This is a genomic window from Streptomyces sp. CA-181903 (assembly GCF_050937075.1).
GTDB lineage: Bacteria > Actinomycetota > Actinomycetes > Streptomycetales > Streptomycetaceae > Streptomyces.
In genome coordinates, this window is record NZ_JBNJLY010000001.1 from 5,947,822 (window position 1) to 6,063,164 (window position 115,343).

At 73.4% G+C, this 115,343-nt stretch carries 91 protein-coding genes and 7 pseudogenes (2 of these 98 only partly in view); 52 read left to right on the top strand and 46 right to left on the bottom strand.

The window, feature by feature from the left end; genetic code table 11:
• The 7 genes and pseudogenes from cysD to ACQEVS_RS26545 all read right to left on the bottom strand — a co-directional run.
• Positions 1 to 173, bottom strand: the 5' portion of a protein-coding gene (gene cysD, locus ACQEVS_RS26515; protein WP_433024224.1) for a sulfate adenylyltransferase subunit CysD. It extends 745 nt beyond the left edge of the window; 173 of the gene's 918 nt are visible here — the first part of the coding sequence; the start codon lies at positions 171 to 173; its stop codon lies off the left edge, out of view.
• Positions 170 to 703 (bottom strand): adenylyl-sulfate kinase, encoded by a 534-nt coding sequence (gene cysC, locus ACQEVS_RS26520; RefSeq protein ID WP_433024226.1) that lies wholly within the window; start codon positions 701 to 703, stop codon positions 170 to 172. The genes cysD and cysC overlap by 4 nt, the downstream gene beginning before the upstream one ends.
• Positions 704 to 792: 89 nt before the next feature.
• Positions 793 to 1,491 (bottom strand): phosphoadenylyl-sulfate reductase, encoded by a 699-nt coding sequence (locus ACQEVS_RS26525; protein WP_433024228.1) that lies wholly within the window; start codon positions 1,489 to 1,491, stop codon positions 793 to 795.
• Positions 1,478 to 1,684, bottom strand: a complete 207-nt coding sequence (locus ACQEVS_RS26530; protein ID WP_433024230.1) for a hypothetical protein — start codon at positions 1,682 to 1,684, stop codon at positions 1,478 to 1,480. The genes ACQEVS_RS26525 and ACQEVS_RS26530 overlap by 14 nt, the downstream gene beginning before the upstream one ends.
• Positions 1,681 to 3,387 (bottom strand): nitrite/sulfite reductase, encoded by a 1,707-nt coding sequence (locus tag ACQEVS_RS26535; protein WP_433024232.1) that lies wholly within the window; start codon positions 3,385 to 3,387, stop codon positions 1,681 to 1,683. Before ACQEVS_RS26535 ends, ACQEVS_RS26530 begins: the two co-directional genes overlap by 4 nt.
• Positions 3,388 to 3,630: 243 nt before the next feature.
• Positions 3,631 to 3,714: a putative leader peptide gene (locus ACQEVS_RS26540; RefSeq protein WP_351506350.1), complete on the bottom strand. Its 84-nt coding sequence runs from the start codon at positions 3,712 to 3,714 to the stop codon at positions 3,631 to 3,633.
• Between the two features lie 122 nt (positions 3,715 to 3,836).
• Positions 3,837 to 4,457 (bottom strand): annotated as a pseudogene (locus ACQEVS_RS26545) (GNAT family N-acetyltransferase); the annotation flags it as partial.
• Between the two features lie 188 nt (positions 4,458 to 4,645).
• On the opposite strand from ACQEVS_RS26545, the gene ACQEVS_RS26550 reads away from it, so the two are divergent.
• The 6 genes from ACQEVS_RS26550 (at position 4,646) to ACQEVS_RS26575 (ending at position 14,353) form a co-directional block, all read left to right on the top strand.
• On the top strand, positions 4,646 to 5,779 hold the full coding sequence (locus ACQEVS_RS26550; protein WP_433024234.1) for a YihY/virulence factor BrkB family protein: 1,134 nt from the start codon (positions 4,646 to 4,648) through the stop codon (positions 5,777 to 5,779).
• A 232-nt stretch (positions 5,780 to 6,011) separates the two neighbouring features.
• Positions 6,012 to 7,130 carry a ribosome small subunit-dependent GTPase A gene (gene rsgA, locus ACQEVS_RS26555; protein ID WP_433024236.1) on the top strand — a complete coding sequence of 373 codons (1,119 nt, stop codon included), beginning with the start codon at positions 6,012 to 6,014 and terminating at the stop codon, positions 7,128 to 7,130.
• Between the two features lie 216 nt (positions 7,131 to 7,346).
• Complete coding sequence (locus ACQEVS_RS26560; RefSeq protein ID WP_433024238.1) at positions 7,347 to 8,867, top strand: DNA-3-methyladenine glycosylase 2 family protein; 1,521 nt, start codon at positions 7,347 to 7,349, stop codon at positions 8,865 to 8,867.
• A 12-nt stretch (positions 8,868 to 8,879) separates the two neighbouring features.
• Complete coding sequence (locus tag ACQEVS_RS26565; RefSeq protein ID WP_433024240.1) at positions 8,880 to 9,413, top strand: methylated-DNA--[protein]-cysteine S-methyltransferase; 534 nt, start codon at positions 8,880 to 8,882, stop codon at positions 9,411 to 9,413.
• 2,785 nt (positions 9,414 to 12,198) lie between these two features.
• Positions 12,199 to 13,551 carry a protein phosphatase 2C domain-containing protein gene (locus tag ACQEVS_RS26570; protein ID WP_433024242.1) on the top strand — a complete coding sequence of 451 codons (1,353 nt, stop codon included), beginning with the start codon at positions 12,199 to 12,201 and terminating at the stop codon, positions 13,549 to 13,551.
• 223 nt (positions 13,552 to 13,774) lie between these two features.
• The gene (locus ACQEVS_RS26575; RefSeq protein ID WP_433024244.1) at positions 13,775 to 14,353 is read left to right on the top strand and encodes an ATP-binding protein; all 579 of its coding nucleotides are present in this window, start codon (positions 13,775 to 13,777) and stop codon (positions 14,351 to 14,353) included.
• A gap of 92 nt (positions 14,354 to 14,445) precedes the next feature.
• Here ACQEVS_RS26575 and ACQEVS_RS26580 read toward each other — a convergent pair whose 3' ends face one another.
• Positions 14,446 to 15,555, bottom strand: a complete 1,110-nt coding sequence (locus ACQEVS_RS26580) for a DUF2637 domain-containing protein (RefSeq protein ID WP_433024246.1) — start codon at positions 15,553 to 15,555, stop codon at positions 14,446 to 14,448.
• Between the two features lie 406 nt (positions 15,556 to 15,961).
• Between ACQEVS_RS26580 and ACQEVS_RS26585 the strand changes: the two genes are divergently transcribed.
• Complete coding sequence (locus tag ACQEVS_RS26585; protein WP_433024248.1) at positions 15,962 to 16,825, top strand: GntR family transcriptional regulator; 864 nt, start codon at positions 15,962 to 15,964, stop codon at positions 16,823 to 16,825.
• 19 nt (positions 16,826 to 16,844) lie between these two features.
• On the opposite strand, the gene ACQEVS_RS26590 is transcribed toward ACQEVS_RS26585, so the two are convergent.
• Complete coding sequence (locus ACQEVS_RS26590) at positions 16,845 to 17,684, bottom strand: hypothetical protein (protein WP_433024250.1); 840 nt, start codon at positions 17,682 to 17,684, stop codon at positions 16,845 to 16,847.
• A 398-nt stretch (positions 17,685 to 18,082) separates the two neighbouring features.
• On the opposite strand from ACQEVS_RS26590, the gene ACQEVS_RS26595 reads away from it, so the two are divergent.
• Positions 18,083 to 20,425, top strand: coding sequence for a GTP-binding protein (locus ACQEVS_RS26595; protein WP_433024252.1), 2,343 nt, complete (start codon positions 18,083 to 18,085; stop codon positions 20,423 to 20,425).
• On the opposite strand, the gene ACQEVS_RS26600 is transcribed toward ACQEVS_RS26595, so the two are convergent.
• The gene (locus ACQEVS_RS26600) at positions 20,419 to 21,300 is read right to left on the bottom strand and encodes an FG-GAP repeat domain-containing protein (RefSeq protein WP_433024254.1); all 882 of its coding nucleotides are present in this window, start codon (positions 21,298 to 21,300) and stop codon (positions 20,419 to 20,421) included. The genes ACQEVS_RS26595 and ACQEVS_RS26600 overlap by 7 nt on opposite strands.
• 262 nt (positions 21,301 to 21,562) lie before the next feature.
• A complete protein-coding gene (locus ACQEVS_RS26605; protein ID WP_433024256.1) occupies positions 21,563 to 22,153 on the bottom strand; it encodes a MarR family winged helix-turn-helix transcriptional regulator in 591 nt (196 codons plus the stop codon).
• 80 nt (positions 22,154 to 22,233) lie between these two features.
• Between ACQEVS_RS26605 and ACQEVS_RS26610 the strand changes: the two genes are divergently transcribed.
• Positions 22,234 to 22,950 (top strand): SDR family NAD(P)-dependent oxidoreductase, encoded by a 717-nt coding sequence (locus ACQEVS_RS26610; RefSeq protein WP_433024258.1) that lies wholly within the window; start codon positions 22,234 to 22,236, stop codon positions 22,948 to 22,950.
• A gap of 27 nt (positions 22,951 to 22,977) precedes the next feature.
• Here the strand turns inward: ACQEVS_RS26610 and ACQEVS_RS26615 are convergent, their stop codons facing one another.
• Complete coding sequence (locus tag ACQEVS_RS26615) at positions 22,978 to 23,979, bottom strand: AEC family transporter (RefSeq protein WP_433024260.1); 1,002 nt, start codon at positions 23,977 to 23,979, stop codon at positions 22,978 to 22,980.
• A gap of 221 nt (positions 23,980 to 24,200) precedes the next feature.
• Positions 24,201 to 25,475 carry a threonine synthase gene (locus ACQEVS_RS26620; RefSeq protein ID WP_433024262.1) on the bottom strand — a complete coding sequence of 425 codons (1,275 nt, stop codon included), beginning with the start codon at positions 25,473 to 25,475 and terminating at the stop codon, positions 24,201 to 24,203.
• 653 nt (positions 25,476 to 26,128) lie between these two features.
• Between ACQEVS_RS26620 and ACQEVS_RS26625 the strand changes: the two genes are divergently transcribed.
• Positions 26,129 to 26,761: a helix-turn-helix transcriptional regulator gene (locus tag ACQEVS_RS26625; protein WP_433024264.1), complete on the top strand. Its 633-nt coding sequence runs from the start codon at positions 26,129 to 26,131 to the stop codon at positions 26,759 to 26,761.
• Between the two features lie 299 nt (positions 26,762 to 27,060).
• Here the strand turns inward: ACQEVS_RS26625 and ACQEVS_RS26630 are convergent, their stop codons facing one another.
• Positions 27,061 to 28,770 carry a PucR family transcriptional regulator gene (locus ACQEVS_RS26630; protein WP_433024266.1) on the bottom strand — a complete coding sequence of 570 codons (1,710 nt, stop codon included), beginning with the start codon at positions 28,768 to 28,770 and terminating at the stop codon, positions 27,061 to 27,063.
• Between the two features lie 427 nt (positions 28,771 to 29,197).
• On the opposite strand from ACQEVS_RS26630, the gene ACQEVS_RS26635 reads away from it, so the two are divergent.
• The 5 genes and pseudogenes from ACQEVS_RS26635 to ACQEVS_RS26655 all read left to right on the top strand — a co-directional run bounded on the left by ACQEVS_RS26635 (position 29,198) and on the right by ACQEVS_RS26655 (position 36,766).
• A complete protein-coding gene (locus tag ACQEVS_RS26635; RefSeq protein WP_433024268.1) occupies positions 29,198 to 30,094 on the top strand; it encodes an FAD binding domain-containing protein in 897 nt (298 codons plus the stop codon).
• Positions 30,085 to 30,567: pseudogene (locus ACQEVS_RS26640) on the top strand ((2Fe-2S)-binding protein); the annotation flags it as partial. The gene ACQEVS_RS26635 and the pseudogene ACQEVS_RS26640, both read left to right, overlap by 10 nt.
• A 339-nt stretch (positions 30,568 to 30,906) precedes the next feature.
• Entirely contained in the window at positions 30,907 to 33,234 is a 2,328-nt protein-coding gene (gene pucD / locus ACQEVS_RS26645; RefSeq protein WP_433027913.1) for a xanthine dehydrogenase subunit D, read from the top strand.
• Between the two features lie 746 nt (positions 33,235 to 33,980).
• Positions 33,981 to 35,449 (top strand): annotated as a pseudogene (locus ACQEVS_RS26650) (NCS2 family permease).
• A gap of 141 nt (positions 35,450 to 35,590) precedes the next feature.
• Complete coding sequence (locus ACQEVS_RS26655; protein WP_433024270.1) at positions 35,591 to 36,766, top strand: XdhC family protein; 1,176 nt, start codon at positions 35,591 to 35,593, stop codon at positions 36,764 to 36,766.
• 85 nt (positions 36,767 to 36,851) lie between these two features.
• Here the strand turns inward: ACQEVS_RS26655 and ACQEVS_RS26660 are convergent, their stop codons facing one another.
• Entirely contained in the window at positions 36,852 to 37,238 is a 387-nt protein-coding gene (locus ACQEVS_RS26660; RefSeq protein ID WP_433024272.1) for a nuclear transport factor 2 family protein, read from the bottom strand.
• A gap of 112 nt (positions 37,239 to 37,350) precedes the next feature.
• Between ACQEVS_RS26660 and ACQEVS_RS26665 the strand changes: the two genes are divergently transcribed.
• The 3 genes from ACQEVS_RS26665 (at position 37,351) to ACQEVS_RS26675 (ending at position 39,530) form a co-directional block, all read left to right on the top strand.
• Positions 37,351 to 38,052, top strand: coding sequence for a TetR/AcrR family transcriptional regulator (locus tag ACQEVS_RS26665; RefSeq protein ID WP_433024274.1), 702 nt, complete (start codon positions 37,351 to 37,353; stop codon positions 38,050 to 38,052).
• A gap of 63 nt (positions 38,053 to 38,115) precedes the next feature.
• On the top strand, positions 38,116 to 38,913 hold the full coding sequence (locus ACQEVS_RS26670) for a thymidylate synthase (RefSeq protein WP_433024275.1): 798 nt from the start codon (positions 38,116 to 38,118) through the stop codon (positions 38,911 to 38,913).
• Positions 38,910 to 39,530 (top strand): dihydrofolate reductase, encoded by a 621-nt coding sequence (locus ACQEVS_RS26675; protein ID WP_433024277.1) that lies wholly within the window; start codon positions 38,910 to 38,912, stop codon positions 39,528 to 39,530. The genes ACQEVS_RS26670 and ACQEVS_RS26675 overlap by 4 nt, the downstream gene beginning before the upstream one ends.
• A gap of 357 nt (positions 39,531 to 39,887) precedes the next feature.
• Here the strand turns inward: ACQEVS_RS26675 and ACQEVS_RS26680 are convergent, their stop codons facing one another.
• From ACQEVS_RS26680 to ACQEVS_RS26690, 3 genes are all read right to left on the bottom strand, one after another.
• Positions 39,888 to 40,313, bottom strand: coding sequence for a class I SAM-dependent methyltransferase (locus ACQEVS_RS26680; RefSeq protein WP_433027916.1), 426 nt, complete (start codon positions 40,311 to 40,313; stop codon positions 39,888 to 39,890).
• 209 nt (positions 40,314 to 40,522) lie between these two features.
• Positions 40,523 to 40,795, bottom strand: coding sequence for a helix-turn-helix domain-containing protein (locus tag ACQEVS_RS26685; RefSeq protein ID WP_433024279.1), 273 nt, complete (start codon positions 40,793 to 40,795; stop codon positions 40,523 to 40,525).
• Positions 40,738 to 40,941, bottom strand: coding sequence for a hypothetical protein (locus ACQEVS_RS26690; RefSeq protein ID WP_433028190.1), 204 nt, complete (start codon positions 40,939 to 40,941; stop codon positions 40,738 to 40,740). The genes ACQEVS_RS26685 and ACQEVS_RS26690 overlap by 58 nt, the downstream gene beginning before the upstream one ends.
• Before the next feature lie 125 nt (positions 40,942 to 41,066).
• Between ACQEVS_RS26690 and ACQEVS_RS26695 the strand changes: the two genes are divergently transcribed.
• From ACQEVS_RS26695 to ACQEVS_RS26705, 3 genes are all read left to right on the top strand, one after another.
• Entirely contained in the window at positions 41,067 to 42,365 is a 1,299-nt protein-coding gene (locus ACQEVS_RS26695) for an MFS transporter (RefSeq protein WP_433024281.1), read from the top strand.
• Positions 42,366 to 42,461: 96 nt separating this feature from the next.
• Positions 42,462 to 43,460, top strand: coding sequence for a hypothetical protein (locus ACQEVS_RS26700; RefSeq protein WP_433024283.1), 999 nt, complete (start codon positions 42,462 to 42,464; stop codon positions 43,458 to 43,460).
• Between the two features lie 49 nt (positions 43,461 to 43,509).
• Positions 43,510 to 44,181 carry an HAD family hydrolase gene (locus ACQEVS_RS26705; RefSeq protein ID WP_433024285.1) on the top strand — a complete coding sequence of 224 codons (672 nt, stop codon included), beginning with the start codon at positions 43,510 to 43,512 and terminating at the stop codon, positions 44,179 to 44,181.
• 95 nt (positions 44,182 to 44,276) lie between these two features.
• Here ACQEVS_RS26705 and ACQEVS_RS26710 read toward each other — a convergent pair whose 3' ends face one another.
• Positions 44,277 to 44,489 carry a DUF397 domain-containing protein gene (locus ACQEVS_RS26710; protein WP_433024287.1) on the bottom strand — a complete coding sequence of 71 codons (213 nt, stop codon included), beginning with the start codon at positions 44,487 to 44,489 and terminating at the stop codon, positions 44,277 to 44,279.
• Complete coding sequence (locus tag ACQEVS_RS26715) at positions 44,486 to 45,358, bottom strand: helix-turn-helix domain-containing protein (RefSeq protein ID WP_433024289.1); 873 nt, start codon at positions 45,356 to 45,358, stop codon at positions 44,486 to 44,488. The genes ACQEVS_RS26710 and ACQEVS_RS26715 overlap by 4 nt, the downstream gene beginning before the upstream one ends.
• 205 nt (positions 45,359 to 45,563) lie before the next feature.
• Here ACQEVS_RS26715 and ACQEVS_RS26720 point away from each other — a divergent pair, with 205 nt between their 5' ends.
• The 8 genes and pseudogenes from ACQEVS_RS26720 to ACQEVS_RS26755 all read left to right on the top strand — a co-directional run bounded on the left by ACQEVS_RS26720 (position 45,564) and on the right by ACQEVS_RS26755 (position 53,996).
• On the top strand, positions 45,564 to 46,019 hold the full coding sequence (locus ACQEVS_RS26720) for an ATP-binding protein (protein WP_433024291.1): 456 nt from the start codon (positions 45,564 to 45,566) through the stop codon (positions 46,017 to 46,019).
• Positions 46,020 to 46,194: 175 nt separating this feature from the next.
• Positions 46,195 to 46,731: a hypothetical protein gene (locus tag ACQEVS_RS26725; protein WP_433024293.1), complete on the top strand. Its 537-nt coding sequence runs from the start codon at positions 46,195 to 46,197 to the stop codon at positions 46,729 to 46,731.
• A gap of 89 nt (positions 46,732 to 46,820) precedes the next feature.
• Positions 46,821 to 48,349 (top strand): annotated as a pseudogene (locus tag ACQEVS_RS26730) (alkaline phosphatase D family protein).
• A 159-nt stretch (positions 48,350 to 48,508) separates the two neighbouring features.
• Entirely contained in the window at positions 48,509 to 50,407 is a 1,899-nt protein-coding gene (locus tag ACQEVS_RS26735) for an FG-GAP-like repeat-containing protein (RefSeq protein ID WP_433024295.1), read from the top strand.
• A gap of 247 nt (positions 50,408 to 50,654) precedes the next feature.
• Complete coding sequence (locus ACQEVS_RS26740) at positions 50,655 to 51,089, top strand: hypothetical protein (protein WP_433024297.1); 435 nt, start codon at positions 50,655 to 50,657, stop codon at positions 51,087 to 51,089.
• A gap of 360 nt (positions 51,090 to 51,449) precedes the next feature.
• Complete coding sequence (locus tag ACQEVS_RS26745) at positions 51,450 to 52,247, top strand: MgtC/SapB family protein (protein ID WP_433024299.1); 798 nt, start codon at positions 51,450 to 51,452, stop codon at positions 52,245 to 52,247.
• Positions 52,248 to 52,445: 198 nt separating this feature from the next.
• A complete protein-coding gene (locus ACQEVS_RS26750) occupies positions 52,446 to 52,973 on the top strand; it encodes a GNAT family N-acetyltransferase (protein WP_433024301.1) in 528 nt (175 codons plus the stop codon).
• 171 nt (positions 52,974 to 53,144) lie between these two features.
• Positions 53,145 to 53,996, top strand: a complete 852-nt coding sequence (locus tag ACQEVS_RS26755; protein ID WP_433024303.1) for a helix-turn-helix domain-containing protein — start codon at positions 53,145 to 53,147, stop codon at positions 53,994 to 53,996.
• A gap of 169 nt (positions 53,997 to 54,165) precedes the next feature.
• Here the strand turns inward: ACQEVS_RS26755 and lysA are convergent.
• Positions 54,166 to 55,592 (bottom strand): annotated as a pseudogene (gene lysA, locus ACQEVS_RS26760) (diaminopimelate decarboxylase).
• A gap of 538 nt (positions 55,593 to 56,130) precedes the next feature.
• A complete protein-coding gene (locus ACQEVS_RS26765) occupies positions 56,131 to 56,625 on the bottom strand; it encodes an SAV_915 family protein (RefSeq protein WP_433024305.1) in 495 nt (164 codons plus the stop codon).
• 615 nt (positions 56,626 to 57,240) lie between these two features.
• Between ACQEVS_RS26765 and ACQEVS_RS26770 the strand changes: the two genes are divergently transcribed.
• Both ACQEVS_RS26770 and ACQEVS_RS26775 read left to right on the top strand, forming a co-directional pair.
• A complete protein-coding gene (locus ACQEVS_RS26770; RefSeq protein ID WP_433027919.1) occupies positions 57,241 to 58,890 on the top strand; it encodes an AMP-binding protein in 1,650 nt (549 codons plus the stop codon).
• Positions 58,887 to 60,517 (top strand): annotated as a pseudogene (locus ACQEVS_RS26775) (AMP-binding protein). The gene ACQEVS_RS26770 and the pseudogene ACQEVS_RS26775 overlap by 4 nt, the downstream one beginning before the upstream one ends.
• A 166-nt stretch (positions 60,518 to 60,683) precedes the next feature.
• On the opposite strand, the gene ACQEVS_RS26780 reads toward ACQEVS_RS26775, so the two are convergent.
• Positions 60,684 to 61,727, bottom strand: a complete 1,044-nt coding sequence (locus tag ACQEVS_RS26780) for an NADP-dependent oxidoreductase (RefSeq protein ID WP_433024307.1) — start codon at positions 61,725 to 61,727, stop codon at positions 60,684 to 60,686.
• A 330-nt stretch (positions 61,728 to 62,057) separates the two neighbouring features.
• Between ACQEVS_RS26780 and ACQEVS_RS26785 the strand changes: the two genes are divergently transcribed.
• Positions 62,058 to 62,909 (top strand): LysR family transcriptional regulator, encoded by an 852-nt coding sequence (locus ACQEVS_RS26785; protein ID WP_433027922.1) that lies wholly within the window; start codon positions 62,058 to 62,060, stop codon positions 62,907 to 62,909.
• 751 nt (positions 62,910 to 63,660) lie between these two features.
• Here ACQEVS_RS26785 and ACQEVS_RS26790 read toward each other — a convergent pair.
• The 5 genes from ACQEVS_RS26790 to ACQEVS_RS26810 all read right to left on the bottom strand — a co-directional run bounded on the left by ACQEVS_RS26790 (position 63,661) and on the right by ACQEVS_RS26810 (position 72,315).
• Positions 63,661 to 64,359 (bottom strand): hypothetical protein, encoded by a 699-nt coding sequence (locus tag ACQEVS_RS26790; RefSeq protein WP_433024309.1) that lies wholly within the window; start codon positions 64,357 to 64,359, stop codon positions 63,661 to 63,663.
• Between the two features lie 147 nt (positions 64,360 to 64,506).
• Positions 64,507 to 66,243, bottom strand: a complete 1,737-nt coding sequence (gcl, locus tag ACQEVS_RS26795) for a glyoxylate carboligase (protein ID WP_433024311.1) — start codon at positions 66,241 to 66,243, stop codon at positions 64,507 to 64,509.
• A complete protein-coding gene (locus tag ACQEVS_RS26800) occupies positions 66,240 to 67,112 on the bottom strand; it encodes a 2-hydroxy-3-oxopropionate reductase (protein ID WP_433024313.1) in 873 nt (290 codons plus the stop codon). The genes gcl and ACQEVS_RS26800 overlap by 4 nt, the downstream gene beginning before the upstream one ends.
• Positions 67,113 to 67,259: 147 nt before the next feature.
• Entirely contained in the window at positions 67,260 to 68,042 is a 783-nt protein-coding gene (locus tag ACQEVS_RS26805; protein WP_433024315.1) for a TIM barrel protein, read from the bottom strand.
• Positions 68,043 to 68,184: 142 nt separating this feature from the next.
• The gene (locus tag ACQEVS_RS26810; protein WP_433024317.1) at positions 68,185 to 72,315 is read right to left on the bottom strand and encodes an SGNH/GDSL hydrolase family protein; all 4,131 of its coding nucleotides are present in this window, start codon (positions 72,313 to 72,315) and stop codon (positions 68,185 to 68,187) included.
• Between the two features lie 789 nt (positions 72,316 to 73,104).
• Between ACQEVS_RS26810 and ACQEVS_RS26815 the strand changes: the two genes are divergently transcribed.
• The 3 genes from ACQEVS_RS26815 to ACQEVS_RS26825 all read left to right on the top strand — a co-directional run bounded on the left by ACQEVS_RS26815 (position 73,105) and on the right by ACQEVS_RS26825 (position 76,290).
• Positions 73,105 to 73,608: a hypothetical protein gene (locus ACQEVS_RS26815; RefSeq protein ID WP_433024319.1), complete on the top strand. Its 504-nt coding sequence runs from the start codon at positions 73,105 to 73,107 to the stop codon at positions 73,606 to 73,608.
• 21 nt (positions 73,609 to 73,629) lie between these two features.
• Positions 73,630 to 74,604 (top strand): hypothetical protein, encoded by a 975-nt coding sequence (locus ACQEVS_RS26820; protein WP_433024321.1) that lies wholly within the window; start codon positions 73,630 to 73,632, stop codon positions 74,602 to 74,604.
• A 207-nt stretch (positions 74,605 to 74,811) separates the two neighbouring features.
• Positions 74,812 to 76,290, top strand: a complete 1,479-nt coding sequence (locus tag ACQEVS_RS26825) for a helix-turn-helix domain-containing protein (protein WP_433024323.1) — start codon at positions 74,812 to 74,814, stop codon at positions 76,288 to 76,290.
• 155 nt (positions 76,291 to 76,445) lie between these two features.
• Here ACQEVS_RS26825 and ACQEVS_RS26830 read toward each other — a convergent pair whose 3' ends face one another.
• Positions 76,446 to 80,318, bottom strand: coding sequence for a type I polyketide synthase (locus tag ACQEVS_RS26830; protein ID WP_433024325.1), 3,873 nt, complete (start codon positions 80,316 to 80,318; stop codon positions 76,446 to 76,448).
• A 118-nt stretch (positions 80,319 to 80,436) separates the two neighbouring features.
• The gene (locus ACQEVS_RS26835; RefSeq protein WP_433024327.1) at positions 80,437 to 81,099 is read right to left on the bottom strand and encodes a transposase; all 663 of its coding nucleotides are present in this window, start codon (positions 81,097 to 81,099) and stop codon (positions 80,437 to 80,439) included.
• 439 nt (positions 81,100 to 81,538) lie between these two features.
• Between ACQEVS_RS26835 and ACQEVS_RS26840 the strand changes: the two genes are divergently transcribed.
• Both ACQEVS_RS26840 and ACQEVS_RS26845 read left to right on the top strand, forming a co-directional pair.
• Positions 81,539 to 81,808 carry a thiamine-binding protein gene (locus ACQEVS_RS26840; RefSeq protein WP_433027925.1) on the top strand — a complete coding sequence of 90 codons (270 nt, stop codon included), beginning with the start codon at positions 81,539 to 81,541 and terminating at the stop codon, positions 81,806 to 81,808.
• 122 nt (positions 81,809 to 81,930) lie between these two features.
• The gene (locus tag ACQEVS_RS26845; RefSeq protein WP_433027928.1) at positions 81,931 to 82,236 is read left to right on the top strand and encodes a helix-turn-helix domain-containing protein; all 306 of its coding nucleotides are present in this window, start codon (positions 81,931 to 81,933) and stop codon (positions 82,234 to 82,236) included.
• A gap of 163 nt (positions 82,237 to 82,399) precedes the next feature.
• On the opposite strand, the gene ACQEVS_RS26850 is transcribed toward ACQEVS_RS26845, so the two are convergent.
• Both ACQEVS_RS26850 and ACQEVS_RS26855 read right to left on the bottom strand, forming a co-directional pair.
• Positions 82,400 to 83,314: a hypothetical protein gene (locus ACQEVS_RS26850; protein ID WP_433024329.1), complete on the bottom strand. Its 915-nt coding sequence runs from the start codon at positions 83,312 to 83,314 to the stop codon at positions 82,400 to 82,402.
• A complete protein-coding gene (locus ACQEVS_RS26855) occupies positions 83,311 to 84,723 on the bottom strand; it encodes a phenylacetate--CoA ligase family protein (RefSeq protein ID WP_433024331.1) in 1,413 nt (470 codons plus the stop codon). Before ACQEVS_RS26855 ends, ACQEVS_RS26850 begins: the two co-directional genes overlap by 4 nt.
• A gap of 424 nt (positions 84,724 to 85,147) precedes the next feature.
• Here ACQEVS_RS26855 and ACQEVS_RS26860 point away from each other — a divergent pair, with 424 nt between their 5' ends.
• The 4 genes from ACQEVS_RS26860 (at position 85,148) to ACQEVS_RS26875 (ending at position 88,127) form a co-directional block, all read left to right on the top strand.
• Complete coding sequence (locus ACQEVS_RS26860; RefSeq protein WP_433024333.1) at positions 85,148 to 85,339, top strand: hypothetical protein; 192 nt, start codon at positions 85,148 to 85,150, stop codon at positions 85,337 to 85,339.
• A 51-nt stretch (positions 85,340 to 85,390) separates the two neighbouring features.
• Positions 85,391 to 86,185: a helix-turn-helix domain-containing protein gene (locus ACQEVS_RS26865; protein WP_433024335.1), complete on the top strand. Its 795-nt coding sequence runs from the start codon at positions 85,391 to 85,393 to the stop codon at positions 86,183 to 86,185.
• Positions 86,186 to 86,398: 213 nt separating this feature from the next.
• On the top strand, positions 86,399 to 87,268 hold the full coding sequence (locus ACQEVS_RS26870) for a helix-turn-helix domain-containing protein (protein ID WP_433024337.1): 870 nt from the start codon (positions 86,399 to 86,401) through the stop codon (positions 87,266 to 87,268).
• The gene (locus tag ACQEVS_RS26875) at positions 87,255 to 88,127 is read left to right on the top strand and encodes an oxidoreductase (RefSeq protein WP_433024339.1); all 873 of its coding nucleotides are present in this window, start codon (positions 87,255 to 87,257) and stop codon (positions 88,125 to 88,127) included. The genes ACQEVS_RS26870 and ACQEVS_RS26875 overlap by 14 nt, the downstream gene beginning before the upstream one ends.
• A 7-nt stretch (positions 88,128 to 88,134) precedes the next feature.
• On the opposite strand, the gene ACQEVS_RS26880 is transcribed toward ACQEVS_RS26875, so the two are convergent.
• The 6 genes from ACQEVS_RS26880 to ACQEVS_RS26905 form a co-directional block, all read right to left on the bottom strand.
• Positions 88,135 to 88,377: a hypothetical protein gene (locus ACQEVS_RS26880; protein ID WP_433024341.1), complete on the bottom strand. Its 243-nt coding sequence runs from the start codon at positions 88,375 to 88,377 to the stop codon at positions 88,135 to 88,137.
• Positions 88,378 to 88,543: 166 nt separating this feature from the next.
• Positions 88,544 to 88,729 (bottom strand): hypothetical protein, encoded by a 186-nt coding sequence (locus tag ACQEVS_RS26885; protein ID WP_433024343.1) that lies wholly within the window; start codon positions 88,727 to 88,729, stop codon positions 88,544 to 88,546.
• Positions 88,726 to 89,196 (bottom strand): hypothetical protein, encoded by a 471-nt coding sequence (locus ACQEVS_RS26890; protein WP_433024345.1) that lies wholly within the window; start codon positions 89,194 to 89,196, stop codon positions 88,726 to 88,728. Before ACQEVS_RS26890 ends, ACQEVS_RS26885 begins: the two co-directional genes overlap by 4 nt.
• A gap of 93 nt (positions 89,197 to 89,289) precedes the next feature.
• The gene (locus ACQEVS_RS26895; RefSeq protein ID WP_433024347.1) at positions 89,290 to 90,501 is read right to left on the bottom strand and encodes a helix-turn-helix domain-containing protein; all 1,212 of its coding nucleotides are present in this window, start codon (positions 90,499 to 90,501) and stop codon (positions 89,290 to 89,292) included.
• A gap of 184 nt (positions 90,502 to 90,685) precedes the next feature.
• Positions 90,686 to 91,927 (bottom strand): helix-turn-helix domain-containing protein, encoded by a 1,242-nt coding sequence (locus tag ACQEVS_RS26900; RefSeq protein ID WP_433024349.1) that lies wholly within the window; start codon positions 91,925 to 91,927, stop codon positions 90,686 to 90,688.
• A 166-nt stretch (positions 91,928 to 92,093) separates the two neighbouring features.
• On the bottom strand, positions 92,094 to 93,374 hold the full coding sequence (locus ACQEVS_RS26905; protein WP_433024351.1) for a glycosyltransferase family 4 protein: 1,281 nt from the start codon (positions 93,372 to 93,374) through the stop codon (positions 92,094 to 92,096).
• A 174-nt stretch (positions 93,375 to 93,548) separates the two neighbouring features.
• Here ACQEVS_RS26905 and ACQEVS_RS26910 point away from each other — a divergent pair, with 174 nt between their 5' ends.
• Positions 93,549 to 94,244, top strand: a complete 696-nt coding sequence (locus ACQEVS_RS26910) for a response regulator transcription factor (protein ID WP_433024353.1) — start codon at positions 93,549 to 93,551, stop codon at positions 94,242 to 94,244.
• Entirely contained in the window at positions 94,244 to 95,833 is a 1,590-nt protein-coding gene (locus ACQEVS_RS26915) for a sensor histidine kinase (RefSeq protein ID WP_433024355.1), read from the top strand. The genes ACQEVS_RS26910 and ACQEVS_RS26915 overlap by 1 nt, the downstream gene beginning before the upstream one ends.
• A 1-nt stretch (position 95,834) precedes the next feature.
• Here ACQEVS_RS26915 and ACQEVS_RS26920 read toward each other — a convergent pair whose 3' ends face one another.
• Positions 95,835 to 96,536 (bottom strand): SDR family NAD(P)-dependent oxidoreductase, encoded by a 702-nt coding sequence (locus tag ACQEVS_RS26920; protein WP_433024357.1) that lies wholly within the window; start codon positions 96,534 to 96,536, stop codon positions 95,835 to 95,837.
• A gap of 104 nt (positions 96,537 to 96,640) precedes the next feature.
• On the opposite strand from ACQEVS_RS26920, the gene ACQEVS_RS26925 reads away from it, so the two are divergent.
• The 6 genes and pseudogenes from ACQEVS_RS26925 to ACQEVS_RS26950 all read left to right on the top strand — a co-directional run bounded on the left by ACQEVS_RS26925 (position 96,641) and on the right by ACQEVS_RS26950 (position 104,195).
• The gene (locus ACQEVS_RS26925; RefSeq protein WP_433024359.1) at positions 96,641 to 97,534 is read left to right on the top strand and encodes a LysR family transcriptional regulator; all 894 of its coding nucleotides are present in this window, start codon (positions 96,641 to 96,643) and stop codon (positions 97,532 to 97,534) included.
• Positions 97,535 to 97,681: 147 nt separating this feature from the next.
• Positions 97,682 to 98,551: a 2-oxo-4-hydroxy-4-carboxy-5-ureidoimidazoline decarboxylase gene (gene uraD / locus ACQEVS_RS26930; protein ID WP_433024361.1), complete on the top strand. Its 870-nt coding sequence runs from the start codon at positions 97,682 to 97,684 to the stop codon at positions 98,549 to 98,551.
• A 6-nt stretch (positions 98,552 to 98,557) separates the two neighbouring features.
• A complete protein-coding gene (gene pucL, locus ACQEVS_RS26935) occupies positions 98,558 to 99,487 on the top strand; it encodes a factor-independent urate hydroxylase (RefSeq protein WP_433024363.1) in 930 nt (309 codons plus the stop codon).
• Between the two features lie 56 nt (positions 99,488 to 99,543).
• Positions 99,544 to 100,928 (top strand): annotated as a pseudogene (locus ACQEVS_RS26940) (8-oxoguanine deaminase).
• 297 nt (positions 100,929 to 101,225) lie between these two features.
• Positions 101,226 to 102,611: a nucleobase:cation symporter-2 family protein gene (locus tag ACQEVS_RS26945; protein WP_433024365.1), complete on the top strand. Its 1,386-nt coding sequence runs from the start codon at positions 101,226 to 101,228 to the stop codon at positions 102,609 to 102,611.
• A gap of 48 nt (positions 102,612 to 102,659) precedes the next feature.
• Positions 102,660 to 104,195 (top strand): YfcC family protein, encoded by a 1,536-nt coding sequence (locus tag ACQEVS_RS26950; protein WP_433024367.1) that lies wholly within the window; start codon positions 102,660 to 102,662, stop codon positions 104,193 to 104,195.
• Positions 104,196 to 104,417: 222 nt separating this feature from the next.
• On the opposite strand, the gene ACQEVS_RS26955 is transcribed toward ACQEVS_RS26950, so the two are convergent.
• The 3 genes from ACQEVS_RS26955 to ACQEVS_RS26965 form a co-directional block, all read right to left on the bottom strand.
• Entirely contained in the window at positions 104,418 to 106,328 is a 1,911-nt protein-coding gene (locus ACQEVS_RS26955; protein ID WP_433027930.1) for an ABC transporter ATP-binding protein, read from the bottom strand.
• Between the two features lie 443 nt (positions 106,329 to 106,771).
• Positions 106,772 to 108,388, bottom strand: a complete 1,617-nt coding sequence (aceB, locus tag ACQEVS_RS26960) for a malate synthase A (protein ID WP_433024369.1) — start codon at positions 108,386 to 108,388, stop codon at positions 106,772 to 106,774.
• Positions 108,389 to 108,787: 399 nt separating this feature from the next.
• A complete protein-coding gene (locus ACQEVS_RS26965; protein ID WP_433024371.1) occupies positions 108,788 to 109,402 on the bottom strand; it encodes a nucleotidyltransferase family protein in 615 nt (204 codons plus the stop codon).
• Positions 109,403 to 109,554: 152 nt separating this feature from the next.
• Here ACQEVS_RS26965 and ACQEVS_RS26970 point away from each other — a divergent pair, with 152 nt between their 5' ends.
• Positions 109,555 to 109,914 (top strand): DUF5955 family protein, encoded by a 360-nt coding sequence (locus ACQEVS_RS26970; RefSeq protein ID WP_433024373.1) that lies wholly within the window; start codon positions 109,555 to 109,557, stop codon positions 109,912 to 109,914.
• Positions 109,915 to 110,021: 107 nt separating this feature from the next.
• Here the strand turns inward: ACQEVS_RS26970 and ACQEVS_RS26975 are convergent, their stop codons facing one another.
• From ACQEVS_RS26975 to ACQEVS_RS26985, 3 genes are all read right to left on the bottom strand, one after another.
• Entirely contained in the window at positions 110,022 to 110,474 is a 453-nt protein-coding gene (locus ACQEVS_RS26975) for an NUDIX hydrolase (RefSeq protein WP_433024375.1), read from the bottom strand.
• Positions 110,471 to 111,433: a DegT/DnrJ/EryC1/StrS family aminotransferase gene (locus ACQEVS_RS26980; RefSeq protein WP_433024377.1), complete on the bottom strand. Its 963-nt coding sequence runs from the start codon at positions 111,431 to 111,433 to the stop codon at positions 110,471 to 110,473. Before ACQEVS_RS26980 ends, ACQEVS_RS26975 begins: the two co-directional genes overlap by 4 nt.
• 186 nt (positions 111,434 to 111,619) lie before the next feature.
• Positions 111,620 to 112,402 (bottom strand): IclR family transcriptional regulator, encoded by a 783-nt coding sequence (locus ACQEVS_RS26985; protein ID WP_433024379.1) that lies wholly within the window; start codon positions 112,400 to 112,402, stop codon positions 111,620 to 111,622.
• A 213-nt stretch (positions 112,403 to 112,615) separates the two neighbouring features.
• Here ACQEVS_RS26985 and allB point away from each other — a divergent pair, with 213 nt between their 5' ends.
• Positions 112,616 to 113,950 carry an allantoinase AllB gene (allB, locus tag ACQEVS_RS26990; RefSeq protein ID WP_433027933.1) on the top strand — a complete coding sequence of 445 codons (1,335 nt, stop codon included), beginning with the start codon at positions 112,616 to 112,618 and terminating at the stop codon, positions 113,948 to 113,950.
• The gene (gene alc, locus ACQEVS_RS26995; RefSeq protein ID WP_433024381.1) at positions 113,947 to 115,101 is read left to right on the top strand and encodes an allantoicase; all 1,155 of its coding nucleotides are present in this window, start codon (positions 113,947 to 113,949) and stop codon (positions 115,099 to 115,101) included. The genes allB and alc overlap by 4 nt, the downstream gene beginning before the upstream one ends.
• A gap of 91 nt (positions 115,102 to 115,192) precedes the next feature.
• On the opposite strand, the gene ACQEVS_RS27000 is transcribed toward alc, so the two are convergent.
• Positions 115,193 to 115,343, bottom strand: the final stretch of a protein-coding gene (locus ACQEVS_RS27000) for a transcriptional regulator (protein WP_433024383.1). The gene runs 509 nt beyond the window's last position; 151 of the gene's 660 nt are visible here — the last part of the coding sequence; the start codon falls outside the window, past its right edge — the gene reads right to left on this strand; its stop codon occupies positions 115,193 to 115,195.

Sequence of the window (115,343 nt, forward strand, 5' to 3'; positions counted from 1 at the left end):
GGGGCGAACGCCTTCAGCGCCGTGTGCAGCATGACGACGGAGTCCTTGCCGCCGGAGAACAGCAGCACCGGCCGTTCGAACTCGCCCGCCACCTCCCGGAAGACGTGCACCGCCTCCGACTCCAGCGCGTCGAGGTGCGACAGGGCGTACGGGCTGTCACCGCGAGCCGTCACAGCACTCCCCTCCCCGCCAGCAGCGCGTGCACCGCGTCCGCCGACTCCGCCACCGTCCGCTCGTGGGCGTCGATGCGCAGGTCGGGGTCGTCCGGCGCCTCGTACGGGTCGTCCACCCCGGTCAGACCGGTGAGCTCGCCGGCCGCCTGGCGGGCGTACAGGCCCTTGACGTCCCGGGCCGAGCAGACCTCGACGGGCGTCGCCACGTGCACCTCCAAGTAGCCGGTTCCCAGCGCCTGGTGGCGCTTGCGCACGGCCTCGCGGGTGTCGGCGTACGGGGCGATGACGGGCACCAGGACCGTCACGCCGTGGGCGGCGAGCAGCTGGGCGACGAAGCCGATGCGCCGGACGTTGACGTCCCGGTCGGCACGGGAGAAGCCCAGGCCGGCGGAGAGGAACTCGCGGATCTCGTCGCCGTCCAGCACCTCCACCGGACGCCCCTCGGCCCGCAGCCGGTCCGCGAGCGCGCGGGCGATCGTCGTCTTGCCCGCGCTCGGCAGGCCGGTGAGCCACACCGTGGCACCCGTCATCCGGTTCTCCCAGAAGTTCGGTCGGTTCGGTTCGTGGGGCGCGTACGACGCGTGGGGTGCGGGTGGCGCGTACGGCGCGTGGGATCCGGTCATCCGTGCAGCCCGCATTCGGTCTTGGCCCGGCCCGCCCAGCGGCCGGCCCGCGCGTCCTCGCCCTCCCGCACCCGGCGGGTGCAGGGCGCGCAGCCGATGGACGCGTACCCGTCCATGAGCAGCGGATTGGTGAGCACGCCGTGCTCGGCGACGTACGCGTCCACGTCGTCCCGCGTCCAGCGGGCGATCGGCGCGACCTTCACCTTGCCGCGCCGGGCGTCCCAGCCGACGACGGGCGTCGCGGCCCGGGTCGGGGACTCGTCGCGGCGCAGCCCGGTCGCCCACGCGTCGTACCCCGCCAGCCCCTCCCGCAGCGGACGCACCTTGCGCAGCGCGCAGCACAGGTCCGGGTCGCGGTCGTGCAGCGCCGGGCCGTACGCGGCGTCCTGCTCGGCGACGCTCTGCGGCGGGGTGAGGGTGACGACGTTGACGTCCATCACCGCCGCCACCGCGTCGCGCGTCCCGATGGTCTCCGGGAAGTGGTAGCCGGTGTCGAGGAAGACGACGTCCACGCCGGGTCGGACGCGGGAGGCGAGGTGGGCGACGACGGCGTCCTCCATGGAGGAGGTGACGCAGAAGCGGTCGCCGAAGGTGTCCACGGCCCAGCGCAGGATCTCCTCGGCGGGGGCGTCCTCCAGCTCGCGGCCGGCGCGGAGGGCCAGCCGTTCGAGGACGTGCGGCTCAGGGCCGGTCATCGGTTACTCCTTCCGTTCCGCGCTGCGCCCCGGTCGCTCCGGCGGCCGGTCCTCGGCTCAGCAACCCCAGGAACCTCAACTGGAACGCGCGGTTGCACGCGGCGCACTCCCACGCTCCGTGGCCCTCCTCGTGGGGCCGCAGGTCCTCGTCGCCGCAGTACGGGCAGTGGAAGGGGGCGGCGCGCTCGCTCACGACAGCTCCTCCTCGCCGGCCCGGGCCGCCCAGGCGGCGAAGCGCTCGCCGTCCGCGCGGCCGGCGAGGTAGCGCCGGAGCACCCGTTCGACGTAGTCGGCGAGTCCGTCCGCGGTCACCTTGAGGCCGCGCACCTTGCGGCCGAAGCCGGCCTCCAGGCCGAGCGCCCCGCCCAGGTGCACCTGGTAGCCCTCGACCTGGCGGCCCTGCTCGTCCGTGACCAACTGCCCCTTGAGACCGATGTCCGCCACCTGGATACGGGCGCAGGCGTTGGGGCAGCCGTTGAGGTTGATGGTGAGCGGCTCGTCGAACTCCGGAAGGCGGCGCTCCAGTTCGTCGATGAGGGACGCGCCGCGCGCCTTGGTCTCGACGATCGCCAGCTTGCAGAACTCGATGCCGGTGCAGGCCATCGTGCCGCGCCGGAACGGGGACGGGGTCACCCGGAGGTCCAGCGCCTCCAGGCCGGCGGTCAGCGACGCGACGCGGTCCTCCGGCACGTCGAGGACGATCATCTTCTGCTCGGCGGTGGTCCGCAGCCGGCCCGAGCCATGGGCCTCAGCCAGCTCGGCGATCTTCGTCAGGGTGCTGCCGTCCACCCGCCCGACGCGCGGCGCGAAGCCGACGTAGTACCGGCCGTCGCGCTGCCGGTGGACGCCGACGTGGTCGCGCCAGCGCTCCGCCGGCCGCTCGGGCGCGGGCCCGTCGAGCAGCGGGCGGCCCAGGTACTCCTTCTCCAGGACCTCGCGGAACCGTTCCGGCCCCCAGTCGGCGAGGAGGAACTTCAGCCGCGCCCGGTTGCGCAGCCGCCGGTAGCCGTAGTCGCGGAAGATGCCGATCACGCCGCCGAAGACGTCCGGTACGTCCGCCAACGGCACCCAGGCGCCGAGCCGGACGCCGATCCGCGGATTGGTGGACAGCCCGCCGCCCACCCACAGGTCGAAGCCCGGGCCGTGCTCGGGGTGGCGGACGCCGACGAACGCCACGTCGTTGATCTCGTGGACGACGTCCAGCAGCGGGGAGCCGGAGACCGCCGTCTTGAACTTGCGGGGGAGGTTGGAGAAGTCCTTGTTGCCGATGAAGCGGCGCCGGATCTCCTCGATGGCCGGGGTGCCGTCGAGGATCTCGTCCTCGGCGATGCCGGCGACCGGCGAACCGAGGATGACGCGCGGGGTGTCGCCGCACGCCTCGGTGGTGGACAGGCCCACGGCCTCCAGCCGCCGCCAGATCTCGGGGACGTCCTCGATGCGGATCCAGTGGTACTGGATGTTCTGGCGGTCGGTGATGTCCGCGGTGCCGCGCGCGAACTCCTGTGACACCTCACCGATCACGCGCAGTTGGGCGGTGGTCAGCCGGCCCCCGTCGACGCGCACCCGCAGCATGAAGAACTCGTCGTCCAGCTCCTCCGGCGCCAGGATCGCGGTCTTCCCGCCGTCGATGCCGGGCCGGCGCTGGGTGTACAGCCCCCACCAGCGCATCCGGCCGCGCAGGTCGGCGGGGTCGATGGCGGCGAAACCCGCCTTGGCGTAAATCGTCTCAATACGTGTCCGTACGTTGAGACCGTCGTCGTCCTTCTTCACCTGCTCGTTGGCGTTGAGCGGGGTGAAGTGGCCTGCGGCCCACTGGCCTTCGCCACGGTGGCGGCCGGCCTTGCGGCGGGGTGTCGCCGGCGCTGCGGCTGCGGGGGGTTGCGCGGTGGCGGCCATGGCGTTCTGTCCTTCGGATGGTCCGCCCGCCGGGCCGGCGCCGCACACCCGGGCGGCACGCCTGCCCGGCGGGCCGGCCGCCGGCGCCGCTCTACGGCGGCATGACGGAGCTGACCTGCGGGTATGGCGAGCGGCAGGGTGGGGAGGGTGCAGCGGACGGCCCGAGAACGGACGGAATCGGGTGGGGCCCGCCGGTCCGCGCCTTCGGGGACGGCGGTGAGGGAAGCGGTGGTGCTGAGCCTGTCAGCCCGCTGGACAGATGGCGCTGGACACGCGGCCGAGGTCGACGTGACGCCGACTCACCAAGGCAACTCCAGCTCGTGACATGAGGGAAGCGTGGCACGGGCGTTTGGGGGCAGTCCACTGTTCGCCGCATGGTGAGACGGTTCGTCTTGAAATGTGAGATATGGATGATGGTCAGGCGAGGGTGTCCGCGGGGGCCGGGGTGTGGCCGGGTGTGCGCCGGGCCAGGGGCCGGGGGCCGGCACGTCCGGCTCGTCCTCCGTCCTCGTCGCGAAGACGGTGAAGCCGCGGCGCTCGTAGTTGGCCATGGCGTGCTCGCCGTCCTTGGAGCAGGTGTGCAGCCAGACGCGTCGGGTCGGCGGCAGTTCAGGCCACCGTTCGGCCAGGTCCCAGGCCCGCCGGACGCCATGGGTCAGCAGGTGGCCGCCGATGCGCCGGCCCTGGAAGGCGGGCAGCAGCCCGAAGTAGACGATCTCGACGGACGCGGCGTCGCCCGGGTGGCCGGTGCCCCCGAACTCGGTGCCGGGGTCCCCGGGCGCCAGCTCCACATAGCCGGCCGGCGTCCCCCGGTCGTACGCCACCCACGTCTCCACGCCGGGCCGGTCCAGGTACGCGCGCCACCGCGCGTACGGCCATGCCAGCCGGTCCGTCCAGGCGTGGTCACCGCCGACGGCCGTGTAGAGGAACCGGCTGAACTCGGGCGACGGCACCTCCGACCGTACGAAGCGGACATCCGGGGCCGGACCGGGAGCGCCGGCGGGGACGAGGGCGTCAGGCGCGGTCATGTGGAGTGACCAGGTGGTCACCGGGGTCGTTCTGTTCTCCATGGCCTCACCCAACCACGCGCGCCGTGGCGGTTTCGGGTGGCCCCCGCACGGCCGTCCGGCGGATGAACGGACCGGTCGGAGACGGATACGGTTAGGGCGTGCAGGCAGCAACAAATGAACCACCGGGGCAGCGGAAGGGCCGGCTCCACCGAGCCCGGGCCCTGTACCGAAATGTGTCGAAGCGGAGGATGGCGTGGCTGCTCCTCAAGGACACGATCAATTCCTGCATGGAGTACCGCGTCACGGGCCTCGCCGCCGAAGCCGCGTTCTTCACCCTGCTGTCGCTGCCGCCGTTGCTCCTGGGCTTCATGAGCCTGCTGGGGTACCTGGACGACTGGACGGGCACCCACACCATCCAGAGCCTCCAGGACAACATCATCAAGGCGTCCTCGGCCGTCCTGTCGGACCGCGGCGTCAACCAGATCACCGTACCCCTGCTGAACGACGTACAGAACGGCGCCCGGCGGCCCGAGATCGTCTCGGTCGGCTTCGCCATCGCCCTGTGGTCGGGGTCGCGGGCCGTCAACGTCTTCGTCGACACCATCACGATCATGTACGGGCTGGAGGGCCGCCGCGGCATCGTCCGCACGCGGCTGCTGGCCTTCCTGCTCTACATCGTCGCCCTGCTGATCGGGGCGGTGGTGATGCCGCTGATGGTGGTGGGGCCGGAGGCGGTGGAGAACATCGTGCCGTGGAGCGCCGGTGTCGTGCAGGTGCTCTACTGGCCCGTCGTCCTGGTGCTGTCCGTCGCCTTCCTGACCACGCTGTACCACGTGTCGGTGCCCGTGCGGTCGCCGTGGCGGGAGGACATCCCCGGTGCGCTCGTGGCGCTCACGATCTGGGTGATCGGCAGCTTCCTGCTGCGGATCTACCTCACCCACACGGTGGAAGGTCTGACGATCTACGGCTCGCTCGCGGCGCCCGTCGCCGTCCTGCTGTGGATCGGCGTCTCGGCCTTCGCCGTGCTCGTGGGCGCGGCGGTCAACGCGGCCATGGACCGCGTCTGGCCGTCGGTGACCACCGCCGCCGCCCGCGCCGAGGCGGACCGCCGCAAGGCCGCCGCCGTGGCGGCGATGGCGGCCGAGCGGGCGGCGCTGGCGATGGTCCACGAGTACGAGGACGACCCCGAGGGCTACTCGGAGGACGGGCTCCGGGACCGTGAGCCGCCGTCGGAGTTCCCGGAGCGGTGGGCGCAGTTCCTGCCGCCCGAGGACGTGCGGACGCGGCTCCAGCACGTGCGGTCGGAGAAGGCGGGGAAGGCGGGGAAGACGGCGAGGGGGGCCAAGGGGGAGCCCAAGCACGCGAAGCACCGGAGGCGGTAGGGGGCCGGGCCGTGAGCGCACGCGCATGCTCGGAAAATCGCTCGCGAGCGCGGCCCGCCCCGCCCTAGAGTCCCTCCGACAGCCGCACGAAAGCGGCAGGAGACAGCGGCAGCGGTGCTGCCGCGCGCGGAATCAGGAGGTGAGCCCGGGATGACTGTCACCACGGCGGCCACGACGGCCCGTACCCGGCGATCGACCACTCTCACCTCCCTCCTTCCGAAGGAACACCGCGTTGTCCACCGAGCCGTTCACGCTCTCCGCACAGCACCCCCTCGCCCGCTACGGCTGGGACGAGGGGTTCGCTGACGCCTTCACCCCCCACGCCGCCGAGGGCCTCGCCCCCGGCCGGATCATCCGCGTCGACCGGGGCCGCTGCGACCTCGTCGTCGCCGACGAGACCGCCGACGACGGCGTCCGCACCGTCCACGCCGACACCTCGCCCGTCACCACGGGCGACCCGCTGCGCATCATGTGCACCGGCGACTGGGCGGCCGCGGACCTGACGACAGGTCATGTACGGGCGCTGCTGCCGCGCCGCACGGCGTTCGTGCGGTCCACGTCCTCCCAGCGGTCCGAGGGCCAGATCCTGGCCGCCAACGTGGAACTGGCCCTGATCGCCGTCCCGCTCTCCGCCGACCCGGACCTCGGCCGGGTGGAACGCTTCCTGGCGCTCGCCTGGGAATCCGGGGCCGAACCCGTCGTGGTCCTGACCAAGACGGACCTGGTCCCGGACCCGGTCGTCCTCGGCCACCTCCTCGCCGACACGGAGGCGGCCGCTCCGGGCGTCCCGGTCTTCGCCGTCAGCGCGGCCACGGGCGAGGGCGTCGACGTGCTCGCCGCCGTACTGTCCGGGGGCACGTCGGTGCTCCTCGGCCCGTCCGGCGCCGGCAAGTCCACCCTCGCCAACGCCCTGGTCGGCACCGACGTCCAGGACGTCCGGGCGATCCGCGACCGCGACGGCAAGGGCCGCCACACGACCACCACCCGCAACCTGCTTCCCCTGCCGTCCGGCGGCGTCCTCATCGACACCCCCGGACTCAGGGGCGTCGGCCTCTGGGACGCCGAGGGCGGCGTCTCCCGCACCTTCTCCGAGATCGAGGCCCTGGCCGAACAGTGCCGCTTCCACGACTGCGGCCACGACAGCGAGCCGGGGTGCGCGGTGACGGCCGCGATCGAGGAGGGCGCGCTCGCCCCTCGCCGCCTCGACAGCTACCGCAAGCTCCTCCGCGAGAACCAGCGCCTCGCGGCCCGCACGGACGCGCGCCTCCGCGCCGAGCTGCGACGGGAGTGGAAGCTGCGGCGGGCGGAGGGGGTGCACATGGTCGAGCGCAAGCGGGGGCGCTTGCGCTAGGCGCCTGCGGCGGGCTGTGCCCCTGGCCCGCCCCTTCGCCGATTCCCGGGGAGCACCCCGGACCCCCGGCATCGCGGCGAAGCGTGCTTCGGGGGTGCGGGGGCGCAGCCCCTGCAAAAACGGTGAAAGGGCGGGACCGGGGCACCCCCCGGAGGGCCAAACCCCGCGTCCGATTTCCGCCAGTCCCCCCACCTCCCCTCCCGCACACTGGAACACGTGACGACAACCGCACCCCACCCCGACGACCTCCGCTACCAGGCCGTAAGCAGCAGAGACGCCCGCTTCGACGGCGAGTTCTTCTTCGCCGTCGCGACGACCGGCATCTACTGCCGGCCGAGCTGTCCTGCGGTGACGCCGAAGCGGGTGAACGTCCGCTTCTACCCGTCCGCCGCGGCGGCGCAGGGGGCGGGGTTCCGGGCCTGCCGGCGGTGCCGGCCGGACGCGGCGCCCGGGTCGGCGGAGTGGAACATCCGGGCCGACCTGGTGGGGCGCGCGGTGCGGCTGATCGCGGACGGGGTGGTGGACCGGGAGGGCGTGGCCGGGCTCGCCGCGCGGCTCGGGTACAGCGAGCGGCAGGTGCACCGGCAGCTCACCGAGGAACTGGGCGCCGGACCCGTCGCCCTCGCCCGGGCGCAGCGCGCGCACACCGCCCGCGTACTGCTGCAGACCACGGACCTGCCGGTCACGGAGACCGCCTTCGCGGCCGGTTTCGCGAGCGTGCGGCAGTTCAACGACACCATCCGCGAGATCTACGCGCAGACGCCGACCGCCCTCCGGGCACAGGCCAGGACCGGCAGGCCGCCGCGAGCCGGCAAGGGCACCACCCCGGCGGGCGTACCGCTGCGGCTCGCCCACCGGGGCCCGTACGCCGCGCGACAGGTCTTCGACTTCCTGGAGCGGCGCGCGATCACCGGGATCGAGGAGGTCACGGGCGCCCCCGGTGCCCGCGTCTACCGGCGCACCCTGCGTCTGCCCTACGGCACGGGCATCGCCGAGGTCCAGGAGCCGCCCCTCGGGGACGGCCGCCCGGGAACCCAGGGATCCTGGCTCGCCTGCCGGCTGCACCTCACCGACCTGCGCGACCTCGCCAACGCCGTCCAGCGGATGCGTCGCCTCTTCGACCTCGACGCCGATCCCGACGCCGTCGCCGAACGCCTCGGCGCCGACCCCCGGCTGCATCCGCTCGTCGACGCCCGGCCCGGCCTCCGGTCGCCGGGGGCGGCGGAGGCGGAGGAACTGGCCGTCCGGGCCGTGCTCGGGCAGCAGGTCTCGGTCGCCGCGGCGGCCCGCCTCGCGGCCCGGCTCGTCGCCGCCCACGGCACCCCGCTGCCCGTACCCGACGGCACCCTCACCCACGTCTTCCCGGAACCCGGCGTCCTCGCCGAGGCCGCGCTCGACGGCCCCGACGACCCGGGCATGCCGGAGTCCCGCAGGCGCGCCCTGCGGACCGTGGCCGCGGCCCTCGCCGACGGCACGGTCCGGCTCGACCCGGGCGCCGACCGCGACGACGCCGAACGGCGGCTGCTCGCCCTGACCGGCGTCGGACCCTGGACCGCCGGCTACATCCGGATGCGGGCGCTCGGTGACCCCGACGTCTTCCTCCCCGGCGACGCCGGGGCACGCCACGGACTCGCCGCCCTCGGCGCCGGCCCGGACGCCGCCGACGACTGGCGGCCCTGGCGCTCGTACGCACTGCACCACCTCTGGAACCACACGCCCGCCGCGGCGGGGAAGTAAGGACGGCACCCGATGCTCCCGACGCTGTACACCGAGATCGACAGCCCCCTCGGCACCCTGCTGCTCACCGGCCGCCCCTCCGCGACCGCCCCCGGCGGCACCGCGCTCGCCTCCCTCTCCGTCCCCGGCCAGCCCAACGGCGCCACCGTCCGCCCCGACTGGCACCGCGCACCCGACGCCTTCGCCGAGGCGCGGCGCCAGCTCGCCGCCTACTTCGCGGGCGAGACCAAGGAGTTCGCGCTCGAGTACGCCGTCGAGGGGACGGAGTTCCGCCGCCGGGTGTGGGACGCGCTCGACGCCGTCCCGTACGGCGCGACCACCAGTTACGGCGAACTCGCCGCCCGCGTCGGCGCTCCCCGCGCGGCCGTCCGCGCGGTCGGCGGGGCCATCGGCGCCAACCCGCTGCTGGTGCTGCGCCCGTGCCACCGCGTCATCGGCGCGGACGGGTCGCTGACCGGCTACGCGGGCGGCCTCGACCGCAAGCGCCTGCTGCTCGCGCTGGAGGCGGGGGAGCGGCCGGTGCAGGACGGGCTGCCGGGGATGTGAGGGCGCCCGCGGGGGGCGCCCCCTCTCAACTCCGCGCCGCCGTCGGCCGCCGCTGAGCCGCTCCCGCCCCGGTCGGCCCGGGCCTCCCGTCGTCCAGCCCCGTTCCGCCGCCTTCCAGCCGAGCTGCAGCCGCGTCGTCACCCCGGCCAGTTCCATCAGCCGCTTCACCCGCCGCTGCACCGTCCGCAACCCCAGTCCCAGCTGCTTGGCGACGCTCGCGTCGGTCAGGCCGGACAGCAGCAGCGACAGGACCGCCAGGTCCGTGGCGTCCGGGATATCGGAGACGCCGCAGCCGCCGGAGACGGGCGGTAAAGGAGCGTCCTCGACGGACGGCAGCGGACTGGCCTCGCGCCAGACGGTCTCGAACAGTGCGGTCAGCGAGTCCAGCAGTTCCCCCGCGCCGACCACGAGCGCCGCGGGTCCCGCGCTGCCGGAGGGGAGGACAAGGAGCGCCTCCCTCCGGTCCGCGAGGAACAGTTCGGCCGGTATGCGGTCGGCGGTCCGGACCTGGTGCGTACGGGCGGCCGCGTGGGCGGGGACGCGGAAGGGGCTCCCCGCGCGGTCGACGACCGTACGGTGGCGGACGGGGCGTTCGGTGCCCGTGTCAACCCAGGGGCGGCCGATGTCAACCCAGGGACGGTCCTTCACCAGTGCGCACACTTCTTCGACGGCCCGCCGTCGCAGCCCCGTCAGACGGTCGGCGACGGCCGCCGCGCCGGTCACCGCCTCGACCGCCGCACCGGGGCCACCCGACCGGTCCTCCGACCGCTCCTGCCTGCGCTGTCCTGCGGCTCTTCCGCGTTCCAGGCCCCCGACGGCGGCCGGACCTATGGCACCGGGCACGTGACACCCCTCCCCACGACCGTGTTGCGACTCCCGCCATCATCGCCGCGTGGGGCCCCTCGTGCACTCTTCCCGTATACCCAGCAGTGTGGACAATAAGGGCATGAGTCAGCTGGGGGATCAGGGACAAGAGGACGCCTGGTGGGCGGAGTTGTACGGCCGGACCACGGACGGTCCGGCCGCCGCCGCCGAGGAGGACAGCCTCGACGACCGGTTCGCTTCCGCCGCGGCCATCGTCGGCGGCGACCCGCCGCCCCGGAATTCCGCCCGCCCGCCGGGCCGTCCGGCCCGTGGCGCGCCCCCGCCGAGCGGGCTGCCCGCCCGCGCGGCCTGGTCGGTCTCCCACGCCGGCGGGCCCCCGGACCCCTCCCGGCTGCCCCCGCTCCCCGACCTGGCCGGCCCGCTCCGCGGCACCCCGCCGCCTCCTCCACCTCCACCACCCCCGCCTCCACCGCCGCCGTCCGCGGCCTCCCGCTGGGACCTCAACGCACCGCCGCGCGGCACCCGGCCGGGGCCCGCGACGTTCGGTCGAAAGTCCGTGCCGCCGCCGTCGAACGGTGCGCGTCCGACGCCGTCGGCGCCCGAGCCCCCGGACCGGGCGGACGGCCGCTCCGACCGGTCCCGCCTCGCCGAGCGGACGCAACCGCCGGGGAGGCCGGAACGCTCGGGGGGAGGCGGCCGATTCACGAGCGGCGGTGGCGACGACCGGCCGGGTACCAGCGATCCGCGGGGGGCCGGCGAGCGGCGCGAGACGGGCGACCGGCCCGACGGGCCGCACCGGTCCGGGCGTACGGATGCATCGGGCCGTCGTACGGGCCCCCCACATTCCTCTGACCGCCCCGACAGGCCGGGGACGGCGACCCGCCCGCCCTTCTCCGCCAATCGGTCCGCAGCGACTGGTCGTTCAGGCCGCGCGGAGGAGGCCGAACGGCCGGGCGACCCCGAGGGCCTCTTTACCGGCCGGCCGACGAGGACCGGAAACCGGCCGGGACCTGCCGCCGCCGGCCCATCGGACGCCGACGGCTTCGACTCCGGCACGCCCGAAGCCTCCGGCCCCGCACGGACCTCCGGCGGTGCGGCGATGGACACACCGCGCACGCCGGACGCCGGGCAGCCGATGAACGGCGACGGAACCGGAACCGCCTCCCGCGAAGGCACCGGACGACGTGACGGCATGGGACGGCGCGAAGCCTCCGCACGGCCTCCCACCGGCGGCAGGCGGTCCACACCGCCCCCCGCCCCGGACGGCACCCCGGACCGCCCGCGAAGCGGACCGAACGCCACCGGCGCAACGCCCGCATCCCGGCCATCCGAAGCCCCCACCGGACCGGGCGTTTCCACCCGACCGGAAGGCTCTGCTCGGCAGGAGACCTCCGCACGACGGGACGTCTCCGCCGGGCCGGATGCCCCTCGTTGGCCGGAAGCGTCCACTGGGCCGGAGGCTTCCGGGCGAGGGGATGTCTCCGCCGGGCCGGATGCCCCCGGTTGGCCGGAAGCGCCCACCGGGTCGGAAGGCGTAAACCGGCCGGAGGCCCGCGAGCGGCCGGCCGCCTCCGCCGGGCCGGAAGTTTCTCCTCGGCGGGAGGCTGCCGCCGGACCGGCCGCTCCGAACCGATCGGATGCTTTCTCCGGGCCGGAAGCTTCCGGTGGGTCGGGCGGCCTCGCTCGGCGGCCTGACACCGCCGGGTCGGAAGCCTCCCCTGATGCCCCTCCCGGTCCGGACGCCGCGAATCGCTCGGGTGCCTTCGCCCGGCCGGAAGCCTCCGCTGAGGCCCGCGCTCGGCGAGGTGCCGCCGCCGGGCCGGAAATCCCTCCGCGACCAGAAGGCCCCGTTCGGCCGGAAACTCCCGCTCAACCAGACGCCCCGACGAGGCCGGGTGCCTCCGCCGGGCCCGGGGCCTCTGTGCGGGCCGGGGTCCCCGCGCTGCCCGAATCCTCCAGGGTGCCCGGAGCCCCTCCTCGCGCCCGGGACACCCCCAGCCCCAACACCCCCGCCCGCCCCGACACCCCCGCTCGCCCCGAACTCCCCACCCTGCCCGACCTCTCCGCGCTCGTCGGCACCACCCGGGTCCCCGAAGTCCACACCTTCCCCAATGTTCCCGCACCGCACGCCATCACCGGCCCGCCGGAAGGGTCGGCGGCGCTGCCGGAACTGCCGGAGGCGTCGGGGCTGTCGGACGCCTCCGATCCTCCCTCGCTCCCGGATGCCTCCGGCGCCTTCGGCGCCTTCGCATCCGATCCTCCGGGGGCGTGTGAGTCGGCCGCGTCGTTGGAGGCCGCCGTGGTGCCGCAGGTGCCCCGGCCGCGGCGTCGGGAGGGCGTCCGGTCCCGGGCGCAGGAGTACGTCGGGCAGGGGCCGCCGACCTACGAGGCGGAGCCGACCGCCTGGCCCGCCGCGGACCCGGGCGGGCTGGAGGACCTCGTACCCGACACCGTCCTTGACGGCGCCCGGTATGGCGCCATGACGCTGCGGGCCGTCTCCCTGCGCGGCGACTCCGCGCGCTACCGCGGCGAGCCGCGGCGGGACGCGCTGCTGACCGCGCGGTTCGGGAGCGGTGAGGGGGCCGTGCTGCTGGTCGCCGTGGCGAGCGGGGCCCGGGCCGCCGAGGGCGCGCACCGGGCGGCGCGGGACATCTGCGCCTGGCTGGGCGGCGCGGTCGGGCGCAGCCACGCCCGGCTGGGGGAGGACATCCGGGCGGGCCGGCGCGGCGAACTGCGCTCCGGGCTGCACCGGCTCACCGACCGCTCGTACGGGCGCCTCCGCACCCGCGCCGCCGAACTCGGCCTGCCGCCGGCCGAGTACACCGCCGCCCTGCGCTGCCTCCTGCTGCCGGCCGACCCCCGGTGCCGTACCCGCGTCTTCTTCGGCGTGGGCGGCGGCGGGCTGTTCCGGCTCCGTGAGGGCGCCTGGCAGGACCTCGACCCGGCGCCGCGCCCGGCAGGCGCCGATCAGGGCGCCGACGGCCCCGGCGGCGACGCGCTGTGCGACGACCGGATCACCGTCGACCTGGGCATTCCCACCCCCGGCACCACCCCCGTGATCGACCCCGAGGAGGTGCCGACCGAACCCTTCCGGTTCCGGGCGGCGGTCGCCCGGCCCGGCGACGCCCTGCTGCTCTGCAGCGCCGGCCTCGCCGAACCGCTGCGCGGCGAGCCGGCGTTGGCCGACGCCCTCGCCGAGCGGTGGGGCACGCGCGCGCAGCCGCCGGGACTGGCCGAGTTCCTGTCCGACGCGCAACTGCGCGTCAAAGGGTACGCGGACGACCGTACGGCCGCCGCGATCTGGGAGACGTAGGAGAGCACGGGAGGACGGCCTTTCCATTCGATCTCCGGTTGTCGTATCCGGAGATCGAATACCGGCGCCTTCCGCCGGTGCCGTGCGCACAAGAGGCCCCCGCATTTCCGCCTTATCACCATGTTGATGACTCAACAGGAGTCGTCTCTGTGCAGGCGGGGCATGCATTTGCCGTGAGCCTGTTCGATGCCGGGGCGCCGGGGAGGGGTCGGGGCGAACGGAAATGAAACGGCGGACTGCACACTGGGTGGGCGCGGGGAGCCGCGAAGGTCGGGAAGGGTCCGCGGGCGTCACGGCTCGGAATGAGGTGAACGGCGGGGAGGGCGAACCCTATTGGGAAAGACGGCTCGGGCGCGACGACTTGGCGGCGGTCGCGGGGGTACGGGCGGGGCTGCGCCGGTTCCTGGTCCACTGGGGCGCGCCCGGCCGGGCGGAGACCGCCGAGCTGCTGACGAGCGAGCTCGTGACCAACGCCCTGGTGCACACCGACGGCGGCGCGGTGGTGACGGCCGTGCTCGGCGGTGGCGCGTCGGCCGTCGTCAGGGGGCTGCTGCGCGTGGAGGTGCGGGACACGCTGCCCCGGCGTCCGGTGCTCCGTGCGTCCGAGAGCGGGCCACCGGTCCGGGAGGGCGGTTCACGGACGGACGAGGGCCGGTGCGCCGGTGACGAGGACCGGTGCGCCGGCGCGGCGACCTCCGGGCGCGGTCTGCTGCTCGTCCAGGCCCTGGCCGACGACTGGGGAGTGCGGACGCACGGCACGGGCAAGACGGTGTGGTTCGAACTGGCCGCGGAAGGGCGCTGATCGAGGACGGTGGGGGCGCAGGGAAGGGGCTGAAGGGCGCCGCGATGCCGCCCGTCCGCTCCGAGCCGGTGGACGCGCCCGGAGCGAACGGGTCAGCCGAACTGCCGCTCGATGCGTGCCAGTTTCTCCTCCAGGGAGTCGAGCCGCCGGATGGGCTGGGTGTCGTCCTCAGCGGTGAGGTCGATGGGGCCGGAGTGGCTTGTCGCGCTGGTCGCGGTGGCTGACGCGGCTGTGGTGTTCGTCGGGCCCGCCGTGTTCACCGCCTGGAGCGGACGGCCGCGTGCGGGGAGTTGCTCCTGCTCGGTTATGGAAGGGTCCGCCCCGGATTGCGAGCCGATCTGCGCCGGCTGGGGTGCCGCCGGCACCGCCGTCACCTCCACCTGCCGCCCGCCGCGGGCGCGTCCCCACAGCACGCGGTGCTGCCGGTTGTACGCCTTCAGTCGCGCGCGTTCCAGCTTGCCGGCCTCCCGGCGGCGCAGCCGGTGCTGGCGGCGCTGCCGCTTGTCCTCGCGGACCTCGTCCACGGCCTCGTCCAGTGTCCGTACGCCCTCCAGCAGCATCAGCGACCAGGCGCCGAACGTCTCGCGGGGGGCCCGCAGCCAGCGGACCATTCGGATCTGCGGCAGCGGGCGGGGGACCAGGCCCTGTTCACGCAGGGCGGCCCGGCGGGTCTGCTTGAGCGCGCGGTCGAAGAGGACCGCGGCCGACAGCGACATGCCGGCGAAGAACTGCGGGGCTCCCGCGTGGTCCATGCCGCGCGGCGCGTGCACCCAGTTGAACCAGGCGGCGGCGCCCGCGAACGTCCACACGAGCATGCGGGAGCCGAGCGCCGCGTCGCCGTGGCTGGCCTCGCGGACGGCCAGCACCGAGCAGAACATGGCGGCGCCGTCGAGCCCGAAGGGCACCAGGTACTCCCAGCCGCCCGTCAGACCCAGGTTCTGCCGTCCGAAGCCGACCAGGCCGTGGAAGGAGAGGGCGGCGGCCACCGCCGCGCAGCAGAAGAGGAGGACGTAGGACGCGCTGCCGTACAGCGCCTCCTTGCGCCTCCTGCGTTCCTCGGTGCGTTCCCAGGAATCCGTGGCCGTCGCGTCCTCCGGACCGCCGTGGCGGCCCCGGGAGAACACCGTCACCGCCACCACGGCGCCGGCGAGGGCCACGGCACTGGGCAATACCCAATTCAGCGGTATGTCGGTCACTCTCATCTTGCGTCCCTTGCATCGCGGTACCGGCCTTTCGCGCGCCATCCTGACGGAATCGGCCAGAGCGCCAAGCGGTTTCCGGGCAACTCGCCGCCAATGGACGCCAAGGACATACGGATAGGTGTGTATCTCTTCGAACGAGCTGCTGCGCCGCGGGAATTGGGTTCTAATCAATCCACCCGTTCGAGTGGATTGGAGATGATCGGCTTGTGCTCGGTCGGGTGATACGAAGGGTGCCGCGTGGTGCTCGTGTCGACCGGTGCGCCGCCGGCCGTCCACCCGGGGACGGACCCGGACATCCCTTGTTCCGATCTTGTTCCGAGACGATCGGGCCTTACTTCGTGACGATCGGGGTTTGAGCCGCCGGATCCTCCGCCTATGGTTCGAATGAGACATAGGAGGATCTCTCATGGAGCAGGGCAGACCCCACCCGGCGGTGCCGTACCCGCGCACCGCCGCGCCCGCGCGCCTGCCGCTCGCCGAGGGCGCCGGGGCGCGCGGCGAGCACGTGCACGGCGACCGCTGCGAGCACGGTGAGCGCGCCGAGCGCGGTGAGCACGGTCGTGGCGCCCCCGGTCATGGCGGCCACGCGCACGCGCACGGGACCGCCGGCGCGCCGGCGGCCGGTGTCGGGGTGGTGGCCCGGCGCATGCCGACGCGCTACTCCGTGCGCGGCCAGGTTCTCGAAGCCCTGCGCAAGGCCCTGGTCGGTGGGGAGCTCATACCCGGTGAGGTCTACTCGGGCCCCGCGCTGGCCGAGCGGTTCGGGGTCTCGGCGACGCCGGTCCGGGAGGCCATGCAGCAACTGGTCGCCGAGGGCGCGGTCGAGGCGGTGCCCAACCGGGGCTTCCGGGTCACCAGCCGGTCCGCCCGCGACCTGGCGGAACTCGCCGAGGTCCGCGGCCTGCTGGAGGTGCCCGTCCTGCTCCGGCTGGCCCGTACGCTGCCCGCGACCCGCTGGCGGGAACTGCTGCCGCTGGCCGAGACGGCGGAGGCCGTCGCCCGGCGCGGGGACCGCGCCGCCTACGCCGAGGCCGACCGCGCCTTCCACCGCGCCCTGCTCGGGCTCGGGGGCAACCGCCAGCTCGTCACCGTCACCGACGAACTCCACCGGCGTGCGCAGTGGCCGACCCCCGACGGCCCGGTCCGGCACACGGAGGACCTCGTCGCCGACGCGGCCGAGCACGTCGCCCTGCTCGACGCGCTCGCCGCCCGCGACCTGCCGGCCGTCGAGGCCCTCGTCCGCGGCCACTACACGGGGGCCGCGGACTGAGCCCGCCCGCCGGGGGTGGTCAGGTGCCTTCCGCGCCCGCCGCGCCGTGCGCGGTGTCCGTCGCCGTCCCCGTCGGGCGCGGGGGCAGCCGGTCCACCAGCCAGGACGGGACCCCGCCCAGCAGCCGCACCAGCCGGCCCGCCTCCTCGCGCAGCCGGGCCGCCTCGGCCGGGTCCGGGAGGACGGCGGCGAGCGAGACGAGGGCCGGCGCGATCCCCACCAGGTAGCCCAGTTCCTCGCGGATGCGCAGCGACTCGGCGTAGCCGTGCCGGGCGTCGGCGGTGCGGCCGTCGTGCTCGGCCATGGCCGCCAAGTGCCGCCAGGTGAACGAGAGCAGCAGCCGGTGGCCCTGTTCGGTCGCCCCCGTGTGGGCCCGCCGGAAGGCGGCCGTGGCGTCGGAGGGATTTTCCGAGAGGTGCTGGGCGATCAGGCCCCGGCGGAAGTCGAGCAGGGGGCGGCCGGGTGAGTGGGGCGCGAGCAGTGCGGCCGCGCGCCCCAGAGCGGAACGTGCTTCGTCCGCTCGGTCGCGTACCCCCAAAAGGGTGGCCAGATAGGCGAGATGCCCGCGTTCGCAGGCCGCCGCGCCCCGTTCCTCGTCGTCCGCGGCCAGCGCCTCCGCGGCGCGCAGCGCGTCCTCGGCGGCGCTCCAGCCCTCCGCGGTGAACATGCAGCGCTCGATCAGCACGGCCGTACGCCACCGCGCGGCACCGGGGTCGGTCGCCGCGCGCGGGGCGATCAACTCGGCGGCGTCCTCCCAGCAGGCCCGCGAACGGAGCCGCCACACCGCGCGCTCCAGCGGTCCGTCCTGCGGGCTCGGCCCCTGTGGTCCCCATGGTTCCGTCAAGCCAGAATTCCGCATGGCGGTGTCCGCCACAGTGCCCTCCCCAAGCGCGCCGTCGAGCTGGAAGCCAAGCCTGCTCCGATCACAGCACGCGGAACCGGGCCCGGCCAAGAGGCCGGTGTGAACCAATTCACAAAGCCCGGGGTGGACTTCGGCCGGAAGTGCTGCGAAGATCACGGCCCTCCCGCCCGGGCCACCCGGTGACCAGGCCGTTCCGGCATGCGACGACGTCCGCCGCCCGGGCTGCGGAACGCATAAATCCCTCGCGCGCCACGCCTGCCCCTGGCACCATGGCCCGCGCGCACCACATCGCGCACATTCCATGCCGCACAAGGGAGACGACCGGACGATGCGCCAGGCCCTCGGAAACATCCAGCGCCCCGACCGGACGACCGTTTTCGAGGACTTCTCCCCTGATGCGTACCCCCAGCCCGGCCCCGACCACCCGGGGCTTCCTGAACATCGGCATCCTGGCGCACGTCGACGCCGGTAAGACCAGCCTCACCGAGCGCCTGCTGTTCGACACCGGCGTCATCGACCGGCTCGGCAGCGTCGACGCCGGCACCACCCGTACCGACTCCGGCGAGATCGAGCGCCGGCGCGGCATCACCATCCGCTCCGCCGTGGCCTCGTTCACCGTCGACGGCCTCCACGTCAACCTCATCGACACCCCCGGTCACAGCGACTTCATCGCCGAGGTGGAACGCGCCCTCGGCGTCCTCGACGGAGCGGTGCTCGTGCTGTCCGCCGTCGAGGGAGTGCAGGCACAGACCCGGGTGCTGATGAGGACCCTGCGCCGGCTCGGACTGCCCACCCTGGTCTTCGTCAACAAGATCGACCGGGCGGGAGCGCGCGAGGCCGAGACGCTGTCGGCGATCCGGACGCGCCTCACGCCGCGCGTCGTCCCCATGAACGCCGTCCACGCCATCGGCACCCGGAACGCCCGGACACTGCCCGGCTCCTTCGCCGACCCCGCCTTCCGCGAACGCGTCGCCGAAGCACTGGCGGAGAACGACGAAGCGCTGCTCGCCGACCTCGTCGAGGACCGCGTCCCCGACGCCGGACGGCTCTCGTCCGGCCTCGCCCACCACACGGCGCGTGGCCTGCTGCACCCCCTCTACTTCGGCTCCGCCCACTCGGGACAGGGCGTGACGGCCCTCCTCGACGGCATCGCACGCTGGCTCCCGGTCGGGGCCGTGCCCGAGCGGGGCGCCGAGGACCGTGTGTTCGCCGGCTCCGTCACGTCCACCACGTCCGTCACGTCCACCACGTCCGTCACGTCCACCACGTCCGGCGTGTCCACGACCTCCGCCGTATCCGTCACCTCCGCCGCGTCCGTCGCGCCCGCCACATCCGATGGTTCCGATGCGTCCGTCGCGCCTGCCCTGCCCGCCGACTCCGACGTCCCCGTCGGTACCGTGTTCGCGATCGAGCGGGGCGCGAACGGGGAGAAGACCGCGTACCTCCGCCTCTTCTCCGGCTCCCTGCACCGCCGCGACCGCGTCACCCTGCACCGGCACGGGCCCGACGGCAGTGCCGTCGAACATGCCGGACGCATCACGGCCCTTGAGGTCGTCGGGGCGCCGCCCGGCACCGACCACCGGCTGACCCCCGGCGGGATCGCCCGCCTCCGCGGCCTGCCCGGCGTCCGTGTCGGCGACCGGCTGGGACCCGTGCCCGAGCGTGAGACGAGCGGCGGGGGCACGGTGCCGCGGTTCGCCCCGCCGAGCCTGGAGACGGTCGTCCGGCCCCGGCGCCCGGAGGACGCCCCACGCCTCTACGCCGCGCTGGCCGCGCTCGCCGACCAGGACCCGCTGATCGGCACCCGCCCCTTGCCGGACGGCGCCGGCACCTCCCTTCTGCTCTACGGCGAGGTCCAGAAAGAGATCATCGCGGCCACTCTCGGCGAGGAGTTCGGGGTCGAGGCCGTCTTCGAGGAGAGCCGCACGGTCTTCCGTGAACGCCCCACCGGGACCGGCGCCGCATACGAGGGCATCGACCGCCACCGTACGCTCGCCTTCTGGGCGACGATCGGGCTCCGCGTGGAACCCGGCGCGCCCGGCTCCGGCGTCACCTTCCGCCGGGAGACGGAACTCGGCGCCATCCCCCTCGGCTTCGACCGCGCCATCGAGGAGACCACACGCCGCACCCTCGAACAGGGCCTGTACGGCTGGCCGGTCACCGATTGCGTCGTCACCCTCACCCACTCCGGCTACGCCAGCCCGGTGAGCACTGGTACGGATTTCCGGTCGCTGACCCCCCTCGTCCTGATGCGTGCCCTCGACGAGGCCGGCACCCGGGTGTACGAGCCGTGCCACGCCTACGAGGCGGAGGTGCCCGCCGACGCGCTGAGCGCCGTGACCGGGCTCCTCGCCGAGCAGGGGGCCCGGATCCGGGACACCGCGCCCGGCCGTGGCACCTGGCTGGTCAAGGGCACCGTCCCGGTGCGGCGGGTGGCGGCGGTGGAGCGGCGTCTTCCGGCGCTGACCCGGGCGAGGGGCTCTGGTGGTCGGCCCCCACCGACGACCTGCCCTGCCCCGGGACCCCGCCGGTCCGGGCCCGGACGGACGGCGATCCGCTCAACCGCGCCGCCTACCTGCGGCACTTGGGCCGGGGCTGAGCACCCCGGTGGCCCTGGGGCGGGTCTGCGCCGACGTTCCCCTCCTGATGTACGTCGGCGCCGGCCCGCCCCCGGGCTCCCCCCGGCCTGCCTCCTCGGCCTGCCCCCCGGATTCCCCTCCGGCTCGTGGGCTCAGTAGACGATCCGGTACTGGTTCCAGCCGGAGTTGCCTATCTTCTCCTTGGGCGCGAAGGGTGCGGACGCCTTGCCCGTGCCCTTGTAGCGCCACAGCGCCCCGGACTTGTCGCGGGCCACCAGGTCCGTACGCCCGTCGAAGTCCGTGTCGCCGGCGCCGTGCAGCAGGTTGAACTGGTTCCAGCCGCCGCCGATCCTCGTCCGGCCCTGGAACGGCTTGGTCCAGTCGCCCGTGCCCTTGTAGAGCCAGAGCACCCCGTCCTTGTCGCGGGCGACAATGTCCGTCTTCCCGTCGCCCGTCAGGTCGCCCTTGCCGGTGATCTGCGTGTACTGCCCCCAGCCCGGGCCCACCTTCTTCTTGCCGGTGAGCGACCCGTCCGCCTTGGCCAGGTAGAGCCAGAGCACTCCCTGACGGTCTCGGACCAGGATGTCCGGCTGCTTCGCCCCGCCCAGGTTCCCCGGTGAGAAGAACGTGTCGTACTCGCCCCAGCCGGACGCGACTTGACGCCGCACCCCCTCCAGCGGCTTGCCGAGGATCACTTTGCCGTCGGTGGTGAGGTAGTACGCGTCCCCGTCGTAGTAGTTGTCCGCATCGCTGTCCACCTGCGTCGCCGCCCGCAGCTTCGGTAGATCCAGCATCCCCTCCATGCGGGGCTCCAACTTGCCCTCCATGCCCCACATGTAGGTGAAGTCCTTGCCGTTCCCGTCGACCACCTCCAGCGGGAAGTGCGGCGCGTCACCGGGCAGCACGCGCGCGAGCTTCTGACGCGCGGTCATCGCGGACCGCGCCGGACCGTCATCGGCCTCGGCCGCACCCGCGGCCGTCACGACGAGCGCGGCGGCGGCGATCGCCGCGGCGAGGCGAGGGAGTCGGTTCACGTCTCTGTCTCCGTATCGGGTGGTGAACAAGGCGCAGCGGCACTTGCAGTTGACGCGTAGTCCTGCGCTTCTGTGTGCTCACATCATTTCACAGTCTCGATGGCTGTCAACCGAGTTCACACTCTCGTGGGGCCGTGGGGCCGTGGGGCCGTGGGGCCGTGGAGGCGCCGGGCATCGTGGAGGTGTAGGGCGGCACCCCGGGGGCCCCGGCTTGCCCACCTGAAGCCGAGGCTCTGCGAACACGGCGAGTCCCCGTACCGGTTCAGCCCCCCGTACGCGTCGTGCGGTGGCGGACGTCGGCGGTCAGCTTGGCCAGGAGGTCGACGAGCGTGGTGCGTTCCGAGTCGGAGAGGCCGTCGACGAGGGTGGCCTCACGGCCGAGGACCGTGTCGACGGAACGCTCGATGAGGGCGTGGCCTTCGGGGGTGAGGGTGACCAGGACGGCCCGTCGGCCCGTGGTGCCCGGGGTGCGTTCGACGAGCCCCTCGCGTTCGGCGCGGGCGACGCGTTGCGAGATGGCCCCGGCGGTCACGAGGGTGCGGCGGGTGAGTTCGCGGGTGGTGAGGGCGTAGGGCGGGCCGGAACGGCGGATGACGGACAGGAGGTCGAGGGTGGCCGCGTCGATTCCCGCCTGCCGGAGAGCCCGGTTGCGGTCGTCCGCGAAGAGCTTCGCCAACTGCCAGATGGGGGTGACGATCTCGATCGAACCGGTCGGTGTGCCCGGTCGTTCCCGGCGCCAGGCCGCGGCGATCTCGGCGGCGGAGTGGGCGGGTTCGAGCGGTCCGGATGCCGGGACCGCGGAGACGGCCGCGGCCGCGTCGGTCGCAGCGTGATTTTTCGGGTTGGCGTCCACTGGTGATCCCTTGGCTTGCGTCCACTGTTACGTTTAGATCTAAACGTAGTCCTGAACGTAGCAGTGAGCAGGAGGAACCCGTGACCCGCACCGTTCTCATCACCGGCGGCACCAGCGGCATCGGCCGGGCTGTCGCCGCGGCGTTCGCCGCCGACCGGGCCGAGGTCTTCATCACCGGACGCACCCCTGAAACCGTCGAGCGCACCGCCGGGGAACTGGGGGTGCACGGCGTCGTCTGCGACGCCACCGATCCGGGACAGGTCGAGGCGCTGGCCGCCCGGCTCGACAGCCTGGACGTGCTGGTCAACACCGCCGGAGGGCTGGCCCGGACGGGTGCCGAAGCGGGCTCCGGCCTTGACGCGCTCCTCGCGCAGTGGCAGGAGAACCTGGCGCAGAACCTGCTGACCGCCGTGCTCACCACGGCCTCGGTACGGGACAAGTTCACCGGCGGCGGCTCCGTCGTCAGCATCGGTTCGATCGGCGCCGAGCGCAGGGGCGGCGCCTACGGGGCCGCGAAGGCCGCCCTGGCGGCGTGGAACGCCTCGCTCTCCGCCGAACTCGCTCCCCAGGGCGTCACCTGCAACGTCATCGCCGCGGGATACGTCGCCGGCACCGACTTCTTCCACGGCGGCCTGAGCGAGGAACGCGAACGCGCGCTGGTGCAGGAGACGCACGTCAAGCGCGCGGGCTCGGTCGAGGACATCGCCCGGACCGCGCACTTCCTCGCCTCGCCGGGGGCCCGGCACATCACCGGGCAGACGATCCACGTCAACGGGGGCGCCTTCACCACGCGCTGAGGAACGCGTCGCCCGGCCGCCTCCCCCTCACCCGCCCGGCGCCAGCAGCAGCGCGAATCCCGACAGCGTCGCCATCGAGGCCAGCGTCGAGGCGACCACCGCGTCCCGCGCGAGGGCCGTGGCCGCGCCGTACTCGCGCGCGTAGACGTAGACGTTCTGCGCGGTGGGGAGGGCCGAGCAGACGACGGTGGCGAGGAGCTGGTGGGGCGGGAGGTGGAGGGCGAAGCGGCCGGTGGCGTAGGCCGCCGCCGGTTGGACCAGGGTTTTGAGGAGGACGGCGACCCCTACTTCCGCCCGGGACGTGGCGGCACCCGTCCCGGCGTCCGGGCGACGGCCGCGGCCGTGCAGCGACAGACCCAGCATGACCAGCGCCGTCGGGACGCCCGCCCGGCCGAGCAGGTCGCAGGAGCCGTTCAGTGCGCCCGGCAGCCGCCAGTGCGCGGCCGAGAAGACGGCACCCGCGGCGGCGGCCAGCACGATGGGGTTGCGGACGGGGGCCAAGAGCGCGTGCCCGGCCCGCCGGCGGCCCTCGCCCGTACCGGCGCCGAGTACCGCCAGCATCAGGGGCGTCACCACCAGCACCTGGAACAGGATCACCGGCGCCACCAGCGACGCGTCGCCCAGGACCTGTGCCGCGACGGGGATGCCGAGGTTGCCGGAGTTGACGTAGCCGGCGACGAGGCCGCCGACCGCCTGTTCGGCGGGCTTGCGGTCGAAGAGCCGGCGGGACGCGACCGCGCCCAGCAGGAGGGCGACGGCGGTGCCCGCCGCGAAGGCGAGCATCGAGGCGTTCACGAAGCCGGCGAGCGGGGCCCGGGCGAGCAGGGTGAACAGGGCGGCAGGCATGGCGATGTTGAAGACGAAGCGCCCCAGGACCTCCTCCGCGTCCGCGCCGAGCAGCCCCGTCCTGCCGGCGAGATAGCCGACCGCGGTCAGGGCCCAGAGCGGGACGAAGGCGGAGAGGAGCCCGGGGAGCGCGTGGGCGGTGGGCAGGGCGAGCGTGGTGGGCAAGGCGAGCAGGGCGGGCATGGGTCCTCGGACGGATGACCCGTCGCGGGACGGGGTGGGGCGGAGCTGAGCGGGTTGGAGCGGAGCTGAGCGGGTCGGAGCGGAGCTGATCGAGTCGGAACGGAGCTGAGGGGAACGGAACGAAGCTGAGCGGGTTGGATCGGGGTGAAATGGGCCAAAATGGAGCGGAATGGGGTGGGTCAGGGCAGGCGGGTGGGCGTCGAAGGCGGCGACGCCCCCGCTCACTCCGGCGGCTTGGCCTTCAGCCCGTTCCCGCACAGCGGCACCACGGCGAACGGACGGTCGCCCTCCACCGCGTGCTCCGGCACCAGCCCCTCCTGCAGCGCCGCCCAGCAGACGGCGGATGTCGGCTCCACGTACAGCCCGTGGCGGGCGAGTTCGCGGTGGGCCGCGACGATCCGGTCCTCCGGGACCGTCACGAACGTGCCCCCCGTCTCCCTTACCGCCCGCAGGACTTGGGGACCCCGGGCCGGCCGGGCGATGGCGATGCCCTCGGCGACGGTCGGTTCGGCGGTGATGCGTTCCGGTACCTCGCCGCCCAGCTCGGCGGCGCGCACGAGGGGCGCGCAACCGGCCGCCTGCACCGCCGTGATGGCGGGCAGCCGGTCGATCAGCCGCTGGTCGAGGAGTTCCTGACAGCCCAGGCGGGCGCCGAGCACGAGGGTGCCGTTCCCGGCCGGGAGGACGAGCGTGCCGGGCAGCCGGCCGCCCAACTGCTCCCACAGTTCGAGGACATAGGTCTTGGTGCCGTGCGGGAAGAACGGGTGGTGGACGTGGCTGGCGTAGAACGTCCCGGGCTCATCCGCCGCGCGGGCCGCCGCGGCGGCGGTGTCCTCGCGCGAGCCCCCGACCCGGTGCACTTCCGCGCCGTACGCGCGGAGTTGGGCCACCTTGCCCTCGGACGTGGCCGCCGGTACGTACACCTCGCAGGCGAGGCCCGCGCGCGCCGCGTAGGCGGCGACCGCCGTTCCCGCGTTGCCGCTGCTGTCCGCCATGACCTTCCGCACACCCAGCCGGGCGGCCAGCGCCACCAGCAGCACCGCGCCGCGGTCCTTGAACGAACCGGTGGGCATCAGATAGTCCGCCTTCAGCAGCACGTCCGGCCGGCCCGGCGCGCTGATCAGCGGGGTCATGCCCTCGCCGAGGCTGATTCGGGACGGGCGCGGCAGCGGCAGCGCCTCGGCGTACCGCCACAGGGTGGGCGGCCGCCGCCCGAGTTCGACGGCGTTGGGCATGGCGGGCGCGAAACCGTGGACGTCGAGCAGGCCGTGGCAGTCGGCGCACCGCCAGGCCAGATCGGTGAGGGCGTGCAGACGGCCGCAGGTGGTGCAGCGCAGCCGTATCGCGCCGCACGGGGCGTCCGGGTCGTGAGGGCTGTACGGGCCGTAGGTGCCGCCGTAGGTGCCGTATGGGTCCGAGGGGTCCGGGGAACCGTACGGTGAGTGGGTGGCGGGAGGGCGGAACGGGCCGGAGGGCCCCTCGGCCGGAAAACGCATCGTGCCTCTCCTCCTCGTGTCCTCCTCCTACGTCACGGGGCGGGGGAGCGGAAGCGGCGTGGCCGTCCCGCCGCGTGCGTACGGACGATCACGCACCGGTGGCCCTTCCTCCCGCGCCGCCTACGTGTCTCCGCATGCCATCCACTGTCCGGCGGCTCCTTGGAACCACGGAAAGGCCACGGACAGACCACATACAGACCATGTGCACCACAAGGACCTTGACAACCATGGCCAACTCCCCACCCAGGCAGAGTGTCCAGCGATCTGGACAGTTCGTCAAGAGTTGAAGGGCGTATCCCCAATGACGTACTTCTAGTCTCGTTCCGGACGCGCGGGACGGGATCGGACGGTCCGGCGAAGCCGATGGGCGTGCGGAGGCAGGGATGACATCACCGGCATCAGCGGGATCAGAGGCATCGGCGGGACCAGAGGGATCGGCAGGGCAACCGGAGGTACGGCCGGCAACGCCGGTGCCGCCGGCACCGCCGTCCGCACCGCCTTCCCACGAGAACGCCGCCGCCTCGGAGACACCGCGGGGACCGGAGACACCGCGGGGACCGGAGAAGCCACAGGCTCCGAAGTCGTCGCAGGATCCGGAGACGCCGCAGCGCCCGGAGACGCCGGAGGGCCCGGAGCACGGCACCGCGGACGCCGTGCTCCGCGCCCTGCGCCCGGTCGTCGACGGCCTCGCCGCCACGTTCGGCACCCAGTGCGAGGTGGTGCTGCACGACTACCGGACGCCCGACGCCAGCGTCGTCGCCCTCGCCGGATCCGTCACCTCGCGGTCCGTGGGCGGGGCCATGAGCGAGATCGGCCTGGAGATGCTCACGCGCGGCGACACCGCGCAGGACAAGGTCAACTACGTCACCAGGACGCCGGACGGGCGCACGGTGAAGTCGTCCACCCTGCTGCTGCGCGACGGCTCCGGGCACGTCTTCGGTTCCCTCTGTGTCAACCTCGACATCACCGAACTCCGGCTCGCCGCCAAGGCGATGGCTGCCCTGGTCGGCACGGCGGACCCGGCGCCGGCGGCCACGACGGTGTTCTCGGACGACATCGGCGAGGTCGTCACCGCCGTGATCGAACAGGAGGAGGAACGGCTCGGCCGGCCGCTGGCCCATGACTCGCGGCAGGGCCGGCTCCGGGTGATCGAGGCGCTGGACGCGCGCGGGGTGTTCCGGCTCAGCCGCTCGGCGCTGGTCGTCGCCGAGCGGCTCGGGGTGTCGCGGGCGACGGTCTACGCCGACCTGGGGCTGGTACGGGGGGAGCGGCGGGCACCGGACTGAGGAAGCCGCCGTGCTCCGCACGTCTTGACTCGCCCGCGGTGCCAGGCCCTCGCCTCCCTCGGCTCGTCCGCGGTGCCAGGCCCCACGCGCCCCTCGACTCGTCCGCGGTGCCAGGTCTCCCGCACGTCTCGGCTCGACCGCAGCGTCGGGCCCCCGGCCCCCAACTCGCCTGCGGTACCAGGCCCCTCGCACGCCCCTCAACTCACCCGGGCCAGACCCATCGCGCCCCTCAACCCACCCACGGCGCCAGCCGCCCCGCCTCCCCTCAACTGACCCACGGCGCCAGCCGCCCCGCCCCCTCAACTCATCCGCAGCGCCAGGAAGAAGTCCAGCTTGTCCTCCAGCCGCGACAGGTCGCGCCCGGTCAACTGCTCGATGCGGCCCACCCGGTAGCGCAGTGTGTTGACGTGCAGGTGCAGCCGCGTCGCGCAGCGCGTCCACGATCCGTCGGAGTCGAGGAACGCCTCCAGGGTCGGGATGAGTTCGGCGCGGTGCCGGTTGTCGTACTCGCGGAGGGGGTCGAGCAGCCGGGCGGTGAACGCGCGGCGGACGTCGTCGGGGACGAACGGCAGAAGCAGCACGTGCGAGGCCAGTTCCTGGTGGCCGGCCGCGCAGACGCGTCCGGGCCGGGCGGCGGCGACGCGGCGGGCGTGCCGGGCCTCCTCCAGGGCGCCGCGCAGTCCCTCCGCCGAGTGGACGGCGGCGCTGACGCCAAAGGTCAGGCGGCCGTCGCCGTCGAGCCCCCGGGAGAGCGGGGCGCGGACGGCGGACAGCAGCGCGTCGGCGTGCAGGCCGGTGTCGGCACCGGCCGGCCGGTCCTCGTCGGCGGTCGCGGAGACCGGGGCCGGGGCCGGGGGGAGAGGCACCAGGGCGACGGCCTCGTCGTCCGTGTGGGCGACGGCGATCCGCTCGGACGGCTCGGTCCCCGTCGCGTCCGGGGCGACCAGCGCCTCCTCCAGGAGGCTCTGGGCGATCGGCCCGGCCGGGAGGGCGGCGGCCGTCTCGCCGTCGGTCCACTCCACGCGGGCCACGACGACCTGCCAGTGCGGGGCGGCGCCCGTCCCCGGGGCCAGTACGGGCGCGGCGACCCGCAGCCGCGCGGCGATCTCGGCCGGCGCGGCGTTGGACTGGACGAGTTCCAGCACCTCCTGTGCCAGCCGGCGGCGGACCGTCCGGGCCGCCTCGCGCCGCTCCCGCTCGACGGCGATCAGCTGGGTGACGCCGTGCAGCAGGTCGAGGCGTTCGGCCGGCCAGTCGCCGGCGTCGGCCTCCACGGCGAGCAGCCAGTCCGAGAGGACGGTCTCGCGCGGGTCGGCGGGGCCGGTGGACGTGCCGCGGATGGGGAACAGGGAGTACGTGGCGCCGCCCGCCGTCACCCGGTGCGGGCCCCGGCGGCCCGACCGGGCCGCGGCCAGGTGCTCGCCCGCCAGGGCCGCGCTGACCTCGGACGGCAGCGCGGGGCCGGACCCGGCCAGTGAGGAGCCGGCGATCGGGCGGCCGGTGGGGGACAGGACCCAGGCCCGCAGGTCCAGGTCCGAGCCCAGCAGGTCGAGGACGACCTCCGGGCCGCCGCCCGCCGGGCCCGAGGTCATCAGCCGGCGGTGCCGGTCCACGACGGCGGCCAGATCGCCCGCGCGCTCGCCGGAGACCTGCCGGACGACGTGCTCGGTGATGGACGCGAACGACACCGTCTCGTCCACGGAGAACAGCGGCAGCCGGTGCCGGGCGCACGCCTCGATCAGGTCGTCCGGGGTGGAGCTGATCTCCGCCTCGCCCGCCGCGAGCCCGGCCACCCCGGCGGTGGCCAGGATGCGGACGAAGCGCTCCGAATCGGCCGGTTCCCGGCGCCACGCCAGGCCGGTGAGGACCAGTTCGCCGCCCGAGAGGTAGCGGCTCGGGTCGCGCAGATCGGTCGTCATCACGCCGCGGACGGTGCGGTCGAGCTCGTCCTCGCCACCGAGCAGTCGAAGGCCCAGCGCGTCGGTCTCCAGCAGTGCGCGCAGCCGCATGGTGGGTCGCCGCCGATCTTTCTCGTGTGCTGTCGTGTTACCGGTGCGAAGCCGTGAGGTTTCCGGACTCCGCCTTTCGTTCGAATCTACAAGACGGTGGAGGTGACCAGCCAACCGCTTCATGGTTTCGGTGACTGCTCCCTTCCGGTGAAGCCTCTGTGTACTGGCTGCACGCGGCATCGACCCGGCGCCGGCCCCCACCCGAAACCTCCCCCACGACCGACCCGCCCGGAGCCGTCCGAACGGCCCAAGCACGGCCCCCGTCCAGTCCCGCGCAGCCCGTACGGCCGTACCCGTCCCGCCGCGTCCGTCCCGTCGCCGGGCGGCCGGTACGGGCGGCGGGCGGTGCGGACCGGACGGATACGGCCGTACGGGCCGGACGGGCCACCGGCCCGGTGGCGGGACCAGAGCGAGAAGAGAAACGCCCATGGACTTCCTGCGCCCCGACCGCTGGGAGGACGCGCTGGCCGCCAAGGCCGAGCACCCCACGGCGGTGCCTCTGGCGGGCGGCACGGATGTGATGGTCGAGATCAACTTCGACCACCGCCGCCCCAGCCACCTCCTCGATCTCACCCGCATCGGCGAGCTCTCCGCGTGGCAGACCGACGGCCCCGACGTCCGCCTCGGCGCCGCCGTCCCGTACGCCCGCGTCATCGCGGAGCTGTCCGGTCCGCTTCCCGGCCTCGCCCTCGCCGCCCGCACGGTCGGCTCGCCGCAGATCCGCAACCGCGGCAGTGTCGGCGGCAACCTCGGCGCCGCCTCCCCGGCCGGCGACTCCCACCCCGCGCTGCTCGCGGCGGGCGCCGTGGTGGAGGCGGAGTCGGTGCGCGGCACCCGGCTCATCCCGATCGACGACTTCTACACCGGCGTCAAGCGGAACGCCCTCGCCCCGGACGAGCTGATCCGCGCCGTACGCGTCCGGAAGGCCGCCGGGCCGCAGCAGTTCGCCAAGGTCGGCACGCGCAACGCGATGGTCATCGCCGTGTGCGCGTTCGGTCTCGCCCTGCACCCCGACACCCGGACCGTCCGCACCGGCATCGGCTCGGCGGCGCCGACGCCCGTCCGGGCGCGGGCGGCGGAGGACTTCCTGGCCGCCGCCCTGGACGAGGCCCGCTGCTGGGACACCGGCCGGCCCGTACCGGACGCCGTCGCCGGGGAGTTCGCCGCCCTCGCGGCGGCCGCCTGCAACCCCATCGACGACGTACGCGGCAGCGCGGCCTACCGCCGCCGCGCGGTGGGGGTCATGGCCCGGCGCACGCTCGGCTGGGCGTGGCGGCAGTACACGGACGGGACGACGGGGGAGAGGGACGAACTGTGCGCGTGAACATGACGGTCAACGGCCGGCCGCAGCGGGCCGACGACGTGTGGGAGGGCGAGAGCCTCCTCTACGTGCTGCGTGAGCGCCTGGGCCTGCCAGGCTCCAAGAACGCCTGCGAGCAGGGCGAATGCGGTTCGTGCACGGTCCGCCTCGACGGCGTTCCGGTCTGCGCCTGCCTGGTCGCCGCCGGGCAGGCGGAGGGGCGCGACGTGGTCACCGTCGAGGGCCTGGCCGCCCGCGCGGGCGCTCCGGACGGTCAACTGTCCCCGGTGCAGCAGGCGTTCGTCGACGCGGGCGCCGTGCAGTGCGGTTTCTGCACCCCCGGCCTGCTCGTCGCGGCCGACGACCTGCTGGCCCGCGACCCGGACCCGTCCGACGCGGACATCCGCGAGGCCCTCTCCGGCAACCTCTGCCGGTGCACGGGCTACGAGAAGATCCTCGACGCGGTGCGCCTGGCGGCGGCGCGGGGTGGAGACGGCGGCGCTGGTGGTGCGGGTGGTGCCGGGGGCGGTGGGGGCGCCAGGTGCGGTAGAGGTGCCGGGGATGGCAGGGATGGCAGGGATGGCAGGGACGGCGGGGGGACCGGGGACGGCGGCGGGGACGGCCTGAGCGGCCGGGCCGGACGGGAGGACTGAGACGTGAGCGAACGACCTTTGCCTGGTGGGGCGGTTCCCGGCGCGTTGCCTTCCGGTGGCGGCCAAACCGGTGGCAGTCCCACCGCGAACACCCCCGCCCCCAGTGGCCCCACCACTCCCGGCAGGCCCCCCGGCCGCCTCGCTTCCGGCGGCCTCACGCAGGGCAGCCGCACCCGCGGCGGCATCGGTGAGTCGACGCTCCGCCCGGACGGCACGCTCAAGGTCACCGGCGAGTTCGCCTACGCCTCCGACCTGTGGCACGAGGACATGCTCTGGGGGCACACCCTGCGCAGCCCGCACGCCCACGCGCGGATCCGTTCCGTCGACGTCGCCGAGGCGCTGGCCACCCCGGGCGTGTACGCCGTCCTCACCCACGACGACCTGCCGGCCGCCACCCGCTACGGGCTGGAGCTCCAGGACACCCCGGTCCTCGCCGACGGCGTCGTCCGGCACCACGGCGAGCCGGTCGCACTCGTCGCCGCCGACCACCCGGAGACCGCGCGCCGCGCCGCCGCGAAGATCCGGGTGGTGTACGAGGAACTGCCGGTCGTCACCGACGAGGCGAGCGCGACGGCTCCCGGCGCGCCCGTCCTCCACCCCGGCCGCACCGACGGCCACGCGGCCCACGTCCCGCACCCCAACGTCGTCCACCGCCAGCCCGTCCGGCGCGGCGACGTCGCCGCCGCGAAGGCCCGGGCGGCGGCTGTCGTCACCGGTGAGTACGAGGTGGGGATGCAGGACCAGGCGTTCCTGGGGCCGGAGTCGGGCCTCGCGGTACCCGCCGAGGACGGTGGCGTCGACCTCTACGTCGCCACCCAGTGGCTGCACGCCGACCTCCGGCAGATCGCGCCCGTCCTCGGCCTGCCGGAGGACAAGGTGCGGATGACGCTCTCCGGCGTCGGCGGCGCGTTCGGGGGCCGCGAGGACCTGTCCATGCAGGCCCACGCCTGCCTGCTCGCGCTGCGGACCGGCCGGCCGGTCAAGATGGTCTACAACCGGTTCGAGTCCTTCTTCGGGCACGTGCACCGGCACCCGGCCCGGCTCCGCTACGAGCACGGCGCCGACCGTGACGGCCGGCTCCTCTACGTCACGGCCCGTATCGTCCTGGACGGCGGCGCGTACGCCTCCTCGTCCCCGGCCGTCGTCGGCAACGCCGCCTCCCTGGCCGTCGGCCCGTACGAGTGCCCGAACGTCGACGTCGAGGCACTGGCCCTCTACACCAACAACCCGCCCTGCGGGGCGATGCGCGGCTTCGGCGCCGTCCAGGCGTGCTTCGCCTACGAGGCGCAGATGGACCGGCTGGCCGCTGAACTCGGCCTCGATCCGGTCGAGTTCCGGCGCCGAAACGCGATGTCCCAGGGCTCGGTGATGCCGACCGGTCAGGTCGTCGACTCGCCCGCCCCCGTCGCCGAGCTGCTGCGCCGCGTCAAGGCGATGCCGATGCCGCCCGAGCGGCAGTGGGAGACCGCCGGCGGCGGCCCCGACCTGCGGGCGCTGCCCGGCGGCGTCGCCAACACCACGCACGGCGAGGGCGTCGTACGCGGGGTCGGCTACGCGGTCGGCATCAAGAACGTCGGCTTCTCGGAGGGCTTCGACGACTACTCCACGGCGCGGGTGCGGCTGGAGCACGCCGGCGGGGAGGCCGTGGCCACCGTGCACACGGCGATGGCGGAGGTCGGGCAGGGCGGTGTCACGGTCCACGCGCAGATCGCCCGGACCGAACTGGGCGTCTCCCGGGTGACCATCCAGCCGGCCGACACCCGCGTCGGATCGGCCGGTTCCACGTCCGCGTCCCGCCAGACGTACGTCACGGGCGGAGCCGTCCGGCACGCCTGCCGGACCGTCCGCGAGCGCGTACTGGACCTCGGCCGGACGAAGTTCGGCACGTACCACCCGGCCTGGGCGACCGCCGAACTCCTGCTGGAGGACGGCAAGATCGTCACCGACGGGGGTGAGGTGCTGGCGGCCCTCGCGGACGTCCTGGAGGGGGAGGAGCCCGTCGAGGCCGAGGTGGAGTGGCGGCACCGCCCCACCGAACCGTTCGACCTGCGCACCGGCCAGGGCACCGGCCACGTCCAGTACTCCTTCGCCGCCCACCGCGCGGTGGTGGAGGTGGACACCGAACTGGGCCTGGTCAAGGTCGTCGAACTGGCCTGTGCCCAGGACGTCGGCAAGGCCCTCAACCCGCTCTCCGTCCTCGGCCAGATCCAGGGCGGGAGCACGCAGGGGCTGGGGCTCGCCGTCATGGAGGAGATCGCGGTGGACCCGGCCACGGGCAAGGTGCGCAACCCCTCCTTCACCGACTACCTCATCCCCACCATCCTCGACACCCCGGCCATGCCGGTCGACGTCCTCGAACTCGCCGACCCCCACGCGCCGTACGGGCTGCGGGGCGTGGGCGAGGCGCCGACGCTCTCCTCCACCCCCGCCGTCGTGGCCGCCATCCGGCAGGCGACGGGACTGGCGTTGCGGAGGGTGCCGGTGCGGCCGGAGCATCTGACGGGGGGTTGAGGGAGGGGCGGCTGCGCGGGGGGCGGGTGTGTACGTGGCGGTGCGTGGTCCTCCGACGTTCCGGGGTGGCGCTGCCGGCGGCCGTGCGCCGGGGTGTGCGACCGGCGGATCTGCCCGGGGGCGCGCGCCGGCGGTCCGCGCTCGCGGTTCGGGATCGGCGGTACGTGGTCGACGGTTTGTGGCCGGTGGTTCGTGTCGGGAGGCGCGTGCTTGACGGTCCGTGCCTGACGGGTTCGCACTCGACGGGTGACAGTGCCCGGTGGCCCGGTGGCCCGGTGGCCCGGTGGCCCGGTGGTTGGCCGGTTGTCCGGGCGGCGGGGGTGGAGTGCCGCGCCTGCTCCCCGCGGTCCCCCACACGGCCGCCATCGGGCATCGCTTCCGCCCGGCCAGGTACCCGCCTGATCGGGTGCCAGGTCGGTCCAGGTGTCCGTCCGGCCGGGAATCCGCTCGGCCGGGAATCCGCTCGGCCGGGTACCGCGGGGCACCGACCGACTGCCCCGCTGACGCTGACCGCACCGCGCCTCAACATGCTCAACACTCCCAACGCCCCCATCCACCCCCACCACCCATCCACCTCGACTACCCCAACTTGCCCAGCCCCCACGACGCGTCCCCCCCGACCCGCCACACCTCAGCATCCACCCATCCTCCCCACCCGTAGCACCCATCCACCCCTTCCGTCCCTCACCCCCCGTCCACCCCCACCGGCATTGCACCGCCCGGCATCCAAGGAGCAGGCAGACACCATGACGCAGCCATCCGTGGAGCCGGCGGCCACGGCCGCGGGCGCGAGCGCGGGCTCGTGTCCCCGGCCGACAGGTCCCGGCTCGCCCGGCTCGACCGGTACTTCCAGATCTCGGCACGCGGTTCCACACCCGCCCGCGAGGTGCGCGGCGGTATCACCACGTTCATGGCGATGTCCTACATCGTGCTGCTCAACCCGCTGATCCTGTCCGGCAAGGACGCGTCCGGGCACACCCTCGGGCACGCCGCCCTCATCACGGCGACCGCGCTGGCCGCGGCCGTCTGCACCCTGCTCATGGGCCTTGTCGGCAAGGTCCCGCTGGCGCTCGCCGCCGGGCTAGGCGTCTCCGGGGTGCTGGCCGGCCAGGTGGTCCCGCACATGACCTGGCCGCAGGCGATGGGCATGTGCGTGCTGTACGGGGGCGTCATCGTCCTGCTGGTCCTCACCGGGCTGCGCGAACTCGTCATGAATGCCATCCCGTTGGCGCTCAAGCACGCCATCACCATCGGCATCGGGATGTTCATCGCCCTCATCGGCCTGGTGAAGGCGGGGTTCGTGCACCCGGCCAAGGGCGGCGGGCCGGTGTCCCTGGGACCCGCGGGCGAGCTCGCCGGCTGGCCGGTGCTGGTCTTCTGCGTGACGCTCCTGATCATCTTCATGCTCCAGGCGCGGAACATCCCGGGCGCCATCCTCATCGGCATCGTGACCGGCACCGTCCTGGCCGTCGCGGTCAACGCCGTCGCGGACCCCGGCCCCGGAACCTGGCAGTCCGGTGCACCCGAACTCCATGGGAGCGCCGTCTCCCTGCCCGACTTCTCCCTCCTCGGCGACGTCTCGTTCGGCGGCTGGGGCTCGCTCGGCGCGCTGAGCGTCGGGGTGATCGTCTTCACCCTCGTCCTGGCCGGTTTCTTCGACGCGATGGCCACGATCATCGGGGTCGGTACGGAGGCCGGCCTCGCCGACGACCGCGGCCGGATGCCCGGCCTCAGCCGGGCGCTGCTCGTCGACGGCGCGGGCGGGGCGATCGGCGGGCTCACGGGCGCGTCGGGCCAGACGGTCTTCATCGAATCCGCCACCGGTGTCGGCGAGGGGGCCCGTACCGGACTGTCGTCCGTCGTCACCGGCCTCCTCTTCACCGCGTGCCTCTTCTTCACCCCGCTCACCCGGATGGTCCCGGGGGAGGTCGCGGCGGCGGCGCTGGTGGTCATCGGCGCGATGATGATGAGCCATGCGCGGCACATCGACTGGAACGACCGGGCGGTGGCCGTCCCGGCGTTCCTCACGGTCGTCCTCATGCCGTTCACGTACTCGATCACGGCCGGGGTCGGCGCGGGGGTCATCGCCTACACCGCGATCAGAACGGCAGAAGGGAAGTGGCGGGAGCCGGGGGCCTTCATGTGGGTGCTGACGGCGGTCTTCACAGTCTACTTCGCGCTGCATCCCATCGAGAACTGGCTGGGCGTCAAGTAGGAGTCACGTAGGAGAGGTGACGCGGAAGCACAGAAGAGCGGAAGCACGCAGCAAGGAAGCACGCAGCAAGGAAGTACGCAGCACGGAAGCACGAGAGAGCAAAGAGCGGAAAGCGGAAGAGCAGGGAAGGAACGTTCCGTCATGCTGGACCTCGCGGAAGACCTGCAGCGCTGGTGCGCGGAAGGCCGCGACTTCGCCGTCGCCACCGTCGCCTCCGTCCACGGCAGCGCACCAAGACAGCCGGGCGCCGCCCTCGCCGTGGACGCGGCGGGCACGGCGATCGGCTCCGTCTCCGGCGGCTGCGTCGAGGGCGCCGTCTATGAGCTCTGCCGCGAGGCGCTGGAGACCGGGTCCGGCCGCCGCGAGCGCTTCGGCTACTCGGACGAGGACGCGTTCGCGGTGGGCCTGACCTGCGGGGGCGTGATCGAGGTCCTGATCACGCCGGTACGGGCGGCGGACCCCTGGCGGGGCGTGTACGAGGCGGCGCTGTCGGCGGCGGCCGGCGGGGAGCCCACGGCGTTGGTCCGCTCCCTGTCCGGCGCGGGTCCGGGCGCGCTCCTGGTCCGCCCGGATGGCACCTTCTCGGGCACGATCGGAGTCGCGCCGGAGCCAGCGCCGGGGCCGGGGTCGGGGCCGGCGGCGTGGTCGTCGGCGTCGGTGAGCGACCGGCGGGCGGCCGACGAGGCCGCCGCCTTCCTGGCCGCCGGCCGTACGGGCGCGCTGACGCTGGGCGCCGACGGCGCGTACTGCGGCCGGCCGACCGAGCTGCTGATCGAGACCAGTGCCCCGCCACCGCGCCTGATCGTCTTCGGCGCGATCGACTTCGCGGCGGCGCTGGTGCGCGTCGGAAAGTTCCTCGGCCACCACGTCACGGTGTGCGACGCCCGCCCGGTGTTCGCCACCCGCGCCCGCTTCCCGGACGCGGACGAGATCGTCGTCGACTGGCCGCACCGCTACCTGGACGGTCAGCACTCGGACCCGCGCACGGCCGTCTGCGTCCTGACCCACGACGAGAAGTTCGACATCCCGCTCCTGGTCCGCGCCCTCCGCCTCCCCCTCGCCTACGTCGGCGCCATGGGCTCCCACCGCACCCACCACGCCCGCCTCACCCGCCTCCGCGAGGCGGGGCTGGGGGAGGCGGAGCTGGCCCGCCTCCGCTCGCCCATCGGGCTCGATCTGGGCGGCCGGACGCCGGAGGAGACGGCCCTGTCGATCGCGGCGGAGATCGTCGCGGTGCGCAGGGGCGGCTCGGGGGCGCCACTGCGCGGGGCCGCGGTGCCGATCCACCGGGCGGTGGTGGGAGCGGGGTGCCGCTGACAAGGAGAGGACGGAGACCACAGAGGAAGGAGGAAGACGAAGAGCGCGGAGGAGAGCGGAGACCGCGGAGGAAAGAGGACGTGCCTCAGACGAAGAAGGCGTTCATCCCGTCGACGTCCGACAGGTACGTCTCGATGCCCGCTATCTTGCCGTCGCGCAGGCGGCAGACGGTGGACAGGTGTTCGTCCAGGCGCACGTCGCCCCGCCGGGCGGTGTTGTGCAGGGAGAGGGCCATGTTCTCGCGGCTGACGAGGATGTGCAGCAGCTTGAAGTCGACGCCGTAGGAAGCGATCTTCGCGGCCCGCTCCACCACCGCGTCGGCCCCCTCCGCCGTGCCGGAGATCGCGTTGTCGCCGGGCAGCGTCCAGGTGGCGTCGTCGGTGAGCAGCGTCCGGATGCCGTCCCAGTCGCCGGCGCCGAGGAAGGCGTGGAAACGGACGCCGAGTCGGTGGGCGGCTTCGTACCGGTTCATGGTTCCTCCACGATGATGAGCACGATGACGAGGTTAAAGCGATGGACTTCGCTTTAAATCCACTCAAGCAGGCGGGGAGCTAAAGCGCAATCCTTTGCTTTAAGGTGGAGGGGTGCCCGCCAAAAGCAAAGACAGCCGCCCCGGCGGCCGGAGCGCCCGCGTCCGCGCCGCCGTCCACCGGGCGGTGGTGGATCTCGTCGGTGAGGTCGGCGCCGACAAGGTGACCGTCCCGGCGGTGGCGCGCCGCGCCGGCGTCCACCCCAGTTCGGTGTACCGGCGCTGGGGGACGACCTCCGCCCTGCTCGCGGACGTGGCGGACAGCCGCCAGGAAGAGGAGGCACCCGAACTGCTCGGCGATCTCCGCCGGGACCTGGAACGGGTGGCGGAGTGGACGCTCGCCGACCTCTCCCGGCCGGGAGGCGTGGCCTTCTTCCGCGCCGAGGTGGCACCGGACGTGGACGACCGCAGGGCGGGCCTCCGCGCCTGCCTGGAACGGGTCAGCGCCCGCTTCCGGGCCCCCTTGGAGGCGGCCGCCGGGCGCGGCGGAACGCCGCCCTCCCTGGAGCGGGTGCTCGACCGCGTCGTCGCCCCCCTCTACTTCCGCGTGGTGTTCTCCGTCCCCGGGACGGATGAGCGCTACGCGCGGGACCTCGTCGCCGAACTGTGCGCCGAACACCCGGACGGCCTTTCCGGCCCTCCCGGCCCTCCCGTCCCCCTTGCACCCCTGACCCTTCCGGCTGACGGTTCCTGGCCGCGTCGAGGACGCCCGCCGGATGACCCCGCCCGCGAGGGTCCGCCTGCCCGCGGACCGTGACGGCCGCGGACCCGTGATGGCCGTGGAGAGGTCCCGTCCGGGCGGCCGGTAGAATCGACGCCCGTGGCGGACACCCAGTACGAAGACCTGTTGCGGCTAGTGCTCACCTCCGGAACGGCCAAGGCCGACCGGACGGGCACCGGCACCCGAAGTGTCTTCGGGCACCAGCTGCGGTACGACCTCTCGCAGGGATTCCCCCTGGTCACCACCAAAAAGGTGCACCTGAAGTCCATCGTGTACGAACTGCTGTGGTTCCTCCGCGGCGACTCGAACGTCGGCTGGCTGCGTGAGCACGGCGTCACCATCTGGAACGAGTGGGCCGACGAGAACGGCGACCTCGGTCCCGTCTACGGCGCGCAGTGGCGCTCCTGGCCCGCCCCGGACGGCCGGCACATCGACCAGATCAGCGAGGTCCTCGACACGCTGCGCCGGAATCCGGACTCCCGCCGGATGATCGTCTCCGCCTGGAACGTCGCCGAGCTGGACAGGATGGCGCTGGCGCCGTGCCACGCCTTCTTCCAGTTCTACGTGGCCGACGGCAAGCTCTCGTGCCAGCTCTACCAGCGCAGCGCGGACCTGTTCCTCGGCGTGCCGTTCAACATCGCCAGCTACGCCCTGCTCACGCACATGGTGGCGCAGCAGGTCGGCCTCGAACCGGGTGACTTCATCTGGACCGGCGGCGACTGCCACATCTACGACAACCACGTCGAGCAGGTGACCGAGCAGCTCTCGCGCACCCCGTTCGACTTCCCCACGCTGCGGCTGCGGAAGGCGGACTCGCTCTTCTCCTACGCGTACTCCGACGTCGAGGTGGTCGACTACCGGCACCACCCGGCGATCAAGGCCCCGGTCGCGGTATGAACGACGCGGTGGCGGACGGCGAGCGACCGGACAGCGGCAAAACGAACAGCGGCAGGACGAACAGCGGCGACCGAACGCCGAGCGGCCGGATACAGAGCGGCCGTACGAACGTCGGGCTGATCTGGGCGCAGGCCCGCGACGGTGTGATCGGCGCGGGCAACGCGATCCCGTGGCACCTGCCCGAGGACCTGGCCCACTTCAAGGCCGTCACCCTCGGCCATCCGGTCGTGATGGGGCGCAGGACGTGGGATTCGCTGCCCCCGAGGTTCCGTCCCCTGCCGGGCCGGCGCAACATCGTGGTCACCCGCGATCCGGACTGGGCGGCCGACGGCGCCGACCGGGCCGGTTCCGTCGCCGAGGCGCTGCGCCTCGCGGCCGAGCCGCAGGATGCGTCCGCGCCCGCCGAGGTGTGGGTGATCGGCGGCGGCGAGATCTACCGCGCGGCCCTGGAGTACGCCACGGTGCTCGCGGTGACCGAGGTCGACCTCACGGTGGACGGCGGAGACACGTACGCCCCGGCCCTGGACGGCTCGTGGACGCTCACCGAGGACACCGGCTGGCAAACGTCCGCCTCCGCTGCCGGACCGCGCTATCGCATGCGCGGATACGCCCGGTGAAGAGTCCGGCGGTGACGGGCGGTTCGACGGCGAGGTGACCCTCGTCGTACTGCCGCTGCGCGAGGCGGAGCGGTCGAGTGCCAGGGGTGCTGACCTGGTTTCTTTCCTGGCTGCCGACCGGTCGGGCCATGTCACGGGTCGACTGCCGGGAACCCAGGGCGAGTTGGCGTTCCGCACGGGGTTCCCCGGCACAAACGAGTCGCCGGCCATCCGTCTAGGCCATGGTTGCGCGCACGAGGAGCGTGCCCACGGCTTCGTCCGCCGGTGGCGGGATGATCCGGGCGTCGACGTCGTCGAAGCCGTGGCGTTCGAGCAGCTCGGCCCACATATGGGGGGCGTACTGCCGGCGCAGGACGGTCAGTTCGCGTTCGCGTCCCTCCAGCCACTTGCCCCCATCTGTTGCGGTCCGTACGCGTCGGGGACGGGCTCGGCGTGGCTGAAGACGAAGACGCCGCCGGGCGTGAGCCGTTTGGTGACCAGGGGGAGGAGCCGATCGGGGTCGGTGAACCAGACCGCGCCCCACACGGAGCAGATCGCGTCGTACTCGGTCGCCTCAGAGCCGAGGAACTCGCATGCGTCGGCATGGATGAAGCCGACGTCCGGCTCGTCTGCCCACCAGCGGCAGGCCCGTTCCACTTGGCCGGCGGAGAAGTCCACGGCGGTGACCCGGACGCCCCGGCGGGCGAGGTGTACGGCGCCGGTGCCCTCCCCGGGCCCGAGTTCCAGGGCTGTGCGGGGCGTGCCGAGCAGTTCCGGGCCGGGGCCGCTCTGCGACCAGTTGATCGCGTGGGTCTGAGCATCCCCGCCTACGCGGGGACCACGCCTTCACGCACCCGGACGACGCCATCGAGGACATCAACGACGGACCACCCCCGCGTACGCGGGGACCACGCCACCGGCGGCGACTGGCAGCGGGACGTGTTCGGACCACCCCCGCGAACGCGGGGACCACCCTTCACCACCTGCGCTTTCATAGCCACCAGGTGGCAATTCTATTCACCACCCACGCACGGCACGGGTACCGGGAGAGAGGTACGCCCACGACCCCGGGCTCCCCTCCCGTACACGCGAGCGTAGGTAGACGGGTGGACATCGGTGGCCGGTGGGACGACCCGTTGGTCCAAGGCGACTCGGTGCGTACACGCGAGCGGTATGAGCATGTCGAGCGTGGGGCGTCGTTTGCCCGATTCGCGGTGGGACAACGTACTCAGAGAGGTCCCGGTCCCGTCGGCGAGCGTTTCATGGCGAGGCCGCGGTCGTGCCACAGCGCGCGTGGTCGCGAACCGTTGGCCGCCAGGGTCTCGGCCAGTTCGGCGTCCGTGAGGTCCGTGGTGTCTGTGGGGTCCGCCGGGACCGTAAGGCAGGTGGGGTGGCAGGTGAAACCGGACAGAAGGTGGGCTCTGGTGACCACGACCACTCCTCCCGTACAACCGGACCGACCAGGGCCGCCCGCCCAGCCCACACCCCCCACACCCCCGCCCCACCCCACTCAGCACCCGCCGCCGCTGGACGATCCTCGTCGTCTGCGCGTTCAGCATGTTCCTCGTCGGCCTCGACACCACCATCGTCAACGTGGGCCTGCCCGAGACAGGCCGTGGTCTCGGCGTGGACACCCGCGGCCTGGAGTGGGTTGTGGACGCGTACACCGTGGTCCTGGCCAGTCTCCTCATCGCCTCCGGGGCGCTCGCGGACCGTTTCGGCCGTCGCCGGGTCTTCCGGGCCGGACTGAGCGTCTTCGGCGCCGCGTCCCTCGCCTGCGCGTTCGCCCCCACGCCCGGCCTGCTGGTCGCCGCCCGGGCGGTCCAGGGCGTCGGAGCGTCGATGCTGAGTCCGGTGGCCCTGGCGATCGTGGTGAACGCGATGCCTGATCCGCGGGAGCGGGCTCGGGCGATCGGCGTGTGGGGTGCGGTCTTCGGGCTCAGTATGGCGGCGGGCCCGGTCACCGGCGGCGGGCTCATCGCCGCGTTCGGCTGGCGGGCGGTGTTCTGGATCAACGCGCCGGTGATCGTCGTGGCGTTGGCGCTGGTCGCGGCGTTCGTACCGGAGTCCCGGGGGCAGCGTGCCCGGCGGGTCGACGTTCCCGGGCAACTCCTGCTAACCGTGACGCTGTTCCTGTCGGTCGGCCTCCTGATCGAGGGGCCCCGCGTCGGCTGGGCCTCGCCCTGGGCCACGGCCGCCTACGCGGCGATCGCCGCGTCCGCGTCAGCCTTCGTCCTGACCGAGCGCCGAAGGCACGAACCCCTCATGGATCCGGCCCTCTTCCGGCGACCACCGTTCGCCGCGGCCGTGCTCGGCGCGGTGGCGGTGTTCACCGCGCTGAACGTGACGCTGCTGCTCAACACCCTCTACCTCCAGCACACCCGCGGCTGGTCGCCGCTCGCGACGGGCGCGGCGACGCTGCCCATGGCGCTCGGCGCCACCGTGTGCGCGCCGTGGTCCGGCACGCTGGTGGCGCGCCTCGGCCCCCGGCGTCCGCTCCTCGCGGCGGGCGTTCATCGTCGCGGGCGGCCTGTGCCTGACCGATCTCAGCCGGGACACGAGTGTCCCGCCGCTCCTCCTCGCCTACCTGCTGATCGGCGCCGGCTTCGGCTTCGCCAACGCGCCGATCACCAACACCGCCGTCAGCGGCCTCCCGCCGTCGCGGGCGGGTGTGGCCGGGGCGGTCACCTCCACGGCGCGGCAGGTCGGTTCGGCGGTGGGCATCGCGGTCGCGGGCGGCCTGGTCGCGGGCGTCGCTCAGGCCCGGCTGGCGCACGCGACGCGGCCCGGCTGGGTGCTCGTGACGGCGTGCGGCCTTTTCCTCCTCGTCGTGGCCCGGGCGTCCCGGGCGTCTAGGACGGCACCGCGGCCGGCCGGCTGAACCGCACGTGCCACCCGCCCGCAGCCGCTACCCTGGCAGGCCCGCCGCCCACCACGCCGGGAGCGCCGCCCATGATCCGACGCCGTCACGGGAACGCGTTCGTCTGCTGCGACCTGTGCCCCGGGCGTCCCGTCCTCCCCACCCCCAACGACGAGGTCAACCCGGCCAAGTGCATCCGCTGCCAGGGGGATTACCGCTGGCTGCCGGTGCCGCACCCGGAGGACCACCTGTGCGACGTCTGCCGGCGGGAGTGCCCGGACTGCCAGGCGCCCTCCGCGACGGGCGGCCGGTGCCTGACCTGCCAGGGCAGGTGCCGCACCTGCCAAGGTTCGCTGCCGGAACGCGACTTCACCGTCCATGCGGTGGAGCCCGAGGCGCGCAAGGACCGCAAGCGCCGCTGGCGCCGCCACTTCTACCCGCACACCGCCGGCCGCGACCGCTGCGACCGCTGCCTGGAGCAGGCCGGTTCCCGCGACCCGCTGCGGGCGGTCCTGGCGGCCGTCCCGGACCGCCTCCTGCGCGCCTGCGGCGGCGCCTACCCACCGGAGGCGATGCGGACGATCTGGGCCCAACTGGACCACCGCACGGCGCGCCAGCTTGTCGAACGCGTCGAACGCCGCTGGTGGACGAGCTGGTCGAACCGTCCCCTCCGGCGGGACGCCGACGAGCGGCGGGACGGTTACGGGCCCGACGACGTCGTCCTGTGGCTCCTGGCCCCCGCCGGCTGCTACGCCGCCTGCGAGGACGGCTTCGACCCGGACGACCCGGACCTCCCCTGTCCCGCCTGCCGCGGCCACGCAGCCCTCCCCGGACCGTCCGCCACCCGCGGGGAACCCGCCGAGGATCCGTCCCGCACCGCGGACCGCACCCCGGCCGAGGCCGTCGCCCACCGCCCGCCCATGACCGAATGCACCGGCAGGGACGGCGCCTGCGGCGTCCCCGTCACCGCCCCCTACCGCCAGTGCCCCGCCTGCCTCGACTGGCCCTTGTGCGCCTGCGGCTACCGCCGCTACGACCCGGCTCGCGCCACGGCGTGCCCGGCCTGCTCGTCCGCGCCCGACAGGGGCTGATGGCGTCGTCGTTGCGTCCGGTGGTGCACCGGACGCAACCGGCCCTAGCATGCCTCCCGTGATCAGAGCTGTGGTCTTCGACGTCGGTGAGTGCCTTGTGGACGAGACGAGGGAGTACGGGACTTGGGCGGACTGGCTGGGCGTGCCGCGTCATACGTTCGCCGCCACGTTCGGAGCGGTCATCGCCCAAGGCCGGGACTATCGCGAGACGTTTCAGGTCTTCCGCCCTGGGTTCGACCTTCACGCGGAGCGGGAGAGGCGTGCGGCGGCCGGGAAGCCGGAATGGTTCGGTGAGGCCGACCTCTATCCGGACGTACGGCCCGCACTGCGGGAACTGCGTGCCGCCGGTCTGTGGCTGGCCATCGCGGGCAACCAGACCGTCCGAGCGGGGAGCCTGCTCCGTGAGCTGTTCCAGGAGGACGTGGATCTCATCGGCACCTCTGACGACTGGGGTGCGAGCAAGCCCGATCCCGAGTTCTTCGCCCGCGTCGCGAAGGCGGTGCCTTTCGAGGCCGAGGAGATCCTGTATGTGGGCGACCGGTTGGACAACGACATCCGGCCGGCGGTTGCGGCCGGCATGCGGACGGCTCTTGTCCGTCGCGGCCCGTGGGGCGTCATCCAACAGCACGATCCGCTCGCCTCGGAGCTGCCGACCTTCCGCATCGACCACCTCACCGAGCTGACGACCCACATTCGAGCGTTCAGCCGAGCTGAGTGCTGATCGTCAATCTCGGAAGTTTCCAGGCGCGATGAAGCCCTGGCAACTGGTACCGGGCTGAGGCACCGGACTCCGTCAAATCAGCGGGGGCCTCTCTCCTACAGGTCGTCGAACTCCCCTTTCGCCATGCCGTCCGCGAAGGCGGCCCACTCGCCGGCGGTGAAGAACAGGACGGGCCCTTCGCGATCCTGGCTGTCCCGTATGGCTCGCCCTCCGTCGGCTGTCCGGGCGACTTCCACGCATTCCTGGTACGGGCCCTGCGAGGCGGATGCCTTCTTGAACTCCGTTACGATGTGCCGGTTCTTCATCATTCAGCTTCCCCGCCTTCCGGGATGTCCTTCATTACGGTCCGGAGGAATTCCACGCTCTGATCGGGAGCAAGAGCGGACGAGCGCAGCGCTTCAAAGATGCGGACGTGCTTGGCGACGTCGTCCGGTTCCTCCAGGATGACAGTGTTCGTAGGGGTGTCGAAGGCGACGGCTTCCGGTGCGGGCTCCGGGCCGAAGCTGTAGACCACGAAGTGGCTTGCCATGTGCGCGGCTTTCCACTCGCTCACCGGAAGGACTTGAACCGTCACATTCGGCTGCTGTGCCATCTCTGCGATGTGACACAGCTGTTCGCGATGCACTTCGGCGGACGGCATGGGTGCCGTAAGGGCCGGCTCCCAGATCACCGCTGCGAAGTGCGCGCCCTTCTCGCCGATCGCGCGCCGCCGTTCTTCCTTGACCTTCAGGAAGGCCTCTTCGGCTTCCGCTGTGTAGACGTTGAGGCTGGAGTGCCGCGTCAGCGTGCGCACGTAGTCCGGGGTTTGGAGCAAGCCGGGGATGAACAGCGGCTGCCAGGTGCGAATGTATGAGGCGTCGCCTTCGAGGGTGACGAGGTCGGTGAACTGGTCCGGAAGCCGGTGGTCCATCCACCAGCCGCGTCGATTGCTGACCCGGGCAAGTCGCTCAAGGTGTTCACGAACGACGGGGTCGGTGACTCCGTACAGTTCGAGCATGAGGCGCACGTCGCCCGGCTTGGCGGTGACTTGCCCCGCTTCGATGCGGCTCACCTTGGACTTGGAGCCGGCGATCTTTTCTGCCGCATGCTCCTGATCCAACTTGGCCGCCTCGCGGTAGCGCCGCAGTGTCGCGCCAAGTCGCCTGCTGCGAACCGTCGGTCGCCCACCTGCGGGCATGGTCCCTCCCTGACTGTCTGTGTCCAGTCTGCACGCGTCGTGACGCTACACGCTAGCGAGTAACCTCTACGAGGTGAAATGCAACTTTGCGTTGACATTGAGTTGCAGTCTGCGTGAGTTGCACTCTAGCGTGAGGTGCGCCACATGGTGCCGACCGTGAGTGGCGCTCGTGGCCCAGGTTCCGTCTGCCTGCCCTGGGGGCTGCATGTCCGGACGCACGACCCGACGCGATTTCCGAACTGATCGGAGAGCTGTTTTCGGCGCTCGGAGGTATGTCGAATCGGTGTGCCGGGACTGGAAGGTTCGAGCCGAGCCGGCCGCGTCGGCTGTCCTTCTGGTCAGTGAACTGGCGACCAATGCCGTGCTGCACGCCACAGGGGGCGAGGGCGTGTTCGAGCTCTGCCTGCGTCGCAGACGCGGAGTGCTTGTCATCGAAGTGACCGACTGGTCTGGCCTGAGCATTCCTGAACCGACGCCGAACGAACCTGAGTTCGTTGCCGAGGTGCCATACGCAAGTTGTGAAGCCGGCTTTGACCTCGATCGTGTCGGCCAATCAGGCCGAGGTCTCCTGATTGTCGCCTGCCTTGCGACGAAGTGGGGGGTTCGGCAGCGGCTGGATGGTCCCGGTAAGACCGTGTGGGTCCACCTCGAATTGAGATAGACGAAGTGTCTGTGTCCGTCGGGCGGCCTCTGTGAGGCGCCGCTTTGCGCCGGGTGTTCTTCCCCAAGCCCGTGTCCCGGCCCGGGTGGCTGCTGACCGCTGTGGGAGCAGTCCCACCCGGTATGCCGCGCAATCGGCCTGCCCTTCAATCACCATCATTCGATCGGAGTCGACCGTGATCAGGTACAACGCCGACTGGCTCGTATCCCGCGACCCCCGCCCCCGCGAGATCCGCGAGACATGGATGCGCGACGCGCCCGCCATGCTCCGGACCGGTATGCACTTCGAAGCCGTCCGGCTGGCCGCCGGTGTGGTCGGGGTGCTGGCGGGCAGTGGCGAACGAGACGCTGTCGAGGGGGCCTTCAAGGCGGCCGGCGTCGCGAGCGCCGTGATCGTCGATCCGTCCGGACGCTGGTTCTACGTCCTCGTGCCACCGGGGACGGCCATGGGATGGGACGTTCCCGGCATTCACGTCCTGGCCGCCGACCACTTCCTCGGCGTTCCGGCGCCGTACCGGGCCGATCCACCCGGTACGCACTGGCTCCTCTGCCCACCGCAAGGAGAGGAGGAACTCGTCGACCCGGGGGCCTTGCGGCAGCTGATCGCGGCAGCGTGTGCTCGTGTGGCCGTCGAGTCGGCGGAGGCGCCGGGGGAGGGGAACCACCGTGCGAGCGAGCCGCCTTGGAGGTCCCGTCGCCACCCCGCCACGTGACCCCCCGACCCCGCATGACGGGATCCCACCCCCCGCTCCCGGCGGTACCCTCGTCCCGTCGGACTCCGTTACGTGAGGGAGTGGAGCGCATGACGCGCGAGTTGCGGCGGCAGCGGCGGTCGGACAGGGAGTTGAGCGGGCAGGAGGTGGGCGAGGAGCCGTTCACCCTGGGGGTCGCGTCCGGGGATCCGCTGCCGGACGGGGTCGTGCTCTGGACGAGGCTGGCGCCACGGCCGTTGGAGGCGGATGGCGGGTTGCCGCCGGAGTGCCGCATTCCGGTGGAGTGGACCGTAGCCGCCGACGAGGAGCTGCGGGACGTCGTCCAGAGCGGGGTCGCGGCGGCCGACGGGGCGGACGCGCACAGTGTGCACGTCGAGGTGGGCGGGCTGGAGCCGGGGCAGACGTACTGGTACCGCTTCCGCTGCGGGCCGTGGGCCAGTCCGGTGGGGCGGACGCGGACCGCGCCCCCGCCCGGGTCCGACGTCCGCCAGGTGAGGGTGGGGCTGGCCTCCTGCCAGCAGTACGACGAGGGGTACTACACGGCGCTCGCGCACCTCGCGCGGGAGGACCTGGACGCCGTCCTCTTCGTCGGGGACTACATCTACGAGAACGAGATCAACGCCCAGGCCGGCGCGCGCGGTTACAGCGGCGAGCAGCAGCTGCCGGAGGTCTTCAACCACTGGCTGACCACCCTCGACGGCTACCGGCTGCGCTACGCCCTCGGCAAGACCGACGCCGATCTCCAGGCCGCGCACGCCGCGCACCCCTGGATCGTCACCTGGGACGACCACGAGGTCGAGAACAACTACGCCGGCGCCGTCTCCCAGGGCAACCTCCCCACCGACGAGTTCCTGCGCCGCCGAGCCGCCGCCTACCGCGCGTACTGGGAACACATGCCGCTGCGCGAGGCGCAGCGCCCCTGCGGCCCGGACGCGTTGCTGTACCGGCGGTTCGATTACGGGGGGCTGGTGCGGTTCGACGTCCTCGACACCCGGCAGTACCGCTCCGACCAGGCGTACGGGGACGGCTGGCAATACCCCGGGCCCGAGTCGGAGGACCCCGCGCGGACGCTCACCGGGGCCGAGCAGGAGGGGTGGCTGCTGGACGGCTTCCGGGGGTCGTCCGCGCTCTGGAACGTCGTCGTCCAGCAGGTCGCCTTCTGCCGGCGGAAGGGGAACGTCGGGCGGGCCAAGGTGTCGATGGACGCCTGGGACGGGTATCCGGCCTCGCGCCGCCGGGTCCTCCAGGGGGCGCGGGACGCCGGGATCGCCAACCTCGTCGTCCTCTCCGGCGACGTCCACGTCCACTACGCGATGGACATCAAGGAGGACTTCGACGACCCGGCCTCCGCGACTGTGGGCGTCGAGATCGTGGGCACGTCCGTGTCCAGCGGGTTCGACGGGGTCGAGCGGCCGGACGACTGGGAGAACGTGATGCGGGTCAATCCGCACATCAAGTACTACGCGGAGCGCCGGGGTTACGTCGTCGTCACCTTCACCCCGGACGGGGTGAGGGCCGACTACCGCGTCCTGCCGTACGCCACGCGGCCGGGGCGCCCGTCGGTACCGACGCGAGCTTCGTGTCCCGGGCGGGGCGGCCGGGATTCGTCCCGGCGTAAGCGGGAAAGGGGCCCCGCGTAAGCGGGAACAGGTCTCCGCCCAAGCGGGGAAGGGGTGGCGGGCGGCGGCCCGGCCACCCCGGCGGCCCCGCCATCAACTGCACTGTGCAAATATTTGGTCGAATGTTTGTCCCCAGTTCCCTAGTGCAGTGAGTCGCCTTGACACCTCACAGATGGTCCCGGAGCCTCGCCACCGTCCTCGCCATGGCGGCCTGTGGCGCCTCCGCCACCGCCGCCGTGGCGGCCCCCGGCCCCGGCACGGGTCCCGGCTCCGGCACCACTTCGAAGCCCACGTCCTCCGCGTCGGCCCCCGCGACCCGCGCCACCCCGTCCGCCGTCGAGAAGTTCTGGACGGCCGACCGCCTCGCCGCGGCCGTGCCGCTGGACGCCGGCCGGGGCGCGCCCGCCGCGTCCCCACGCCCCGGGGTCTCCCGGCTGGCCCCGCCCGGACCCGTCGGCACCGCCCCCAAGGGCACCCCCAAGGGCGTGTACGGGGACGGCATACCCGCCGTCGGCACGTTCTTCTTCGACACCAAGGCCACGGGCGCCACGTACTGTTCCGCGAGCATCGTCCGCAGCGCGCACCGGAACCTCGTCCTCACCGCCGGGCACTGCGCCAAGCACGCGGCCGACAAGGGCATCTTCATCCCGCAGTTCCGCAAGGGCAAGGCGGTGAAGGACCAGCCCTTCGGCGGCTACCCGGTCCAGAAGGCGTTCACGTACGCCAACTACCAGCCCAACAGCATGCGCGCCGACTCCGACCTCGACTTCGCGTTCCTGCGCGTCGGCCCGGAGTACCAGCGCAAGAAGCAGGTGGAGGAGGTCACCGGCGCCGGGCTGCGGCTGCGCGACACCCCGCGCCTCGCCAACCAGGTCACCGTCCACGGCTACCCGCACCTCAGCGGCAACGGCCAGCGGGCGATCAGCTGCACCGTGCCGACCGAGCGGCTCACGGGCTTCCGCCAGATGCTCATGCGGTGCGCCGGGTTCTACGGCGGCGTCTCCGGAGGCCCGTGGGTCACCGGTTACAACGCCAAGACCCGCACCGGCGACGTCATAGGCAACGTGGGCGGCTACTACGGCGGCGGCCCGCCGCGCAGCTCCGGCCACGACGACTGGATGAGCTACTCGCCCGTTTACGGGCAGGAGATCCAGGACCTCTACCGCGCCGCCGTCGCGGACCGCGCCCCGGGCACCGCCCCGCTGCGCGGCCTGTACGAAGGCCGGCTGGCCGGTCCCGCGAGCGACTGGAAGTACGCCACCCACGTCATCGCCGCCGACGTCGACGCCGACGGCCACGACGACCTGCTGGTCATCTGGAAGGACGGCGAGGCCACGCTCTACCCGGGCGACGGCCGCGGCGGCTTCGGCGCCCCGCGCACCCTCGCGAAGCAGAAGAGCTTCTGGAAGAACGCCCGCTCCGTCACCGCGGGCGACTTCACCGGCGACGGCCGCCCCGACCTCATGGTCCTGTGGGCCAAGGACGACAAGAAGGACACCTCCACCGGCAAGGTGAGCGTGTACTCCGACATCAGCGCGGCGCGGCTGACCGGCACCAAGGAGTACGTCGTCCAGCAGGCCGGCTCCGAGTGGAAGTACGCCACCGCGATCACCGCCGGCGCCTTCAACTCGGGCAAGGCGAACGACGTCGTGGTCCGCTGGAAGGACGGCGACGTCACCCTGCACAGCGGCGTCACCGGCAGCGGCACCGGCCGCGAACGCACCCTGGTGACGAAGGACGCCGCCTGGAAGGACGCCGTCTCCCTCACCACCGCGCAGCTCTCCGGCAAGGGCGCCGACCTGCTCGTCCGCCGCGCGGACGGCAAGCTGGAGGCGTTCCCCGGCATCACCGCCACGTCCGGCCGCCTCGGCGGAAGCGCCGTCCTCCAGCCCGCCCACCCGTCGTACACCCGCAACTCCGCGATGGCGGCGGGCGACTTCACCGGCTCCGGCCGGCGCGCCGACCTGCTGGTCCGCTGGGTCGAGGGCGAGACCTCCCTCTACGAGGGCACGGGCCCGAAGCGGATCGGCACCTGGAAGACCATGGTGTCGCCGTGAGGTGACGCGTCCGGCGACGCACGCCGCGACATCGCGGCACGAACGGGGCGGCACCGGCGAACGAACCGGGGCCGCCCCGCTCGCTCGTCGTGGGCGGTGGCGTGCACTGGCCCGTGGCGTCCCCGGACGAGCTCCGGGCCCGGCCGGGCCCGGGCAGTCGTGCCTGGCGGCCCGGGAGCACATCGCGACCAGGAACCCATGGCGAGCAGCGCGTTCACTTCGTCCGCCCACACCCGGATGGGTACTGATGGCCGCTTCGGCTTCTTCCACGCCCGAACGCTCGGGACGGAGGCGCTCCTTCACGCTCGGCACTCTCCTCGCCGCGCTGTGGGTGCCTTTGGCGACCGCCGGCGGCGTGGTCACCTCGTGGCAGGTCCAGAGCATCGACAGCGACTGGGTGGACCGGCAACAGGCGGAGTGCCGGCACCTGCCCTTCCCGAAGGCGGAGCATGTCGCCGCGTGGGCGGGACCGGTCCTCGGTCTCTCGGCGGTCGTCGTCTGCGTCCTGCTCGCCCGGTGGTTCCGCCGGCGGCACGGTGTCCGGCTCGCGGGGACCAGGCCGGGCCTCGTGGCGTACCTCGGCGTATGGCCTGGTGTGCTGACGATCCCGATCGAGCTCTTCCTGCTGTACGCCACGTACTCGCCCGTCGACTCGGGTCCGGTCCTGGGCGACTGCGGATAGCGTCCCCCGGTGGGCGCGAGCATGTGCGTCGTCGGCGGCGCGGCGCCCGCTCAGGTTCGCAGTGAAGGCGCGGGCCCGCGAGTCCGGCGATGACCGCCTTTGACGGTGGCAGTCCCCTTCTGCCCGTTCGGCATGAAGATCGGTCTCCTGGGGCAGGCGAAGCCGCTGTGCGGCGAGCGGCTGTGCCACGGGTGCCATGCGCCACCGTGGGGCTGTGGTCCGGCCGGTCCGGTCACCGTCTGCCGGCGCGGACGCCGGTGGTCCCACCCACCCGTCCCGGCATGCCCCTCCCGCTCAACAGCCGGCCATGAGTCGCCGATATCAAAGCGACGCAGGAGACCACGGAGGAGGAGACGGGCGATGGTTCAGGAGTGGCACATGGCGGCCAATATCGGGGCCGGGCTGGGGCTGGGCTCGGTCATCGGGCTGGAGCGCCAGTGGCGGGCCCGGATGGCGGGGCTGCGGACGAACGCCCTCGTCGCCGCCGGGTCCGCCCTCTTCGTGCTCCTCTCCACGTTCGGCTTCTCCGACGCCACCAGTACCACCGGCTACGACGGGTCCCGGGTGGCGGCGCAGATCGTCTCGGGGATCGGTTTCCTCGGTGCGGGTGTGATCATGCGTGACGGTCTGCGCGTACGCGGGCTGAACACGGCCGCCACCCTGTGGTGTTCGGCCGCCGTCGGCGCGCTCGCCGGCACCGGGCTCTACGTGATCGCGATGCTCGGCACGGCCGGCGTCGTCGCCGCCAACACCCTGCTGCGGCCCCTCGCCCGGCGGCTGGACCGGGAGCCGAGCGGCGGGGCGGAGGTGGCGACCGACTACCACTTCGAGGTCGTCTGCACCGAACCCGAGGAAGCCCACGTCCGCACCCTCGTCGTCCAGGCCGTCGGCCGCCCCGGCTTCCGGCTGCGCTCGGTGCACAGCCGCGACGCGGAGGACGCCGGGAAGGTCACCGTCTCCGCCGACCTGACCACCGAGCGCCGCGACGACAGCCTCCTGGAGGAGGCCGTTAGCCGCCTCTCCCTCGAACCCGCCGTCTCGGCGGTCAGCTGGACCGTCCTGAACGCCCCGACGAGGAAGCGGAGGGACGGCGACGACGACTACGGGCCGGCCGGCCGGGCGCGGCGGCGGGTGCGGAATCTGTTCACGGGACGGTGAGCGGTCCGCGGCTTCCCGGTGGTTCGCAGTGGCCCGCGGCTTCCCGGTGGTTCGCGGTGGTCCGCAGTTGTCTTCGGCGGTCGCGGCGGTCGCGGCGGTCGCGGTGGTCTCCGGCGGTCGTCGGCAGACCCGGCGGCCCCCCGGCGGAGCTCGATTAACGGTTCGACGTGCCGCGTCCCCGCCCACCACACTGGCCCCATGCGCATACGCCCTCCCCACCCCGCCGAACTGCCGCTCCTCCAGGACGTCGAACGGGCCGCGGGCGAACGGTTCCGCGAGGTCGGCATGGCGGAGATCGCCGCGGACGAGCCGCCTCCGCTCGACGAACTGGAGGAGTACCGCCGGGCCGGGCGCGCCTGGGTGGCGACGGAGGGCGGGCGGGGGGACGCGGACGGGGACCCCTCGATCGTCGCCTACCTGCTCGCCGACCTGATCGACGGCAACCTCCACGTCGAGCAGGTCTCCGTCCACCCCGGTGCCGCCCGCCGCGGCGTCGGACGGGCGCTGCTGGAGCACCTCGCGACCGTCGCCCGCGCGGCGGGGGTTCCCGCGCTGACGCTCACCACGTTCGCCGACGTCCCCTGGAACGCGCCTTACTACGAGCGCTGCGGCTTCCGCCGATTGGCCGCGGACGAGATCACCCCGGAGCTCCGGGCGGTACGGGAACGGGAGGCCGCGCACGGGCTGGACCGGTGGCCGCGGGTGTGCATGCGCCGGGAGGTGTGACGCCACTCCCGCGCCGTACGTGAGCCGATGCGTGCGCCGGGCGTGTGGAACGCCCGGCGCGCCCCCCTATGGCGGGGCACGCGTGCCACTCCGCCGGTGGCTCATGCCTCCATCGGGTGAACGGACGGCCGTACCGGGCCGGGCGAGCCCGCAAGCCAGTAGGAAAGGCACATGCCGCCCAGAACGACACCCACCGAACGCCAGAAGAGGCTGGGGAGCGAGCTGCGGAAGATGCGCACCGCGGCCGGGGTTTCCACCGACTACGCCGCCCGCCTGCTCGGCGTCGACCGTACGAAGATCTCCCACATGGAGTCGGGGACGCGCGTCGTCTCACCGGAGAGACTGCGCATCCTCGCCTGCAACTACGCGTGTTCCGACGAGCGGTACATCGAGGCACTCGCCGACATGGCCACCGACCGCAAACAGGGCTGGTGGGAGCGGTACCGGGAGGACCTGCCGCCGGGCATGCTCGACATCGCGGAGCTGGAGTGGCACGCGGAACGGGTCCTGACCTCCCAGGTCATGCACCTCCCCGGACTCCTCCAGACCGAGGACTACGCCCGCTCGATCTTCGCCGCGGTCCTGCCGCCGCCGAGCCGGCTGGAGGTGGAACTCCGGGTGGCCTTCCGGATGGAACGGGCCCGCGTCCTCCGCGGGGACCGGCCGCTGGACTACGTCGGATACATCCACGAGACCGCGCTGCGGACCCGTTTCGGCGGCCGGGACGTGACTCGGCGTCAACTGGAGTACCTGACCGAGGTGTCCGAGCTGGACCACGTCGTCCTGCGGGTCGTCCCGGTCTCCAGCGGCGCGTTCCCCGGGGCCGGGCACTCGCTGCTGTACGCGGAGGGGCCGGTTCGGCAACTGGACACGGCGCAGCTGGATTCGGAGCTCGGGCCGCTCTTCTGGCATGCGGAGTTGCAGTTGGCGAAGTGCCGGGCGCAGCTCGCGTGGATGGAGAACGCGGCTCTGGACCGGGAGGAGTCCCGGGCTCTGATCCGCGCGGTGGCGCGGGACGTTTGAGGCGCCCCGGTCCCTCCCCTTCGCCGTTTCCCGGAGCGAGCCCCCAGGCCCCCGCATCGCGGCTGCGCCGCGAGGTCCTCAAACGCCGGACGGGCTGGACGGCGCCCCGGGCGCACCACTCGGCCCGTTGGTGGGTGCCCCCCTATGGGAAGGGCCGGGGTGCGCCTCCCTACACCCCGACGTCGCGGCTCCGCAGGTCCTCCGGCGTCTCCCGGCGGACCAGGAGCCGCGCCCGGCCCCCGGAGACGGCCGCGACGGGCGGGCGGCCGACGTGGTTGTAGGCGGAGGCCATCGAGAGGTGGTAGGCGCCCGCGGCGGGGACCGCCAGGAGATCGCCCGGGCGCAGGTCGGCCGGGAGCGGGACGTCCTCGGCGAGGACGTCACCGGCCTCGCAGTGCCGGCCGACCACCGTCACGGCCCGGGCCGGCGCCAGGGAGGAACGGTTCGCCGGGTGGACGGTGTAGCGGGCGCCGTAGAGGGCGGGACGCGGGTTGTCGCTCATGCCGCCGTCGACGGCGACGAAGGTGTGTCCGCCCGCCGTCTTCACCGCGAGCACCCGGTAGAGGGCCACCCCGGCGGGGCCCGCGATCCAGCGGCCCGGCTCCACCGTCAGCCGGGGACGGGGAGTTCGGCGTGGGCGCAGCGCAGGGCGAGTTCCGCGGTGACGCGGCCGGCGTACTCGGCGGGGTCCAGGGCCGGGTCGCCGGGGCGGTAGGCGATGCCGAAGCCGCCGCCCAGGTCCAGCTCGGGAAGGGTGACGCCGTGCCGGTCGCGCAGCCGGGCGAGCAACTCGACCAGCCTCCGGACGGCGGCCGCGTACGGGTCGGTGGAGGTGATCTGCGAGCCGAGATGGCAGTGCAGGCCCACGAGTTCGAGCCGGGGCTGCCCCAGGATGCGCACCACCGCCTCCTCGGCCGCGCCGTCCGCGATCGACAGCCCGAACTTCTGCCCCTCCACTCCCGTCCGTACCGCCGCATGAGCCCCCGCCGCCACGCCCGGGACCACCCGCAGCAGCACCCGCTGCCGGGTCCCGGCGGGTACGAGCGCGGCGAGCCGGGCGATCTCGCCCGCACTGTCCAGCACGATCCGGCCCACGCCGAACCGGAGCGCGGCACGCAGGTCCGCGGGGCTCTTGGCGTTGCCGTGCAGCACGGCGCGCTCGGCGGGGAAGCCTGCGTGCACGGCGAGGTCGAGTTCCCCGGCGGAGCAGACGTCGAGGTCCAGCCCCTCCTCGTCGATCCAGCGGACCATGGCGCGGCAGAGGAACGCCTTGCCGGCGTAGGCGATCCCGGCGTCCGGGAGCGCGGCGCGCCAGGCGCGCGCCCGGGCGCGCACCTCGTCCTCGTCGAGGACGTACGCCGGGGTGCCGAAGCGGTCGGCGAGCTCGGCCAGGGAGACCCCGCCCACGGCCACCTCGCCGGAGGGCAGAGTACGGGCGGAGGCCGGCCAGAGGGGCGCCGGGGCGGCGGTGTCGGGGACTCCGAGAGGTATGGGCGATACGGCGGTTGTGGGGGTTGTGGGAGGTGCGGAGGATATGGGCTCGGGTGAGAGCGGGGCAGGGTGCGGGAGGTCGAGGGGGAGGGGCACAAGGGTCACGGGGATTCCTTCGACGCCTTCGGAGTGTCGGTATGTCGGCATGTCGGTATGGAGGGGCGGCGGGGTTCGCAGGGGTGGGCGGAGGAGGCGGAGGCCGGGGTACCAGGGCGCGCCCGTGGTTTCGGTGGCTCTCTCTCCGGTACCCGCGTGTCTCCCTGCGGGCGTGGGGCGTTCACGCGCGGGTCGCGGGTCGCGGGTCGCGGGTCGCGGGTCGCGGGTCGCGGGTCGCGGGTCGCGGGTCGCGGGTCGCGGGTCGCGGGTCGCGGGTCGCGGGTCGCGGGTCGCGGGTCGCGGGTCGCGGGTCGCGGGTCGCGGGTCGCGGGTCGCGGGTCGCGGGTCGTACGGGCGCGGGGTGGCCGCGGCCCTGACGCTCCGGCCGGGTTCGCGCTACGCACACGCCGGTCCGGCCGTACGCGCCACGCGCCAAGAGCCGCGAGCCGGGCGCGCCCGACCCGCTTACGCGCCCGTACGAGCCCCGAGCCCAAGCCCCAAGCCGTGAGCCCGGCCCCCCAAGCCGTACGCGAACCCGCCCGCCGCCTCAGCCCGGAAGCGTAGGCAACAGCGCCGCGGGCGACGGCCCGTCAGGGGAGCGGCGGACCGCCGGGGCGGTGAGTTGTGGGTCGACGGAGACGAGAGTGACGCCGAGGGGCGCGGCGAGCGCTCGTACGGCCGGCAGGGCCAGTCGGATGGTCGGCTGGTGCGGGCCGAGGCACGCGGCGAGCCGTGCGCGCGTGGTGAAGGCGACGGCCGTGCGGCCTCCGAGGGGCGTGCGGAAGACGCGGAGCGCGAAGCCCACGGGACAGGGCCGGACGGGCACGTACAGCGTGGGGTCCGAGGGCGGGGGAGCCTGGAGGGCGGAGGCGGAGGCGGAGGCGGAGGCGGAGGCGGAGGCGGGGGCGGCGGAGGCCGGGAGCGGCGTCCCGCCGGGATGGGAGGGCTCTTCGGAGGACTCCCCGCCGTCGGCCACCGGGACGTGGGCGGCCGTCGCGGCCGCTGCCGCGGCGGCTTCGGCGGGAGTTCGGTTTACACGCATGACAGTCCTCGGGAAGGATGAGGGAAAAGCGAACCGGGGTGAGCATGGTCGGTCAGGGACAGTGCGCCCGAGCCGGCGGCCGGGGCGCCGCGCTGCCCACGGTATGCCCGGCCGGACACCGGACGACCGTTTCCTTGACAGCCTGTTGACCCGGCACACGGGAGCCTTGACGGCCCGTTGACGCAATGGGCGTCATATGAGCGCGCCCCCCGCCTCCCGGGACGGTCACCGACGGCGGACCACCCGGCGCGCGACCGACCGCCGTGAACCCGTGCGCCGGGTGTGCGCCCCTCCCGTGCGCCGGGTCCCACTACCACTCTGCCATGGACGGGCAAAGAATTCGGAAGGACTTGTGCGGGGACGGCCGTCCCCCGGGAACCCCGGCGGGAATCCCCTGTTCGCGTGGCGCGGACAGTCCCGCCCGGGGCTGGCGGGTCTTCGATCACCGACGCACGATGCTCACCTGCGGATCGACGGCTCGCGCGGCAACTGGAGGAACACGTGGCGGCAGAGAAGGCGGCAGAGAACAGGGCGGGAGCACCGGCCGGAGCGGCGACCGGTACGCCGGCCGGAGCGACGACCGGTTCCGAAACCTTCCGGGCCGCGCGGGACTTCCTGCTCGCCCACCGGGAGGACTACCGCGCCGCGTACGACGGCTTCGTCTGGCCCCGGCCCGCGGAGTTCAACTGGGCGCTCGACTGGTTCGACCCGCTCGCCCGGGGGAACGACGTCACCGCCCTGTGGATCGTGGAGGAGGACGGCTCCGAGACCAAGCTGTCCTTCGACGACCTGCGCCGCCGCTCCGACCGCACCGCCCGCCGGCTGCGCGCCCGCGGCGTCCGCGCCGGCGACCGGATCGTCGTCATGCTCGGCAACCAGGCCGAGCTGTGGGAGACCATGCTCGCCGCGATGAAGCTGCGCGCCGTCGTCATCCCCGCCACCCCGCTGCTCGGCCCCGCCGACCTCGCCGACCGGATCGGCCGCGGCCGGGCCCGGCACGTCGTCGTCCGGACGGCCGACGCCGGCAAGTTCGCCGAGGTGCCGGGCGACTACACCCGGATCGCCGTCGGCGGCACCCCGCCGTCCGGCTGGCTCCCCTACGAGGACGGCGCGGCGGAAGAGGCGGACGACGAGGGCTTCGTCCCCGACGGGCCCACCCCGGCCGACGCCCCCCTCCTCCTGTACTTCACCTCTGGCACCACCGCCCGCCCCAAGCTCGTCGAGCACACCCACACCTCGTACCCCATCGGCCACTTGTCCACGATGTACTGGATCGGGCTGCGCCCCGGCGACGTGCACCTCAACATCTCCTCACCCGGCTGGGCCAAACACGCCTGGTCCAACTTCTTCGCGCCTTGGAACGCCGGCGCGACGGTCTTCGTCGTCAACTACACCCGGTTCGACCCGGCCCGCCTGATGGCCGAGATGGACCGCTGCGGGGTGACGAGCTTCTGCGCCCCGCCGACCGTGTGGCGGATGCTCATCCAGGCAGACCTGCGGGCCCTGCGCACCCCGCCGCGCGAGGTGGTGGCGGCGGGCGAGCCGCTCAACCCGGAGGTCATCGAGGCCGTCCGGCGGGCCTGGGGCGTCGCGATCCGGGACGGCTTCGGGCAGACGGAGACGTCCGTCCAGGTCGCCAACCCGCCCGGGCAGCCGCTGAAAGCGGGTTCCATGGGCCGTCCGAGCCCCGGCTTCACCGTCGTCCTGCTCGACCCGGTCACCGGTGAGCCGGCCGACGAGGGGGAGATCTGCCTCGACCTCACGGGCGGCCCCGCCGCCCGGCCCGTCGGCCTGATGACCGGCTACGCCGGCGACCCCGAGCGCACCGCGGAGGCGATGGCCGGCGGCTACTACCGCACCGGCGACATCGGCGCCCGGGACGAAGACGGATATATCACCTATATCGGGCGTGCTGACGACGTCTTCAAGTCCAGCGACTACAAGATCTCGCCGTTCGAGCTGGAGAGCGCGCTCCTGGAGCACGAGGCCGTCGTGGAGGCCGCCGTCGTGCCCGCGCCCGACCCGCTGAGGCTGTCGGTGCCCAAGGCGTACGTCGTCCTCGCCGAAGGCTGGGAGCCGGGGCCGGACACCGCGAAGGCGCTGTTCGCCCACTCGCGGGCCGTCCTCGCGCCGTACAAACGCGTCCGCCGGCTGGAGTTCGCCGAACTGCCCAAGACCGTGTCCGGCAAGATCCGCCGCATCGAGCTGCGCGAACGCACCGCGCAGGGCGGCGGTACCGAATTCAGAGAGGAAGACCACCGGTGAGCACACCCTCGTACGCGGGCGGCCCCGTCGACACCCCCCTGCTTCGAGAGACCATCGGCACCAGCCTCACCCGTTCCGTGGCCCTCTTCGGTGCACGCGAGGCGCTCGTCGACGTCCAGGGCGGACGGCGGTGGACCTACGCGGAGTTCGGACGCGCCGTGGAGGAGGTCGCGCTGGGGCTGCTCGCCAAGGGGTGGCCAAGGGCGACCGGGTCGGCATCTGGGCCGTCAACTGCCCGGAGTGGATGATCGTCCAGTACGCGACCGCGCGCATCGGCGCGATCATGGTCAACATCAACCCGGCCTACCGGATCCACGAACTCTCCTACGTCCTGCGGCAGTCCGGGGTGTCGGTGCTGGTCTCGGCCGTCGCCTACAAGACCAGCGACTACCGGCGCATGGTCGAGCAGGTCCGGGGAGACTGCCCCGCCCTGCGCGACGTCGTCTACCTGGACGACCCGACGTGGACGGGCCTGGTCCGGCTCGGCGCCGGGACGCCCCGCGAGCGGCTGGCCGAACGGGAGGCCGGGCTGAGCCCCGAGGACCCCGTCAACATCCAGTACACCTCGGGCACCACCGGCTTCGCCAAGGGCGCCACCCTCTCCCACCGCAACATCCTCAACAACGGCTATTTCGTGGGCGAGACGCTCGGCTACACGGAGGAGGACCGGATCGCCCTGCCGGTCCCCTTCTACCACTGCTTCGGCATGGTCATGGGCAATCTCGCGGCCACCACTCACGGCGCCTGCGTCGTCATCCCCGCCCCCACCTTCGACCCCACCGCCACCCTGCACGCCGTCGAACGCGAGCGGTGCACCTCGCTCTACGGCGTGCCCACGATGTTCATCGCCGAACTCGACCTGCCGGACTTCGCCACGTACGATCTCTCCTCGCTGCGCACCGGCATCATGGCGGGCTCGCCCTGTCCCGCAGAGGTGATGAAGCGGGTCGTCGCCGAGATGCACATGGAGGAGGTCACCATCTGCTACGGCATGACCGAGACCTCCCCGGTCTCCACCCAGACCCGGCGCGACGACGACCTGGACCGCCGGACGGGCACGGTCGGCCGGGTGCTCCCGCACATCGAGGTGAAGATCGTCGACCCCGAGACCGGCGCCACCGCCCCCCGCGGCGAGCCCGGCGAACTGTGCACCCGCGGCTACTCGGTGATGCTCGGCTACTGGAACGACACCGAGCGGACGGCCGAGGCGATCGACGCCGACCGCTGGATGCACACCGGTGACCTGGCGGTGATGGACGAGGAGGGGTACGTCCGGATCGTCGGCCGCAGCAAGGACATGATCATCCGGGGCGGGGAGAACGTCTACCCGCGGGAGATCGAGGAGTTCCTGCACACCCACCCGAAGATCTCCGACGTCCAGGTCATCGGGGTCCCCGACGAGCAGATGGGCGAGGAGATCATGGCCTGCGTCATCCTCCACGACGACGCGGGCGGCCTCAGCCGCGAGGAACTGGCCCGTTACTGCCGAGGCCGGCTCGCCCACTACAAGGTGCCGCGCTACTTGAGGGTCATGGAGACCTTTCCGATGACGGTGAGCGGGAAGGTGCGGAAGGTGGAGCTGAGGGAAGAGGCTGTGGCGTTGTTGGAGGGGGCGGGGGCGCGGTAGCGAAGACTCCGGACTCCCTGAAACCGGGCTCCGCGCGGTTGTCCTCAAACGCCGGACGGGCTGATCAGTCAGCCCGTCCGGCGTTTGAGGACAGCGCCCGAAGGGCGCTTCGGGGGCGGGGGCGCAGCCCCTGCAGAAACGGTGAAAGGGAGGGACCGGGGCACCCTTATGCGGCAGCCGTCCGCACGAGCATCTTGCCCGTGTTCCGGCCGGCCAGCATGCCCAGGAACGCTTCCACCACCCGGTCGAACCCCTCCACCACCGTCTCGTCCCGCACCACCCGCCCGGCCGCGATGTGCGGGACGAGGAACTCCTCCCACTCCGCCTGCGCGTCCCCGTGCTCGCGGACCAGGAAGCCCTCCAGACGGATGCTCTTCTCGACGATGTCGTAGAGGTTGCGGGGCGCGGGCGGCGGCTCCGCGCTGTTGTACTGGGCCACCGCCCCGCACCACGCGATCCGTCCGTGCGGGCGCATCGAGGCGATGGCCGCCTCCAGGTGGTCGCCCCCGACGTTGTCCAGGTAGACGTCGATGCCGTCCGGGGCCGCCTTCGCCAACTGCTCGGCCACCGGCCCGTCGTGGTAGTCGAAGGCGGCGTCGAACCCGAGGTCGTCCACGAGGTGCGCGACCTTGGCGGCCGAGCCCGCGCTGCCGATCACCCGGCCCGCGCCCAGCAGCCGGGCCAGTTGCCCCGCGGTGCTGCCCACCCCGCCGGCCGCCGCGGAGATGAACACGGTGTCCCCGGGCCGCACCTTCGCCACCCGCGTCAGCCCGACGTACGCGCTGAGGCCCGTCCCGCCCAGCAGCCCGAGCCAGGCGCTCACCGGCACGCCCTCGTGGTGGGGCAGCGCCCGGGCGCCCTCCGCCGTGCTCACCACCGCGTGCGTCCGCCAGCCCGCACGGTGGAAGACCAGGTCGCCGACGGCCAGACCGGGGTCGCGGGACTCCACCACCCGACCGACCGACCGGCCCTCCAGCGGCGCGTTCAGCTCCCAGTCGGAGTCCATTGCCTCCCGCATGTACGGATCGACGGACAGCAGGAGGTTCTCCACCAGCGCCGCCCCGGGCGGCACCGCGGGCAGCGGCTCCTCGACGAAGGCGAAGTGGGCGGCGGTCGGCATGCCCTGCGGACGGGCGGTCTGGTGGACGGCGCGGAGAGTGCCGCGCGGGGCAGTGGCGGGGGCGGCGCTGGTCAGGACTGTGCTGGTCATGGGAGGACCGTAGGCCGGGGCGGGGCGTGGGACCCAGCCCCGGGTGTCGATGGTTCAGGGGCTTCCATGAATCCGGTTCATGGACGTAGATTCCCTCGGGTGCCGCGCAACGAGACCGCCCCCTCCGGAACCGTCCCCTCCGGCCTCGCCCTCTCCGGAACCGCCCCCTCCGGCCTCGCTCCCTCCGGATCCGCCTCCTCTGGAACGCTCCCCGGGACCACCTCCTCCGGAACTGGCCCCTCCGCAACCGCGTCCCCTGGGACGCTCCCCGGGACCACTTCCTCCGGATCCGGGTCCTCCGCAACCGCGTCCCCCGGGCCGCTCCCCGAGATCACCTTCCCCGAGCTCCGCGTCCTCGCCGCCGTGGACGCGGCGGGCAGCTTCACCGCCGCCGGTGCCCGGCTGGGTCTCACCCAGTCCGCGGTCTCGCACGCCGTGCGCACCTGTGAACGCAAGCTCGGCGCCGTCCTCTTCGACCGCGGCCGGCACGGCGCCCGCCCCACGGAGGCCGGGACACGGGCCGTGGCCCGGGCCCGGCGCATCCTGCGGCTGGTGGAGACCATGGGCGCCGAGACCCGCGGGCCGGGCCCCGAAGGGCTCGCCGGTCCGCTGCGGATCGCCGCGTTCCGCAGTGCGGCCGCCCAGTTGCTGCCCGCCGCGCTGGCCCGGCTCGCGGCACGGCACCCGGGGCTCGCGCCGGAAGTGCGCATCGTGCGGGAGATCGGCCGCGGTACGGCAGGTGAAGTCGCCGACGGCCGTGCCGACCTGGGCATCGCCACCCTGGACGGTACGCGGCCGCTGCCGCCCGGCCTGGTGGCGGCACCGCTGATCACCGAGCCGTACTCCCTCGTCCACCCGGCCGGCCATCCGGCGCCGCGCTCCCTGCCGTTGGTCGACTGGGCCGAGAACTGCGGCTCGTACACCCGGGACTGGTGGGCCGGGCAGGACTGGATCCCGCCCGCCACGATCAACGCGGAGGACGACAGCGTCGTCCTCTCGATGGTCGCCCAGGGCCTCGGCATGGCCATCATGCCGTCCCTCGCCCTGGCCATGGCGCCCGCCGGCGTCACCGTCGTGGACCTGGGCCCGACGGGCCCGCGGCGGAGCGTCGGTTACGTCACGACCCCGGAGTCGGCGGGCGGCGCGGCGGTCCGCGAGCTGATCCGCGCGCTGAGGGCGTGAGCGGGGGTGCGCGGGGTGTGCGCCCACCGGTGCCGCGCGCCCGAGCGCGCCGGCGTCGCGTCCCGTAGCGTCCGCGCCACGCCCGTACCGCGTCCGCTCCGCATGCGCCGACATGCCCGGCGATCTCTCCGCGGGAGGGCGAAATGCCGGACGGATCGTTTCGCCGGGCCAGGCAGCCACCGGCGGCTATCGGCGGCCTCCGGCGGCTACCTGCCGTTCCCATTGGCTCCTGGCGGATCCCGGAGGCTCCCCGGCGGCTCCCGGCCACCGAGGAGGCTCGGCGCGAGGACCAGCGTCCGAGCGTGCCGACGGCCCGAACTCCCGATCGGGAGAACGTTTCGGCGCCTCCCCGGCCACCTCGTGAGGGTGACGAGCGGCATGGGGCCGCAGAGCCCAGGGCAGTCGTGAGGTGTCTCGCCCGATGAGCGGATTAGAGGTACTTCATGCGCAGCTTCGCCGTAATGACCCTCCGTGCCGCCGCGTTCCTGGGTGTGCTCTCCGCCCCGCGCGGGGCGCCGCGCCGTCCGCCGCCGGCGGTTCGCCTGCCGCCGGGGCCGGCTTCTTCGACGGTGTCGTGAACTCGGGGAAGGACGCCCTGGAGGCGTGGAAGCAGGAGGCCGCCGAGACGGTCGGCAGCGTCATGGCCCTGCGGAAACCGGCCGGGCAGCAGGGCTGACCGCGGCGCATCACCGCCGCACCCCTCGGGGCGAGCACGGCCGGGCCGGGCGAGCGTCCCGACCCGATGACGGAATCAGCGCCGGCGGACCAGCTCCTCCGCACAGGCGTTGAGCGCGCGCGGCGCGCCCGTGAGGTCCATGACGAACAGCGGGAGCCGGCAGTCGTCCGCCCGGGAGCGGGCCTCGGTCGTGTAGCCGGCGAGCGAGAAGCAGACCCCGGTCGCGTCCTCGGCCATGGCGTGCAGCCAGAGGCACTCGACGTCCCGCGTGGTGGTGGGCAGGGTCGTGGGGTCGACCCGTACGACGATGCCGTTGGCGAGCAGGTCGATCAGGCCCGTCCCCGTCGGCCCCGACGGCCGGTCCGGCCGCCGGACCCGGGCGAAGCCGAGCCAGCGCAGGTAGCGCTGGGCGGCGGTGACGGCGTCGCGCTCGGTGCGGATGGCGACGGGCCGGAAGTCCGGCCGGGCAGTGCGCCGGGCCCCGGCGCGCCCCTCGGCGCCGCCGGCCGGCGCGGCGGACTCCACGGAGAGCTGGACCACGGCCCCGCACGAGCAGTCGAACTCCGGTCTGGGCCACTGGCCCTGGCGCCCGCAGCCCCCGCAGCGGACGGCGACCCAGCCGTTGCGCCAGGTGCGGTGGACGACCGGGCGCGGAACGGAGGCGGGGGACACGGGCAGGGTGAGGGGAGCGCCGCAGGCGCAGGGATAGGTGGGCGGAGTGAACGGGTGCTCCCGGCCGCACGTCGGGCAGTGCACCGGAACGCTCTTGGCCATGGTCGGCTCCAGCGAACGGGTCCGTAGGACTGAGGCACTCCATAGTCCACGAAGCGGACGCCGCGGGGGGCGCGAATGGCCGAAGCGGGGACCCGGACGGCGGCGCCGCGGCGCGACCCGGCGGTTGGGACGCCACCGTCCGGGGGTTTAGGGGGCGGGCAGCGGCTCGTACTCGCGGACGGCGTCGATGTCGGTGCCGTGCGGGGTGTTGGCCTCCCGCTCGATCATGATCTCGACCAGTACGGGACGCGAGGTGGCGACGGCTTTCTCGCGCGCCCACTCGATGGCGGGCCGGATGTCGCCGGGCCGGACGACCCGCCGTCCTGAACAGCCGTACGCCTCCATGATCTTGACGTTGTCCGTGCCCGTCTCGTCGTAATGGATGTCGACCTGGTAGTTCATGGCGTAGGGGAGGGACGCCTGTCGGATGAGGCCCAGGTACTCGTTGTTGAGCATGATCAGTACGAAGGGGATGGCGTACTGTGCGGCCACCGCCAGTTCCTCGACCGTGTACTGGAACCCGTAGTCCCCCACGACGCCCACGACTTCCGTACCGCCCCGGCCCATGCCCTCCAGCGCCTTCTTGACGCCGATCGCGGCCGGCACCTCCCAGCCGAGCGGTCCGGCCTGCCCGCAGACCTGGTAATGGCGGGGCCGGTGAGCCTTCTGGTGCTGGCCGCCCCAGATCTGGTAGAGGCCGATGGCGGTGACGAAGTACGTGTCCGCCCCGAAGACCTCGTTGATCTCCTTGTAGACCCGGGGCGCCTTGACGGGCACGGTGTCGAAGTCCTCGCGGCGGACGAGGGTCCGCTTCAGCTCGGCGCACCGGGCCCGCCAGGGCCCGATGCGCGGCCGGGCGGGCCGGGCCCGGACGGCGGCCAGGAGCGCGGCGAGGAAGGCGCGCGCGTCGGAGACGATCCCCAGCTCCGGCGCGACCACCCGCCCCAGCTGGGTCGGCTCGACGTCCACCTGCACGAACGTGCGCGTCCCCCGGTAGACGGAGAGGTCGGCGCCGGTGTGGCGGTCGCCGAAGCGGGCGCCGACGGCGAGCACGAAGTCGGCCTCCAGGAACGAGGCGTTGGCGTACCGCTGGGACGTCTGGATGCCGGTGGTGCCCATGTTGAGCTCGTGGTCGTCCTCGATGACGCCCTTGCCCATCAGCGTCACCTGGAACGGCAGCCGCAGCTCCTCGACCAGCGCCCGCAGTTCCGCTGCCGCGCCCGCGGTGACGACCCCGCCGCCGGCCAGCACGAGCGGCCGTTCCGCCGCGAGCAGCAGATCGAGGGCGGCCTCGACGGACGGCCCGTGCGGCGGGCAGGGGCGGACGGGCAGCCGGGCGTCGGTCCCGGGCGCGTACGCGATCTCGTGCCGGGCCACGTCCAGCGGGATGTCGACGAGCACCGGCCCCGGCCGGCCCTCGCGGGCCGTGCGGAACGCCTCGCGGAACACCCACGGCAACTGCGCCGCCTCCTTGACCTGCACGGCCCACTTGGTGACCGGCCGGGCCACCGCCACGATGTCCACCGCCTGGAACGCCTCCTGGTGCAGCTTGCCGGAGACCGCCTGGCCGGTGACGCAGACCATCGGGACCGAGTCCGCGTGCGCCGTGTAGAGGCCGGTGACCAGGTTGGTGGCGCCCGGGCCCGAGGTCGCCAGGGCCACGCCGACCCGCCCGTTGGTGCGGGCCCAGCCGTCGGCCATGTGCGCCGCGGCCTCCTCGTGCCGGACGACGAGGTGCTCGACGCCGCCGTCCGCCTCCAGCGCCTGGTACAGCGGGAGGATGGCGGCGCCGGGGCAGCCGAAGACGATGTCGACGCCCTCGTCCTTGAGGATGTGCACCACCGCGCGCATCGCGGGGATCCTGGGCACGGTGATTCCGCTCATGACGCCGACATCCTCTCCACACCGCGCAGCAGGGCCGAGTGGTCGAGCCCGCCGTCGCCCTGTGCACGTACCGCCGCGACCAGTTGGGCGACCAGCCCGCACAGCGGGAGGGCGACGCCCGCCTCCCGGGCGGCGGCGGTGACGATCCCCATGTCCTTGTGGTGCAGGTCGATCCGGAAGCCGGGGGTGAAGTCCCGGGTGAGGAAGGCGTGCCTCTTCCGGTCGAGGACGGCCGAGCCGGCGAGCCCGCCGTTCAGCACGTCCAGCGCGACGGCCGGCTCCACTCCGGACCGTTCGAGGAAGACGACGGCCTCGGCGCAGGCTTGCAGCGTCGCCGCGACGATCAGCTGGTTCGCCGCCTTGACGGTCTGGCCCGCGCCGTGCGGCCCGCACAGCGCGGCCGTCGACCCGAGGACGTCGAACAGCGGCCGCGCCGCCTCGAAGTCCGCGCGCTCCCCGCCGGCCATGATCGACAGAGTGCCCTCGACGGCGCCCGCTTCCCCGCCGGACACGGGGGCGTCCAGGACGCGCAGGCCACGGTCGGCGCCTTCCCGGGCCAGGGTGACGGCCGTGCTCGGCGTCACCGTCGACATGTCGATGAACAGTGCTCCGGGGCGGGCGTGTTCGAAGACGCCGTCCTCGCCGAGGGCGACGGCCGTCACCTCGGCGTCCGCCGGGAGCATGGTGATGACGACGTCGGCGTCCCGGACGGCCTCCGCGACGGAGGAGGCGGGGGTGCCGCCGTGGGCGGCGAGGTGGTCGAGTTTGTGCTGTTCGAGGGTGTGAGCGGTGAGGGGGTGGTGAGCTTTGAGGAGGTTGTGGGCCATGGGGGAGCCCATGATTCCGAGGCCGATCCAGGCGATGCGCACGTGTGGTTCCCTTCGGTTGTGGGATGTGCCCCGGTCCCGCCCCTTCGCCGATTCCCGGGGCTGCGCCCCGGACCCCGGAACCGCGCTCCGCGCGGTGTCCTCAGACGCCGGATGGGCTGAACCCAGGGGCGCGGCCGGGGCGAACCCCTACGGTCGGTGCTCCAGCGCGACCCAGCCGCCGTAACCCGCCTTGCGAAGCCGCGCGACCAGCGCGTCGAAATCCAAGCGCCCCGTCCCAGGCGCCCCCCGCCCCGGCCAGTCCGCGAACTGCACATGCCCGGCCGAGCCCCCGTACCGGTCGATGACGGCGTCCAGATCCGCACCGCCCATCGCCAAGTGGTACAGATCCATCAGGAACTTCGCGTTCCCCAGCCCGGTCACGGCATTGACCCGCTCCACGACGGCGATGGCCGCTTCGGCCGTCACGAGCGGATAGTCCGGAGATTCGGTGGAGTTGAGCGCCTCGATCAGCAGATCCGCACCGACCCGGTGCGCCGCGCGCGCCGCGAGGACGAGGTTGTCCAGGGCGAGCGCGTCCTGAGCGGCCGGGTCCGTGTCCGGCAGGCGGTTGCCGTAGAGGGCGTTGAGGCCCGTACAGCCCAGCGACCCGGCGAAGTCGGCGGCGACGTCGATGTTGGCGCGGAACCGCTCCGACTCCGGGCCGGGCAGGGACAGCGCCCCCCGGTCGGGTCCGGGCAGCCGGCCCGCGTAGAAGTTGAGCCCCACGAGCCGGGTGCCGGCCGACGTCAACGCGGCTCGAAGTGCTTGGAGTTCGGAGCGCGGCGGGCACGGCTCGTCCGGCCACGGCCACCAGAGCTCGACGGCGGTGAACCCGGCGGCGGCCGCGGCGGCGGGGCGTTCCAGGAGCGGGAGGCCGCCGTAGAGGAGGGAGAGGTTGGCGGCGGGGCGCCGCTCGTCGGGAGCCGCCATGAGGCAACACCTGCTTTCGTATCGTGGAATATAGAATCCACTTGACGGAAACGAAGGTGCCGGATTCTCGTCGGCCTGTCAAGAAGCCGCGGGGCAGCCCCCGTAAGGGAGGGCTGCCCCGCGGCGGTACCGTCAGCGGCCGTTACGGCTGCTTGCTCTGCAACGACTTCTCAAGGGCATCCGCGTACAGGCGGGCGCCCCCGATCTTCGGGTGGAAGGACTGGGCGGACAGCCCCACGGGTACCCCGGGCACCACCGGCTTGTCGGATTTCGTGAGCTTCGTGACGACGGCGTGGATCTGCTCCGGATCGCCGCACACCGCCTTGCCCGCGAAGTCCTCCGTCGGGTCGGAGAACACCACCTGGGCGCCCTGGTTGACCGCGTCGGTGGTCGCCTTCTTCATCGCCGCCGTCAGAGTGGGGGCGACGCTGTTGAGCCAGGCGGCGGACGCCTCGGAAAGGCCGATCCCGGGCAGGCCGGGGATGCCCTTGTTCAGGCACGAGCCGTTGTCGGAGAACAGCGGGGGGTACCCCATGAGGACGATCTTCGCGTTCGGAGCCCTGTCATGGATCTCCAGCAGGGTCTTCTCGATGTCCGGACGGACGATCCGGTCGATGATGCCCGGCACCGCCTCCTCCATGGGCTTCCCCAGGAATTCCGCGTCCCGGCTGCCGATGTAGTCCTTGTCCTGGGGGCTGAGGTCCTTGTTCGCCTTGTCGTCCCTGTCGAGCTTGCCGAACTCCTTGCCCTTGCAGTTGCCGTCGCCGACCGCCTTCATGCACTCCTCGACGATGTAGGCGAACCGCGAGTCGTTCCCGCCGATGGAGATCGTGACCAGGGTCGTGTTGTTGTCCAGGTACCCCTTGTCCATCTGCGGCATCTCGCCGCCGTCCGAGTTGTACACGCCGTCATGCCGCACGTTGTAGGTGCGGGCGCCCGAGCACGCGATCAGGTGGTAGTCCATGTTCGGGTCCTGCGAGTCGTCCAGGTCGCCGACGCTCTTCGTCGTCCAGGGCAGCGTCGCCTGGCGTGACCACGCCTTGCGGGACCGGTGGCAGGCGTCGCGCTGCTTCGGGTCGTTGTTGCGGTAGTTGGACTCGGGGTAGTAGTCCGCGTCGCCGTCCGACGCTCCCTCGCCCGAGGAGAACGAGTCGCCCATCGCGACGACCGAGTCCTGGGGCTTGCGCGGGAGTTCCTGGAACTCGATCGTGTCCCAGGCGATGTCCTCGTCGGCCGTGCCGTCCTTGGTGGCGTTCGAGAGCGCCACCATCGGCTGTCCGGTGAAGTGGAACACGCCCAGGCTCACCCAGCGGCCGGCGCGCTGCGCCACGTACCGGTCGGGGCTGGTGCTGTCGGTGTTGAGGACGGTGTAAAGCGCGTGCTTCGTCTGCGCGCCCGTGTCGGGGAGATAGACGCGGACCCGGGCCCAGCCGAGCTTCTGCTGGAGGCTCCAGACGCCGGTGATGGTCAGCGGGCCGTCGTTGCCGCCGCCGTGGGCCGCGTTGCGGGTGTGCGCGTACCAGGAGTGCCCGACGTAGCCGCTGCTGTCCGAATGCAGGTCCGCCTTGCCCTGGTAGTTCTTCCGGTCCCCGTACTGATGGCCGACGCCGTCGCCGGGGCTGCCGTTGAAGCGGAACTGGAAGGTGCCCGCCGACTTGACCTTGCCACACTTGGTCCAGGTCTCCGTCCCGTCAGGGACCGCCGCCACGACCTTCGCGTCCGGCATGGCGCCGGTGCACACCGGGGTGCCGTACTGCAGATCGCGGCCACTTCCGGGCTCCGGGACCAGCGACTCGTACTTGATGGACTCGATACCGCACGTGTCGGCACAGTCGGGCTTCCACGTCACATTGGGCTGGTTCCACCAGAACTGCCGGTAGCAAGCCTCGTCGGGGCACTTCGGCGGGACGTTCGGGTCACACCCGTTGGTGGAGTTGCAGAACGCCTCCAGCGGCGGGGTGACCCGGCTGCGGTATTCGGGCTTCTTCCACCACGCGGGCCGGTAGCCGGCCGTGGAGAACTGGGATTCGCCCGCCCTCTGCTGACGGCCGTCGGAGGTGTAGGAGAAGCCGGTGTCGATGGACCAGGCGGCCCAGCCCATCACCTTCTCCTCGTACGGCCAGTCCTGCGGGTGGGCGGCGTCCTTGACGGCCGAGGAGCCGTCCACGTCGGTGTCCATGAACGGGTGGCCCCAGCTCTTGGCGTAGAGCGGGTTGGCCGGGTTGTTGTACCAGCCCAGCCCCCAGTGCCCGCCGTTCTTGCCCGCCTCCGACGGCGGGTTGAAGCCGAGGTTGTAGTTCCAGACCGCGGTGAACCAGTTCTCCACCCGGGACGGGTCGTCGTTGTTGACGGTGATCTTCTGCCCGTCGGTGTGCACCTCGTTCCACTTGTCGGCGAGGATCTTCATCGAGGCCGCGACGTTGGTGGCGTAGTCGATCGCGACGAGCTTCTGCAGGGCCGGGGAAAGGCTCTTCTCCTTGTCCTTCTCGAAGCCCGCGAGGCGCATGCCGTCGGTGACCTGCCCCACGCCGTACCCGCAGTCGGACTTGTCCCAGTGGATCTGCCAGTAGGAGGCCGGGTCGTCCTTGACGATCTTGTGGCCGTAGTAGCCGTCCACGGCCGCGAGCGGGTTGCCCATCTGGCCGGGGATCGCACCGCCCTCGGCCTGCCACAGGTTGGACTCCTGCGCCATGATGCCGAGCATCACGTTGGCCGGGATGCGCCCGCCGCCGTTCAGCGTCGGGGGCGGGAACAGGCCCTGCGGGTCGATCGTGCCCAGCCCGGCCTGGTCGCGGTATCCGCCCTGGCGGAGGTACTTGCCGCGCAGTTGGCCGCGGACGGCCATGTCGACGGCCCACTCGACCTGGTTGGGCGTCGGCTGCAGCGCCCGCGCGCCGATGTCGTTGCGGGAGACGGCGCAGACGCGGTCGGTGTCCCGGGGGTCCGTCGCCGGGTCGGGGTCGTCCCCGGCCGTGAGCGACCGCCGGGCGGGCTTGCCGGTGGTGGCCTTGCCCTCGGCGGACGCGCCGTCGCGTGCGGGAAGGGCGGGGGACGGGGTCTTGCCGCCCGGGGACTTACCGCCCGGCACCGTCGCGTCGGCGACCGTCTGGCTGAGCTTCTTCCCGGTGGCGGTGGCCGTGCTGGTGACCGTCAGCGGTGCCGCCGCGGCCGAGGACTCGGGGGACCGCGCGGTGCTCCGCCCGGGATCGGGCTCCGCCTTGGTGAACCCCTTGCCCGCGTCCTTGATGCGGGTCAGTCCGGCACGGACGCCGGGAGTGAGCACCGGGTCGACGGCGAGGCGGCCGCGGGTCGAGACGTCCTTGCCCGCGGGGGCGTCGATCCGGGTGACACCGGTTCCCGCCACCTTCGGGGCGCCCTTGGGGCTGCCGGTGAGGAACACCCGGCCCTCGTCGCCCTGTGCGAGCCCGATGTCCCCGAGCTTCCCGGAGGCGACCACGGCCGGCTCGCCGTTCCCGTGCCACACCTTCGCCCGCGCGGTCCGGGCGTCCTTGCGGTCGACGAAGCCGATCCTCCCGCCCTTCGCGGGGCGGATGTCGAACGGGACGCTGTCGCCGGTGGCGAGGCGCTTGACCTTTCCCGAGCGGTCGAGGTGCACCAGGTCGCGTCCGCTCGCGGCCACGGCCCCGTCCTCGACCGGGACGGCACCGGTGAACTCGCCCTGCGCGGCCGCCTCGCCCACGGACTTCCCGGACGCGTCGACGGTCACCACCCGGGTCCGCGTCCTGCGCGGATCGTTCATGTCACGGAAGGCGGTGAACGCGGCCGTGCGCGTCTGCGTGTTGCAGGACGGGTCGAACGAGGCGAGGGAGACGGTGAACGGCAGCTTCTTCACCGCGCCGGTCGTGACGTCGACGATCGCGGCGAACGCGCCGCCCTGCATCAGGTCGGGCTTGTTGGTGAAGGTGCGCGGCGCGTAGACGGCGGCGACGTGGTCCGGGTCCATGACGCACTGGTTGCCGATCCAGGTGTCCTGGGACAGGCCCGGCTCGGCGAGGACGGCGGCGGCCCTCCACTCGTACGCCTCGCCGCTGTCGGCGACCAGGATCCTCAGCCCGCCGGTGTCGGCGGCCGCGGTCACGGCCCGGTCCCCGCTGCTCTTCCAGTCCTTGCCGAGGGTGCTGTCGGGGTTAGTGACGCGCCCGGGCGGCGCCGGTTCGGCGGGGGTGCCGCCGCCGGGGCCGGAGGCCGCCTGCGGCGCCGCGACGGCGGGCGCCGCCTGGACGAGTCCGCCGAGCAGGGCGGCGCAGGCCATGACCGCGGCCAGGGGCGCGCGGGTTCGTCGTCCGGGTCCCGAGCCGGGCCTCAAGCCGGATCTCGAGCCGGATCTCACGCTGGATCTCAAAAGGGCTTCCTGTTTCTCGTGGGGTGGTGTTCCGCGCCGGGGCACGGGTCGACCCGCCACGTCCCCAAGGGCGGGCGGTCGGTGGGTGGTTCGGCGGTGGCGCCGGAGAGCGGGCGGCGTCGGGAGCGCGCGGGGCGGCGGCCGGTTCCGACAGCCCCCGCCCCGCGCGGACGAGCGGTCGTCGACGGCGCCTCGAGCGCCGCCCACCGCCCCCGACGGCGGAGTTCCCCTCGCGGTCCATGGCCGAAGGGGGTCCGCCTCCCCGGCCGACCGCCGTTCAGAAAGCTAGGGCACCGCCCGGGAGACACCTAGGTTCCGAATGCACAGTGAACCGGCGGTTCCGGTGCGGTCCCGCACAGCGACGCGGGAGTTCCGGGGCGGGGGTGGACGGGGCGGCGTCCGGCCCGTACGGCGGCGCCGCCGCTCACTGTGCGCCGAGGCACCGGAACCGCGGCTTCACTGTGCGTTCGGAACCTGGGTGCCGCCGGGCCGGTGTCGTAGCTTTCCGGTCGGCGGTCGGCGGTCGGCGGTCGGCGGTCGGCGGTCGGCGGTCGGCGGTCGCGCGGTCGCGCGGTCCGTGGTCCGTGGTCACACCGTGCACACCGGCAACCGACGCCTCGCCGGGCGTCCTTCGACGTCCCCCGCCTTGCCTCGACTGACCGTGACTTTCCGCGACTTTCCCGACGAGGAGAAACCCGCATGCTCGTCTCCACCGCCGCACGCCGCCACCGGCTCCGCTCGATGACGCTCGCCGGCCTGCTCACCGCCGCCACCCTCGGCGGCATCGGCACCGCCGGCGCCGAGGGCAACCCCACCGGCAGGAGCGACTACGACTACACCACCTACCAGAACCCCGAGCGGTGCGCCGACCAGTCGGAGGAGTTCCGCTTCCGCTTCTACTTCAACTCCGGCTACGGCGGCGCCTGGACCAACATCGGCCACCCGATGCACGACCTGACCGTGATGCACGTCGGCGGCGACGCCGGAGACGTGCCGCTGCGGTACTGCGACAAGGGCAAGGGCGCGGGCCAGGTCGTGGGCAACAACTCCGCGTCGGCCTACAACTGGTACCGCGGCTACTGCGCCACCGTCTTCTACAACTCCTGGTACCGGGGCGCCAGCGACCGGATCGCCCCCAACAACGGCATGAACCTCTCCGCCACGTACAACAACAACAAGTCCATCGACTTCGAAGCCTGCTGACGACGGCGTCCGGTACCGACCATGCGACCGCGTCACCGCAGCGCCCTGCCCGCCGTCACGGCCCTGATCCTGTCCGTCCTGGCCGGCTGCTCCGGCACGTACCACGGGCCCGCGGTGGCCCCCGCGGCCCCCGCCGCCGTCCCCGGATCCGCCGACCGCCGGGCGGCGGACGACCCCGCCACCTGGTCCCTGCCGCTGATGCGCTACCTGCCCACCGAAGCACAGGCGCGCACCATCAGCCGGGCGCAGGAGACCCTCACCCGGCAGTGCGCCCGCCGCTACGGCATCACCCTCACCCCCGAGCCCGAACTGCCGCCGCTCGGGCCGAAGAACGTCATGGACTGGCGCTACGGCATCCACGACCGCGGCCTCACCGTCCGCCGCGGCTACCAGGTCGACGACGCCCAGCAGGCCCGCTACGACGCCGCGCTGCGCGCCCGGGCCAGGCTTCCCCGCCCGGCCCGGGACACCCCCGTCGTCGTGTCGGGCACGCACCTGCCCGCCGATGTGCTGGCCGCCGTCGGCACGGAGGCGCGGAAGGGCGTGGTCGCCGGCAAGCCCGTGCCCGACGGCGGGTGCGGCGGCGAGGCCCAGCGCGCGCTGGGCACGACGAACCAGGGGGTGTCCCCGTTCGTGGCCCGGCTCATGACCGCCTCCTACCCCCGGTCCATGAAGGAACCCGACGTCAAGCGGGCCTTCGCCCAATGGTCCGCCTGTATGCGCGAACGCGGCTTCCGCTACGGCGCGCCCATGGAGGCCAACGACGACCCCGCCTTCCACCCCGGCCCCCGGGGCGTCACCCGCAAGGAGATCGACACCGCCGTCGCCGACCTCGACTGCCGCGAGGCCCATAGTGTGGCCGAGGTCTGGCACGCCGCCGAGACCCGCCTCCAGAACGACGTCGTCATACGGGAGAAGGCCGCCCTCGCCGGCGAACGGCGCGCCCTGGACCGTACCCTCGCGGCCGCCCGGCAGGTCGTGGGCGGGGGATCGTGAGGATGAGTCCGAGCGGGCGTACTGGGGGTGCGTCCCAAGGCCGGGTGCGGAGGATGTCCTGACGGCGCGTCCCAAGGTCGGGTGCGGAGGATGTCCTGACGGCGCGTGCCAAGGCCCGAATGTGGGGAATGTCCTGACGGCGCATCCGGAAAACTCGTAGTGATCTCGATTCGGCTCTCCCTGTACCCTTTGCCGCCGGGGGGTGGCATGGACATGCAGGTGATGGCCGGTGGCGAGGGGACGCTCCGGCGCGCACAGCGCGCCGATGACGTGCTGGCCATGCAGCGCGCGGCGCGCAAGGACGGCACCCGGTCGCTCCTGCGCTGGCTGGCCGACCGGACCGGCGCCTGGGTCCGGCTGATCGCCGCCGGGGCCGCGGTGCCGGCCGACGGGCCGGCCGGCGGAGCCGCCGAGCTCATCCGGCGCGGCCTGGACGAACTCACCGCCAGAAGCCTCCGCTCCATGGCCATCGACGGCGACGGCCACACCGTGCTGCTCGTCCCCCTGGACGGCCCGCGCGGCACCCGCCCGCCGGTCCTCGCCGCGGTCGCCCCCCGGCCGGTGCCGGCCGGGCTGTCCGCGCTGCTCGCCGACGCCGCGTCGGTCCTGAGCCTGTGCTGGCGCGCCGAGCACGCCGAACTGCTGCGCCGACGGCTCGTCCGCGCCGAGGGCCGCAACCGGGAAGCCGTACTGCACCTGCTGATGAGCGGCCAGGTCACGACCGCGCGGCAGGTCGCCGGCGCGCTGTCCCCGCAGCTGCCCTCGGTGATCCGCTTCTACGTCGTCGAATGCCCGCCCCGGGAACGCGACGACCTCGCGGCCCGCTGCGCCGAGGCGGCCGAGGACGCCTGGGTCGTCCGGTGCCCGGTCTACACGGACCACGTCCTGGTGATCGCACCGGCCGCCGGCCCGGCGCTGGAGGAGACCTTCACCGCGCTCCGGGACGACTGCCTGGTGGGCGCGAGCGAGGAACTGCCGCTGCGCGACACCGCCACCGGCTACGCGCAGGCGTTCCACGCCCTCGCGGCGGCCCGCGAGCAGCCCGCCCGGCACGCCCGGTTCGCCGGCCGGCCGGACCTGGCGCTCGCCCTCGGAGCGGCGGCGGCGACCTGGGCGCGGGAGGTGCTGGCACCCCTGCGCGGCTACGCGGCGAAACGCTCCCAGGACCCCGACGGCGGGGTCCTGGTGGCGACGGCGGCGTCCTGGCTGGCCTTCTCCTCCCAGGCGACCGCCCACCTGAAAATCCACCGGAACACGCTGTCCGCCCGCCTCAAGCACATCGGGGAACTGCTGGACCTGGACCTCGACCGGCTGGCCGACCAGTCCCTCCTGTCCCTCGCCCTCCGCGCGGACGCCCTGCCGCCCGACCACCGGAGCACCGGGACCGCGCACTCGCTCGACGACCTCCTGACGCGCCCGGCCGCGGTGACCTGGGCCCACCAGCAGCTCCGCCCGATCCGGACGAGGCCCGCCGCGGACGGACTCGACCGCACCCTGACCGTCTACCTGTGCAACGACGGCCGGCTCGGCCCGACCGCCACCGCCCTCTCCCTCTCCACCACCGCCACCCGCAAACGGCTCGCACGCGTCGAGGCGGTCCTCGGGCGGTCGCTGCTCCGCTCCCCCAGCGTGCGGTACGACCTGTGGCTGGCGCGGCGCGCGGTGACGCTCGCGGACGGCGGCTGAACGGCGTCGTGCGGGCGGAGGGCGGACAGTCGGCCTACGTCGGGGCGCACGAACGGGACGCACGAACGGGACGCACGAGCGGGGCGCACGCCGGCCGGCCCGCGCGCGACGCGAGTCGCACACGGGCCGGCCGTGTCACCAAGAGGGCGAAGGTCCTACGCCGCCACCTCCTCCGCCTCCTCCACCGTGCCCAACTGCTCGGCCACGTACGCCGCGAGACCGCCCGCCGTCGGGTGGTTCCACAGCACCGTCACGGGCAGCCGGATCCCCAGCAGCTTCTCCAACCGGCCGCAGACGACCATCGACATCACGGAGTCCAGGCCCAGGTCGGTCAGCGGCCGGTCGCGGTCCAGTTCCGCCGCCGGGATCTTCATCTCGCGGGCCAGGCGCCCGCAGACCTCCTCGTCGACGCGGGCGGCCAGGACGTCGGCGGGCAGCGAGCGCCAGTCGACGGTCTCCGCGTCGCCCGCCTCGGCGGACGGCGCGGCCTCCGCCTCCGCCGTACGCCCGGCGGGCGCCTCCGAGCGCAGGGCGCCGAACCGCGTCCCCGGCAGCCAGGCGCACAGCCGCCCGCTCTCGTCGCTGATGACGATGTCGACGGTGTCCGTCTCCGGGTCCACGAGCCGGATGTCCACCACACCGGTCTCGGGCGCCTCGCCCACCACGCGTACCTCACGAATGTGGGCGGGCATCCGGACGGTGGGCGGCCCGCCGTAGATGACGGGGACGACGCCGAGGGCCGCGTCCAGCAGCGGCGCCCAGGTGACCTGGTCACCGGGTACGGCGGGGGCGTGGATCACGGCCCGCAGCACGTTCTCGCCCTTGAGGAGTTCGCGCACCTCCCACGGCCAGGCGATGCCCTCGACGCCGATCGCCTCCAGCCGGCCGATCACCACCGACGGATCGGCGGTCTCCAGGTCCTCCGGGGCCCGTACGGTCAGGAAGGCGTCCGGGAACGGTACGGCGCTGTCGGCCAGGGTCGAACCGGACGTGTGCGTCAGCCAGTTGCCGGGACCGCCCTTGGCGCCCACGGCCCGGGTGCTGAGCCGCAGTTCCAGCCCCTCCCGTACCACCTGCACCTCGCGTACCGAGGCGAGGGCGATGGGGAAGCGCAGCGAGAGGTCGAACAGCGCCTTGCTGCCGCCGACGCCCGGAGCGGCCTCCAGGAAGGTGTGGATGATCGACGAGGCGGGGACGATCGAGGCGCCGTGCAGGGAGTGCCCGCCGGGGAAGGGGCGGCTGGCCTCGTCCAGGACGGTGTTCCACACCCGCAGCGCGGTGCCGTTGGTGGTGGCGAGGTCCACGGGGGCGCCGAGGAGGGTGTGGCCGCTGATGTCGTGCTGGTGGGAGACGACCGCGGCGGCCGGCAGGACGGCGTCGAGCCAGTGCCTGCGGTGCTGCCAGACGACCGGAGGCAGCTCCGCCGGGGGTGCGGCCGGGTGGTGCGGCGACCAGTCGATCTCGGCGCCGTGGGCGTGCAGCCCGCCCAACTGGCCGAGCAGCGTCCGCACTTCGGGCTTGTCGCGGCGGAGGCTGTGCCCGATGTGCGCGCCGGTGACGTCCAGGTGGGCCAGCGTCTCGCCGATCGAGTGGGAGACGACCGGGTGCGGCGAGACCTCCAGGAAGCGGCGGTACCCGTCCTCGAGGGCCGCGGTCACCGCCTGCGCGAGCCGGACCGGTTCCCGCAGGTTGGCCACCCAGTACGCGGCGTCGTGCGGGGCGTCGGAGCGGGGGTCCGCGAGGGCCGTGGTGTAGAGCGGGACCTCGGGGGTGCGCGGGGCCAGCTCCTGGAGGGCGTCGCGCAGGCCGTCCGTGAGCTCCAGCATGTGCCGGCTGTGGAAGGCGACGTCGGAGTTGACGTTCCGTACCGGCAGGCCCTCGGCCTGCCAGTCGCGGACCAGCTCCGCCACGGCTTCGGCATCGCCGGAGACCACCGAGGAGAGGGGCGACGACGCGATGGCGGCGGAGATCCGCTCATTGCCGGACAGCCGCGCCGCCACCTCGTCGAAGGGCAGGCCGACCATGGCCATCGCGCCCTTGCCCGCCACCCGGCGCAGCAGCGCCGACCGCCGGCCGCTGAGCCGGGCGCCGTCCTCCAGGCTCAGCGCCCCGGCCACCACGGCCGCGGCGATCTCGCCGACCGAGTGCCCGATCACGGCCGACGGCCGGTGTCCGTGCGCCCGCCACACCTCGGCGAGGCCCACCTGCATCGCGAAGATCATGGACTGGGCGCGGTCGACGGAGTCGAAGTCGCCGTCCACCAGGGCCTGCCGGGCCGAGAAGCCCAGCTCCTCCCGGAACACGGGCTCCAGCGCGTCGATGGCGGCCGCGAACTCGGGGCGCTCGGACAGCAGTTCCGCGCCCATCCCTGCCCAGTGCGAGCCATGGCCCGAGAACACCCATACCGTTCCGGCGTCCGTCGCGCCCCCGGGTCGTACGGCACCGGTGACGACGCCGTCGAGTTGCTGCTCGCCGGCCTCATCGGCCGCCAACTCGCGGAGCCGCGAGACGAGTTCGGCGCGCCCGTCGGCGACCACGGTCGCCCGGTGCTCCAGGTGACTGCGGCGGGTGGCGAGGGTGTGGCCCACGGCGGAGAGCGGGGTGCCCGGGTGCTGCTCCAGCCAGTCGGCGAGGCGGGCGGCGTAGGCGGTGATCCCGGCGCGGGAGCGGTACGAGAGGGGGTAGGCGCGGACGGCGTCGTCCGGCTCGGCGACGGGTTCCTCGGCGGCGGCGGGCGCCTCCTCCAGGACGATGTGCCCGATGGTGCCGCCGTACCCGTACCCGGAGACGCCGGCCCGGCGCGGGGTGTCGCCCTTCGGCCACGGCTGGTGCTCGGTGACCAGCCGCAGCCCCCAGTCGTCCCAGGGGATGTCGGGGCTCGGCTCGCTGGTCAGGACCGTCGCCGCCAGCTCCGCCTCGCGCAGCATCAGCGTGGCCTTGATGATCCCGGCGACGCCCGAAGCGGGTTCGGCGTGGCCGATGTTGGACTTCACCGAGCCGATCCAGCACGGCTTGCCGTCCGGCCGCCCGCTGCCGAACACGGCGTGCAGGCCGGACGCCTCGACCGGGTCGCCGAGCCGGGTGCCGGTGCCGTGCGCCTCGATGTAGCCGGCGGTGGCCGGGTCCAGGCCCGCCTGCCGCCAGGCGAGGCGGAGCAGGTCGCGCTGGGCGTCGGGGTTGGGCGCCATGATGCCGTTGGTCGCGCCGTCCTGGGCGACGGCCGAGCCGCGGATCACGGCGAGGATCCGGTCGCCGTCCCGCTCGGCGTCCGCCAGCCGCTTGAGCACCAGGACACCGCAGCCCTCGGCGCGCCCGTAGCCGTCGCCCTCGGCGTCGAACGGCTTGCTGCGGCCGTCGGGGGAGAGGGCGCCGGCCGCCTCCAGGGTGAGGGTGTACGCGGGCGACAGGATGATGTTGACGCCGCCGGCCAGGGCGAGGGACGTCTCGCCGGTGAGCAGCGACTGGCAGGCCAGGTGCACCGCCACCAGCGACGCCGAGCAGGCCGAGTCCAGGACGAAGCTGGGGCCGTGCAGGTCGAGGACGTGCGAGACGCGGTTGGCGATGCCGGTCAGCTGGGCGCCGATGCCCGTCCACGGCTCGATCCGGGGCAGGTCCTCCAGCAGCCGCCGCCCGTAGTCGTCGGAGCAGGTGCCGATGTAGACGCCGGCGTCGGAGCCCGCCACCGAGCGCGGCGCCATGCCGGCGTGCTCCAGCGCCTCCCACGCCACTTCGAGGACGAGGCGCTGCTGCGGGTCCATGAACTCCGCCTCGCGCGGCGTGATTCCGAAGAACTCGGCGTCGAAACCGTCGACGTCGCCTATGAAGTTGCCCGGCCGGTCCGCGCGGCGCAAAGCCTCGGAGAACTCCGGGCTGATCTTCGTGTAGGGGCGCCAGCGGTCCTCGGGGGTGGGTTCGACGGACACCTTGCCGCCGGAGAGGAAATTCCAGAACGATTCCGGGGAGTCGATGCCGCCGGGGAACCGGCAGCCGATTCCGATGAGCGCGACCGATTCTCGCTGCTGAAGCATGCGCGTCATTCCGTTCGTTTGGAAGCGAAAAGGGTGGGAGGAACCGGGGGAGTGGCCGGAAACGGCACAGGTGTTTCCGGCGAGGGGGTGGTGGCTCGGCCCGAGGGAGGGGAAGGGCTCAGCGGGCCGTGGCGGGGGCTGTGGCGGCGACGGCGATCGGCACGCGCCGGAGGGCGTCCGGCGGCGGCGCGCCGACGGGGCGGACGGCCGGGACGGCGGGGGAGACCAACGAGCCGGATGAGCCGGACAAACTGAATGAGCCGGAGGAGCTGAATGAGCCGGACGAGCCGGACGGGCTCGCTGAGCCGGACAAGTCCGCTGAGCCGGGCAAGTCCGCCGAGCCCGATGACCCGGAGGACGCGGCGGCGCGGGCGCGGATGCGGCGGCAGACGGTGAGCGTCCAGTCGCCGCGGGCGCCGGCGGCGCGGTGTTCGGCGGCGGCGCACAGCAGGTCCCAGAGCCCCGCGGCGCTCCATTCGGTGAAACGGCGGTGCACGGTCTGCCAGGAGGCGCCGAACACGGGGGGCAGCCGGCGCCAACTGCAGCCGGAACCCGCCACGAACACGATGGCGGCCAGCACCTCGCGGTCGTCGGCCCGGCGCTGCCCGCCACCCTGCGGCCGTTTCGGTGTGGGCGGTATCGCCTCCTTCGCCAGGTGCCAGAGGTCGTCCGGGACGAGGCGTCCGGTGAGGACGGTCGGCGCGGGCGCGGGCAGGGAGAGGGCGAGGGGGTTACGGAAGTCCGGGGCCGACGGGCGGGTGGATAACGCGGGTGAGCTCACTTCGTTGCCTCCGTAATCACGTGTGCACGCGGTAGGGGAAACGGGGGGTGCGCGTCGTTCTTCGGCCGGTGCCTCGGCGGTGGGGACCGGGCCGGTTCCTTTCGGCAACTGCCGTTCTGCCAGCGGGGCATTCGGGACGTGTGGCCCGAGATCCCGAAAGAGCGCCCTTAAATCGTTGGCCAACACAATGATGGATGTACCGCCACAGAAGCGGCAATGTGATCCACGTCACCAAATGTTTTTCATGTCTCACTTGGTGGCACGCCGGCCTGCGATGTCGGGAAAATTGCCGAGGAACTCGCGCGCCCCGTCGTCCGACCCCGTCACCGAGCGTGGCAGAGGCGGCCGGGCGCCGCCGACGCAGAGTGAACCCTCTTCCGAACGTACGAACTTGGACGGCGGCCAAGTGAGACGCCGGGCCGGATACCGTGGCGGCATGGTGCGACTGAGAGTGGAATTCACCACGGAGCCGTTCGACCTCGACCGCCCGCCCTCGCACGCCGTCGTGGCCCGGGACGTGGTCCAGGCCGCCGGCCTCGACCACGTGGACGTCGGGCCCTTCGGCAACACGGCCGAGGGCGGGGCGGAAGCGGTCCTCGCCGCCGTGGGCGAGCTGCTGCGCCGCTCGATAGGCGCGGGCGCGACGCGCGTCTCGCTCCAGGTGAACGTCCTGGACGCGCCCGACGGCACCCCGAGGACCGGCCCGTGACGAACCCTTCCCCGAACTCTTCCGCGAACCCCGCCCCAAACCCTGCCCCGGGCTCCTCCCCGGACCCCTCCCACCCGGAAGCCGACCGCTTCCGCGCCGCCGTGGCCCCCCTCGTGGAGGCGATGGGCGGCCTCCTCCTCGACCCGGCCGAGGCCCTACCGGACGACGTGGTCCTCAGCTGGGAGGGCCACGAGGTCCTCGCCGTCCGCCTCCCCCACCTCGCCGACTCCCTCGACCGCATCCTCACAGACCTCGAACGCCGCCACGGCGCCCCCCTGGCGCAACTCGACCGCAAAACCAAGCAGTCCATCGTCCGCAACCTGGAATCCCGCGGCGCCTTCACCCTCCGCCACGGGGTGGAAAAGGTCGCGGCGGCGCTGGGGGTCAGCCGGTTCACCATCTACAACTACCTGAACCGGACGGAGTAGCCGAGCGGCCGGCCGGCCGACCGCGCCTCGCACGCACGCACGCACGCACGCACGTGCCTGCCGTCCCGGCGTCAGCCGAGAAGCCGCGCCGCCGCCCGCCACCCGCGGACCCGGGCCGTCGGGACGGCCGCGACACCGGCCCCGTCCGTCCCCCGCACCCGTGTCATTGCGCCGCCTCGCCCAGGGCGCGGTGCGGACCGGCCGCCGCCCTCGGGGCTCCGATCCGGTCGCGGCGGAACGCGAGTTCGGCCATCCGCCGTTCCGGGCCCCGGCGGCGCAAGAGCAGGTGGCCGGCGAAGGAGGCCGGGCCGAAGAACACCTGGGCGGGGATCAGCGCCGCGGCGTGCCCGGTGACCGCGCCGACGATGTGCAGGGCGGCCACCGGGGCCACGGCGCCGAAGAGCACGACCAGCACGATGCCGGTGCGCAGCCCCGCCTTCCCGTACGCCTTGTAGGCGGCGGTGGTGAAGAGGGCGTAGGCCAGCAGGTCGCCCATGCCGAGCACGGCGCCGAGGTCCCCGATGCGCAGCCCGGCCGCGGGGGCGAAGGGGTAGCCCTGGATCGCGTCGGAGAGTTCCTCGGTCAGGGGGACGACCCAGGCGAAGAACGCGTCGTAGGCGGTGAGCGCGAGCAGGAACCACGCGACGTTCTTCAGCCGCATCCCGCCCTGGACGTTGATGTTGGTGGCGGAGACGACGACCAGGCCGACGACGCAGCTGTTGGCGATCCAGTACGGCGCGGCGGTGTCGCCGAAGGCGAGGTGGGCGCCGAGCACGGCCGCGATCAGCGTGGCGATCAGCGTCCAGCGCAGCCTTCCGTCGCCGATGACGGGCTGGTAGCCGACGGACAGCCCGCCCGCGAAGGCCAGCGCGAGCACCACCGGCAGGACCGCGCCGGGCAGCGCCAGGTAGAGGTACGGCAGCGCCAGGACGAAGCCCATCATCACGAAGATGTCGGCGCCGTTGAAGACGCCGATCGGCGGCCGGGCGGTGCGGACGGTGCGGAAGTAGCCGACGGCGCCGACGCACACCGCGAGCGCCAGGGCGCAGCCGACCGCGAGTTGGAAGAAGACCGTCATGCGTGGCTCCGGGTGAAGGTGTGCTCCAGCAGGTCGCAGCGGAGCGGGAAGCGCAGCGCCGCTTCCGCGTCGTCCAGCGGCAGGACGGTGGCGTCGGCGTCGATGCCCTCGGCCCGCAGCCGTTCGGTCACGTCGGCCGGGCCGAGTTCCTTGGAGACGACCTCCACGTGCAGCCGGCCCCGGGCGGTGACCTCGGCCCGGTGGCGCAGCGGCCACGGCAGGCCGGGGGTGCCGTCCAGGGCCTCCACGATGTCGCGCGGGGTGACGACGGCGTCGGCGGTGCGGTACAGCCGTCCGGCCTTGCCGAGGATGTGGGACACGGCGGGGACCGAGGCGAGTTCGCAGGTGGGCTCGCCGTCCAGAGTGCGGACCAGGTCGCCGGTGTTGTACCGCAGGACGGGCATGCATTCGCGGTAGGGGAAGTACGGGGTGACCGTCAGCTCGCCGAGGCGGCCGGGCCCGGCGGGCTCGCCCGTCTCCAGGTCGAGGACCTCCGTGTACCCCATGTTGGGGTCGAGGTGCAGGTGGTGGTGGGTACAGGTGCGGCCGCTGACGGGCAGCAGCTCGGTCATCCCGAAGGAGTCGCCGACGGTGCGCGCGCCGAAGGTCTCGCGGAAGGCGGCCGCCAGGTTGCGGGACAGCATCTCCCCTCCCGCGTAGACCGCGCGCAGCCCGAAGTCCTGAGGCCCGTAACCGCGTTCGCGGGCGACGCGCACCATGCGGGCGAGGTAGCTGGGATTGCCGGTGAGCACCGTCGGCCGGGGGCCGGAGCGGCCGAGCAGGTGCTCGACGGACTCCTCGGGCGGGACCTGTCCCACGACGTGACAGGCGGCGTTGGCGAGGCGGCACACCTCGACGTCCTCCTGTACGGCGGCGGTCGCCCGCGAGCTGAGGTTGATCTGCATCCGGTCGCCGGGACCGAGGTCGCCGCGGAGCACCAGGGACAGCGCGATCAGGGCGGGCCACAGCTCCATCTCGTAGCGCGAGAGCCAGATCTGCACCGGTGCCCCGGTGGTGCCGGTGGTCTGCGTCACCAGGTACGGATCGCCGCAGAGGAAGTCGGCGGGGCGGGCGATCAGGTCGGCCTTGCGGGTCACCGGGACGCGGGTGAGGGTCTCGGTCGTGATCCCGGCCGGGTCCACTCCGGCGAGCCGTTCCCGGTAGAAGGGCGAGCGTGCGGCGAGCCTGCGCACCGTGCGCTGGAGCGCCCGGTTCTGCAGGTCACGGCGCTCGGCCGGATCGGTGAACGGTCCGTCGGCCAGTTCGTCGACGTCGTCGCCGAGCGAGCCGAACTCCTCCAGCGTGACGAGCGCGTCGGCGACCAGCCGCTCCACGGCCCGTACGTTCAGCCGCCGGCCGAACACCATGGCCGTGGCCACCCGCACCTGCCGGACAGCCGTCTCCAGCACTGATGCCTCCCTCGCACCTCGAACAGGACGAAGGGGTGGGGGCGGCTCGCCGCCCCCACCCCGGGGTTCACGTCAGCTGGCCGAGCAGGTGCCGAAGAAGACAGCCGTCATCGCACCGATGACGTACTTGAACTGCTTCGCGCTCGTCTTGATGGCGCTCATTGGTGCCTCCCCTGTTCGCTGTGCGTGGACGTCGGCCCGACTCCCGCGGGAGTGCCGGCGTTCCGTCCCTTGACGAGAGACACAGTGGCGCGGCCACCTCGCACGGGCAATGATCGGGTCCACTCAACGGACCGGGGGCGGCAGGGGAGCGATCCGCCGGGGCGGCTCCCGGCTCGCTGTGCACTTCGTCACCGGCGGTGGCGTCACTGTGCAGGCGTTTACTGTTCATCGAGCAGAGGCTGAAGTAGGTTCACGGCTGCCGGTGTTCGAGAACGAGGCGACACAGCGCTGCCCGGACAGTGACTGGAACAAGGATGTGCACCTCCCGGACTGGAACGACGGCCCATACCAGCTGTGGCGCCGCAGCGCGTCGCCCCGGCTGTCTCATGGGTCCGCCCGCCAGGCCGGACGGGCCGCGTGCCTCGTCGCCGACCACCAAGGCGAAGGGTTCTGACGGGGGAATGGGGCCGTCCGATCGACGGCCCGGCATGAGAGGGGGACCCTCATGGCGAGATCCGGCGCCGAGGGACGCGGCGTGCTGGAAGGCGCGTTCGCACTCATGGAGGTACTCGCGCACGACGACGAGGTGGGGCTGACCCGGCTGGCCAGCGACGCAGCGCTGCCGAAGGCCACCGCCCACCGGCTGCTCGGGCAGCTGGTCGCACTGGGCGCGGTGCAGAGTCACGAAGGCCGCTACCGGCTGGGCCCGCGGACGTTCCGGCTCGGGCAGGCCTGGCATCCGGCGCGCGCGCTGCGGGCCGCCGCGGCCCAGCCGTTGCGGGAACTCGCGGCGGTCAGCGGGGAGGTGAGCCTGAGCCTGTCAGTGCCCGAAGCCGGGCACATCATGGTCGTCGGGGGCATGCGGGGCGAGGTGGACGAGGTCTTGCCGCTGCGCTCCGGGGTCGTCCTGCCACCCGGCAGCGCGGCCGAATTGGTCCTGGCGGCGGCCGCCCCGGTGCCGGAGCCGCCCGCGGGGTGGACGGAGGCCGCTTGGGCGCGTGAGGCCGCGAGGGTCCGGGAGCGGGGGGTCGCGTTCGACTACGAGCAGTGCGTGGAGTCGCTGTCGTGCGTGGCGGCTCCGGTGCACTCGGCGTCCGGCGAAGTGGTGGCGGCCGTCGCGGTGACCGCCCTGGACGCGAAGCTGATCCCCCCGCTGTCCGACGCCGTGAGCCGTGCGGCGTCGATGATCAGCGGGAGGCTGGCCCGCCTGCCGGAGCCCGCGCCCAGGCCCCGCAGGGCCGGGCCGGCCCCGAACCGGACCGTGCGGCGCTTCGCGGGCGCGGCCGACCCGGGCCGCTGAGCCGACGGCCGGCGGCCGGGGCCCGCGAGTCGTACCCCGGGCGCCGGCCGCACCGTCACGTGTGCGGCCGCGCCTCGTGTACCGCGCGGCGCCTCGACCGTCCGCTTCCCGGCGGCGACCCCTTGCTTCACCGCGGCGATCCCCTGACCCGGCCCTCCGGGTGGGTGTGGCAGGGCCACCCTTCTCACGCTGCCGGCCCGTACGTTGGTCGGTATGAACGACAACCGGCTGAGTGAATTCCTGCGGGCCCGGCGTGCGCTGGTGCGTCCCGAGGACCACGGGATGCCTTCGGGCGCGCGTCGCACCCCCGGCCTGCGCCGTGAGGAGGTGGCCGTCCTCGCGGGGGTGAGCACCGACTACTACGTGCGGCTGGAACAGGGACGCGAGCGCAACCCCTCGTCCCAGGTGCTGCGGGCCCTGGCGGCCGCGCTCCTGCTGAAGGAGGAGGAGACGGCTTACCTGCGCGCCATGGTCGATCCGCCACCGCGCCCGCGTCCCCGGTCCGTTCGGGAGTACGCCGGTCCGCAACTGGTGTCCTTGCTGGACGCCTGGCCGGACACCCCGGCCCTGGTCTACGGCCGTTACCTCGACCTGCTGGCCGTCAACCCCCTCGGCGAAGCGCTGTTCTCCTGGCTCGACGGCGAGAACAGCCTGATCACCGCCATGTTCCTGAACCCGGCCGCGCGGGACTTCTACCGCGACTGGGCCGTGGTGGCGCAGGGCTGCGTGGCCGCGCTGCGCGCCGCGAACCCCGCCCCGGACGATCAGCGGCTGCGCGAACTCGTCGGCGAACTGTGCGTGTGCAGCGACGATTTCGCCCGCATGTGGGCGCGCCACGAGGTACGGGCCAAGACGGCCTCCGCCAAGCGGTTCCGGCACCCGCTGGTCGGCGATCTCACCCTGGACTTCGAGACCTTCTCCGTCAACAGCGCCCCCGGCCAGCACCTGGTGGTCTACCGGGCCGAGCCCGGCAGCGCCGCCGACCGGTCGCTGACCCTGCTGGGCGACCTCGCCCCCACCGACAACCGGAACGTTCACGACACCGTCCAAGACGAAGGGCACATCCCGCATGAACACCTCTGACTCCCCTGTCGACTCTCCCGTGTGGTTCATCACCGGCTGCTCCTCCGGCCTGGGCCGGGCACTCGCCCACGCCGTGCTGGAACGAGGGTGGCGCGCCGTGGTCACCGCCCGGGACCCCGAGAAGGTCGCCGACGTGATCGCCGGACACGGCGAACGCGCCCTCGCCCTGCCGCTGGACGTCACCGACGCCGGACAGATCGCGCGGGCCGTCGACCGGGCACAGGAAGCCTTCGGACGGATCGACGTCCTCGTCAACAACGCCGGTTACGGGTACCTCGCCGCCGTCGAGGAGGGCGAGGACGACGAGGTGCGCGCCTTGTTCGACACCAACGTCTTCGGCCTGGTCGACGTCACCAAGGCCGTCCTGCCCGGCATGCGGGCCCGCCGCTCGGGCCACATCGTGAACATGTCCTCCCTCGGCGGCCTCGCCGGCTTCGGCGCCACCGGCTACTACCACGCGACCAAGTTCGCCGTGGAAGGTCTTTCGGAGTCCCTCGCCGCCGAGGTCGCCCCCCTGGGCATCGGCGTGACGATCGTCGAACCCGCCGCGTTCCGCACCAACTGGTCAGGCCCCTCCATGCGCCAGTCCGCCGCGGTCATCGACGACTACGCCCCCACCGCGGGCACCCGGCGCACCGGCACCCTCTCCACCTACGGCCACCAGCCCGGAGACCCCGCCCGCGCCGCCCGGGCCGTCATCGACGCCGTCACGGCCGAAAACCCGCCGCTGCGCCTACTGCTCGGCAAGGCCGCGTACGACATCGCCACCGCCAAGCTCGACGCCCTCAAAAAGGACTTCGACGGCTGGCGTGAGGTGACGCTCGGCGCCGACTTCCCCTCGGAACCCGCCGAGAGCTGACGGCCCCTCAGGTCGCGGCTCGTCGCGCATGACCGTCACGGTGGCGCCGCAGGGCTTCCAGCCGCTCATCGTGCTCGTGCCGGAGGAGCGCGACGCGGCTGCCGTCCTCGCGGCGCTCGGCCGCTCGCAGCTCCACCTCCAGGGCGCGGAGTTCGCCCTCCTGGACGTCGCAGGGCGGACACGGTGGTGTCGTGGGCGGGCGCGAGCCGCTGCTGTGCGGCAAGTGGATGGGGTGGGAAGGGTCATTCATCGGTTCCTCGGGTGGCAGGTGGGACAGGAGCACGGCGGAAAGCGGAGCGGTGAGTCCGGCGGGCGGTCGGCCTGGGGCAGATGCGTGACCGTGATCCCGTACGTCCGCCCACCGTCCCGGGAGACGCGCAGCGTGAGGCGGGAACGCGGCTTCTTCGGGCCGGCACTCATCGCCGCTCCCAGAGGCCGGCGTCCTTGAGCTCCCGCACGGTCGCGATGCGGTGGTCATCGAACGGGCAGTCCCATTCGCTCCCGCCGTCCGGCGAAGACAGCACGATGTACGTGGACTTCTGGCGCACCACTTGGCCGAGTCGGCCGTCGCGGGTGTCGGTGGCCCAGTTGCCGTATCTCACCACTGTCCGTCGCTCCTCTCGGCCGACCGAGCTTCCGTCGCCGGTTTTCTGAAGTGCACGAAGCCGTTGTGGGCCTCGATCGCGGTGACGAAGGCGCGGTACTGGTCTTCCGAGCGGGGCAACATGGCGGGGTGCACCGTCAGGAGAGCCTTGGCCCGGCCTTTTGAGAAGTAGTCGATGGCTCGGTCGAGGTTCCCGCGCTCCGCGGACCGGCACCGCTCGCCGGCCCAGGCGATCGTGCCGACGACGTGCCAGCCGAGGGCGTAGGCGCAGTCTCGGCACTCCTGGAGAGCAAGTGGCAAATCGCCCGCGGTCGCCGCGTGGACGTAGATCACGCAAGGGAACTGCTCGACGGACGACTCGAAGCCGGAGGCTATGTCCAGTAGGCGGCGACGACGCTCACGGTCGCGCGCCGAACGGTTTCCTGCGGGGGTGTGGTGCGGTTCGCCACGCTGTTTTCCCGGCATGCCCGCATCTTGCTGTGAGAGGCGGGGCGGGAGAACCGACGAAGCGTACGACCGCTCAAGGTCACCGAGGGTGACTCGTACGCTCCGTATGAGTCACGCGATCAAGGGCACGCCGATGAGCTCGCTGATGCTGCGGACCCTCGCCGAGGACACCTTCGCCAGGCGGCGCCCGATCACGCCGGGGAGAGCCTGGTGCCGTACCCACTCGGGTGCTTCGAGTCCCACCTCGATGAGCGTGTCACCGGCCTGGTCGTAGAGGCCGGCGGCACATTGAGCGAGGGCCACGTCGAGCCGGTACCGATTCCTCGCCACCATGGACATGTTGCGGGGAAGCCCCCGCATCCCGGGTTCCGTGGCGAGCTTCAGGGCACGCCCGAAGTTCTTCAGTGCCACATGGACGCCCACGGCCTCCGCCTTGGCCGCTGTCGGCCCGAAGCTCGTGCCGTAAAGGTCCACGTCCCGGCCGAGGCGGGCGGCCGCGGCCGTTGCCTGTGACAGGTAGTTCTGAGCCGACTCCTCGTCCTCATGACGGGAGGCGGCAACCGCGGCAGAGATCATCAACCGGCCGTAGGCGACCAGTTCCGGTTCCGACGCGCGGCTGAACCTGGGCTCCACCGTCAGAGCGGCGCGCTCGGCGACGGCCATGGCCCGTGGGAGCTTGGCGCTGCGGAGGTACACCCACGACAAGGTGGACTCCAGCAGGGCGAGGAGCACCGGGTCGTCGGCCGCGGTGGCCCACCGCTTCGCCGAGACCAGCGCCCCCAGGGCGAGATCACGCTGCCCGAACCCGTTGGCACACGACGCGGCCACGCGGTAGGTACTCGCCAGGATCGCCCCGAGCCGCTCGCGCTCGGCTTCCGTCGCGGTCGCGTAGCGGGTGTGCCCCTCCAGGAGCACCTTGGCGGCGAGTGTGCTGACGTGGATGTTGTCGCCGGCCCAGTACGCGGCCCATGCCTCGTCCCGAGCGTGGGCGAGTTCCGCGATGCTGCTCGGGTCCTCGATCGCCTCCCAGTCTCCCAGCGCACTTTCGTGGACGGCGTCCGAAAGGCGTCGCAGCGCCGTGCGGTCCTCGCGGTTCATGCCGTGCCGCGGCGCCTGCTGACCGAGGATCACGGACACATCCGTGCGGAGCGCGGCGGCGAACTTCAGCAGGGACCCCACGGAGAGGTCCCCTTTGTCCTGCTCCGCCTTCTGCACCAGGGCAACGGAGACGCCGGCCGCCTCGGCGAGGCCCTGTTGCGTCATGTCGGAGCCGCGCAGGGCCTTGATGCGCTTGCCGGTCGTGAGATCCGCCCAACTGGCCATGGCCACCCCAAGAGATCGGAGAGCTTGGTGACTTACCACCCGATGGTAGGCATTGCGGGGTCGGCCTCGTGCCCCGAGCGGCTGGGGTGGATGGAAAGGGCGAGCTGGGACAGCGGCGGACGTGGCCACTGCGCGACGTGCGGTCGAGGGACGAAGGATGGGTCCACCCGCGACCGTAGCGGCGCTACGGAGCGGCCTTGGCCGTCGCCGAGGACGGGTGGGACTCGACGCCCGGGCGCACCCCGATCAGCGCCGACACCCGGCGGACGCGGGCTGTCGACGCCCGTCCGACCTTCTGCACGATCACGCTGGGCAGCGCTTGGTGGCGGGCCCACACGGGGGCTTGGATCAGGGCCTTCTCCAACGTGTCGAGGGAGGCGTCCCACAGCCGGGCGTCGGCCTGGGCCATGGCCTTGTCCATCGCGAAGCGGTTGCGCGCGGCCTCGGTGAGGGTGTTCAGGCTGTTCTCCGGGATGCCCCGGATCAGCTCCAGGGCCTTGCCGGCCTGCCCGAGCGCCACGGCGATGCCGACCGCCTGCGTGTCCGCCGTGACCGGACCGAACAGGGTTCCGTGGGCGCGGTGTTCGGTGCCCAGCCGGGCGCCCGTCGCGGTCGCGAGGGACAGGAAGCCCTTGACCACGTCCTTCTTCTGCATGCGGCTCGCCACGACCGCCGCGAAATTGATGTGCGAGCCGTAGACGGTCAACTGGGCCGGGGTCGCTCGCGAGAACCGCGGCTCGATGTCCACCGCCGCCTTCTCCGCCAGGCGCAGCGCGTCCTCCAACCGCGCGTCGCGCAGGTACACCCAGGCGCGGCCGGACCTGACGAGGGCGGGCTGCAGCTCGTCGTCCGACCGCTCCGCGGCCGCCTGCGCCTGGCCGATCGCCGCGTAGGCGAGGTCGCGCGCCCCCATCAGGTTCGCGACGTACGCCGCCAACCTGTAGGCGTCGGCGAGGAGTCCCCACGCGGTGCCCTGTCCGCCGGTGGGACGTTCGCGGAGGTGAACGGCGGCCTCGGCGAGAACCGGCACCACCAGCGCCCCGGCCTTGGTGTAGTGCCCCTGCCAGTAGAGGTCCCAGCACTTGCCGATGGCCGTCCGGAGGGCGCGCTCGTCGCTCTCGGCGGCGGTCTCCGGGAACATCCCGGCCGCGGTGTCGTGCACGGCCTGGGAGAGGGCTCGCAACATCGTCCGGTCGGACTGCGCCATGGCCCGACGCGGGGCCTGCTGCCCCAGGAGGACCGACGTGTCCACGCCCAGTGCGTCAGCGATCCGCATGAGCGTGTTGAGCGAAAGCTGCTTGTCCTGCTCGGCCTTCTGGACGGTGGCGATGGACAGGCCCGTCATCTCGGCCAGAGCGGCCTGGTTGACGTCCCTGCCCCGCAGGATCTTGATGCGCTCGCCGTTGCTGTAGTCGCTCCACCGCATGGCCGATCACTCCGTTCCACCGTCGGTCACCTTCGAACGTACCCGTCCCGGCCTCTCGGAGCCCAGTGAAGGCCGGGAACGGGCGGCACAGTTGACGGTGGACGGGTGGCCTGGCAGGGCGACCCGCCGCAGCAGGGGCCGCGACGGCCGAGGCCCAGCCGACAAGTCACCTCGCCACCAGGCGCCGCGCCGTCGCCCGCAACGCGTGCGCCGTGTCGATGGCGGCGGTGCGGGACCGGTGGGCGGCTTCCCGGAGGGGGCCGAGGGTGCGTTTGCCCGGGCCGTGGGTCAGCAAGTCCTCGTACAGGGCCAGGTGTTGTGCGGCGATGCGGGACGGGGTGAAGCGGGACGAGTTCCGGTGGGCCGCCTCTCCCATGCGTCGGCGCGTCGCCTCGTCGCGGATCAGGGCGCACAGCGCGGCGGTGATGCCGTCCGCGTCGCCGGGGCGGACCAGGCGGCCGTCGACGCCGTCGGTGATGATCTCGCGCGGCCCGCTCGGGCAGTCGGTCGCGACGACCGGGAGGCCGCAGCGCATGGCCTCGACGATGGTCATGCCGAAGGATTCCCGGTCGGAGGTGGAGACGGCTATGGACGCCTTCGCCAGTTCGGATTCCAGGGTGCCTGTGTGGTCGTCGAGGGTGACGTGGTCGTTCAGGCCGAGGGCGTCGATGAGGGTGGTCAGGGCGCGTCGCTCGTCGCCGGTGGTGTCGCCGCGGCCGTAGATGCGGAGCCGCCAGTCGGGGTGGGCGGCGACGACGCCGGCGAAGGCCCTGATGAGGAGGTCGTAGCGCTTCACCGGGATGAGGCGTCCGGCGGCGACGACGACCTTGCGGTCGGGGTGCTCGGCCGGGGCCGCGGCGGGTTTCGCGGCGGGGACGCTGTTCGCTATCGCCCGTACCCGTACCCCCGGCAGGGCGAGCCGGCGGTAGGCGTGCGCGTCCGCTTCCGTCACGGTGGTGAGCGCGTCCAGCAGCGGGTAGCGGTGGCGTATCTCGTGGCGCATGCGCAGGCCGTGGCCGGAGAGGGTGAGGTGTTCCTGGCCCACGCGGATGGCGGCGGGGTGGGCCTGCCGGGCGATGTGCACGTTCAGGCCCGGCCGGGTGCCGACGATCACGTCCGTCCGCAGGCCGGACAGGCAGTCGCCGATGCGTTCGTCCGTGAGGCGGCTGTACTGGCGGTGCCGGCCGTCCGCGCGGGGAAAGATCCGGGCGGGACGGGCGTGGCGGGGATCGTCGCCGTCGTAGTGCGGGGAGTCGCGCCACAGGTCCACCAGATGGGTCAGCCGTACGCCCGGCGGGGCGCCCATGGCCGGCGTCCCGCGGTAGCGGAGGGCCGAGATGATCTCCACGTCGTGGTCGGCGGCGGCCAGCGCGGTGGCGAGGTTGAACGTCGATCTGATCGTGCCGCCGATGGTGTAGGCGTTGTGGAGGAGGAAGGAGATACGCATGGTTCGCACGCCTCCGGCGGTTGGCGGCTGGTGGGGCTTGGGTGGTGGGGGCCCAGCATGCGGGAACCAGGCCAAAGATGATCTAAAGAACCCAAAGGTCGTCTTCAGGGAGAATCCGCCCGACGTGACAGGCTTCCTCCCGTAAAGGCACCCCGCGGTGAAAGGCGCCCTGCCGTGACAGGCATCCTGGTCATCGAGGACGACCCGCAGCTCGGCCCCGCCCTCCGGCGCGGCCTGACGGCGGAGGGCTACCGCGTCGAGCTGGTCCGCGACGGCAACACCGGCCTGGAGCGGGCCCTGACCGGCGGCCACTCGGTCATCGTGCTCGACATCATGCTCCCCGGTCCGAACGGCTACCGCATCTGCTCCGCCCTCCGCGCCGCGGGCCTCACCACGCCCGTGCTGATGCTCACCGCGAAGGACGGCGAGTACGACGAGGCGGAGGGCCTGGACACCGGCGCCGACGACTACCTGGTCAAGCCGTTCTCCTCGGTGGTCCTCCTCGCACGGCTGCGGGCCCTGCTGCGCCGGGGCGCGGCCGGCACCGCCGCGGCCGACCGGTCCGTACTGCGCGTCGGCGACCTGTGGGCGGACGTGACCGCCCGCCGCGCCGGCCGGGGCGACGTGGAGCTGGCGCTGACGCCGAAGGAGTTCGCGATCCTCACCTGCCTGCTGCACACGCCGGACCGCCCGGTGTCGAAGGAGGAGATCCTCGACGAGGTCTGGGACCCGGCCTACACCGGGGGCACCGCCATCGTGGAGGTCTACATCTCGACGCTCCGCAAGAAGGTCGACGCCCCCTTCGCCACCCACAGCATCGAGACCGTCCGCGGGTACGGTTACCGCCTCACCCCTCGGGAGCAGCCCTGATGGCTCGCACTCAGCCCCCGACGGCTCGCACCCCAGCCCAGACGCCCCGTACTCCGGCCCTCCTGCGCCGGCTGCCCGGACAGGCGCGCATCGCGCTCGTGGCGGGGGCCGCCGCCCTCCTGCTGTGCGGAGCCGGGGCGTGGTGGCTGTACCGGCACGTCCGGGCCGACGCCCACCGGACGACGGACTACCGGGCCTTCGAGCTGTCCACCCAGCTCGCCGCCCAGGCGGCCGCCGGCAGGGAGATCCTGGGCGACCCGCTGCGGGGCTGGCCCCTCATCGAGATCGACCGGGAAGGCCGTACCGTCGTCGCGGCCGGCGGCACCCAGGACCTCGTCGGCCTGCCGGCCCTGCTGCCGCCGCCTCCCGCCCCGCCGCCCCGCCGGGCGACCGGCAGCCCGGAGCGCGGCACGGTCCACGTCGGCGCGGTCGACGAACGCGAGCACGACCGTTTCCACCGCCCCGACGGCACGCTGAAGCCGCCGCCCAGTAGTGACACCTCCGCCGAGCAGAAGGCGCTCATCGCCCACCGGCAGGCCCATGTCCTCGCGCACCGCACCCTCACCGTCTTCGCCACCGCCGTGCACACCCCCGCGCACGCGTGCGCGCTGCCCACCGAGGCCGACGGATCGTGCCGTGCCACCCTCTACGTCCTCGTGCCCTCCGACGACGCCGACCTGGCCGCCGCCCCCTTGCGCACCCCGCTCATGGCGGGCGTCCCGCTGGCCGCGCTGCTGGTCGCGGCCGTGGCCTGGGCAGCGGCACGCCGCTCCCTGCGTCCGGTCGAGGCGATCCGCCGGGAGGTCGCCGAGATCACCGACACCAGCCTCGACCGCCGGGTCCCCGTCCCCGACGCCCGCGACCCCGTCCGCCGCCTGGCGCTGACCACCAACACCACCCTGGACCGGCTGGAGACCGCCGTGGAACGCCAGCGCCGCTTCGTCGCGGACGCCTCGCACGAACTGCGTTCCCCCGTCGCCGCGCTGCGCTACGAGCTCGAGACCGCCCTCGCCCACCCCGACACCGTCGACGCGCACGAGACGCTCCACCACGCCCTCACGGCCACGCGGCGCGTCCACGCCCTCACCGAGGACCTGCTCCTGCTGGCCCGCCCCGACCGGCCCGCCGCCCACTCCCTGGTCGACCTGGCCGGCCTCACCGCGGAACTCGTCCACGAGTACCGCCACCGCGGCCACCCCGTCGCGCTGCGCACGAGCCCCGACCGGGCCCCCGTCCGCGGCGACGGCGCACAGCTCCACCGTCTGCTGCGCAACCTCCTCGACAACGCGGTACGGCACGCCCGCACCGCCGTCGTCCTGGACGTCACCACCGACGGCCGGACGCACACGGTCGCCGTCCGCAACGACGGCACGCCCCTGGCCCCGGACGAGTGCGAGCTCGTCTTCGAGCGGTTCACCCGCCTCGACGAGGCCCGCACCCGCGACGCGGGCGGCAGCGGCCTCGGGCTCGCCATCGCCCGCGACATCGCCGAGCGCCACCACGGCGCCCTCACCGCCCGCTCCGACCACCCGCGCCCCGGGACCACCTTCACGCTGACGCTCCCCGGCCCGCCGGACACGGCCCGATGAGCTACCAGGGCACCACGTTCCCCTCGTGGTCGACGAAGTGCAGGCCCCGCTTCCCCCGATGGGCCTCCATCGTCTCCACCACCCCCGGAACGCTCTCCTCCACGCTGAGTTCCGCCTCCGGGCCGCCCAGGCCGGTGCGGACCCAGCCGGGGTCCATCAGCAGCAGGGTCCTGGTGTCCGAGGCGTGGCGGGCGGCGTGGCAGCGCATCAGCTGGTTGAGGGCGGACTTGCTCGCCCGGTAGAGGTCCTGGCCGCCCTCCGTGTTCAGGGAGACGCTGCCCTGGTCGGACGACATGACGCCGATGGTCCCGGCCGGGGCGACCAGCGGGCGGAGGGTCTCCACGACGCGCATCGGGCTCAGCGCGTTGGTGACCATGACCTCCGTGAACATGTCCGTCGGGACCTCGCCGATCGGCAGGTCACCGCGCGTTATCGCGGCGTTGACGAAGAGGAGGTCAAGCGTCCGCGACGCCAGCCGGTCACGGAGGGCCGCGATCTGGTCCGGGTCGGTCATCTCCAGTGATTCGACGGTCAGTCGGCCCCCGGACGTATCGGTGTCGGCCAGCTCGTGCAGGCCCGTACGCCGGGTGCCGCGGACCGTGCCGACGACGTCCCAGCCGCGCCGCAGGTACGCGGCGGCGATCCCGAGGCCCAGGGTCCGGGAGGCCCCGACGACGAGGGCGGTCTTGCGGTTCTCGGTCATGCTGGTTCCTGTTCTGGGTACGGGCCGACGGACAGGCTCCCAGTCTCCGAGCGGGGTCCGCCGGGCGTCCAATACCCTTCCCTCCCCATTGATACCGTTCGGGCATGGATCTGGACCTGCGCAAGCTCCGCTACTTCGCCGCGGTCGCCGAGCACCGGCACTTCGGCCGGGCGGCCCAAGCGCTGTTCATCGCCCAGCCGGTCCTCAGCAGGCAGATCCGCGCCTTCGAGGACGAGTTGGGGTACCGGCTGCTCGACCGCACCACCCGCAGCGTCGAACTCACCGCCGCAGGACGGCAGCTGTACGACGAGGCGCGCAGGATCATCACCGTCGTCGACGCCGCGCTGCGGCGGGTGCGGGAGGCCGACCGCGGCGAGCAGCGGCTCGTCGTCGCCTTCTCGCCCGGCCTCCATGTGTCGGAGGCCATAAGGGAGTTCACGGCCCGTCATCCCGAGGTCGCCGTCGACGTGTTCCCGCTGCGCTGGTGGGAGCAGGACGCACCGCTGCGCGACGGCCGCGCCCACGTCGGCTTCCTCCGGCGCCCCTTCGACGACGCGGGACTGCGCACCGTCCCCATCGGGCGCGAGCACAAGGTCGTCTGCTTGCCCGTCACGCACCCGCTGGCCGGCCGGACCGCGCTCACGGTCGCCGACCTCGACGGCGAGCCGATCCTCGACGTCAGGAAGCGGCGCACGTCCTCGCTGGACGAGAAGTTCGAGCTCATCGCCTCCGGGCAGGGCCTCGCGCTCGTCCCGCTCAGCGTCGCGGGCTCGTACTCCCGCCCCGACCTGGTCTACCTCCCGGTCTCGGACGCCCTGCCCGTCGAAACCTGCCTGGCGGTTCCGGAGGGCGACTCATCGGGCCCCGCCTCGGACTTCCTCGGCATCGCCACCGCGACGCTGCGCCGGTGCTCCGGTGGGAACGAGGGGGAGACCGGCGGCGACCGCGGCTGGTTCGACGAGTTCCACGACCGCCGCCGATCGCGGCGGCACTCCTGATCGGCGGCGCCGGGCCCGCATGAGCGCGGCTGCGCCCGGGTATCCCGCCAGGCGTGGTTTTTCAACAAAGTGTTGACGCCGAGGTGTCCAGGGCGTTAGCTGTGCGCAGCGCGTCCGAGTGCGGCGAGAAGCGCCACGGAGGTTCCCGTGTCTTCGAGTTCGGTGCCGGGGCTCACCCGGTTCAACGCGGCGGACGACAGCGCGGCCAAGGCCGCGCTGTCGGAGGTGTGCGCGAGTACGGCGTGGGTCGCGGAGGTGCTGCGCGGCCGGCCCTATCCCGACGTCCGGGCGCTGCTCGCCGCCTCCGACGCGGCGGTCGGGCGGCTGGACGCGGCGGGGCTCGACGAGGCGCTCGCCGGGCACCCGCCCATCGGGCGGCCCACCCCCGGTGACGCCGTCTCGGCCGGTGAGCAGCGCGGCATGGCCGGCGCCCCGCCCGCGCTCGCCGCCGAGGTGCACGAGCTGAACCGCGCCTACCGGGAGCGGTTCGGCCACGTCTTCCTCGTCTGCGCCTCCGGGCTGACCGCCGAGGAACTGCGGGACGCCCTGCGCAGCCGGCTCGGCAACCCGCCCGAGCGTGAACGCGACGTCGTGAGAGCCGAGTTGGGGCGCATCAACCGGCTGCGGCTGACCCGGCTCGCCGAGACCACCCCCGCGGGCGCCACCCCCGCGGGCGCCCCCGCCACCGTCTCCACCCACATCCTCGACACCGCCGCCGGCCGCCCCGCCGCCGGCGTGACCGTGGCCCTCACCGCCCGTTCCCAGGGCGCCTGGTCGGCGCTCGGCGCCGCCGAGACCGACGGCGACGGGCGGTGCGGCGGCCTCCCCGCGCTGCCCGGGGACGCCACCCACGCGCGGCTGCTGTTCGACGTCGGGCCCCACCTGTCCCGTGAACGAGCCGGGGGCGCAGCGTTCTTCCCCGAGGTCACCGCGGTCTTCGCCGTGACGCCGGGGGAGCACTACCACGTACCGCTGCTGCTCAGCCCCTTCGGCTACTCCGTCTACCGAGGGAGCTAGCACGCCATGCCCGAAGCGCCCAGCCAGCCTGTCGATCGCGCCGTGCTCGGCCAGAACCAGTACGGCAAGGCCGAGTGCCACGTCGTCCGCGTCACCCGCGACGGCGCGACACACCACATCAAGGACCTCGTCGTCTCCGTCGCCCTCTCCGGCGACATGGAGGACGTCCACCGCTCCGGCTCCAACGCCAACGTCCTTACCACCGACACCACCAAGAACACCGTCTTCGCCTTCGCCAAGGAGCGCGGCATCGCCTCGGCCGAGGCGTTCGGCATCCACCTCGCCCGGCACTTCGTCACCAGCCAGGACGCCATCCACCGGGCGCGCATCCGCGTCGAGGAGCACGCCTGGGAGCGGATCGACGCGCCCGGCGCCGGGGACGCCCGGCACTCCTTCGTCAGAGCCGGCCGCGAGACCCGTACCGCGCAGATCACCTACGACGGGACGGCCTGGGAGGTGATCTCGGGCCTCAAGGACCTCGTGGTCCTCAACTCCACCGGCTCCGAGTTCCGCGGCTTCGTCAAGGACCGCTACACCACCCTCGCGGAGGCGGACGACCGCGTCCTCGCCACCGAGGTCAACTCCCGCTGGCGGTACGGCTGGACGGACGACGCCCGGCCCGCGCCGGAGTGGGACGGGTCCTGGTCCGCCGTCCGCGGCCACCTGCTGCACGCCTTCGCGGACACCTACTCGTACTCCCTCCAGCAGACGCTCCACGCGATGGGCAGCCGGGTCCTCGAACACCGCCCGGAGATTGAGGAGATACGCCTCTCCCTCCCCAACAAGCACCACTTCCTCGTGGACCTGGAGCCCTTCGGCCTCAAGAACGACCACGAGGTCTACTACGCCGCCGACCGCCCGTACGGCCTGATCGAGGCCACCGTCCTGCGCGCGGGCGCGGAACCCGGCATCCCCGTGGACCTCACCTGTCTCTAGGACTCTCCAGGGCCACGCCCCCACGGCACCACCGCACTTCCGGAGGAACCGCCAACGTGACAGCCGCACAGCCGAAGCGCCGCACCGTCATCGAGAACTGCGCCCTCGCGACCGTGGACGCGCACGGCACCGAACACCCCACCGGCCACCTCGTCATCGCGGACGAAAGGATCGAATCCGTCGGCCCCGGGCCCGCCCCCGCCGGACTCGACGGCGTCGTCCGCCGGGTGGACGCCGGCGGCCACCTGGCCACCCCGGGCTGGTCAACACCCACCACCACTTCTACCAGTGGCTCACCCGCGGACTCGCCCAGGACGCCGTCCTCTTCGACTGGCTGAAGGCGCTCTACCCGATATGGGCACGCATCGACGAGCCCATGGTGTACGAGGCGGCCCGCGCCTCCCTCGCCATGATGGTCCGCGGCGGGGTGACGACCGCCGCCGACCACCACTACGTCTTCCCGCGCGGCAGCGGCGACCTGCTCGGCGCCGAGATCCGCGCCGCCCGCGAACTCGGCGTGCGGTTCCACCCCACCCGCGGCTCGATGGACCTCGGCGAGTCCGACGGCGGGCTGCCGCCGGACTTCGCCGTCGAGACCCTGGACGCCGCGCTCGCCGCCACCGAGGAGGCGATCGACACCCACCACGACCCGTCCCCCGGCTCGATGCTGCGCGTCGGCGTCGCGCCCTGCTCGCCGTTCTCCGTCACCACCGACCTGCTGCGCGAGGCCGCCGCGCTCGCCCGCCGCAAGGGCGTCCGGCTGCACACCCACGGCTCGGAGACGGTCGAGGAGGAGCGGTTCTGCAAGGAGCGGTTCGGGATGGGCCCGACCGACTACCTGGACTCCACCGGCTGGCTCGGCGACGACGTGTGGATGGCCCACTGCGTGCACATGGACGACGCCGACATCGCCGCCTTCGCCCGCACCGGCACCGGCGTCGCCCACTGCCCGTCCTCCAACGCCCGGCTCGCCGCAGGCACCGCGCCCGTCCCCGCGATGCTCGCGGCGGGCGTCCCGGTCGGGCTCGGCGTGGACGGCACCGCCTCCAACGAGTCCGGCGAACTCCACACCGAGCTGCGCAACTCCCTGCTCGTGCACCGACTGGCGGGCGGCGCCGAAGCGTTGACGGTACGTCAGATGCTGCGCATGGCGACGCACGGTGGCGCGCGGGTGCTCGGCCGGGCGGACGAACTGGGCTCGCTCGAACCCGGCAAGCTCGCCGACCTCGTCCTCTGGCGCCTCGACGGACTCGGCCACTCCACCGTCGCCGACCCGGTGGCCGCCCTCGTCCTCGGCCCGCCCGCGCCCGTCACCCTCTCCCTCGTCCACGGGCGGACGGTCGTCGAGAACGGCCGGCTGGTCACCGCCGACGAGGACGCCATCGCCCGCGCCGCCCGCGCCGAATCCCGCCGCCTGGCCCGCATCGCGGCGGGGGACTGAGAGTCCTCCCCACCCCGCGACGCCTCCGGAAACCGTGCTGCCCATCGGCGGTGCGCACAACGACAGGAGGAACGCCCCCGTGACCGTGCCCAGCCCGTCCGCCGACGCCGCCGCCACCGAACCGCCCGAATCGGGGCCGCCCCCGGCGGGCGGCGAGCAAGTCCCCGGCCCGGAGGCGTCGTTACCGCCGGACGCGTCCGTATCGCCGGGTGCGCCCCCATCGCCGGATGCGCCTCCGCCGCCGGGTGTGCTCCCGCCTCCGGACGCGCCCTTACCCCTGACGCGCCCTCGCCGCCGGTGGCGCCCCCGTCACCGGAGACGCCACCATCCGTCCACCCCGTCGATGAACTCCCGCGCCCCGCCCGCCTGCTGGCGACCGGCTTGCAGCACGTCGCCGCCAGTTACGCCGGTGTCGTGGCCCCGCCGCTGGTGATCGGGGCCGCCGTGGGGCTGTCCGCGCGGCAGATCACCTTCCTCGTCGGGGCCGCCCTGTTCACGGCGGGACTGGCCACGCTGCTCCAGACCATCGGGTTCCGCGGGGTCGGCGCGCGGCTGCCGTTCGTCAACGGGGTGTCGTTCGCCGGTGTCGCGCCCGTCCTGGCCATCGCGGACGGGCAGGCGGACCGGCGGGACGCGCTGCCCGTGGTCTTCGGGGCCGTGATGGTCGCCGGGGTGCTCGGCTTCTTCCTGGCGCCCTACTTCTGCCGGCTGGTCCGCTTCTTCCCGCCGGTCGTCAGCGGCACGGTCATCACCCTCATCGGGCTCACCCTGCTCCCCGTCGCCTTCGGCTGGATCCAGGACGGCCACCCGGAGCGGCCCGCGACCGGCACCGGCCTCGGCCTCGCCGGGGCGACGCTGCTGATCGTGCTGGTGCTGCGCCGGCTGCTCCAGGGGTTCCTGCGGCAGATCGCCGTGCTGCTCGGCCTGGTCGCGGGGACGCTGCTGGCCCTGCCGCTGGGGGCGGTGGACGGCTCCGCCACCCGGCACGCGGCGCTCGTCGGCTTCCCCGAGCCGTTCCACTTCGGGAACCCGCACTTCCAGGTGTCGGCCGTGGTGAGCATGTCCATCCTGATGCTGGTGTGCATGACGGAGAGCACGGCGGACATGCTCGCGCTCGGCGAGATCGTCGGCCGGCCGGCGGACGAGAGGACGATCGCGGCGGGGCTGCGGGCGGACACCCTCGGCAGCGCCGTCGCGCCGGTCTTCAACGGCTTCACCAACAGCGCGTTCGCGCAGAACATCGGTCTGGTCGCCATCACCGGCGTGCGCAGCCGCTTCACCGTCGCGGTCTGCGGGCTGGTCTTCGTCGTCCTCGGGCTCAGTCCGGCGTTCGCCTCGCTGGTCGCGCTGGTGCCGCGGCCGGTGCTGGGCGGGGCCGGTCTGGTGCTGTTCGGGACGGTCGCGGCGAGCGGCATCGGCGTCCTCGTCAAGGCCGGGCTGGACCGGGGCGACAACGTGCTCGTCGCCGCCGTTTCGCTTGGCATGGGCATGATCCCCGTCGTGTCCAAGACCTTCTACGCCGGGGACGCCGTCCCCGAGGCGGTGCGGACCGTCCTCGGCTCGGGCGTCAGCGCCGGCTGCCTGACGGCCGTCCTGCTCAACCTCGCCTTCCAGGGAGCCGGGCGCGCCCGGCGGACCGTCGAACCGCCCCGCGTGGCGGAAGGGGAGAAACCGATGATCTAGTGATAATCGGGGCACATCTACTGCACCCGCCGTGCGGAGAGGGGCCCCATGGACGACCGGCCGCCGGAAGACGACACCGCCGCCCCCGCCGACAGCGAGCCCGGCGACCGCCGCTTCGTCTTCCCCAGCGCCCTCACCGTGCTCGTCGCCGTCACCGTCGTCGTCTGGGCCCTCGCCTTCGTCATCCCGTCCGGCAGTTACCGGCGCACCCCCGACGGCAACCCCGTCCAGGGCACGTACCACCGCGAGGCGGCGCCCGGCGGCTTCGTCCACCGGCTGGGCGAGCTGTTCCTCGCCCCCGTCAACGGCCTCTACGGCGTACGGGACCCGCGCACCGGCCAGGTCGCCGCCGACGCCGCCGGCACCCTCTACGGCAGCGCCGGAGTCTTCCTGTTCGTCCTCGCCATCGGCGCGTTCATCACCGTCGTCTTCGCCACCGGCGCCCTCGACCGCGGCATCGAACGTCTCGCCCACCGGCTGCGCGCCCGCGGCGCCCTGCTGATCGCCGGCGTGATGACCGTCTTCTCGCTGCTCGGCACGGTGGAGGGCTTCGCCGAGGAGACGCTCGGCTTCTACGGCCTGATCGTGCCGCTGATGCTCGCCCTGGGGTACGACCGGATGGTCGCCACCGGCACGATCATCCTGGGCGCGGGCGTCGGCGTGCTCGCCTCCACCGTCAACCCGTTCGCGACGGGCGTCGCCTCGTCCGCCGCCGACGTCTCACTCGGCGACGGGATCGCCCTGCGGTTCGCGATGTGGATCGTCCTCACCGGCGTCACCATCGCCTACGTCCTCTGGTACGCGCGCCGGGTGCGCGCCCGGCCCGAGCGCTCCCTCGTCGGCTTCCTGCCCGGCGACCGGGAACTGGCCGCCGCCTCCGCCGAACCGCCCGCCCTCACCGGGCTGCACCGGACCGTGCTCGCCCTGGTCACCGCCGTCTTCGTCTTCATGATCTTCTCGGTGATCCCCTGGGCGAGCGCCCTCACCGGACGCGCCGACGCCCGGCCCTACGGCTGGGAACTCGGCTGGTCCTTCGCCCAGTTGGCGGCCCTCTTCCTCACGGCCGCGCTGCTGGTGGGGATCGTGGCGCGGCTGGGGGAGCGGCGGCTGAGCGCGGTCGTCGTCCAAGGCGCGGCCGACTTCCTCGCGCCCGCCCTGACGATCGTCCTCGCCCGCGGCGTCACGGTCATCATGAACAACGCCCGCATCACGGACACCGTGCTGCATTCGATCGAGAGCGCCGTCACCGGCACCGCCGCCTCCCTCTTCGGCGTCATGGTCTTCGTCGTCAACCTCCCCCTCGCCTTCCTCATCCCCTCCACCTCCGGCCACGCCACCCTCGCCATGCCCATCCTCGCCCCGCTCGCCGACTTCGCCGGCGTCTCCCGGGCGGTGGTGGTCACGGCCTGGCAGGCGGCCAGCGGCTGGATGAACCTGTGGGTGCCGACGACGGCCGTGGTGGTCGGCGGGGTGTCGCTGGCGAAGGTGGGATACGACCGGTACCTGCGCTTCGTCTGGCCGCTGCTGGCCGTGCTGGCGGTGCTGATCTGCGGGTTCGTGGCGTTCGGCGCGGTCGCGACCTGAGCGGGGTGGCGGGGAGGGGCGGCGGGGGAGGGGCGGCGCCGAGCCGGTGGCCGGCGTGCCGGTGGCCGTCGTACGGTCCCGCCGTGTCGGCGGCGTGCCGGGGCGGGCTCGCCGCCGGCGGCCGGCGCGGTACGGCGGGGGCCCGTCCCGCGCCCCTTACGCCCGCGCGTCCCTTACGGCCCCGCGCCCCTCACGCCCCGCGCCCCTCACGCCCCGCGCCCCTTACGGCGCCGCGACCTCCGGCGCGGGCAGTGCCCGCTCGTCGCCCGCCGGTCCCTCCGCTCCAGCGAACTGCGTGCGGTACAGCTCCGCGTAGCGCCCGCCGAGCGCGAGGAGTTCGTCGTGCGTACCGCGTTCGACGATCCGGCCGGCCTCGACGACGAGGATCTGGTCGGCGGCCCGGACCGTGGACAGCCGGTGGGCGATCACGACGGCGGTCCGGCCCTCCAGCGCCTCCGCCAGGGCCTCCTGCACGGCGGCCTCGGAGGTGTTGTCGAGGTGCGCGGTGGCCTCGTCCAGGATGACGACGCGCTGGCGGGCCAGCAGCAGCCGGGCGATCGTCATCCGCTGCCGCTCGCCGCCGGACAGCCGGTAGCCGCGTTCGCCGACGACCGTGTCGAGCCCGTCCGGCAGCGCCCGCACCAGGTCGTCGAGGCGGGCCCGGCGCAGCGCGTCCCACAGCTCCTCGTCCGTCGCCCCGGGCCGGGCGAGGGCGAGGTTGGCGCGGACGGTGTCGTGGAAGAGGTGGCCGTCCTGGGTGACCATGCCGAGCGTGGCGCGCAGGGAGGCGGCCGTCAGGTCGCGGACGTCGACGCCGCCGAGGCGCACGCTGCCCTGGTCCACGTCGTACAGCCGGGGCAGCAGCTGCGCGATGGTGGACTTGCCGGCGCCCGACGAGCCGACGAGGGCGACCGTCTGGCCGGGCTCCGCGCGGAAGGAGACGCCGTGCAGCACCTCGGTGCCGCCGCGCGTGTCGAGGGCGGCGACCTCCTCCAGGGAGGCGAGGGAGACCTTGTCGGCCGACGGGTAGCCGAAGCGGACGTCCTCGAACTCGACCGAGACCGGACCGTCCGGCACCGGCCGGGCGTCCGGCCGCTCCGCGATCAGCGGCTTGAGGTCCAGCACTTCGAAGACCCGCTCGAAGGAGACGAGGGCGCTCATGATCTCGACGCGGGCGCCGGCCAGCGCGGTCAGCGGCGCGTACAGGCGGGTGAGCAGCAGCGCGAGGGAGACGATGGCGCCCGGTTCGAGGGAGCCGTGCAGCGCGAACCAGCCGCCCAGCCCGTACACCAGGGCCAGGGCGAGGGCCGAGACCAGCGTGAGGGCGGTGATGAACGCCGACTGGGACATCGCCGTCCGCACCCCGATGTCCCGCACCCGGCGCGCCCGGGCGGCGAACTCGGCCGACTCGTCGTCCGGCCGCCCGAACAGCTTCACCAGCGTGGCGCCCGGCGCCGAGAACCGCTCGGTCATCCGGGTGCCCATCGCGGCGTTGAGGTCGGCGGCCTCCCGCTGGAGCCGCGCCATCCGGGAACCCACCCGGCGCGCGGGCACCACGAACACCGGCAGCAGCACCAGCGCCAGCAGGGTGATCCGCCAGGACAGGGTCAGCATCACGGCGAGGGTGAGCAGCAGCGTCACCAGGTTGCCGACGACCCCCGACAGCGAGTTGCTGAACGCCCGCTGCGCGCCGATCACGTCGTTGTTCAGCCGGCTGACCAGCGCGCCCGTGCGGGTGCGGGTGAAGAACGCCACCGGCATCCGCTGGACGTGGTCGAAGACCGCCGTCCGCAGATCCAGGATCAGCCCCTCGCCGAGCGTCGCCGACAGCCAGCGGTTGAGCAGGCCGAGCGCCGCCTCGCCCAGGGCGATGGCGGCGATCAGCAGGGCGAGCCGGACGACCGTGCCCGGGTCGTCGCCGTGCACGATCGCGTTCACGACCCGCCCGGCGAGCACCGGCGTCGCCACGGCGAGCAGCGCGCCCGCGATGCTCAGGAGGACGAAACGGACGAGGTGCCGGCGGTGTGGCCGGGCGAAGGCGCCGATGCGGCGCAGGGTGGCCCGGGAGAAGGGGCGCTGGTCGCGCTGCGCGTTGATCAGGCCGTGCAGCTGCATCCAGGCGGTGGTTTCCATGCTCATGGGAGGAACCGTAGGACCTCAACCTTCGTCGAGGTAAAGCGGTGGTCGCGCCGGAGGGCGCACTACCGCCCGGCCCACCGCCCGGCCCACCGCCCGGCCCACCGCCCGGCCCACCGCCCGGCCCACCGCCCGGCCCACCGCTCGGCCCGCCGCCCGGATCGCCGTTCGATCAAGCCGCCGGACGTCCCGCCGGCCGGGTCAGAGGACCGACGCGACGGCGTGGGCGATCGGGGTCAGCAGGGTGCCGAGGGCAGCCGTCGCCATGGCGAGGGGAAGGGTGACGAGGAGCAGCACGATGTCTCCTTGCGCGGGGGCGAGTGGGTTCCCGCAAGGGCTGCCCCGGGCGCGATCCCTTCAGGCGCGGTCTCCCCCGTGTGGGCTGCGCTGTATCGATACCTCGCCGCTGTGTTCGAAGTGCGGCCGCTCCCGGCCGGTACTCAGTCGAGCAGCTCGTACGCGGGCAGGGTGAGGAACTCCGCGTAGTCGTCGTCCAGGGCCACCCTCAGCAGCAGGTCGTGGGCCTCGCGCCAGCGGCCCGCCGCGAAGCCCGTGTCGCCCAGCTCGGCGCGGATCGCGTCGAGTTCCTTCGCGGCCACCTCGCGGACGAGCGCGGGCGTCGCCTTCTCGCCGCCCTCCAGGACGACGCCGGTGTGCACCCACTGCCAGATCTGGGAGCGGGAGATCTCCGCCGTCGCCGCGTCCTCCATCAGGTTGAAGATGGCCACCGCGCCCTGCCCCCGCAGCCACGCCTCGATGTAGCGGATGCCGACCTGGACGGCGTTCCGCAGGCCCTCGAAGGTCGGCTTCGCCTCCGTCGCGCCGAGCGCGAGGAGCTGTGCGGCGGTGACGCGGACGTCCTCGCGCAGCCGGTGCTTCTGGTGCGGGCGGTCGCCGAGGACGGCGTCGAAGGCGGCGCGGGCGACCGGGACGAGGTCGGGGTGGGCCACCCAGGAGCCGTCGAAACCGTCGCCCGCCTCGCGCTCCTTGTCGGCCCTGACCTTCGCCAGGGCCGCCTCGTTGACCTCGGGGTCGCGGCGGGACGGGATGAAGGCCGCCATGCCGCCGATGGCGTGCGCGCCGCGCTTGTGGCAGGTGCGGACGAGCAGTTCGGTGTAGGCGCGCATGAAGGGGACCGTCATGGTGACGGCGTTGCGGTCGGGCAGGACGAACTCCGCTCCCGCGTCACGGAAGTTCTTGATGAGGGAGAAGAGGTAGTCCCAGCGGCCCGCGTTGAGGCCGGAGGCGTGGTCGCGCAGCTCGTAGAGGATCTCCTCCATCTCGAACGCCGCGGTGATCGTCTCGATCAGGACGGTGGCCCGGACCGTGCCGTGCGGCAGGCCGACGTACTCCTGGGCGAAGACGAACACGTCGTTCCACAGCCGCGCCTCGCGGTGCGACTCCAGCTTGGGGAGGTAGAAGAACGGCCCCTTGCCGCGCTCGGCGAGGCGGCGCGCGTTGTGGAAGAAGAAGAGGCCGAAGTCGACCAGCGCGCCGGGCACGGGCCGGCCGGCGACGGTGAGGTGGCGCTCGTCGAGGTGCCAGCCGCGCGGCCGGACGACGACCGTCGCCAGCTCCTCGTCCGGCCGCAGGGCGTACGACTTCCCCTCGGCGGTGGTGAAGTCGATGCGGCGCTCGAACGCGTCGATCAGGTTGAGCTGGCCCTGGACGACGTTCCGCCAGGTGGGGGCGGAGGCGTCCTCGAAGTCCGCGAGCCAGACGCGGGCGCCGGAGTTGAGGGCGTTGACCGTCATCTTGCGGTCGGTCGGCCCGGTGATCTCCACCCGCCGGTCGTCGAGCGCGGCCGGGGCGGGGGCCACCCGCCACGTCGGGTCCTCGCGGACGCGCGCGGTCTCCGGCCGGAAGTCCAGGGTGCCGGTACGGGCGATCTCCGCGCGCCGCTCGGCGCGGCGGGCCAGCAGGTCGTCACGGCGCGGGGTGAACCGCTCGTGCAGGGCGGCCACGAACTCCAGGGCCGGGCCGGTCAGTACCTCCTCCTGACGCGTCACGGTCGCGGTCCCGGCGGCGACGGACGGGGTCGGCGCTGCTGCGGGCATGGGCGGTCACTCCTCGCTCGGGGGCTTGGGAGGTGCGGAGCGGTGCGGCACGGAGTGCCGCACAGCGACGATCTCTTTGGAGGTTAGATTCCGCATGACGGAAATTCAATGCGGCGAGGTGGGGGTGGGGCGCTTTCCGGCCGCCGGGCGGCACTCCGGGTCACCGGCACCCGCCCGTAGAGCAGGCGCCGGTGACCCGGAGTGCCGTCCAAGGCGGGCCGCCCCCCGGCCGTTGACGCCGCCGGCCATGGTCCCGTCGCGTGCCACCGCCCGTGACGTCCCTCGCTCGCGGCCGGCGGCGCGCTCCCGTCGGCGCTCCTGGCCCGCGGTGAACGGGCCGCCCCACACCGGACGTTGCTCGGAGGTGGTGAGCCCGAGGGGCCGGGGCCCGGGCTCACCTCACCCGAGGATCCGGAGGAGATCCGCCGGGGCGTCGATGTCGTCCGGATCGGCGACGTCGTCGCACGCGACGGCGGTCACCGACGCCGCGTGCGCGCGCAGGTACGCACGCGCGCCCCGGTCGCCCGTGGCCGACGCGGCGACGCCCGCCCAGTGCGGGCGGGCGAAGAGCACCGGGTGACCACGCCGGCCCGCGTATGACGCGGTCACCAGGCCGGCCCCCGCGCGGTGCGCCGCCACCACCCGGGCCACCGCCGCCGCGCCGATCCCCGGCTGGTCCACCAGCATCACCAGGACCGCCGACGCCCCGGTCCCGGCGAGCGACGCCAGACCGCTCCGGAGCGAGGAGCCCATGCCGTCCGCCCAGTCGGGGTTCTCGACCACGGTGCAGCCCGCCCCCGCGAGCCGCCGCCGGACCTCCGCCGCCGCGGCGCCCGCGACGACATGCAGCGGCTCGCAGCCACCGGCCGCGAGCTCCGCGACCGCGCGCTCGGCCAGCGTGCGGCCCCGGTGCTCCAGCAGCGCCTTGGGCCGCCCGCCGAGCCGCCGCCCCCCGCCCGCGGCCAGCAGCAGCCCGGCGACGGGCGGGGCGCTCTCTTCCCTCGTCAGCGTCATGCCCCTTGCATAGCGCAATCCCGGCCGCCCACGCCTCGTACGGGAGTTCGCCGGCCGCTCAGGAAGACGCGGCCTGAATTTCGCTTTCCGTGTGGCGCGGCCCGCGGAAAGTGGCGTTAACTGATCGCGCGTGCGTGGGCAGGGGGAGATTCGTGGCGGAAGGCGCCGTGGTGGTGGAAGAGGGGCCGACCGGCCGGGCCGGCGAGCGGGACCCGAGGGTGGACGAACTGGGCGCCGCGGTCTCCCGGCTCCGCCGGGCACTGGCCGCGCACCCCGCCCGGTTACCCGACCGGGACGCCGCCGAGGACGAACTCGCCGCCCTCGACGCGATGACCCGCACGGGCACCCCGGAGGTCTCCCGCCTCCGCAGCTCCCTGCTCCTCGTGGCGGGCGCCGTCGGCTCGGTGAGCGCCCTGGCCCCGGCCTTGAACGAGGTCCGCGAGGCGGTGGACCGCTTCGCGGAACGCGGGCCGACGGCCTCCCGGCCGGAGGGGCCCGGTACGACGGGTTGACGGCTGTGCCGTTCGGCCGGGGCGGCCGGCCACTGGGTCCGCCCCGAACAGCCGTGGGCCCCGTCCGCTCTTCGGTGGAAAGCGACCGGAGCCCGGTGGGGATCAGGTCAGACCGCCTTGTCGCGCCAGGTGTCGAGAACGGTCCGGACGGCGCTGGACACCCGGTCCTGCTGGGTGCGGTCGGCCCACACGTGCGCGTCGTGCTCGGTGAGCGTGACCGTCTCGCCCGTGACCGTGGCGGTGAAGTTGAACTGACGGGTGGCGCGTCCACTGCCGGAGCGGTAGTCGAAGTGCCCGAGGTAGCCGCCGACGGCCGTGACCGTCAGCCCGGTCTCCTCGGCAACCTCCCGCCGCAGGGCCTCGACGAGGGTCTCGCCGGGGTCCACGCCGCCGGAGGGCAGCTCCCACAGTCCGCCGAGGTAGTCGTCGGCCGACCGGTGCAGCAGCAGGACATTGCCGCCCTCGTCGGGGATGACGGCGCCGACGACGGTCTTGTCGATGCCGTCGCGTGCGGCGGCGCGGGCGAGGTCGTCGAGCAGAGCGGTGTCGAGGGTACTCACAGCAGGTCCTTCGCGTGGGAGGCGACTTTGGTGATGGCCGCGGTGTAGGCGTCGGCGAGGTGGGTGTCCGCCTCGCGGTGCCAGACCGGCAGCTTGAAGGTGGTGGCGTGCACGTGCCCGGCCGCCGGAAAGTCGTCGGTGGTGGGGCCCTGGCGGTCAGCGTAGCCAGGAAGCAGGGCACCAGGAGCCCGGAACAGTGGATGAGTGCCCAGGGGGCAGGTCGAGCCCGGCCGGTCGGCCTCGGTGGCGCCTTCGGCGCGTACGGCGTCGAGGAACCTTGCCAGGGGCAGCCCGCCGAGCTCGGCCGGCTCGTACCGCAGCGGCAGCGCGTACCAGGACGGCCGGGCGGAGACCGGCACGTGCGGCACCCGAATGCCCGGCACGCTGTCCAGGGCGGCGCACATCCGGCCCGCGATCTCCTGGCGCCCGGTCAGGTGATGGCCGAGGCGGGTGAGCTGGGAGCGGGCGAGCGCGGCGGCGAGGGGGTGGATGCGCAGTTTGAGGCCCATGCCGGTCACCGCGAAGCGTGCGAGCGGGTGACCGGTGGGGATCTCGCGGCGGCACCGTTTGTTGTACTGGCCGTGCAGCAGGACCCGGTAGTACAGCTCGGTGTCGTCGGTGGCGACGAACCCGCCCTCGCCGGCCGAGAGCGGCTTGGGGCCGTTGAGGCTGAACGCCGCGGCGGTGCCGAAGGTACCGGTCATCCGGCCGTTCCAGGTGGCGCCGTGGGCGTGGGAGCCGTCCTCCAGCAGCATCAACTCGTGCTGATCGGCGAAGGACTCCAGCGCGTCCATGTCCTCGGGCAGCCCCCACAGGTGCACCGCGACCACCGCCTTCGTCCGGGCGGTGATGCGCCGGGCGGCGTCCTCCAGGTCGAGCCGGCCGTGGCCGTCGACGTCGGCGAGGACGGGGTGGGCGCGAGTGGCTGCCGGCCGGTTCCGTGCGCCTGGCTGCTTCACCCCTACGGGGCAACAGCACCTTCGACCGCGGAGACCTCGGCACCCGGCGGCCGTGTGCTTCGCCGGAGGACAGTGGTCCGCCGGGGCTCCACCGCGTGGCGCCCAGCGGGTGCGCCACGCGGTCACCCGCCTCCGTCCCAGTCCGTCGGCGCGGGACCCGCCCGCCGAACCTTCGTCCCCCGGCCGTCAGGCCGGCGTCGTGTCCGCCAGGGTCGCCGCGAGTTCCGCCGCGACCTGCTTCAGGAGGGGGACGATGCGTTCCGTCGCCTCCTCCGTGACGCGGCCCGCCGGGCCCGAGATGGAGATGGCCGCGGCCGTGGGGGAGTCGGGGACCGGGACGGCCAGGCAGCGGACGCCGATCTCCTGTTCGTTGTCGTCGACCGCGAAGCCGGAGTCGCGTACGCGGGCCAGGGCGTCGACGAAGACGTCCGGGGAGGTGATGGTCTTCTCGGTGGCGGCGGGCATGCCCGTGCGGCCGAGGATCGCGCGGACCTCGTCGTCGGGGGCCTGGGCGAGGAGGGCCTTGCCGACGCCGGTGGTGTGCGGCAGGACGCGGCGGCCGACCTCGGTGAACATGCGGACCGAGTGGCGCGAGGGCACCTGGGCGACGTAAACGACCTCGTCGCCGTCGAGCAGGGCCATGTTGGCCGTCTCGCCCGTCTCGTCGACCAGGCGGGTCAGGTGCGGCCGGGCCCAGGTGCCGAGCAGGCGGGCGGAGCTCTCGCCGAGGCGGATCAGGCGCGGGCCGAGGGCGTAGCGGCGGTTGGGCTGCTGGCGGACGTAGCCGGTGGCGACGAGGGTGCGCATCAGCCGGTGGATGGTGGGCAGCGGCAGGCCGCTGGCCGTGGCCAGTTCGCTCAGCCCGACCTCACCGCCGGCGTCGGCCATGCGCTCCAGGAGGACGAAGGCGCGCTCGAGGGACTGCACGCCCCCGGTGGCTGACGGGGTTCTGGGCTCGGACGAGGGCACTGGTCGCGGTCCTTCCGGGGTGGGGTGGGAGCAGCCTACCGGGCCGTGGCCGGTGGCTCACCCTTGGTTCTGGGCCGTGGAAGCCCGCTCCCGGCAGGCGGAAACCCGCTGGTGGGGGTGGAGGGGTTGACGGGGTCCCGTCAGAGATGGAAACTGCGGGCCAGTGCTGTTCAACAGAACGTTGAAATCCGCCTGTTGACCCTCGGGGGCGCCGTGTCCGACCGGCAGTTCGTCCTGCGTTCCCGGCGCGTGGTGACGCCCGACGGCACCCGCCCCGCCTCCGTCGCCGTCGAGGACGGCCGTATCGCCGCTGTCGGTGATCATGATGCCCCGGTCGCTGCCGGCGTTCCGGTCGAGGACCTTGGGGACGATGTTCTTTTGCCCGGGCTTGTCGATACTCATGTGCACGTCAACGACCCCGGCCGCACGGAGTGGGAGGGCTTCGCCACCGCCACCCGCGCCGCCGCGGCCGGCGGCGTCACCACCCTCGTCGACATGCCCCTCAACAGCGTCCCGCCCACCACCACCGTCGCGCACCTCCGGGTCAAGCGGGACACGGCCCGTCCCGCCGTCCACGTCGACGTCGGCTTCTGGGGCGGCGCGGTGCCGGACAACCGGGCCGACCTGCGCCCGCTGCACGACGCCGGCGTGCTCGGCTTCAAGGCGTTCCTCTCGCCGTCCGGCGTGGACGAGTTCCCGCCGCTGGACGCGGCCGCCCTCGACGCGGCCGCCGCCGAGCTCGCCGCCTTCGACGGGCTGCTGATCGTGCACGCCGAGGACCCGGAGCGGCTGGACGGCGCGCCCGGGCCGGACGGGCCCCGCTACGCCGGCTTCCTCGCCTCCCGCCCGCGCGACGCCGAGAACGCGGCGGTCGAACGGCTCGTCGCCGTCGCCCGCCGGCACGGCACCCGCGTCCACGTCCTGCACCTGTCCTCCGCCGACGCGCTCGGCACGCTCGCCGCCGCCCGCGCGGCCGGCGTCCGGATCACCGCCGAGACCTGCCCGCATTTCCTGACCCTCACGGCGGAGGAAGTCCCGGACGGCGCCACCGAGTTCAAGTGCTGCCCGCCCATCCGCGAGGCCGCCAACCGGGACGCGCTGTGGGCCGGACTGGCCGCCGGCACCGTCCAGTGCGTCGTCTCCGACCACTCCCCGTGCACCGCCGACCTCAAGGTCCCCGACTTCGGCCGCGCCTGGGGCGGCATCGCCTCCCTCCAGCTCGGCCTGCCCGCCGTCTGGACCGAGGCCCGCCGGCGCGGCCACACCCTGGACGACGTGGCCCGCTGGATGGCCACCGCCCCCGCCGCCCTCGCCGGACTTCCCGCCAAGGGCGCCATCGAGCCCGGCCGCGACGCGGACTTCGCGGTCCTCGCCCCCGACGAGACGTTCACCGTCGACCCGGCCGCCCTGCACCACCGCAACCCGGTGACCGCCTACGCCGGCCGGACCCTGAGCGGCGTCGTCCGGTCCACCTGGCTGCGCGGCCGGCGGATCCACCACCGCGGCGCCCTCACCGAACCCACCGGCCGACTCCTGGAGCGCGCATGACCACCAGCGGGACCGTCAGCAGAACCACCAGCGGGACATCCGCCGCCCTCACCTCGTTCGCCGGCCCCGCGCAGCCCTACCGGGGCGGTGACCCGTACGCCGACTACCGGGCCGCCGCCGAGACGCCGTTCGGCCACCTCCCCGACCTCGCCGACCGCCGCCTCGGCGGCGCCGTCATCGCCGCCAACGACGAGTTCTTCGCCGAGCGCGAGAACCTCCTCGTCCCCGGCCCCGCCCGGTTCGACCCCGAGCGCTTCGGCCACAAGGGCAAGGTCATGGACGGCTGGGAGACCCGCCGCCGCCGCGGCCCGTCCGCCGCGCACCCGTACCCCGCCGACGGCGACCACGACTGGGCCCTCGTCCGGCTCGGCGTGCCGGGCGTCGTCCGCGGTCTCGTCGTCGATACCGCCCACTTCCGCGGCAACCACCCGCAGGCCGTGAGCGTCGAGGCCACCGCGCTGCCCGGCACGCCGTCCCCCGGGGAACCGGCCGCGGACGGCGTCTCGTGGACCGTCCTCGTCCCGCGCGTCCCGGTCGGCGGCCACGCGGCCAACGCCTTCGCCGTCGACGACCCGCGCCGCTGGACCCACCTGCGCCTCAAGCAGTACCCCGACGGCGGCGTCGCCCGCTTCCGCGTGCACGGCGAACCCGTCCCGGACCCGGCCTGGCTCACCGCGCTGGGGACGGTGGACGTGGCCGCGCTGGAGAACGGCGGCCTGGTCGAGGACGCCTCCGACCGCTTCTACTCCTCGCCCTTCGGCACCATCCTGCCGGGCCGCTCGCGGCGCATGGACGACGGCTGGGAGACCCGCCGCCGGCGCGACCGGGGCCACGACTGGGTGCGCTACCGGCTGGCCGGGCAGTCGCGGCTGCGCGCCGTCGAGATCGACACCGGCTGCCTCAAGGGCAACGCGGCGGGCTGGGCGGCGCTCTCCGCGCGCGACGCGGCGGCGGGCGGCGACTGGACGGAGATCATCCCCCGCACCCGCCTCCAGCCCGACTCCGTCCACCGCTTCCCGCTGCCCGGCCACCCGGTCGCCACCCACCTCCGGCTCGACATCCACCCCGACGGCGGGATCGCCCGGCTGCGGGCGCACGGGACGCTGACGGGGGAGGGGGTGCGGGGGCTGGAGGAGCGGTGGGGCGGGTGAGACGGCGGGACGGGTGACGTCGTGGGCGGGCGACGCGGCGGGATGGGCGACGCGGTGGGGCGGGTGAGGCGACGCCGTGGGGCGGCAGTCGTCACGTCTCCGCGAGCGCGTTCCAGAACATCGTCTCGTAGTTCTGCAGCAGCCGGCCGTACCGGTGGGCCAGGCCCTCCGTGAGGAGGCCGTCCGCCAGCCCGGCCGCCACCGCCGCCAGGGCCGCGTCGGCGGCGTCCGGCGCGGGCCGG

Coding starts and splice junctions, on each gene's coding strand:
- cysC (WP_433024226.1), bottom strand. CDS start 703: ATGACGGGTGCCACGGTGTGGCTCACCGGCCTGCCGAGCGCGGGCAAG.
- ACQEVS_RS26525 (WP_433024228.1), bottom strand. CDS start 1,491: ATGACCGGCCCTGAGCCGCACGTCCTCGAACGGCTGGCCCTCCGCGCC.
- ACQEVS_RS26535 (WP_433024232.1), bottom strand. CDS start 3,387: ATGGCCGCCACCGCGCAACCCCCCGCAGCCGCAGCGCCGGCGACACCC.
- ACQEVS_RS26540 (WP_351506350.1), bottom strand. CDS start 3,714: ATGTCACGAGCTGGAGTTGCCTTGGTGAGTCGGCGTCACGTCGACCTC.
- ACQEVS_RS26550 (WP_433024234.1), top strand. CDS start 4,646: ATGGCGTGGCTGCTCCTCAAGGACACGATCAATTCCTGCATGGAGTAC.
- ACQEVS_RS26565 (WP_433024240.1), top strand. CDS start 8,880: ATGCTCCCGACGCTGTACACCGAGATCGACAGCCCCCTCGGCACCCTG.
- ACQEVS_RS26575 (WP_433024244.1), top strand. CDS start 13,775: ATGAAACGGCGGACTGCACACTGGGTGGGCGCGGGGAGCCGCGAAGGT.
- ACQEVS_RS26580 (WP_433024246.1), bottom strand. CDS start 15,555: ATGAGAGTGACCGACATACCGCTGAATTGGGTATTGCCCAGTGCCGTG.
- ACQEVS_RS26585 (WP_433024248.1), top strand. CDS start 15,962: ATGGAGCAGGGCAGACCCCACCCGGCGGTGCCGTACCCGCGCACCGCC.
- ACQEVS_RS26590 (WP_433024250.1), bottom strand. CDS start 17,684: ATGCGGAATTCTGGCTTGACGGAACCATGGGGACCACAGGGGCCGAGC.
- ACQEVS_RS26595 (WP_433024252.1), top strand. CDS start 18,083: ATGCGTACCCCCAGCCCGGCCCCGACCACCCGGGGCTTCCTGAACATC.
- ACQEVS_RS26615 (WP_433024260.1), bottom strand. CDS start 23,979: ATGCCCGCCCTGCTCGCCTTGCCCACCACGCTCGCCCTGCCCACCGCC.
- ACQEVS_RS26620 (WP_433024262.1), bottom strand. CDS start 25,475: ATGCGTTTTCCGGCCGAGGGGCCCTCCGGCCCGTTCCGCCCTCCCGCC.
- ACQEVS_RS26630 (WP_433024266.1), bottom strand. CDS start 28,770: ATGCGGCTGCGCGCACTGCTGGAGACCGACGCGCTGGGCCTTCGACTG.
- ACQEVS_RS26635 (WP_433024268.1), top strand. CDS start 29,198: ATGGACTTCCTGCGCCCCGACCGCTGGGAGGACGCGCTGGCCGCCAAG.
- ACQEVS_RS26655 (WP_433024270.1), top strand. CDS start 35,591: ATGCTGGACCTCGCGGAAGACCTGCAGCGCTGGTGCGCGGAAGGCCGC.
- ACQEVS_RS26660 (WP_433024272.1), bottom strand. CDS start 37,238: ATGAACCGGTACGAAGCCGCCCACCGACTCGGCGTCCGTTTCCACGCC.
- ACQEVS_RS26675 (WP_433024277.1), top strand. CDS start 38,910: ATGAACGACGCGGTGGCGGACGGCGAGCGACCGGACAGCGGCAAAACG.
- ACQEVS_RS26695 (WP_433024281.1), top strand. CDS start 41,067: ATGTTCCTCGTCGGCCTCGACACCACCATCGTCAACGTGGGCCTGCCC.
- ACQEVS_RS26700 (WP_433024283.1), top strand. CDS start 42,462: ATGATCCGACGCCGTCACGGGAACGCGTTCGTCTGCTGCGACCTGTGC.
- ACQEVS_RS26705 (WP_433024285.1), top strand. CDS start 43,510: ATGCCTCCCGTGATCAGAGCTGTGGTCTTCGACGTCGGTGAGTGCCTT.
- ACQEVS_RS26710 (WP_433024287.1), bottom strand. CDS start 44,489: ATGATGAAGAACCGGCACATCGTAACGGAGTTCAAGAAGGCATCCGCC.
- ACQEVS_RS26715 (WP_433024289.1), bottom strand. CDS start 45,358: ATGCCCGCAGGTGGGCGACCGACGGTTCGCAGCAGGCGACTTGGCGCG.
- ACQEVS_RS26720 (WP_433024291.1), top strand. CDS start 45,564: ATGTCCGGACGCACGACCCGACGCGATTTCCGAACTGATCGGAGAGCT.
- ACQEVS_RS26740 (WP_433024297.1), top strand. CDS start 50,655: ATGGCCGCTTCGGCTTCTTCCACGCCCGAACGCTCGGGACGGAGGCGC.
- ACQEVS_RS26745 (WP_433024299.1), top strand. CDS start 51,450: ATGGTTCAGGAGTGGCACATGGCGGCCAATATCGGGGCCGGGCTGGGG.
- ACQEVS_RS26750 (WP_433024301.1), top strand. CDS start 52,446: ATGCGCATACGCCCTCCCCACCCCGCCGAACTGCCGCTCCTCCAGGAC.
- ACQEVS_RS26755 (WP_433024303.1), top strand. CDS start 53,145: ATGCCGCCCAGAACGACACCCACCGAACGCCAGAAGAGGCTGGGGAGC.
- ACQEVS_RS26765 (WP_433024305.1), bottom strand. CDS start 56,625: ATGCGTGTAAACCGAACTCCCGCCGAAGCCGCCGCGGCAGCGGCCGCG.
- ACQEVS_RS26780 (WP_433024307.1), bottom strand. CDS start 61,727: ATGACCAGCACAGTCCTGACCAGCGCCGCCCCCGCCACTGCCCCGCGC.
- ACQEVS_RS26790 (WP_433024309.1), bottom strand. CDS start 64,359: ATGGCCAAGAGCGTTCCGGTGCACTGCCCGACGTGCGGCCGGGAGCAC.
- gcl (WP_433024311.1), bottom strand. CDS start 66,243: ATGAGCGGAATCACCGTGCCCAGGATCCCCGCGATGCGCGCGGTGGTG.
- ACQEVS_RS26805 (WP_433024315.1), bottom strand. CDS start 68,042: ATGGCGGCTCCCGACGAGCGGCGCCCCGCCGCCAACCTCTCCCTCCTC.
- ACQEVS_RS26810 (WP_433024317.1), bottom strand. CDS start 72,315: ATGGCCTGCGCCGCCCTGCTCGGCGGACTCGTCCAGGCGGCGCCCGCC.
- ACQEVS_RS26815 (WP_433024319.1), top strand. CDS start 73,105: ATGCTCGTCTCCACCGCCGCACGCCGCCACCGGCTCCGCTCGATGACG.
- ACQEVS_RS26820 (WP_433024321.1), top strand. CDS start 73,630: ATGCGACCGCGTCACCGCAGCGCCCTGCCCGCCGTCACGGCCCTGATC.
- ACQEVS_RS26825 (WP_433024323.1), top strand. CDS start 74,812: ATGGACATGCAGGTGATGGCCGGTGGCGAGGGGACGCTCCGGCGCGCA.
- ACQEVS_RS26830 (WP_433024325.1), bottom strand. CDS start 80,318: ATGCTTCAGCAGCGAGAATCGGTCGCGCTCATCGGAATCGGCTGCCGG.
- ACQEVS_RS26845 (WP_433027928.1), top strand. CDS start 81,931: ATGGGCGGCCTCCTCCTCGACCCGGCCGAGGCCCTACCGGACGACGTG.
- ACQEVS_RS26850 (WP_433024329.1), bottom strand. CDS start 83,314: ATGACGGTCTTCTTCCAACTCGCGGTCGGCTGCGCCCTGGCGCTCGCG.
- ACQEVS_RS26865 (WP_433024335.1), top strand. CDS start 85,391: ATGGCGAGATCCGGCGCCGAGGGACGCGGCGTGCTGGAAGGCGCGTTC.
- ACQEVS_RS26870 (WP_433024337.1), top strand. CDS start 86,399: ATGAACGACAACCGGCTGAGTGAATTCCTGCGGGCCCGGCGTGCGCTG.
- ACQEVS_RS26875 (WP_433024339.1), top strand. CDS start 87,255: ATGAACACCTCTGACTCCCCTGTCGACTCTCCCGTGTGGTTCATCACC.
- ACQEVS_RS26880 (WP_433024341.1), bottom strand. CDS start 88,377: ATGAATGACCCTTCCCACCCCATCCACTTGCCGCACAGCAGCGGCTCG.
- ACQEVS_RS26890 (WP_433024345.1), bottom strand. CDS start 89,196: ATGCCGGGAAAACAGCGTGGCGAACCGCACCACACCCCCGCAGGAAAC.
- ACQEVS_RS26895 (WP_433024347.1), bottom strand. CDS start 90,501: ATGGCCAGTTGGGCGGATCTCACGACCGGCAAGCGCATCAAGGCCCTG.
- ACQEVS_RS26900 (WP_433024349.1), bottom strand. CDS start 91,927: ATGCGGTGGAGCGACTACAGCAACGGCGAGCGCATCAAGATCCTGCGG.
- ACQEVS_RS26905 (WP_433024351.1), bottom strand. CDS start 93,374: ATGCGTATCTCCTTCCTCCTCCACAACGCCTACACCATCGGCGGCACG.
- ACQEVS_RS26915 (WP_433024355.1), top strand. CDS start 94,244: ATGGCTCGCACTCAGCCCCCGACGGCTCGCACCCCAGCCCAGACGCCC.
- ACQEVS_RS26920 (WP_433024357.1), bottom strand. CDS start 96,536: ATGACCGAGAACCGCAAGACCGCCCTCGTCGTCGGGGCCTCCCGGACC.
- ACQEVS_RS26925 (WP_433024359.1), top strand. CDS start 96,641: ATGGATCTGGACCTGCGCAAGCTCCGCTACTTCGCCGCGGTCGCCGAG.
- pucL (WP_433024363.1), top strand. CDS start 98,558: ATGCCCGAAGCGCCCAGCCAGCCTGTCGATCGCGCCGTGCTCGGCCAG.
- ACQEVS_RS26950 (WP_433024367.1), top strand. CDS start 102,660: ATGGACGACCGGCCGCCGGAAGACGACACCGCCGCCCCCGCCGACAGC.
- ACQEVS_RS26955 (WP_433027930.1), bottom strand. CDS start 106,328: ATGGAAACCACCGCCTGGATGCAGCTGCACGGCCTGATCAACGCGCAG.
- aceB (WP_433024369.1), bottom strand. CDS start 108,388: ATGCCCGCAGCAGCGCCGACCCCGTCCGTCGCCGCCGGGACCGCGACC.
- ACQEVS_RS26965 (WP_433024371.1), bottom strand. CDS start 109,402: ATGACGCTGACGAGGGAAGAGAGCGCCCCGCCCGTCGCCGGGCTGCTG.
- alc (WP_433024381.1), top strand. CDS start 113,947: ATGACCACCAGCGGGACCGTCAGCAGAACCACCAGCGGGACATCCGCC.